115 protein-coding genes (2 of these 115 cut by a window edge) are annotated in these 109,829 nt (G+C 67.1%); 59 read left to right on the top strand and 56 right to left on the bottom strand.

The window, feature by feature from the left end; genetic code table 11:
- The 5 genes from IEY28_RS18690 to IEY28_RS18710 all read left to right on the top strand — a co-directional run.
- Positions 1-153, top strand: the 3' end of a protein-coding gene (locus tag IEY28_RS18690; protein WP_189001497.1) for an EamA family transporter. Its footprint begins 264 nt before the window's first position; only the last 153 of its 417 coding nucleotides appear in the window; the start codon falls outside the window, past its left edge; its stop codon occupies positions 151-153.
- A 218-nt stretch (positions 154-371) separates the two neighbouring features.
- A complete protein-coding gene (locus IEY28_RS18695; RefSeq protein ID WP_189001499.1) occupies positions 372-650 on the top strand; it encodes a DUF5808 domain-containing protein in 279 nt (92 codons plus the stop codon).
- Between the two features lie 71 nt (positions 651-721).
- Positions 722-1,393: a non-canonical purine NTP pyrophosphatase gene (locus tag IEY28_RS18700; RefSeq protein ID WP_189001501.1), complete on the top strand. Its 672-nt coding sequence runs from the start codon at positions 722-724 to the stop codon at positions 1,391-1,393.
- 112 nt (positions 1,394-1,505) lie between these two features.
- On the top strand, positions 1,506-2,276 hold the full coding sequence (locus IEY28_RS18705) for an SDR family NAD(P)-dependent oxidoreductase (RefSeq protein ID WP_189001503.1): 771 nt from the start codon (positions 1,506-1,508) through the stop codon (positions 2,274-2,276).
- A gap of 131 nt (positions 2,277-2,407) precedes the next feature.
- A complete protein-coding gene (locus IEY28_RS18710; RefSeq protein WP_189001505.1) occupies positions 2,408-4,105 on the top strand; it encodes a methyl-accepting chemotaxis protein in 1,698 nt (565 codons plus the stop codon).
- Here the strand turns inward: IEY28_RS18710 and IEY28_RS18715 are convergent.
- From IEY28_RS18715 to IEY28_RS18730, 4 genes are all read right to left on the bottom strand, one after another.
- Positions 4,102-4,578, bottom strand: a complete 477-nt coding sequence (locus tag IEY28_RS18715; protein ID WP_189001507.1) for a DUF7384 family protein — start codon at positions 4,576-4,578, stop codon at positions 4,102-4,104. The two genes, IEY28_RS18710 and IEY28_RS18715, sit on opposite strands and share 4 nt — an antisense overlap.
- 305 nt (positions 4,579-4,883) lie before the next feature.
- Positions 4,884-5,543 carry a potassium channel family protein gene (locus IEY28_RS18720; protein ID WP_189001508.1) on the bottom strand — a complete coding sequence of 220 codons (660 nt, stop codon included), beginning with the start codon at positions 5,541-5,543 and terminating at the stop codon, positions 4,884-4,886.
- 51 nt (positions 5,544-5,594) lie between these two features.
- On the bottom strand, positions 5,595-7,139 hold the full coding sequence (locus IEY28_RS18725; RefSeq protein WP_189001509.1) for a DUF7282 domain-containing protein: 1,545 nt from the start codon (positions 7,137-7,139) through the stop codon (positions 5,595-5,597).
- A gap of 180 nt (positions 7,140-7,319) precedes the next feature.
- Positions 7,320-8,207 (bottom strand): DUF7282 domain-containing protein, encoded by an 888-nt coding sequence (locus IEY28_RS18730; RefSeq protein ID WP_189001510.1) that lies wholly within the window; start codon positions 8,205-8,207, stop codon positions 7,320-7,322.
- A gap of 276 nt (positions 8,208-8,483) precedes the next feature.
- On the opposite strand from IEY28_RS18730, the gene rnz reads away from it, so the two are divergent.
- Entirely contained in the window at positions 8,484-9,407 is a 924-nt protein-coding gene (gene rnz, locus IEY28_RS18735; protein WP_189001511.1) for a ribonuclease Z, read from the top strand.
- Positions 9,408-9,464: 57 nt separating this feature from the next.
- Positions 9,465-10,538, top strand: coding sequence for a Gfo/Idh/MocA family protein (locus IEY28_RS18740; protein ID WP_189001512.1), 1,074 nt, complete (start codon positions 9,465-9,467; stop codon positions 10,536-10,538).
- A 257-nt stretch (positions 10,539-10,795) separates the two neighbouring features.
- Here IEY28_RS18740 and IEY28_RS18745 read toward each other — a convergent pair whose 3' ends face one another.
- From IEY28_RS18745 to IEY28_RS18755, 3 genes are all read right to left on the bottom strand, one after another.
- Positions 10,796-10,990 carry a helix-turn-helix transcriptional regulator gene (locus tag IEY28_RS18745; RefSeq protein WP_166967036.1) on the bottom strand — a complete coding sequence of 65 codons (195 nt, stop codon included), beginning with the start codon at positions 10,988-10,990 and terminating at the stop codon, positions 10,796-10,798.
- The gene (locus tag IEY28_RS18750) at positions 10,987-11,382 is read right to left on the bottom strand and encodes a DUF2178 domain-containing protein (RefSeq protein ID WP_189001513.1); all 396 of its coding nucleotides are present in this window, start codon (positions 11,380-11,382) and stop codon (positions 10,987-10,989) included. The genes IEY28_RS18745 and IEY28_RS18750 overlap by 4 nt, the downstream gene beginning before the upstream one ends.
- Positions 11,383-11,496: 114 nt before the next feature.
- Positions 11,497-12,102, bottom strand: coding sequence for a DJ-1/PfpI family protein (locus IEY28_RS18755; RefSeq protein WP_189001514.1), 606 nt, complete (start codon positions 12,100-12,102; stop codon positions 11,497-11,499).
- A 91-nt stretch (positions 12,103-12,193) separates the two neighbouring features.
- On the opposite strand from IEY28_RS18755, the gene IEY28_RS18760 reads away from it, so the two are divergent.
- Positions 12,194-13,072, top strand: a complete 879-nt coding sequence (locus IEY28_RS18760) for a PhzF family phenazine biosynthesis protein (RefSeq protein ID WP_189001515.1) — start codon at positions 12,194-12,196, stop codon at positions 13,070-13,072.
- 45 nt (positions 13,073-13,117) lie between these two features.
- Here the strand turns inward: IEY28_RS18760 and IEY28_RS18765 are convergent, their stop codons facing one another.
- From IEY28_RS18765 to IEY28_RS18780, 4 genes are all read right to left on the bottom strand, one after another.
- Entirely contained in the window at positions 13,118-13,273 is a 156-nt protein-coding gene (locus tag IEY28_RS18765) for a hypothetical protein (protein WP_166967044.1), read from the bottom strand.
- Positions 13,274-13,645: 372 nt separating this feature from the next.
- The gene (locus IEY28_RS18770; RefSeq protein WP_189001517.1) at positions 13,646-14,620 is read right to left on the bottom strand and encodes an aldo/keto reductase; all 975 of its coding nucleotides are present in this window, start codon (positions 14,618-14,620) and stop codon (positions 13,646-13,648) included.
- Between the two features lie 425 nt (positions 14,621-15,045).
- The gene (locus IEY28_RS18775) at positions 15,046-16,179 is read right to left on the bottom strand and encodes a thiolase family protein (protein ID WP_189001518.1); all 1,134 of its coding nucleotides are present in this window, start codon (positions 16,177-16,179) and stop codon (positions 15,046-15,048) included.
- Positions 16,180-16,251: 72 nt separating this feature from the next.
- Entirely contained in the window at positions 16,252-16,734 is a 483-nt protein-coding gene (locus tag IEY28_RS18780) for a pyridoxamine 5'-phosphate oxidase family protein (protein ID WP_189001521.1), read from the bottom strand.
- A 192-nt stretch (positions 16,735-16,926) separates the two neighbouring features.
- Here IEY28_RS18780 and IEY28_RS18785 point away from each other — a divergent pair, with 192 nt between their 5' ends.
- A complete protein-coding gene (locus IEY28_RS18785; RefSeq protein WP_189001523.1) occupies positions 16,927-18,282 on the top strand; it encodes an ATP-binding protein in 1,356 nt (451 codons plus the stop codon).
- A 4-nt stretch (positions 18,283-18,286) separates the two neighbouring features.
- On the opposite strand, the gene IEY28_RS18790 is transcribed toward IEY28_RS18785, so the two are convergent.
- The gene (locus tag IEY28_RS18790; protein ID WP_189001525.1) at positions 18,287-18,730 is read right to left on the bottom strand and encodes a universal stress protein; all 444 of its coding nucleotides are present in this window, start codon (positions 18,728-18,730) and stop codon (positions 18,287-18,289) included.
- A gap of 133 nt (positions 18,731-18,863) precedes the next feature.
- On the opposite strand from IEY28_RS18790, the gene IEY28_RS18795 reads away from it, so the two are divergent.
- The gene (locus tag IEY28_RS18795; RefSeq protein ID WP_189001527.1) at positions 18,864-19,136 is read left to right on the top strand and encodes a hypothetical protein; all 273 of its coding nucleotides are present in this window, start codon (positions 18,864-18,866) and stop codon (positions 19,134-19,136) included.
- Positions 19,137-19,206: 70 nt separating this feature from the next.
- On the opposite strand, the gene IEY28_RS18800 is transcribed toward IEY28_RS18795, so the two are convergent.
- Positions 19,207-20,811 carry a fibronectin type III domain-containing protein gene (locus IEY28_RS18800; RefSeq protein WP_189001528.1) on the bottom strand — a complete coding sequence of 535 codons (1,605 nt, stop codon included), beginning with the start codon at positions 20,809-20,811 and terminating at the stop codon, positions 19,207-19,209.
- A 122-nt stretch (positions 20,812-20,933) separates the two neighbouring features.
- Here IEY28_RS18800 and IEY28_RS18805 point away from each other — a divergent pair, with 122 nt between their 5' ends.
- The 3 genes from IEY28_RS18805 to IEY28_RS18815 all read left to right on the top strand — a co-directional run bounded on the left by IEY28_RS18805 (position 20,934) and on the right by IEY28_RS18815 (position 22,391).
- Positions 20,934-21,809 (top strand): MBL fold metallo-hydrolase, encoded by an 876-nt coding sequence (locus IEY28_RS18805; RefSeq protein ID WP_189001530.1) that lies wholly within the window; start codon positions 20,934-20,936, stop codon positions 21,807-21,809.
- 66 nt (positions 21,810-21,875) lie between these two features.
- Positions 21,876-22,193, top strand: a complete 318-nt coding sequence (locus IEY28_RS18810) for a hypothetical protein (RefSeq protein WP_189001531.1) — start codon at positions 21,876-21,878, stop codon at positions 22,191-22,193.
- Positions 22,194-22,217: 24 nt separating this feature from the next.
- Positions 22,218-22,391 carry a hypothetical protein gene (locus IEY28_RS18815; RefSeq protein ID WP_189001533.1) on the top strand — a complete coding sequence of 58 codons (174 nt, stop codon included), beginning with the start codon at positions 22,218-22,220 and terminating at the stop codon, positions 22,389-22,391.
- A gap of 1 nt (position 22,392) precedes the next feature.
- Here IEY28_RS18815 and IEY28_RS18820 read toward each other — a convergent pair whose 3' ends face one another.
- The gene (locus tag IEY28_RS18820) at positions 22,393-23,343 is read right to left on the bottom strand and encodes a DUF5787 family protein (protein ID WP_189001535.1); all 951 of its coding nucleotides are present in this window, start codon (positions 23,341-23,343) and stop codon (positions 22,393-22,395) included.
- A 306-nt stretch (positions 23,344-23,649) separates the two neighbouring features.
- On the opposite strand from IEY28_RS18820, the gene IEY28_RS18825 reads away from it, so the two are divergent.
- The 6 genes from IEY28_RS18825 to IEY28_RS18850 all read left to right on the top strand — a co-directional run bounded on the left by IEY28_RS18825 (position 23,650) and on the right by IEY28_RS18850 (position 27,097).
- Positions 23,650-24,039, top strand: coding sequence for a response regulator (locus tag IEY28_RS18825; protein ID WP_189001537.1), 390 nt, complete (start codon positions 23,650-23,652; stop codon positions 24,037-24,039).
- A gap of 124 nt (positions 24,040-24,163) precedes the next feature.
- Positions 24,164-25,396 carry a translation initiation factor IF-2 subunit gamma gene (locus IEY28_RS18830; RefSeq protein WP_189001539.1) on the top strand — a complete coding sequence of 411 codons (1,233 nt, stop codon included), beginning with the start codon at positions 24,164-24,166 and terminating at the stop codon, positions 25,394-25,396.
- Entirely contained in the window at positions 25,393-25,782 is a 390-nt protein-coding gene (locus tag IEY28_RS18835) for a PIN domain-containing protein (protein WP_189001541.1), read from the top strand. The genes IEY28_RS18830 and IEY28_RS18835 overlap by 4 nt, the downstream gene beginning before the upstream one ends.
- Position 25,783: 1 nt before the next feature.
- Positions 25,784-26,362 carry a DNA-directed RNA polymerase gene (locus IEY28_RS18840; protein ID WP_189001542.1) on the top strand — a complete coding sequence of 193 codons (579 nt, stop codon included), beginning with the start codon at positions 25,784-25,786 and terminating at the stop codon, positions 26,360-26,362.
- The gene (gene spt4 / locus IEY28_RS18845) at positions 26,362-26,559 is read left to right on the top strand and encodes a transcription elongation factor subunit Spt4 (RefSeq protein ID WP_189001544.1); all 198 of its coding nucleotides are present in this window, start codon (positions 26,362-26,364) and stop codon (positions 26,557-26,559) included. The genes IEY28_RS18840 and spt4 overlap by 1 nt, the downstream gene beginning before the upstream one ends.
- Before the next feature lies 1 nt (position 26,560).
- On the top strand, positions 26,561-27,097 hold the full coding sequence (locus IEY28_RS18850) for a GTP-dependent dephospho-CoA kinase family protein (RefSeq protein WP_189001546.1): 537 nt from the start codon (positions 26,561-26,563) through the stop codon (positions 27,095-27,097).
- Here the strand turns inward: IEY28_RS18850 and IEY28_RS18855 are convergent, their stop codons facing one another.
- A complete protein-coding gene (locus IEY28_RS18855; RefSeq protein WP_166967077.1) occupies positions 27,098-27,253 on the bottom strand; it encodes a rubrerythrin-like domain-containing protein in 156 nt (51 codons plus the stop codon). It lies immediately after the preceding gene.
- Positions 27,254-27,341: 88 nt separating this feature from the next.
- Positions 27,342-28,424 (bottom strand): TIGR01177 family methyltransferase, encoded by a 1,083-nt coding sequence (locus IEY28_RS18860; protein WP_189001548.1) that lies wholly within the window; start codon positions 28,422-28,424, stop codon positions 27,342-27,344.
- Positions 28,425-28,586: 162 nt separating this feature from the next.
- Between IEY28_RS18860 and IEY28_RS18865 the strand changes: the two genes are divergently transcribed.
- The 4 genes from IEY28_RS18865 to IEY28_RS18880 all read left to right on the top strand — a co-directional run bounded on the left by IEY28_RS18865 (position 28,587) and on the right by IEY28_RS18880 (position 32,530).
- Positions 28,587-29,147 carry a TATA-box-binding protein gene (locus IEY28_RS18865; protein ID WP_166967082.1) on the top strand — a complete coding sequence of 187 codons (561 nt, stop codon included), beginning with the start codon at positions 28,587-28,589 and terminating at the stop codon, positions 29,145-29,147.
- Between the two features lie 75 nt (positions 29,148-29,222).
- Complete coding sequence (locus tag IEY28_RS18870) at positions 29,223-29,612, top strand: DUF7473 family protein (RefSeq protein WP_189001550.1); 390 nt, start codon at positions 29,223-29,225, stop codon at positions 29,610-29,612.
- Positions 29,612-30,862, top strand: coding sequence for an MFS transporter (locus IEY28_RS18875; RefSeq protein WP_189001552.1), 1,251 nt, complete (start codon positions 29,612-29,614; stop codon positions 30,860-30,862). The genes IEY28_RS18870 and IEY28_RS18875 overlap by 1 nt, the downstream gene beginning before the upstream one ends.
- A gap of 42 nt (positions 30,863-30,904) precedes the next feature.
- Positions 30,905-32,530, top strand: a complete 1,626-nt coding sequence (locus IEY28_RS18880; protein WP_189001554.1) for a gamma-glutamyltransferase family protein — start codon at positions 30,905-30,907, stop codon at positions 32,528-32,530.
- A 13-nt stretch (positions 32,531-32,543) separates the two neighbouring features.
- On the opposite strand, the gene hisG is transcribed toward IEY28_RS18880, so the two are convergent.
- Together hisG and IEY28_RS18890 are read right to left on the bottom strand one after the other, a co-directional pair.
- Positions 32,544-33,392, bottom strand: a complete 849-nt coding sequence (gene hisG / locus IEY28_RS18885; RefSeq protein ID WP_189001556.1) for an ATP phosphoribosyltransferase — start codon at positions 33,390-33,392, stop codon at positions 32,544-32,546.
- Positions 33,393-33,436: 44 nt separating this feature from the next.
- On the bottom strand, positions 33,437-34,636 hold the full coding sequence (locus IEY28_RS18890; protein WP_229783184.1) for an MFS transporter: 1,200 nt from the start codon (positions 34,634-34,636) through the stop codon (positions 33,437-33,439).
- Between the two features lie 98 nt (positions 34,637-34,734).
- On the opposite strand from IEY28_RS18890, the gene IEY28_RS18895 reads away from it, so the two are divergent.
- From IEY28_RS18895 to IEY28_RS18905, 3 genes are all read left to right on the top strand, one after another.
- Positions 34,735-36,048 (top strand): amidohydrolase, encoded by a 1,314-nt coding sequence (locus tag IEY28_RS18895; RefSeq protein WP_189001558.1) that lies wholly within the window; start codon positions 34,735-34,737, stop codon positions 36,046-36,048.
- A gap of 710 nt (positions 36,049-36,758) precedes the next feature.
- Positions 36,759-37,874 carry a hypothetical protein gene (locus IEY28_RS18900; protein WP_189001560.1) on the top strand — a complete coding sequence of 372 codons (1,116 nt, stop codon included), beginning with the start codon at positions 36,759-36,761 and terminating at the stop codon, positions 37,872-37,874.
- Between the two features lie 126 nt (positions 37,875-38,000).
- A complete protein-coding gene (locus IEY28_RS18905; RefSeq protein ID WP_189001562.1) occupies positions 38,001-39,311 on the top strand; it encodes a DNA primase in 1,311 nt (436 codons plus the stop codon).
- A gap of 230 nt (positions 39,312-39,541) precedes the next feature.
- Here the strand turns inward: IEY28_RS18905 and IEY28_RS18910 are convergent, their stop codons facing one another.
- The gene (locus tag IEY28_RS18910; RefSeq protein WP_189001564.1) at positions 39,542-40,486 is read right to left on the bottom strand and encodes a type IV pilin domain-containing protein; all 945 of its coding nucleotides are present in this window, start codon (positions 40,484-40,486) and stop codon (positions 39,542-39,544) included.
- 103 nt (positions 40,487-40,589) lie between these two features.
- Here IEY28_RS18910 and IEY28_RS18915 point away from each other — a divergent pair, with 103 nt between their 5' ends.
- A complete protein-coding gene (locus IEY28_RS18915; protein WP_189001566.1) occupies positions 40,590-41,867 on the top strand; it encodes an adenosylhomocysteinase in 1,278 nt (425 codons plus the stop codon).
- 535 nt (positions 41,868-42,402) lie between these two features.
- On the opposite strand, the gene IEY28_RS18920 is transcribed toward IEY28_RS18915, so the two are convergent.
- From IEY28_RS18920 to IEY28_RS18930, 3 genes are all read right to left on the bottom strand, one after another.
- Positions 42,403-42,756 (bottom strand): DUF5518 domain-containing protein, encoded by a 354-nt coding sequence (locus tag IEY28_RS18920; protein WP_189001567.1) that lies wholly within the window; start codon positions 42,754-42,756, stop codon positions 42,403-42,405.
- A gap of 193 nt (positions 42,757-42,949) precedes the next feature.
- Positions 42,950-44,452: an MATE family efflux transporter gene (locus IEY28_RS18925; RefSeq protein ID WP_189001569.1), complete on the bottom strand. Its 1,503-nt coding sequence runs from the start codon at positions 44,450-44,452 to the stop codon at positions 42,950-42,952.
- A 106-nt stretch (positions 44,453-44,558) separates the two neighbouring features.
- A complete protein-coding gene (locus tag IEY28_RS18930) occupies positions 44,559-46,052 on the bottom strand; it encodes an MATE family efflux transporter (RefSeq protein ID WP_189001982.1) in 1,494 nt (497 codons plus the stop codon).
- 93 nt (positions 46,053-46,145) lie between these two features.
- Between IEY28_RS18930 and priL the strand changes: the two genes are divergently transcribed.
- Positions 46,146-47,231 (top strand): DNA primase regulatory subunit PriL, encoded by a 1,086-nt coding sequence (gene priL, locus IEY28_RS18935; RefSeq protein WP_189001571.1) that lies wholly within the window; start codon positions 46,146-46,148, stop codon positions 47,229-47,231.
- On the opposite strand, the gene IEY28_RS18940 is transcribed toward priL, so the two are convergent.
- Positions 47,228-47,437, bottom strand: a complete 210-nt coding sequence (locus IEY28_RS18940) for a DUF7472 family protein (RefSeq protein ID WP_189001573.1) — start codon at positions 47,435-47,437, stop codon at positions 47,228-47,230. The two genes, priL and IEY28_RS18940, sit on opposite strands and share 4 nt — an antisense overlap.
- 147 nt (positions 47,438-47,584) lie before the next feature.
- Between IEY28_RS18940 and IEY28_RS18945 the strand changes: the two genes are divergently transcribed.
- A complete protein-coding gene (locus IEY28_RS18945; protein WP_189001574.1) occupies positions 47,585-48,217 on the top strand; it encodes an SWIM zinc finger family protein in 633 nt (210 codons plus the stop codon).
- A gap of 87 nt (positions 48,218-48,304) precedes the next feature.
- Here IEY28_RS18945 and hjc read toward each other — a convergent pair whose 3' ends face one another.
- Positions 48,305-48,823, bottom strand: a complete 519-nt coding sequence (hjc, locus tag IEY28_RS18950; RefSeq protein WP_166967107.1) for a Holliday junction resolvase Hjc — start codon at positions 48,821-48,823, stop codon at positions 48,305-48,307.
- 121 nt (positions 48,824-48,944) lie between these two features.
- Here hjc and IEY28_RS18955 point away from each other — a divergent pair, with 121 nt between their 5' ends.
- Entirely contained in the window at positions 48,945-49,730 is a 786-nt protein-coding gene (locus IEY28_RS18955; protein ID WP_189001576.1) for a DUF4382 domain-containing protein, read from the top strand.
- A 1-nt stretch (position 49,731) separates the two neighbouring features.
- On the opposite strand, the gene IEY28_RS18960 is transcribed toward IEY28_RS18955, so the two are convergent.
- The 3 genes from IEY28_RS18960 to nirK form a co-directional block, all read right to left on the bottom strand.
- A complete protein-coding gene (locus tag IEY28_RS18960) occupies positions 49,732-50,346 on the bottom strand; it encodes a cell division protein CdpA domain-containing protein (RefSeq protein WP_189001578.1) in 615 nt (204 codons plus the stop codon).
- A gap of 127 nt (positions 50,347-50,473) precedes the next feature.
- Complete coding sequence (locus tag IEY28_RS18965; protein WP_166972857.1) at positions 50,474-51,217, bottom strand: DNA polymerase sliding clamp; 744 nt, start codon at positions 51,215-51,217, stop codon at positions 50,474-50,476.
- 238 nt (positions 51,218-51,455) lie between these two features.
- On the bottom strand, positions 51,456-52,541 hold the full coding sequence (nirK, locus tag IEY28_RS18970; protein ID WP_189001580.1) for a copper-containing nitrite reductase: 1,086 nt from the start codon (positions 52,539-52,541) through the stop codon (positions 51,456-51,458).
- Between the two features lie 194 nt (positions 52,542-52,735).
- Between nirK and IEY28_RS18975 the strand changes: the two genes are divergently transcribed.
- Positions 52,736-53,530: a 23S rRNA (uridine(2552)-2'-O)-methyltransferase gene (locus IEY28_RS18975; protein ID WP_189001582.1), complete on the top strand. Its 795-nt coding sequence runs from the start codon at positions 52,736-52,738 to the stop codon at positions 53,528-53,530.
- Positions 53,531-53,537: 7 nt separating this feature from the next.
- Here the strand turns inward: IEY28_RS18975 and IEY28_RS18980 are convergent, their stop codons facing one another.
- Positions 53,538-54,239, bottom strand: a complete 702-nt coding sequence (locus IEY28_RS18980; protein ID WP_189001584.1) for a queuosine precursor transporter — start codon at positions 54,237-54,239, stop codon at positions 53,538-53,540.
- Entirely contained in the window at positions 54,229-54,405 is a 177-nt protein-coding gene (locus tag IEY28_RS18985; protein ID WP_189001586.1) for a ribbon-helix-helix domain-containing protein, read from the bottom strand. The genes IEY28_RS18980 and IEY28_RS18985 overlap by 11 nt, the downstream gene beginning before the upstream one ends.
- 198 nt (positions 54,406-54,603) lie before the next feature.
- On the opposite strand from IEY28_RS18985, the gene IEY28_RS18990 reads away from it, so the two are divergent.
- Positions 54,604-55,575, top strand: coding sequence for a type IV pilin domain-containing protein (locus tag IEY28_RS18990; protein WP_189001587.1), 972 nt, complete (start codon positions 54,604-54,606; stop codon positions 55,573-55,575).
- Here IEY28_RS18990 and IEY28_RS18995 read toward each other — a convergent pair whose 3' ends face one another.
- The gene (locus IEY28_RS18995; RefSeq protein WP_189001589.1) at positions 55,576-57,780 is read right to left on the bottom strand and encodes a twin-arginine translocase subunit TatC; all 2,205 of its coding nucleotides are present in this window, start codon (positions 57,778-57,780) and stop codon (positions 55,576-55,578) included.
- A gap of 119 nt (positions 57,781-57,899) precedes the next feature.
- On the opposite strand from IEY28_RS18995, the gene tatC reads away from it, so the two are divergent.
- A complete protein-coding gene (gene tatC / locus IEY28_RS19000) occupies positions 57,900-59,603 on the top strand; it encodes a twin-arginine translocase subunit TatC (RefSeq protein ID WP_189001591.1) in 1,704 nt (567 codons plus the stop codon).
- A 7-nt stretch (positions 59,604-59,610) separates the two neighbouring features.
- Positions 59,611-60,231, top strand: a complete 621-nt coding sequence (locus tag IEY28_RS19005) for a histidine phosphatase family protein (RefSeq protein ID WP_189001593.1) — start codon at positions 59,611-59,613, stop codon at positions 60,229-60,231.
- Position 60,232: 1 nt separating this feature from the next.
- On the opposite strand, the gene larE is transcribed toward IEY28_RS19005, so the two are convergent.
- Entirely contained in the window at positions 60,233-61,102 is an 870-nt protein-coding gene (gene larE / locus IEY28_RS19010; RefSeq protein ID WP_189001603.1) for an ATP-dependent sacrificial sulfur transferase LarE, read from the bottom strand.
- A 104-nt stretch (positions 61,103-61,206) separates the two neighbouring features.
- On the opposite strand from larE, the gene IEY28_RS19015 reads away from it, so the two are divergent.
- The 7 genes from IEY28_RS19015 (at position 61,207) to IEY28_RS19045 (ending at position 67,560) form a co-directional block, all read left to right on the top strand.
- Positions 61,207-61,761, top strand: a complete 555-nt coding sequence (locus IEY28_RS19015; protein WP_189001605.1) for a DUF8173 domain-containing protein — start codon at positions 61,207-61,209, stop codon at positions 61,759-61,761.
- Between the two features lie 56 nt (positions 61,762-61,817).
- A complete protein-coding gene (gene hemB, locus IEY28_RS19020; RefSeq protein WP_189001607.1) occupies positions 61,818-62,798 on the top strand; it encodes a porphobilinogen synthase in 981 nt (326 codons plus the stop codon).
- Between the two features lie 403 nt (positions 62,799-63,201).
- Complete coding sequence (locus tag IEY28_RS19025; protein WP_189001609.1) at positions 63,202-64,539, top strand: ammonium transporter; 1,338 nt, start codon at positions 63,202-63,204, stop codon at positions 64,537-64,539.
- Positions 64,532-64,888 carry a nitrogen regulatory protein GlnK1 gene (gene glnK1 / locus IEY28_RS19030; protein ID WP_189001611.1) on the top strand — a complete coding sequence of 119 codons (357 nt, stop codon included), beginning with the start codon at positions 64,532-64,534 and terminating at the stop codon, positions 64,886-64,888. The genes IEY28_RS19025 and glnK1 overlap by 8 nt, the downstream gene beginning before the upstream one ends.
- Before the next feature lie 10 nt (positions 64,889-64,898).
- Positions 64,899-65,357 (top strand): HTH-type transcriptional regulator Lrp, encoded by a 459-nt coding sequence (lrp, locus tag IEY28_RS19035; protein WP_189001612.1) that lies wholly within the window; start codon positions 64,899-64,901, stop codon positions 65,355-65,357.
- Between the two features lie 144 nt (positions 65,358-65,501).
- Complete coding sequence (locus IEY28_RS19040) at positions 65,502-66,845, top strand: ABC transporter substrate-binding protein (RefSeq protein WP_189001615.1); 1,344 nt, start codon at positions 65,502-65,504, stop codon at positions 66,843-66,845.
- Positions 66,846-66,918: 73 nt separating this feature from the next.
- The gene (locus tag IEY28_RS19045) at positions 66,919-67,560 is read left to right on the top strand and encodes a chemotaxis protein CheC (RefSeq protein WP_189001617.1); all 642 of its coding nucleotides are present in this window, start codon (positions 66,919-66,921) and stop codon (positions 67,558-67,560) included.
- On the opposite strand, the gene IEY28_RS19050 is transcribed toward IEY28_RS19045, so the two are convergent.
- On the bottom strand, positions 67,561-67,917 hold the full coding sequence (locus IEY28_RS19050; RefSeq protein WP_189001618.1) for a winged helix-turn-helix transcriptional regulator: 357 nt from the start codon (positions 67,915-67,917) through the stop codon (positions 67,561-67,563).
- Positions 67,918-68,029: 112 nt separating this feature from the next.
- Between IEY28_RS19050 and IEY28_RS19055 the strand changes: the two genes are divergently transcribed.
- Positions 68,030-68,254 carry an Rdx family protein gene (locus tag IEY28_RS19055; protein WP_189001620.1) on the top strand — a complete coding sequence of 75 codons (225 nt, stop codon included), beginning with the start codon at positions 68,030-68,032 and terminating at the stop codon, positions 68,252-68,254.
- Positions 68,255-68,289: 35 nt separating this feature from the next.
- Positions 68,290-69,180 carry a bile acid:sodium symporter family protein gene (locus IEY28_RS19060; protein ID WP_189001623.1) on the top strand — a complete coding sequence of 297 codons (891 nt, stop codon included), beginning with the start codon at positions 68,290-68,292 and terminating at the stop codon, positions 69,178-69,180.
- Between the two features lie 221 nt (positions 69,181-69,401).
- Here IEY28_RS19060 and IEY28_RS19065 read toward each other — a convergent pair whose 3' ends face one another.
- From IEY28_RS19065 to nasA, 4 genes are all read right to left on the bottom strand, one after another.
- Complete coding sequence (locus IEY28_RS19065) at positions 69,402-71,168, bottom strand: nitrite/sulfite reductase (protein WP_189001625.1); 1,767 nt, start codon at positions 71,166-71,168, stop codon at positions 69,402-69,404.
- A gap of 265 nt (positions 71,169-71,433) precedes the next feature.
- Positions 71,434-72,018 carry a molybdenum cofactor guanylyltransferase gene (mobA, locus tag IEY28_RS19070; protein WP_189001627.1) on the bottom strand — a complete coding sequence of 195 codons (585 nt, stop codon included), beginning with the start codon at positions 72,016-72,018 and terminating at the stop codon, positions 71,434-71,436.
- Positions 72,018-73,340 (bottom strand): MFS transporter, encoded by a 1,323-nt coding sequence (locus IEY28_RS19075; RefSeq protein WP_189001629.1) that lies wholly within the window; start codon positions 73,338-73,340, stop codon positions 72,018-72,020. Before IEY28_RS19075 ends, mobA begins: the two co-directional genes overlap by 1 nt.
- 465 nt (positions 73,341-73,805) lie before the next feature.
- Positions 73,806-75,893 carry an assimilatory nitrate reductase NasA gene (nasA, locus tag IEY28_RS19080; RefSeq protein WP_189001631.1) on the bottom strand — a complete coding sequence of 696 codons (2,088 nt, stop codon included), beginning with the start codon at positions 75,891-75,893 and terminating at the stop codon, positions 73,806-73,808.
- A gap of 223 nt (positions 75,894-76,116) precedes the next feature.
- On the opposite strand from nasA, the gene hemL reads away from it, so the two are divergent.
- From hemL to prs, 3 genes are all read left to right on the top strand, one after another.
- Positions 76,117-77,454, top strand: coding sequence for a glutamate-1-semialdehyde 2,1-aminomutase (gene hemL / locus IEY28_RS19085; protein ID WP_189001633.1), 1,338 nt, complete (start codon positions 76,117-76,119; stop codon positions 77,452-77,454).
- Between the two features lies 1 nt (position 77,455).
- The gene (locus tag IEY28_RS19090) at positions 77,456-78,256 is read left to right on the top strand and encodes an HVO_0234 family beta-propeller protein (RefSeq protein ID WP_189001635.1); all 801 of its coding nucleotides are present in this window, start codon (positions 77,456-77,458) and stop codon (positions 78,254-78,256) included.
- 348 nt (positions 78,257-78,604) lie between these two features.
- Positions 78,605-79,459, top strand: coding sequence for a ribose-phosphate diphosphokinase (gene prs / locus IEY28_RS19095; RefSeq protein WP_189001637.1), 855 nt, complete (start codon positions 78,605-78,607; stop codon positions 79,457-79,459).
- Between the two features lies 1 nt (position 79,460).
- On the opposite strand, the gene IEY28_RS19100 is transcribed toward prs, so the two are convergent.
- The 4 genes from IEY28_RS19100 to IEY28_RS19115 form a co-directional block, all read right to left on the bottom strand.
- Positions 79,461-80,714 (bottom strand): MFS transporter, encoded by a 1,254-nt coding sequence (locus IEY28_RS19100; RefSeq protein WP_189001638.1) that lies wholly within the window; start codon positions 80,712-80,714, stop codon positions 79,461-79,463.
- A 98-nt stretch (positions 80,715-80,812) separates the two neighbouring features.
- Positions 80,813-81,247, bottom strand: coding sequence for an ester cyclase (locus tag IEY28_RS19105; protein ID WP_189001640.1), 435 nt, complete (start codon positions 81,245-81,247; stop codon positions 80,813-80,815).
- Positions 81,248-81,432: 185 nt separating this feature from the next.
- On the bottom strand, positions 81,433-84,705 hold the full coding sequence (gene ileS, locus IEY28_RS19110) for an isoleucine--tRNA ligase (protein ID WP_189001642.1): 3,273 nt from the start codon (positions 84,703-84,705) through the stop codon (positions 81,433-81,435).
- Between the two features lie 69 nt (positions 84,706-84,774).
- The gene (locus tag IEY28_RS19115; RefSeq protein ID WP_189001644.1) at positions 84,775-84,945 is read right to left on the bottom strand and encodes a DUF4177 domain-containing protein; all 171 of its coding nucleotides are present in this window, start codon (positions 84,943-84,945) and stop codon (positions 84,775-84,777) included.
- 105 nt (positions 84,946-85,050) lie between these two features.
- On the opposite strand from IEY28_RS19115, the gene proC reads away from it, so the two are divergent.
- From proC to IEY28_RS19135, 4 genes are all read left to right on the top strand, one after another.
- Entirely contained in the window at positions 85,051-85,824 is a 774-nt protein-coding gene (proC, locus tag IEY28_RS19120) for a pyrroline-5-carboxylate reductase (protein ID WP_189001646.1), read from the top strand.
- Positions 85,817-86,650 (top strand): glutamate 5-kinase, encoded by an 834-nt coding sequence (gene proB / locus IEY28_RS19125; RefSeq protein ID WP_189001648.1) that lies wholly within the window; start codon positions 85,817-85,819, stop codon positions 86,648-86,650. Before proC ends, proB begins: the two co-directional genes overlap by 8 nt.
- A complete protein-coding gene (locus tag IEY28_RS19130; protein WP_189001650.1) occupies positions 86,643-87,971 on the top strand; it encodes a glutamate-5-semialdehyde dehydrogenase in 1,329 nt (442 codons plus the stop codon). Before proB ends, IEY28_RS19130 begins: the two co-directional genes overlap by 8 nt.
- 87 nt (positions 87,972-88,058) lie before the next feature.
- Complete coding sequence (locus IEY28_RS19135) at positions 88,059-88,481, top strand: HIT family protein (protein WP_166967160.1); 423 nt, start codon at positions 88,059-88,061, stop codon at positions 88,479-88,481.
- A gap of 1 nt (position 88,482) precedes the next feature.
- Here the strand turns inward: IEY28_RS19135 and IEY28_RS19140 are convergent, their stop codons facing one another.
- On the bottom strand, positions 88,483-90,522 hold the full coding sequence (locus tag IEY28_RS19140) for a DUF6517 family protein (RefSeq protein ID WP_189001652.1): 2,040 nt from the start codon (positions 90,520-90,522) through the stop codon (positions 88,483-88,485).
- A gap of 125 nt (positions 90,523-90,647) precedes the next feature.
- On the opposite strand from IEY28_RS19140, the gene IEY28_RS19145 reads away from it, so the two are divergent.
- Entirely contained in the window at positions 90,648-91,385 is a 738-nt protein-coding gene (locus tag IEY28_RS19145; RefSeq protein WP_189001654.1) for a MinD/ParA family ATP-binding protein, read from the top strand.
- On the opposite strand, the gene IEY28_RS19150 is transcribed toward IEY28_RS19145, so the two are convergent.
- Positions 91,382-91,759 carry a universal stress protein gene (locus IEY28_RS19150; RefSeq protein ID WP_189001655.1) on the bottom strand — a complete coding sequence of 126 codons (378 nt, stop codon included), beginning with the start codon at positions 91,757-91,759 and terminating at the stop codon, positions 91,382-91,384. The two genes, IEY28_RS19145 and IEY28_RS19150, sit on opposite strands and share 4 nt — an antisense overlap.
- Before the next feature lie 193 nt (positions 91,760-91,952).
- Between IEY28_RS19150 and IEY28_RS19155 the strand changes: the two genes are divergently transcribed.
- Positions 91,953-92,690, top strand: coding sequence for a ribonuclease H-like domain-containing protein (locus IEY28_RS19155; RefSeq protein WP_189001663.1), 738 nt, complete (start codon positions 91,953-91,955; stop codon positions 92,688-92,690).
- A gap of 1 nt (position 92,691) precedes the next feature.
- Here IEY28_RS19155 and IEY28_RS19160 read toward each other — a convergent pair whose 3' ends face one another.
- The gene (locus IEY28_RS19160) at positions 92,692-93,324 is read right to left on the bottom strand and encodes a rhomboid family intramembrane serine protease (protein ID WP_189001665.1); all 633 of its coding nucleotides are present in this window, start codon (positions 93,322-93,324) and stop codon (positions 92,692-92,694) included.
- 95 nt (positions 93,325-93,419) lie between these two features.
- On the opposite strand from IEY28_RS19160, the gene IEY28_RS19165 reads away from it, so the two are divergent.
- Positions 93,420-93,710, top strand: a complete 291-nt coding sequence (locus IEY28_RS19165; RefSeq protein ID WP_189001667.1) for a hypothetical protein — start codon at positions 93,420-93,422, stop codon at positions 93,708-93,710.
- 3 nt (positions 93,711-93,713) lie between these two features.
- The gene (locus IEY28_RS19170) at positions 93,714-94,136 is read left to right on the top strand and encodes a GIY-YIG nuclease family protein (RefSeq protein WP_189001669.1); all 423 of its coding nucleotides are present in this window, start codon (positions 93,714-93,716) and stop codon (positions 94,134-94,136) included.
- On the opposite strand, the gene IEY28_RS19175 is transcribed toward IEY28_RS19170, so the two are convergent.
- From IEY28_RS19175 to IEY28_RS19195, 5 genes are all read right to left on the bottom strand, one after another.
- The gene (locus IEY28_RS19175; RefSeq protein WP_189001670.1) at positions 94,137-94,343 is read right to left on the bottom strand and encodes a heavy-metal-associated domain-containing protein; all 207 of its coding nucleotides are present in this window, start codon (positions 94,341-94,343) and stop codon (positions 94,137-94,139) included.
- 78 nt (positions 94,344-94,421) lie between these two features.
- A complete protein-coding gene (locus tag IEY28_RS19180; protein WP_189001672.1) occupies positions 94,422-95,078 on the bottom strand; it encodes a cupin domain-containing protein in 657 nt (218 codons plus the stop codon).
- Positions 95,079-95,280: 202 nt separating this feature from the next.
- The gene (leuS, locus tag IEY28_RS19185) at positions 95,281-97,947 is read right to left on the bottom strand and encodes a leucine--tRNA ligase (protein WP_189001674.1); all 2,667 of its coding nucleotides are present in this window, start codon (positions 97,945-97,947) and stop codon (positions 95,281-95,283) included.
- Positions 97,948-98,031: 84 nt separating this feature from the next.
- Complete coding sequence (locus IEY28_RS19190; RefSeq protein WP_189001676.1) at positions 98,032-98,841, bottom strand: arsenite methyltransferase; 810 nt, start codon at positions 98,839-98,841, stop codon at positions 98,032-98,034.
- The gene (locus IEY28_RS19195; protein WP_189001678.1) at positions 98,834-99,181 is read right to left on the bottom strand and encodes an ArsR/SmtB family transcription factor; all 348 of its coding nucleotides are present in this window, start codon (positions 99,179-99,181) and stop codon (positions 98,834-98,836) included. Before IEY28_RS19195 ends, IEY28_RS19190 begins: the two co-directional genes overlap by 8 nt.
- Before the next feature lie 123 nt (positions 99,182-99,304).
- Between IEY28_RS19195 and IEY28_RS19200 the strand changes: the two genes are divergently transcribed.
- Positions 99,305-99,961: a lactate utilization protein gene (locus tag IEY28_RS19200; protein WP_189001680.1), complete on the top strand. Its 657-nt coding sequence runs from the start codon at positions 99,305-99,307 to the stop codon at positions 99,959-99,961.
- A gap of 116 nt (positions 99,962-100,077) precedes the next feature.
- Entirely contained in the window at positions 100,078-101,262 is a 1,185-nt protein-coding gene (locus IEY28_RS19205; RefSeq protein WP_189001682.1) for an inorganic phosphate transporter, read from the top strand.
- Here the strand turns inward: IEY28_RS19205 and IEY28_RS19210 are convergent.
- Positions 101,259-101,690, bottom strand: coding sequence for a universal stress protein (locus IEY28_RS19210; RefSeq protein WP_189001684.1), 432 nt, complete (start codon positions 101,688-101,690; stop codon positions 101,259-101,261). The genes IEY28_RS19205 and IEY28_RS19210 overlap by 4 nt on opposite strands.
- Before the next feature lie 241 nt (positions 101,691-101,931).
- Positions 101,932-102,573 (bottom strand): homing endonuclease associated repeat-containing protein, encoded by a 642-nt coding sequence (locus tag IEY28_RS19215; protein ID WP_189001687.1) that lies wholly within the window; start codon positions 102,571-102,573, stop codon positions 101,932-101,934.
- 37 nt (positions 102,574-102,610) lie between these two features.
- On the opposite strand from IEY28_RS19215, the gene IEY28_RS19220 reads away from it, so the two are divergent.
- Positions 102,611-103,219, top strand: a complete 609-nt coding sequence (locus tag IEY28_RS19220; RefSeq protein WP_189001689.1) for an IMP cyclohydrolase — start codon at positions 102,611-102,613, stop codon at positions 103,217-103,219.
- 77 nt (positions 103,220-103,296) lie between these two features.
- Positions 103,297-103,986, top strand: a complete 690-nt coding sequence (locus IEY28_RS19225) for a metallophosphoesterase family protein (protein WP_189001691.1) — start codon at positions 103,297-103,299, stop codon at positions 103,984-103,986.
- Positions 103,987-104,097: 111 nt separating this feature from the next.
- Here IEY28_RS19225 and IEY28_RS19230 read toward each other — a convergent pair whose 3' ends face one another.
- On the bottom strand, positions 104,098-105,273 hold the full coding sequence (locus IEY28_RS19230; protein ID WP_189001693.1) for an aspartate kinase: 1,176 nt from the start codon (positions 105,271-105,273) through the stop codon (positions 104,098-104,100).
- Positions 105,274-105,416: 143 nt separating this feature from the next.
- Here IEY28_RS19230 and IEY28_RS19235 point away from each other — a divergent pair, with 143 nt between their 5' ends.
- The gene (locus IEY28_RS19235) at positions 105,417-105,821 is read left to right on the top strand and encodes a hypothetical protein (RefSeq protein WP_189001695.1); all 405 of its coding nucleotides are present in this window, start codon (positions 105,417-105,419) and stop codon (positions 105,819-105,821) included.
- Positions 105,822-106,037: 216 nt separating this feature from the next.
- On the opposite strand, the gene IEY28_RS19240 is transcribed toward IEY28_RS19235, so the two are convergent.
- From IEY28_RS19240 to IEY28_RS19260, 5 genes are all read right to left on the bottom strand, one after another.
- Positions 106,038-107,021: a YndJ family protein gene (locus tag IEY28_RS19240; RefSeq protein WP_189001697.1), complete on the bottom strand. Its 984-nt coding sequence runs from the start codon at positions 107,019-107,021 to the stop codon at positions 106,038-106,040.
- Entirely contained in the window at positions 107,018-107,683 is a 666-nt protein-coding gene (locus IEY28_RS19245; RefSeq protein WP_189001698.1) for a DUF4166 domain-containing protein, read from the bottom strand. The genes IEY28_RS19240 and IEY28_RS19245 overlap by 4 nt, the downstream gene beginning before the upstream one ends.
- 137 nt (positions 107,684-107,820) lie before the next feature.
- Positions 107,821-109,083, bottom strand: coding sequence for a threonine synthase (gene thrC, locus IEY28_RS19250; RefSeq protein WP_189001700.1), 1,263 nt, complete (start codon positions 109,081-109,083; stop codon positions 107,821-107,823).
- Positions 109,084-109,179: 96 nt separating this feature from the next.
- Positions 109,180-109,566, bottom strand: a complete 387-nt coding sequence (locus tag IEY28_RS19255; RefSeq protein WP_189001702.1) for a helix-turn-helix domain-containing protein — start codon at positions 109,564-109,566, stop codon at positions 109,180-109,182.
- A gap of 77 nt (positions 109,567-109,643) precedes the next feature.
- Positions 109,644-109,829 carry the 3' portion of a DUF8001 family protein gene (locus IEY28_RS19260; protein WP_166967213.1) on the bottom strand. The gene runs 45 nt beyond the window's last position, so the window shows 186 of its 231 coding nt (coding positions 46-231); its start codon lies off the right edge, out of view; it ends in the stop codon at positions 109,644-109,646.

Raw genomic sequence — 109,829 nt, forward strand, 5'->3', positions numbered from 1 at the left:
GGCCCGGTCAGCGTCGTCGTCCCCATCTTCGGAATGTTCATCGCGACCAGTTCCGTCATCGGCATCCTCTTTCTGGAGGAGTCCCTGACGGCGCGGAAGGCCGCCGGCATCGGGCTGGCGGTACTCGCCGTGTATCTCACGTCCGTCGAGTGACCACGCCGGGCGGTGGCCGGGAGAGGTCTCAGTGCCGCGAAGACGGGGGAGGCGTGCTATCGAACAGTCCGCCGAGCGAAGCGAGGCGGTTCACCGGCCGTTTTTCCATGTTTTTGCAAGGGGGGGTGTCCGCAGCGAACGAAGTGAGCGAGGACACCCATCGCAGTAAAAAGTGGGTAGTGACAAACGACTTAACGTCGGGGTGAGTACACGGGCGTATGGCAGACAAACCGCAGTCAGGGACCTTGTTTGGCGTGCCGTACAATTTCGAGCGACCGAGCTTCAAGCGGTTAGTGTCGTCGTACTGGCAGCCCGGTGACGGGATGCTCGTCGAGAAACCGTTCGGCATCGGCTACACGCTGAACCTCGCCAACTGGCGGTCGTGGGTCGTCCTCCTCGTCGCCGGCGCCATGCTGTATCTCGAACGCAACAGCGGGTCCGAGGGCTTCGAGGACGAAGACGAGAAGGACGAACCCGTCGAAGTCGTCGTCGACTGAGACAGCGTCGACCGACAGCGGTCCACACGACGGACCGACGCTTCTTTTGTCGCCGCCCGCCCTGTCCCGGTATGCTCAATTTCGTGACGACCAACCCCGGGAAGGTCCGGGAGGCCACCGAGTATCTGGACGACGAGGTGGTTCAGTTCGACTTCGACTACCCCGAGATTCAGGCCGACGATCTGGGGGCGGTCGCGGCCCACGGCGCACGGTCGGCATACCGAGCCGCCGACGGGCCGGTCATCGTCGACGACGCCGGCCTGTTCATCGATACCTTCGACGGCTTCCCCGGTCCGTACTCCTCGTACGTCGAGGACACCGTCGGCGTCGAGGGCGTCTGGCGGATGACCGAACCCGAAGACGACCACGCCGCCGCGTTCAAGACGGTCATCGCCTACTGCGACGGCGGGGACTTCGCGGCGACGCCGGAACCGGGCGGGGTCGACCGTGGGGAGAGCGCGCCGGACGAGCGCCGGGGACAGGACCTCGCCAGCGACGAGCGCGGGGCCGCGACCACCGACGAGCAGGTGCAAGGCGGCGAGGAGTCGCTCCCGGTCAAGTTGTTCGAGGGGCGTGTTCCCGGCGAAATCGTCGCGCCGCGCGGTGACGGCGGGTTCGGGTTCGACCCCATCTTCGAACACGACGGTACGACGTTCGCCGAGATGAGCACCGAGGAGAAAAACGCCGTCTCCCACCGCGGGCGGGCGCTGGCGAAGTTCGCGGAGTGGTACGCCGAGCGATGAGCGAGGCGTACGTCGAAAGACGCGACTGCGTCTTTCGGAAGTTGCACCGACGGCGCGAAGCGACGGCGGTACACCCCAAACGACCGGACGGGCGTGAGGGGAACGCCGATCGATGAGCGAACGCGGCACGGCCCTGATTACGGGGGCGTCGGCGGGCATCGGCGAAGCGCTGGCTCGCGAGTTCGCCGGCCACGGCCACGACGTGGTGCTGGTGGCCCGGCGAGAGGAGCGCCTCGAATCGCTGGCCGCCGACCTCGAACGCGAGGGCGTGGCTGCCGAAACGGTCGCGATGGACCTCGACAGCGCCTCGGCGGCCGAGGAGCTACACGAGACAGTCACCGAGCGCGGCCTCGACGTCGATATCCTCGTCAACAACGTCGGCGTCGGCACCTACGGGCCGTTCGCCGAGAGCGACCTCGACGCCGAGCGCACCCAGTTGCGACTGAACGTCGTCTTGCCCGTCGAACTCACCCGACTGTTCCTCGACGAGTTCGACGGCGGCGGGAAGGTGTTGAACGTCGGCTCTGTCGCCGGGTTCCAGCCGGGACCGAACCTCGCGGGCTACTACGCCAGCAAGGCCTACGTCAACAGTTTCACCGAGGCTATCGCCGCGGAGTTGCGCGACGAGGTGGCCGTGACCCTGCTGTGTCCCGGCCCCGTCGACACCGAGTTCCAGTCCCGGGCCGGGATGGGCGACTCGGCGGTCGGTCGCCTCACCTCGAACACGCCCGAGGCCGTCGCCGAATCGTCCTACGAGGGGTTGATGGCCGGCGAGACGGTCGTGGTCCCGAGTCGGGCGATGCGGGTCGTGGATCTGCTGGGACGGGTGACGCCGCGGCCAGTCGTCCGCCGGGTCGCGGCGTGGGTCAACGGTGGGCGCTGAATCTCACGACTGAAAGCCGAGTCAGACAGGCGTGGTTCCCGTGGCAGAGCGGCCGTCCAGCCGACAGTCCCCTTTTCGAATTTCGAGAACGGCGCCGTGTATTGAAATACCGTACTGGCAAATACCGGCGTATGTCGAACACGTTCATCCGACGGTACAAGGGACTGATACGCAGGTCGCTCGACGTGTTCGGAGTCGCTGGCTCCGTCGAGCGGAAGGTACTGGCGGCCGTTGGCCTCCAGTTTGCGGCCTCGGTCGCACTCGCCGCCGTCGCGTTCCTCCTGAACGGTGTCGCACAGGTCGCTCTCACCGGACTGCTACTGACGGGCGCGACGGTGGCCTTCGCCAATACGGTGTTCATCACCCGCGAGGACTTCGTCGACCCGGTCGTCACGCTCTCGGAGCGTGCGGACCGCATCGCCGACGGTGAGGTCGACGTCGACGTGCCAGACAGCGACCGCGAGGACGAGGTAGCGAGTCTACTGGCCTCCTTCGTCGCCATGCAATCGTCGCTGGAGACGGTGTCCCGGCAGGCCGACGCGCTCTCGCGGCAGGCGTTCGACGACCCGGTCATGGACGAGGACGTCCCCGGCACCTTCGGGGAGTCACTGGACCGGATGGCGACCAACGTAGACGAGTACACGACCGAACTCCAGCAGATGACCGAGGACCTCGAACGCCGGTCTGCGGCGCTCTCGGAACTGGTGACGGCCTTCGGCGACGCGGCAGAGCAGGCGAAGACTGGTGATTTGACCGCGACTATCGACGCCGAGTTCGACGACGTCGACGAGGAGTTCCAGCGAGTCGTCGCCGATTACAACGACCTCGTGACGACGCTCGCCGACACCGTCGGCGAGGTGACCGCCTTCGCCGACGAGGTGGCCGAGACCAGCGACAGCGTCACCGAGAGCGTCGCCGAGATAGACCGGGCCAGCGACGAGATAGCCCGCTCGGTGCAGGAGATCTCCGCGGGCGCGAGCCAGCAGTCCGACCGTCACGACCGGGTCGCCGAGGACATGAACACGCTGTCGGCGACCGTCGAGGAGATAGCGGCCACCGCCGACGACGCCGCCCAGACGGCCGAACGGGCCGCGGCCCGTGGGCGGGAGGGTCGCGAGGAGGCCGCCGACGCGATCGAGGAACTGGAGACGATGACGGGCCGCATCGACGACATCGCCACGTCGGTCGACGGCCTCGTCGAGCAGATCGCCGAGATAGACGAGGTGGTCGACCTCATCACCGACGTGGCCGAGCAGACGAACATGCTGGCGCTGAACGCCTCCATCGAGGCGGCGCGGGCCGACGCCGAGGGCGACGGGTTCGCCGTCGTCGCCGACGAGGTGAAGTCACTGGCCGAGGAGACGCGCGACGCGGCAGCCGACGTCTCCGAGCGTATCGAGGCGGTCCAGACGGCCGCCAACGAGACGGTGAGCGACGTGGAAGCGACGAACGAGCGAGTCGCCGACAGCACCGACACCATCGAGTCGACGCTGCGGGACTTCGAGGACATCGTCGACGTGGTCGGCGAGGTCAACGACGCCATCCAGGAGATCTCCGACGCGACCGCCCAGCAGGCCGAAACGACACAGGAAGTCGTCGCGGCGGTCGACGAGGTAGCGGCCGTAAGCGACCAGACGAAGGCGGAGGCCGAGTCCGTCGCCGCCGCGACCCAGCAACAGACCGCGAGCATCTCCGAGGTGACCGACGAGGTCCGTTCCGTCGCCGACCGAACCGACGACCTGTACGACCTGCTGACGGCATTCGAGGTCGGCGACGGCGCTGCGAACCGGCAACGGGTGACGGCTGTCGCGTCGAGCGCCGACGACTAGGCCCGCGGGTCCCGGTCGGGACCGGGATACTCGCCGCCTTCGACGGCCTCGTACAGCGATGCCGGGTCGAACAGGCGGGCGAACGCGTCGGGCGACCGGACGCTCACCGGCATGTGTGGCTGAAGCGAGAGCCCGGCCTTCGCGCTCCGGAGACTCTCCTCGTAGGTGAGTAGGTGCGCTGCGTCGCCGCGATAGGCGGAGGCCAGCGCCGGGTGGTCGTCCTCGGGGTGTTCGACCGCTTCGCGTTCGCGCTCGATTCGCTCGCGCCACGCGTCTGCGAGCGAGGCGTCGCTCAGGTCCCGAATCACGGCCTCGCCGTCGTCCAGTAGCGGGTCGCTGGCGACGAGGGTGACCCACGAGTGTCGCCGGACGTGGTCGAGTGCATCGCGGGCAGGGTTGTCGTCACCACAGAGTACGTCCGCCGCGAGGACGTCGGCGTCGGCGACGACGCGGGCAGGCGCGGCCTCAGTCATCGTCGGCCTCCCCGCGGTGTGCCCGGAGTCGCTCTCGCACCGCGTCGACGCTCGTCTCGTGTGCCCGCGCTCGCTCGAACAGGTCAGCCCAACTCATGCGTGAGGGAACGACGGGCAAGGGAAAAAGCCGTGTCGTGTGCCGTCCGTCTGACGGGAGTTTATATCGGACGGGACTCTCCCCTCGATACGGGCGCGCAACGGCAATCTACACGCTGCTTGCGTGCTTGCAGCGCATCCCATCCTCCCGGCGCGCGCCCGGACACCGCACCCCCTTTCCGTTCTCGACCGAACCAGTCCGGACAGCTTCAGGTCCCGCCCTTGAGCGACGCCCGAACGTCGTCGAGGCCGTCGGGTGCAGCCATCACGGCGACGCTGTCGCCGGCCTCGATGACCGTCTGCGGGAGCGGAATCGTCATCGGTTCGTGGCTGCTGCCGTGGGCGTAGATGTGGGCGTCGCCCGGCAACTCCACCTCGACGACGCGCTTCCCGATGACCGGCGAGCCCTCGGGCACCTCGACGCTGGCGATAGACAGGCGTTCGGTCAGGTCCGCGAGGACGTTGAAGTCCCCGCCCAGCAGTGCCGTCTTTGCGCCGGCAGCGCCGAGACGTTCGGGGTAGATTATCTCGTCGACGTCGGCGGCGTACTTCTCGTAAATCTCCTCGCGGTAGTCGGCGTCGATGCGGAGGACGGTCCGACAGCCGTGTTCCTTGCCGATCATACAGGCCGTGAAGTTCGTGTTGAGGTCCCCGGTGAGGCCGCCGATGGCGTCGGCGGTGTCGATGCCGGCTTCTTCTAAGACCGACTCCTCGCTGCCGTCGCCGGCGACGACGGTGAACCCGTCGTCTCTGGCCCGGTCGACTTTCTCCGGTTCCCGTTCGACGATGACGACGTTGTGGCCTTCGCTCTGGAGGATGCGTGCGGTGCGGGTGCCGACGCGACCGTACCCGACGATGACGAACTTCATGGCGCGGGGTACGACAGCCAGGGATAAAAATGTGAACGTGTGACAGGGGCGTCAGCCGGCGGTTTCGTTGGCGACGGTGACGTTCCCCGCGTCGGTCACTGGCTGGCCGTCGGTCACGTAGGGACCGTCGTCGTCACCGGCGCTCGTGACGAAGTCGTACGTCTCGTCGTCCGTCGTCTCCAGATGCGGCATCGCGATGAGCGTCTGATTCTCGGTCAGAGTCGGCTCTTCGAACCCGACGCCGGGCACGTCGAACAGTTCGACGGTCACCTCGTCGTACTCGCCGGGTTCGAGGTACTCGGAGACGCCGATGACGCTCCCGACGACGTTGCCCTCCAGCAGGCTACTGTCGTGGACGACGACGTAGCCGCCCTCGGAGACGGAGACGTCGGTCACGACGACGCTCGTGCCCTCGGACGTCTGGTCGTCGAAGGTCACGCTGCCGGTCGGTGCGGCCGTCTCGTTCTCGTCCGTCTCGTTGTCGACGGGCGTCTCCGTCTCGTTGTCGTCCGCGCCGGCGACAGTGACGTTCGCGGCGTCGACCACGGGTTGACCGTCGGCGAGGAACGGGCCGTCGTCGGCACCGTCGCTGGCGACGAAGTCGTACGTCTCGTCACCCGTCGTCTCGTTGTGCGGCATCGCGATGAACGTCCCGTCTTCGGTCAGTGCCGTCTCGTTGAACTCGGCGCCCTCGACGTCGAACAGCGTGACCGTGACGTTCTCGTACTCGCCCGCTTCGAGGTACTCCGAGACGCCGACGACGCTCCCGACGACGTTGCCATCTAGCAGGCTACTGTCGTGAATCGTCACGTATCCGTCGCTCGGCACGACCAGTTCGTCGACGGTGACGGTCGTGCCGTCGGACTCCTGATCGTTCATCACGACCGAGGCGGTCTCCGGCCCCGGCTCTTCGACGGTAATCTCGGCGAACTGACCATCGTCGCGGGTGAACACGCTATGGACGTACGTGCCGGGCGAGGCACCCTCCGTCGAGACGTTGAACGTCACGTCCTCGTCGTCCTCGTCGTCGATAGTGACCGACTGCGTCTCGACCAGCGAGCCGGCGAGCCAGAACGAGACGTTCTGCGTGGTGTCGAAGTCGTTCGGGTTCTCCAGTTCGACGTCGACGGTGACCGTGTCACCGGCCTCGACGGTGTCGGGCGCGTCGAAGTCCTCGATAGTGAACGACTCCGAGACGACGAGTTCGGCCGTCTGTCCGTTCGAGCGGGTGAACACGCCGTGGCGGTAGTCACCGGGGTCGAGTCCCTCCGTGTCGGCGCTGAACGTGACGACTTGGCTCTCGCCGGGTTCGAGCGTGAGGACCGCCCGGTCGGCGACGGCACCACCGACTCGGAACTCGACCGGTTGCGTGCCGCGCTGGGCGCCGTCGTTGGTCACCTCCGCGGTGACAGTGACGGTCGACCCGGGTGCAGCGCTCTCGGGAGCCGACAGGATATCGACGGTGAACGACGCCGATTGGGCTGTCGGCCCGTCCTGTTGTTGTGGTGTTACTCCGGGGACGGCGGCGACTTGCGTGGCGACCGCGCCGGTGGCTATCAATGCGAGCAATACGGCGAGCGTTCTGGATCGTATCATGGCTTAATTCGTGTCGTCAGTGGGCCGACGACGCGAACGATGGGTAGGAAGGAGCGCCGATAAACGGCTCAGACAGTTCAGAATCGAAGGTGCGGCCAACCGATTGCTAAGGCAGAGTTAGCGAAAGAAAGACGAGCTTTGTCCGTGAGTCGCCGTCGGCGTGTCGCGGGAGGTCCGGTATCAGCCAGCGGATTCACCGGACGTGCCGGTCTCGGTGCCGGTCTCGGTGCCGGTCTCGGTGCCCGTCTCCGTCGACGTCTCGGTGCCGCCCTCGGTTGGCGTCTCCGTGCCGGTACCCGACTCGGTGGGCGTGGCGGTTTCGGTGCCGCCCTCGGTCGGCGTCTCCGTCTCGGTGGTTTCGTTCCCGGCGTCGGCGACAGTCACGTTCGCGCTGTCGGTCACCAGTTCGCCGTCGACGACGTACGGGCCGTCCTCCAGACTGAACGTACTGACGTAGTCGAACGTCTGGTTGTCGTTGCTGTCGACGTGGAGCATCGCCGTGAGGGTCTGGTCTTCGGTCAGCGTCACCTGCGGACCCTCGTCGGCCGTCTCGGTGGCCGTCTCGGTGGCCGTCTCGGTTCCCGTCTCAGTTGTCGTCTCGGTTCCCGTCTCAGTTGTCGTCTCGGTTCCCGTCTCAGTTGCCGTCTCGGTTCCCGTCTCGGTGGCCGTCTCGGTTCCCGTCTCAGTTCCCGTCTCAGTTCCCGTCTCGGTTCCCGTCTCGTTCGCTGCGGTCTCGTTATCCGTCGCCTCGTCGTCCGTCGTCTCCGGACCGAAGTCGGCGCCGGGGACGTCGTACAGCGTGATGGTCACTTCGTCGTACTCGCCGGGTTCGAGATACTCCGAGACGCCGATAGCGCTGTTGAGCGCGTCACCGCCCTGCAGTAGTTCGTCGTGGATGACGACGTACCCGCCGTCCGGGACCGTGACGTTCGACACCGTCACGGTCGTCCCGTCGGACTCCTGGTCGTCGAACGTGACCGAGGGCGTGAGAGTCGTCTGGTTGGCTGTCGTCTCGTTGTCCGCCTGTGTCGCGGTGTCTGTCTCCGATGTGTCCTGCTGTGCCGTCATACCGGGTACCGCAACCACCGCTTGCGCGGCGAGCATCCCGGTCACAAGGACAGCCAAAAACACAGCGACGAATTTAGTCCGTGTCATGTGAATCAGTAGCGTCAGTTCGTCGATGACGCGGGCGGTGGGACACGAGTCGGACCGATAAACCGCCACGACCGTTCAGAATCGAAGAGAGAGCCATCCGAGCGCAAGGCACACGTTAGCGCTCGAAAGGTCGGCTTTGCCGGCCGGCTTTCGACACGCGTTTACGCGGCGGCGGCCGACGGTACGACGATGCGAGTGACGTTCCTCGGGACGAGCGGTGCCATCCCGACGACCCAGCGAAACACAAGCAGTATCTTCGTCAACCGCGAGGGCGACTACCTCCTCTTTGACTGCGGCGAAGGCACCCAGCGCCAGATGATGCGCTACGGCACCGGGTTCGCCGTCGACCACCTCTTCGTCACCCACCTCCACGGCGACCACGTGCTTGGGATTCCGGGCCTCCTCCAGACGTTCGACTTCAACGACCGCGAGGACCCCGTCGCCATCCACACGCCGGCGGGCACCCGCGGGAACGTCAAGCAACTCATCGAGGCCAACGGGACCACCCCCTCCTACCCGGTCCGTATCAACGAGGTGTCGGCCGGCGATACCGTCCTGGAGCGCCCGGAGTACGAGATACGGGCCATCGCGACCGAACACCGCTGTGCCTCTGTCGGGTACGTCCTCGCCGAGGACGACCGCAAGGGCGAGTTCGACCGCCAGAAGGCCGAGGAGGTACTGGGCATCCCGCCGGGACCGAAGTACTCGAAACTCCACCGCGGCGAGGCCGTCGAACACGACGGCCGGACCGTCCAGCCCGAGGAAGTCGTCGGCCCGTCGCGGCCCGGTCGGACGGTCGTCTACACCGGCGACACACTCCCGACCCAGTCGGTCATCGAGGCCAGCGAGGGGGCAGACCTGCTGGTCCACGATGCCACCTTCGCCGAGGACCGGAAGGAACGGGCGAAGGCGACGGCCCACTCTACCGCGAAAGAGGCCGCCGACGTGGCCCAGCAAGCGGGCGTCCGGTCGCTGGCGCTGACCCACATCTCGACGCGCTACGCCGGACGGGCCGGCACACTCGCCGGGGAGGCCCGCGAGCGCTTCGACGGCGAGGCCTTCGTCGCCGAGGACGGGATGGAGCGCCACGTCCAGTTCCCCGACAGCGAGTAGGGCGCACCGACCGCAGATAGCGCGACATTTATTCATGCACGGCGTTGGTACGTACCAATGACATACCGGATGGTACACGTCGGCCTCGGCGGACAGGGTCGACACTGGGCAACCGAGGCGATTCCACCCAACGTCGACGCCGGCCGTATCGAAGTCGTGGCGGCCGTCGATATGGACCCCGAACGCCTCGAACGCGCCGAGACAGACCTCGACCTCTCTCCCGAGCGCTGTTACACCGACCTCGAGACCGCCCTCTCGGAGCGTGATGCGGACTTCTGTTCCGTCGTCACGCCGCCAGCGGCCCACGAACCCGTCATCGAGACGGCGCTGGACCACGGCCTCGACATCATCTCCGAGAAACCCATCGCCGACACGCTGGAAGGGTCGGTCCGCATCGCTCGGAAGGTCCGCGAGGCCGACGCGAAGATGGGCGTCACGATGAGCCACCGCTACGATCAGGACAAGACGACCTTCCGGCGCGCGCTCACAGAGGCCGGCCCCATCGACTACCTCACCGCCCGCTACACCGGGAACGTCCGCGAGCGTGGCCTCTACTCCGAGTACGTTCACGAGATGGGGGACATGCTGTTGCTCGACGGCGCCATTCACCACTTGGACATGCTCCGTGCGTTCGCCGACGCCCGCTGTGAGCGCGTCTACGCCGAGACGTGGGTTCCCGACGGCGCCGACTACGAAGGCGACTGCACCGGCCTCGTCACCCTCCACTTCGAGGACGGTACCCGCGCGCAGTACGAGGGGAGTTACGCCAACGCGACGACGCTCAACGGGTGGGGCCACGAGCAGTTCCGCGCCGAGTGCAAGGACGAGACCGTCGTCCTCGACAACCGCGAGGTCGAGCGGTTCCCCTTCGACCCGGACCGCGTGGGCAACTGGGAGGGCGTCCGGAAGGGCGACGGTCAGCAGGTACCGCCCGCCGAACGGCCCCTCTGGGAGAACGCGTGGCTCATCGAGCAGTTCTGCGAATGGCTGGACGGCGGCGACCCGATGGCCACCCGCGTCGAGGAGACCCTCCAGTCGATGGCCATCGTCTTCGCCGCCATCGAGAGCAGCGAGCGCGGCGAAGCCGTGAACGTTCAGGCTCTCTTGGACGACGCCCGCCAGAACGCCTAGGACGAGTACGAATTGCTGTATCTGTTGCGGCAACGGCCGTGAACAGCCAGAAAGTCCCGACCGAATCAGGCGGGACTGAAAGGTACCACCAGCGTGGTGGTCGGCACAGTCGACCGCCCACGCTCCGAGAAGACGGCTGACGGAAACCGCAGGGACGAACGGAGTGATGCCGAGGACCGCAACGAAGCCCTCGACCGGGGAGAACGGGGCTTTCTGGCCGTTGTATCCGCAGTCCGAACGAGCGACACAGACGAGAGTCACGCCTCCGGCGAGAAGATGTCCTCGATGGCGCAGTCGTAGTGGTCGGCCAGCGCGAACGCCAGTTCCAGCGAGGGGTCGTAGCGGTCGCGTTCCAGCGCGTTGATAGTCTGGCGGGTGACGCCGACGGCGGCCGCGAGGTCCGCCTGACTCTCGCCGCGGCCCTCGCGGAGGGCGGGCAGGCGGTTGTTCATCGCTTCGACCGGGCGACGGCGACCATGAGCCCCCAGATGGCGAACAGACCGGCGACGAACCAGCCCAGATGCGCCAGCCAGAGGGGCCACTCGACGACGCCCAGCGCCCGCAGGGCCGTCAGCGTCGGGAAGACGACGGCCGAACTCATCCCGACGGCGGCGACGGTGTTGGCGCCGGCTTCCTGAAAGACGGTCGTGTCGCGCTCGTCGAACATGACGACCGACGAGCGGTGTTGCAGGGCGGTCGCGCCGAGCGCCCCCAGCGCGAACGCGCCGACGCCGACGAGCGGATACCCGGCGGCGATGAGCAGGGCGAATACGAGGCCGGCGGCGGCCCAGAGCCCGAAGTACGTGCGTCGATACGTCGTCGTGGTGTGTGCGGTTGCGGTCATCGGGAACCACGTAAAGCGGCCTTTCCGTAAAGCTCGCTTTACGTGTAAAACGTGCTTTACACACGAACTTAAAATTTGTCGTCACGCTACCGGCGGATCCGACCGTCAGCACTCTCACGCCGACCGGTGAACCGACCCACGGGACTCGTACTCCATCTCCGTCGTCACGGCGTCGGCAGTCTCGGCGCCCCACTCACGCTCGACGAGGTGGACCGCGAGGTCCAGTCCCGAGGTGACGCCGCCAGCGGTGAGGACGTCGCCGTCGTCGACGACGCGGGCGTCGACAACCGCGGCGGCCGTCTCGCGCAGGTCGTCGAGTGCGCCGCGGTGGGTGACGGCAGGGCGTCCGTCCAGCACGCCGGCACGGGCGAGGAGCATCCCGCCGGTGCAGACCCCCGCGATAGTCGCCCCTCGCTCGTGAGCGGCCGCGATGGCGTCGGGCAGGTCACCCCGGTCGGCCTCCGTGCGTGCGCCTGCCTCGCTCCCGTCGTTCCACCCGCCGCCCGGAACCACGAGGAGGTCCGGGTCAGTGTCGGCGAGTGGCCCGTCTACGTCGATTGTGAGGCCGTGGCTGGCGGTGACCGTCGACTGGTCATCGACCGTCCGGAGCGTCACGTCCCACGTCGCACCGAACCGGGTGGCGTTCTCGAACACCTCGTAGGGGCCGATTGCGTCCAGTTCGTCGAAGCCGTCGTAACAGACGATTGCGACCGTCTCCATACCGGATGGACGAGGCCGGCGGCCAAAGCCGTGTGGGACAGCGAACCACACTATCCCCACGCTCTTTGTCGTCGCCGGCGAGACGTCTCGTATGTCCCACCCGTTCCACATCGTCGACGTGTTCGCCCGCGAGCGCTACGCCGGCAACCAGTTGGCCGTCGTCACCGACGCCGGCGACCGCTCGACGGAGACGATGCAAGCCATCGCCAGCGAGATGGACTACTCCGAGACGACGTTCGTCACCGGACCACCCGAAAACGGCGCGTGGCCGGTGCGCATCTTCACGCCCAATAGCGAGATTCCGTTCGCCGGCCATCCGACGCTGGGGACCGCCCACGTGATTCGAGAGCACCTCGCCGACGACCGACCGGCGACGGTGACGCTCGACCTCGGCGTGGGCGAGGTGCCGGTCGAGGCGCGGGAGGACGGGACGCTGTGGATGACGCAGCGGACCCCGGAGTTCGGCGATCGACTCGACCACGCCGCGCTGGCCGAGGTGCTGGGCCTGCCGCGGGAGGCGCTCGACGACCGCTGGCCCGTGCGGGTGGTCTCGACCGGCCTGCCGACCATCGTCGTCCCGCTGACCGACCGCGAGGCGCTGACGAGCATCGACCTCGACCGCGCGGCCTACGACCGGGTGACCGGCGACCGCGAGGCAAAGAACGTGCTGGCGTTCGCGCCCGACGCACGGCGCGAGGAGAACGACCTCGCGGACCGCGTGTTCGCGCCGTTCTACGACGTGCCCGAAGACCCGGCGACTGGCTCCTCGAACGGCTGTCTCGCCGCGTACCTCGCTCGCACCGAGTACCGCGGCAGCCCCGTCGTCGACGTTCGGGTCGAACAGGGCTACGAGATGGGGCGGCCGTCGCTCCTCTCCCTCCACGCCGACGCGAGCGCGGGCGACGACGTTCACGTCGCGGTCGGCGGGGGCGTGGTGCCGGTGGCGACCGGCGAGTTGCTCGACCCGTAGTCACGACACGCGCGAGACGCCGACCGGGGCGGCCAGATGTCGCGGTCAGTTGAGCCACGGATTGTCGACCGTCTCGAACCGGTGGCCACAAGACGGGCATTCGACGAGTTGCGGCCCGTCGCTGGCGCTCACGACCGGGAAGCGGTGGCTCCACGTCAGGTGCCCACACTCGGGACAGCGGCGGACGACGGGCGGAATCATGGCGAAGTCGGGCCGTAGACTGTGTGGCCGTACGCTCCGGCCGTGCAAGTCGTTGGCGGGCGACGCCCGCTGTCGCTCGCGACGCTCACCGTTCCGTCGAGAGTTTTCGCTTCGCTCAGACTCTCGCTACTGCTCGCGGCTACCGCCGCTCGCAATCCGAGGTTCTTCACTGCGTTCGGAACCTCGCTACTCCGCGGTTCCCTGCGGTCCCCGCTCCGTCGAGGGTCTTCGCTTCGCTCAGACCCTCGCTACTCACGGCTCACTGCGTTCCCCGTTCGTCTTCCGGGATTCCTCGCTGTACTCGGACTCCCGCTACTGCTCGCGGCTACCGCCGCTCGCAACCCGAGGCCCCTCGTTTCACTCGGCGCCTCGCTACTCGTGCCCGTACACTGCCACCGGCTCGTACGGTTCTTCGAGGTAGGCCACGTCCGACGCCGAGAGGTCGATATCCAGCGCTTCGACGGCGGCCTCCAGATGCTCGATGCTGGAGGTGCCGACGATGGGCGTGGTGACGTCGTCGTTCTGAAACTGCCACGCCAGCGCGATTTGGGCCATCGTCACGCCGTAGTCGGCCGCGAGTTCCTGTACGCGCTCGTTTATCTCCTCACTGCCCGGTCCCTCGGCGTATGGCACCTCGGCCTCCTCGCTCTCGTGGACGCCGCGGGTCGTCGACTCGAACTCCTCGTGGGGGCGCGTGAGATAGCCCGCGCCGAGCGGGCTCCACGGCATGACGCCGACGTTCTCCCGGTCACAGAGCGGGTACATCTCGCGTTCCTCCTCGCGGTAGGCCAGATGGTAGAGGTCCTGCATCGTCTCGAAACGCGCCAGACCCTCCCGCTCACTGACGTGGAGCGCGCGCTGGAACTGGTGGGCCCACATCGAGGAGGCACCGACGTGACGGACCTGCCCGCGGCGGACGGCATCGTCCAGCGCCCGCAGCGTCGTCTCGATGGGCGTATCGTAGTCCCAGCGGTGGATCTGGTAGAGGTCGACGGTGTCCATCCCCAACCGGTCGAGCGAGTTCGACAGTTCCTGCTCGATGGTCTTCCGGGAGAGACCGCGGGCGTTTCGGTGGTCGCTCGCGCCGGGAAACCGGACCTTCGTGGCGACGACCTGCTCGTCGCGGTCGTAGTCGGCGAGGACGTCGCCGAGAATCTGCTCGCTCTCGCCGGCCGAGTAGACGTTCGCGGTGTCGAAGAAGTTCACACCCAGTTCGATGGCGCGCTCTAACAGGTCGCGGCTCTCGTCTTCGTCCAGCATCCACTCGCGGTCGCTTCCGAAGCTCATACAGCCGAGACAGATTTTACTGACTTCGATACCGGTCGAGCCGAGCGTCGTGTACTCCATGGGCGGAGCAACGGCCGGGCACTCAAAACAGTTCGGGCGGTCCGTGCCCGTCTGTTCCGGTTAGCGGTAGCAGTGTCAGAACGTCCCGGTGCTCTCGGCACCGCGACGCGCTACGCGCTTTGCGTGGGCCGTCGTCGGGTCGCTGAGAGTGCGGCCGCACAGCCGGCCCGTTCGAGCAGCCAGCCTCGGGAGGCGTTCCGACTGTCTGCATCGCGCTGCTCCGTGGCGTCCCGTCACTACACACCGCCCGCCGCTCGGTCCGTCGGTCAGCCAGTGCCGGCCACCGCTGCTATGCGACGGCCGGTGGAACTCGATGGCCACCCCGCTGCCACCTTTTTCCACCTCGGGTGGCCGTCGGCCACCACTCGGCGCAAAAACGTGGGCGAAAAAGCGCGAATCCCACAGCGATTCGCGTGCGTGCGCCCTCAAATCCGGTGGAACTCGATGGCCGCGCCCTGTCCGAACCCGACACACTCCGTCGCGAGACCGAGTTCGGCGTCGCGTTTCTGCATCTCGTGGACGAGCGTCACCGGCAGGCGGGCGCCCGACGCGCCGAGGGGGTGACCGATGGCGATGGCACCGCCGTTGACGTTGTAGATATCGTCGTCGAAGCCCAGTTCACGCTGGCAGTACAGGCACTGGGAGGCGAAGGCCTCGTTCAGTTCGACGAGGTCGTAGGCGCCGGTGTCACGGCCAGTGCGCTCGGCCAGTTGACGCACCGCGGGGACCGGGCCGATGCCCATCACCGTCGGGTCGACGCCGGCCACCTCGTGGGCACCGATTTCGGCCATCACGTCGAGGCCGCGTTCCTCGGCGAACTCCCGAGAGGTGACCAGCAGGCCGGCCGCGCCGTCCGAGACTTGGGAGGCGTTGCCCGGCGTGACCGTCCCGTCGGACTTGAACACCGTCGGCAGGCCGGCGAGCGTCTCTACGTCGGTGTCCCGGCGGATGCCCTCGTCCTCCTCGACGCGGCCCTCGTCCGTGCCGATGGGGACGAGTTCGTCGTCGAACCGCCCCGAATCGGTCGCCTCGGCGGCGCGCTGGTGGCTTCGGACGGCGTACTCGTCCTGTTCGCGCCGGGCGACGTCCTTCTCCTCGGCGACCTTCTCGGCGGTCATCCCCATCTGGAGTTCGCCGATGTTGTAGAGTTCGGCGAGTCGCGGGTGGACGTTGTGGGTGTTCTCGCCCATCGGCACGCGGGACATCGACTCGACGCCACCGGCGATGAGCACGTCACGCTGGCCGGCCGCGACGGCGTCGGCGGCCCGCATCAGCGCCTCCGCGGAAGAGGCACACCAGCGGTTGATAGTCGACGCCGGAACGCTCTCGCCGAGGTCCGACAGCAGGGCGACGACCCGAGCCACGTTGTTACCCTGCTCGCCGCGTTGCTGGGCACACCCCCAGAGCAGGTCGTCGACCTCGTCGCTCTCGACGCCGGTACTCGCGAGCAACTGGTTGACGAGCGGAACCGAGAGGTCCTCGCTACGTACGCCCGCGAGTGCGCCGTCCTCTTTCCCTTGTGGCGTCCGGACCGCATCTACGATGACCGGTGTCGGCATGGACAGGACAACGACATGGGCCGTGTTAAAAGCTCACAAACTCGGAACCGCGGGGCCCGAGTTGTCTCCCGTTCAGGCCGAGGACTCGTCGGCGTCGAATCCCGGCGGCAGACCGGTGTGTTTGATGCCCGCCCAGTCGTCGGCGGTGAACCGGTAGACGACGACCGCCTCGGATTCGCGGGCCGCCTCGAACACGTCCGGCCGCCACGCCGTCTCGAGGACGTCTCGTATCGCCTCCCACTGCGGCTCTGGGACGCGCTCTACGGTCCCCGTCAACAGGACGCTCTCCCAGTTGAAGGCGGACTGGGCGGTGTAGGTCAGGAACCGAACCGTCTCGGCTCGCTCTATCAACGTACGCTTCCGGCTATCGGGGCCGCCGACGAACGTGAAGTACAGCGTCGACGCCCCGTCGTAGCCGAACGACATCGGCACGACGTAGGGCGCGTCGTCGGCGGGAAGCGCCAGGACGCCCATCCGCTGGGTCGAGACGAAGTCGTGCATCTCCTCGTCGCTCATCTTCGTCAGACCGTACTGCTCCATGTCCTCAATTGTCATGGCATTGTAAATTCGTCGCTCCGGAGCATAAGCGTTCGCCGGCTAATGACGGGTGTTTTGTCGTGGAGCGACGACCAGACGGTCAGTAGGCCACCGAGCGGTCGGCATCTGCCGGTCGATGCCGGTGGACCGACTGTGTCGCCGCCGGCGCTTCGAGTCACTTATCCCGGTCGCGTGGCAACGTAGGTGGGAATGAGCAACCCGGAACTGGACGTCGTCGAGTTCCTGTTGACGACAGCCATCTATAGCGAGCGACAGGACCTCGACCCAGACGACCTGCCCCCGGCCTACCGGGCGGTGTTCTGGAGCGACGGTGATATCGAGCGACCGCTGTCGGCGACGAACACGACTGCGAGCGAAGCGACCGGCGTCGAACGGCCGTGGAGCGCCGTCTCGGGCCTGATGTTTACCGACCGCGACGACTTCTCCGGAGCCATCTCCTTCACCGATCAGGAGATGGCCGAGGAGTGGTACATCGAGCGAGTCGACGCCGACCGTCTCGAACGCAACCCCGTGCTCGTAGCGGCCTTCGGCAACGAGTTCGACCTGGACTACGAGACGGCACGCGCCACGAACCGCCCCGCGCGCGCCGATCGCGCGTTCATCGATGCGATGCTGGAGGAGGCGTTCGACAGCGACGACGAGGACGACGAGGAGATGCTGGACCTCGTCGACGTGCGCGCCCCCGCCGAGGTCGAGACGACGCTGAACGACCTCGTGCTGACGCCCGACCAGGAGGGCGAGATCCAGAAGATAGTGAAGGCCATCGAGCACCGAGACTACCTCGCCCAGATCGGTCTGCGCGAAATCGGGAAACTGCTGTTCGTCGGCCCGCCGGGCACCGGCAAGACCAGCGTCGCACGGGCGCTCGCCCACGACTTGGACCTCCCGTTCGTCGAGGTGAAACTGTCGATGATTACGAGCCAGTACCTCGGCGAGACGGCCAAAAACGTCGAGAAGGTGTTCGAGGTGGCCAAACGGCTCTCGCCGTGTATCCTCTTTATGGACGAGTTCGACTTCGTCGCGAAGACGCGGTCGTCTGACGAACACGCCGCGATCAAACGCGCCGTCAACACCCTGCTGAAGAGCATCGACGAGATCTCGCTGATTCAGGACGAGGTGTTGCTCATCGGCGCGACCAACCACCCCGACCAACTCGACGCGGCGGCGTGGCGGCGCTTCGACGAAATCGTCAACTTCCCCAAACCCGACCGCAGCATGCGTGCGGACATCCTCCGCATCGTCACCCGGGAGATGGACATCACCGACTTCGACCCGGACACGCTTGCAGAACTCACCGAGGGGCTGACCGGGAGTGACCTCCGGATGGTGCTCCGCGAGGCGGTGTTAGAGGCTCTGACCGAGGAGCGCACGACGCTCACGCAGGCGGACCTCGAAGACGCCATCAAGGACTTCGAGGAGCGTGACAACCTGAAGAACATGGACATGATAGACGGAGACCACGACGCCCTCGTCGCCGGCGGGGACTTCTCCGAGGACGCCGACGCAGCGAGCGACGGCGGCCACAGCCACGACCACGACCACTGATCGGTCAGGTCTCGGGCAGGCGACGGACGATGACCACGTCGTAGGCCGCGTCGGTGCTGATGCGGCCGGCGACGCTGCCGAGCGTCGTGACGAGTCGACCGGCGTTGGCCGACCCGACGAACACCATCGACGCGTCGTTGTGCCGTGCGAACTTCCGTATCGGCTTTGCGATGCGGTTCCCGGTCGCCTCCCTGACGCAGGTCTCGTACTCGAACGCCGCGTCGGGCGCGATGTCGTGGACCGAGCGCTCCAGTGACGCGGCGATGGCCTCGAGGTCGAACGGTTCCTCGGGACCGAGCCATCCCGCCTCCCGGGCGTAGTCGACGTTGTTGTTCGGGACGACGGAGATCACGAGGACGTCCTCCTCGAGGGCGTCGGCGAACTCACGGGCGCGGACGAGGGCCGCGCGAGCGTGCGTCGAGTCGTCGAACGGAACGACGAATGTCATACTGCACCCGTAGTCACGGAGCCGTATAGTTCGTTAGTTCGGCACGGAAAGTGAGTACACGCCACTCCCGCCGTAGTGGCGATCCCATCGGCGAGACAGACATTTATGCCGCTCGGTGTCATTTGACACACTCATGGGAGACGACGTGTTCACAGACACCGACGAGACGGCCGACGACTGGGTCGACGTCCGCATGACCGACCCCGAAGAGGGCGAGTGGGACATCGACGTGGTCGTCGCCGAGGGGCAGGTGGAGTTCGTCGACTTGCGTATCCGGCCGGCCCTGCTCTCGGGGTTCATCGAGTGTCTCGTCGACGACGTGGCCGAGGCACGAGCGAAGACGATTATCGCCGACGCCGCCAATCGGCACGGACTGGACCCCGGGGATTTCGTGGCCGAGGAGTAGAAAGGGTCGTCGCGGTCGACACGTCCCCGCCTCGTGCGTCAGCGTCCAGGCGAGACGTCCTCGTCTGGTGTCAACGCCCGGTCGAGACGCTGGTCGACTCGCTGGCCGTCTCGCCGGCGGCGTCGCGCACCGTCACCGTGACGGTGTACGTCTCGCCGGCGCCCTTCTTTATCGACGCCACGAGCGATCCGCCGGCACTGCTGCCGGCGACGGACTGCGTGACCGACTCCACGGTCCGACCGCCGCCGTCACGCACCGTCACCGTGACCGAGTCGAGGTCACCGTCGACGTCGCTCACGCGCCAGTCGACGTCGAGTTCGACGTGGGGGTTCGGCGGACTGGTGTCGCGGGCCGACAGCGAGTCGACGGCCGGCGGCGACGCCGCGCGGTCGGTACCGAACGTCCGGACTGCACCGGTGTCGCTCGCTCCGTCCGGCGTCGTGACGACGGCACGGTACTCGTAGTCGGTGCCCGGTGACAGACCGGAGAGTGACACCGCGAACGGCCCGGCGTTGGTGTGCGTCTCGTTGGGCGCGGCCGTCCACGCGTCCGTGCCGGCCTGTCGGTACTGCACGGTGACGGTAGCCTCGTCGGCCCCGCCGAGACTGGTGAGGTTGCCACCGACCGTGGCCGTCGTCTCGCCGACGCTCGACGCCGCACCGGTGGTGACGGCGGGGTCGGAGATGGTCGTCACCGTTCGGACGGCGCCGCGGTCGCCGTCGCCGTCGGTGGTGCTGGCGATGGCGCGGTACTCGTAGGTCGTCCCGGGCGACAGCGCACCCACCGTGGCCGAGAACGTGCCGTCGGAGGCCAGCGTCGCGTCGGCACGGTCCCAGTTCTCGGCGCCAATCTGCCGGTACTCGAAGGCGACGACCTCGGGACTAGCGCCGCCGAAGTCGGCTATCTCGCCGGTGAGCGTCGCGTTCGTCCGGGTGACGTCGGTCGCCGCGCCGGTCAGGACACGCACCGGGTCGTCGGTCCGGAACGTCGACCGGGCGCTGAGCGCCTCGTCGCCGTCGGCGGCGCGGATAGTCACCCGATACTCGTAGTCGGTGGCCGCCGAGAGGCCAGCGACCTGTTCGGCGACCGGTCCGGTGGTCCCTATCTGCCGTTCGTCGGTGTACGTCCAGCTATCGGCCGACTGCGGCTTGTACTCGAACTGAACGAGCGCCGCCGTCGCCCCGCCGAGGTCCGTGACGTTCGCCCGGAGCGTCGCGGCGCTCTCGTTGACGCCCGTGGCCCCTGTCGCGACCACGTCGGGGCGGTCGCGGAGCGTCGTGAACGTCCGCACGTCGCCGGTTGCGACCGATCCGTTGGCCGTCGCCGCGGCGTAGTACTCGTACTCGGTCTCCGGGTGGAGGTCCGTCAGTTCGACGTACTGCAGGCCCGTCGTCGTCACGTTAGTGACCCGTTCACGTTGCCAGTCGCTGGTCCCGTTGGGTCGATAGTAGACACTGACGGTCGCCGTCTCGTCGTCCGGCAACCGTGTCACGTTTGCCCCGGTGACCATCGACGTCTCGGAGAGCGGGTCCGCCCACGCAGTCTGTACGGCGAGGTCGTCTGTGCTCGTCGCGGCCGCCGCCGTCGTCACGCCGGCCCCAGCGGCCACGAGACCGACGGTGAGCAGGAGTGCGACCACGACTGTGCGCGCTCCAGTTGCTGTGTGCTGTTGCATCGAACTCTCGTTCACAGTTATTCGATATAAAATTTTCATCGGTGCTGTAACGTCGAAGATGGGTTTCCGGGCGGGGTTCCGAGGCGCGACCTTTTTCCACGGCAGTCACGGAGTGTGACGCGATGGAGGTCACGCTGCTGGGCACCGGCGACACGACGGGCACGCCGACGGTCGACTGCGACTGTGAGACCTGCGAGCGCGCCCACGACCCCGGCCCGGAACTTCGCGAGCGACTGCGCGAGCGAGGCGTCGACCCGAGCGAGGGCGTCGAGCGCTCTCGCTTCTCGGTGTACGTCCGGAACGAGGAGACCGGCGAGTCCCTCCTCGTGGACGCCAGTCCGGACTTCCGCCACCAGTTTCTCACGCAGGACGTGGGACTCCCCGACGCGGCCATCGTCACGCACGTCCACTTCGACCATCTGGACGGATTGGGCAACGCCTACCGCCTGTTCGACGACCTCCCGGTGTACGCCGCCGACGAGACGGACCCGGTCACCGGCGAGAGCGTCGCCGAGGGGATACGGAGTCGCTACGACTACCTCGACACCGTCTCCGTCCACCCGCAGACGCCCCACGAACCGTTCACCGTCGCCGGGCTGGAGGTGACGCTCGTGCCCGTCGAACACCCGCCGCTGCTGTGTTACGGCCTCCGCATCGAGGAACCGGAGAGCGGCGCGGTGCTTTCCATCTCGGGGGACACCTGCTACGAGATTCCCGACCGCTCGAAGGCCGCGCTCTCGGGTGCCGACCTCGCGCTGGTCGAGGGCATCGTCCACGAGGAGGCCTGCGAGTTCCACCCGAAGGGCGGCGCTCACCACGACGAGGACGGCGTGCCGCGGACGTTCGGCACGAAGCACATGACCCTGCCCGGTGCGCGGGACTTCGCCGACGATATCGACGCCGAATCGTACCGCATCGTCCACACGGCCCACTACGTCCCCGCCGACCGGGCGTTCGCCGACGACATCGCCGTCGACGGCGAGTGTTTCTCGCTGTGAGGGCGGCCGATTCGGCTACGTGAAAGCGACCGCACACTTTTGTGCGGTGGAATCACACACGACAGCATGGACAGGCGTGGTATCGCGGAGACCGTCGGGGCGGCGCTGGTCAGCGGCGGCCTCGCCGTCGTCGGGTTGTGGCTGTTCGCCGACTACGTCGACTGGGTCCTCGTCGTCGGCCTCGTCGCCTGCGTCGCCATCGCCACGGCCGCGAACTACCGCGCCCGGACCGGCCACGCCGAGAACGTCGCGGCGGAGGCCCCGGCGGAGACAGCCGACAACTACGAGGGCCACACACAGACCGCGACCGGCGACGGCGGGACCGTCTCCGACGACTGGACCCGCGACGGCCCGGCCGACGCCGAGAGCGACCGTGTCCAGTAAGTACGGGCGACGCTATCGGTCGCTGTGGACCGCACGTGGCCGTATCCGCTGGTGGGCGGGCTAGTGGCGTTTCTCGTCTCGGTGAGCGGCGACCTCCTCGCGACCGGCGAGGTGGCGTGGGCGGTAGACGCCGTCGTCGCGTTCGCGCTGGCGCTGGCGGTCGACCACCAGTTCCGGACTGCGAGGTGGCGCGAGTGAGTCACAGGAACCGGTCGAGCCCCGTCTGTCGCCGCCGCGTCCCCGCCGGATCGGGGTCCCACGGCGTGCGCTCGGCCCGGAGCGCCTCGCCGTCGACGGTCGGCGCGTCGGCCTTCTCGTGTCCCTCGCAGTCGGGGCCGCACTCCTCGCTCGCCCGAACGGGACGGTCCTTCCACGTACAGTGGGGGATTCCGTCCGCATCGGGCGAGCAGTTCGCACACGGCGGATAGTCGAAGCTCCGCCACCCCTTTCCGTAGGCGCGCTCGGCGAGTCGGGTCCGGGCGCTGGCCTTCTCGGCGGCCGAGACGACGCGCACGTCCGCCCGGAGCGGCTTTCGCTCTCGGAGTTCGACGCCCGCCTCGTCGGTCGGGAGGTCGGTCGCCTCGCGGACGATCTCGCGGTCGCCGCTCTCGGGGTCGAACCGCCAGACGCCGACTTCATCGGGGATGCGGTTGAGGTGGGCGCGCGTGACGTAGTCGGCCGTCGCCAGCACGACCCGGTCGACGAGCGCCAGCGAGACGTCGGTTCGCAACTGCGTCTGGAGGTCACCCGGCCGGTCGAGGTCCGGTTTGTTCTCGATAGCGGTGATGCCCTCGATCCAGTCTGGGTAGCGGGCGGTCTGGCGGACGTAGGTGCGCCCGCCGTGTCGCTCGCGCTCGAAGAAGCCCCGCTCTATCGCCAGTTCGGTCGCCCGCTCGGCGCGGTCGGGGTGACAGTCGAAGGCGTCCTTCCAGTAGCGCGCCCGCCCCGGACCCACGTCGGCCTCGATAGCGGTCGTCGGGAGACGCTCGGGCGTGATGGCGGCCCGCCGAGAGACGGCGTCGGTCGGGTGGACGACGACGGTATCGAGGACTCGTCGACCGTGGACGTGACCGCCTAGCTGCCGGCTGACGAGGTGGCCCTCGCGTTCGAGGGCCGCACACAGCGCCAGTTCGAAGCCGAACTCCCGCACGGGCAGAGACAGGGGCGAGAGCGATAAAAGGGGCGCGCTCAACGCCGTCATCGTCGAGTCCCCCGTGGCTTCCCATGGGGCTTCCGCCCGCGCTACGTCGGCTGTCCCACCGGTTCGGGACGCCGTCGGCATGGCCGCCCAGCGGATGGTCGAGATTCACACGGTGTGTGCATCGACGGCGCCCCGGAGAACGCCAGTGCGTCGCCGACGATGTGAGAAGGGGGTCCTTTCAGGTCGTGAAGTCGTCACCGAGCGTTTATTACGGCACAGAGAATCGGTCGGAGTGTATGGGGCTGGTGACAGCAGATGGGAACGGGGAGAGACGTGAGTGAGCGCCGGTACCGGGTGCTCGTCGTCGACGACGACCCGATGGTCGCGACGCTCGTCGCCGAGTACCTCGAACACCTCGACGGCGACCTGTCGGTGACCTACACGACTGCACCGACGACGGCCTTAGAGCGACTGGACGACTCGTTCGACTGCGTCGTGACCGACTACGAGATGCCGGTGATGGACGGCGTGACGCTGGTAGAACAGACCGACGTCGACGTCGGGGCCGTCCTGTACACGGCGACCGACGAGAGCGGCGTCGCGACGGCCGCGAAATCGGTCGGCGCAGCGTACATGCGAAAGCGGTCGAACACCGACCACTACGTCGACCTCGCCGAACTGGTCCGAAAACAGGCCGCGACGTAGCGCCGCCGAGCGAACCGTACACGCGACACGCGGAGTCGCGGATCCGGGCATCTGCCGCCCACGACCCGCAAACAGTAGGTTTATCAGTCGCACGCGGCGAATCTCCACCAAGATTACTCTCGAAATGACATCGAACAAACAACCGGAGGTGAACATCGGACTCGTCGGGCACGTCGATCACGGGAAGACGACCCTGGTACAGGCGCTGTCCGGCGAATGGACCGACCAGCACTCCGAGGAGATGAAGCGCGGTATCTCTATCCGGCTCGGCTACGCCGACGCCACGTTCCGGCGCTGTCCCGAGGAGGACGAACCGGACGCCTTCACGGTCGACGAACGCTGTGAAGAACACGACGTAGACACCGACTACCTCCGGACGGTGTCGTTCGTCGACGCCCCCGGTCACGAGACGCTGATGGCGACGATGCTTTCGGGTGCGGCCATCATGGACGGCGCCGTCCTCGTCGTCTCCGCGACCGAACCCGTCCCGCAGGCCCAGACCGAAGAGCACCTGAGCGCGCTCGACATCATCGGCATCGACAACATCGTCATCGCCCAGAACAAGGTCGACCTCGTCGACGAGGAACGGGCGATGCAAAACTACGAGCAGATACAGGAGTTCGTCGAGGGGACCGTCGCCGAAGACGCTCCCATCGTCCCCATCAGCGCCCAGCAGGAGGCCAACATCGACCTCCTCATCGACGCCATCGAGCGCGAGATTCCGACCCCCGAGCGGGACCCCGAAGCCGACGCCCGCATGATGGTCGCACGCTCGTTCGACATCAACCGCCCCGGCACCACGTGGGAGGACCTCCTCGGTGGGGTGCTGGGTGGGTCGCTCGTGCAGGGGAAACTCGAAGCCGACGACGAGGTCGAACTGCGCCCCGGCCGTGAAGTCGAGGAAGGCGGCAAGACCGAGTGGCGCCCCGTCACCACGGACGTCCGCTCGCTGCAGGCCGGCGGCGACTTCGTCGACGAAGTCACGCCCGGCGGACTGCTGGGCGTCGGGACCGGACTCGACCCTGCCATCACGAAAGGTGACGCGTTGGCCGGTCAGGTCGCCGGGCCGCCCGGCAGTCTCCCGCCGACCCACGAGCAGTTCACGATGGACGTGGACTTACTCGAACGCATCGTCGGCGACGACGGCGGCGAAGTCGAGGAGATATCGACCGGCGAACCGCTGATGCTCACCATCGGCACCGCAACCACCGTCGGGTCGGTCACCAGCGCCCGCGACGGCGAGTGTGAACTCGCCCTCAAACGGCCGGTGTGTGCCGAAGCCGGTGCGAAGATAGCTATCAACCGCCGTGTCGGGGCCCGATGGCGACTCATCGGCGTCGGCACGCTGCGTGGATGATCGTCCTGGATACGAACGCGCTCATGATGCCGGTCGAATGTAACGTCCGCGTGTTCGAGGAACTCGACAGGGTGCTTTCGGACACGCCCGAGACGGACCGCGACTACGTCGTCCCCGAAGCGGTCCGCGAGGAACTGGAGAAACTCGCCGACGGCGCCGGCGCGGAGGCGACGGCCGCTGGCGTCGGACGGGACCTCCTCGAACGGTGTTCGGTCGTCGATACCGAGGCCGACTACGCCGACGACGCCGTCCTCGAACTCGCGACGCGACCGGAGACGACACACGCGGTGACGAACGACAAACCCCTCAAACGCCGCCTGCTCGGCGCAAGCGTTCCAGTAATTAGTTTAAGGGGCCAGAACAAACTCGGTATCACTCAACCATAATATGTACAAACGGGTACGCCTACGCGATACGGTCGAAGTGCCGCCACGCCACCTCGCGGACGTCAGTCCGGGGATGGTCAAGAAGCTCCTGCAGGACAAACTGGAGGGCCGGATGGACGAAGACGTCGGCAGCGTCGTCTCCGTCATCGAGGTCCACGACATCGGCGACGGTGCCGTCCTGCCCAACAAACCCGGCGTCTACTACGAGGCCGAGTTCGACGCACTCACCTTCGACCCGCAGATGCAGGAAGTGGTCGACGGGGAAGTCGTCGAAGTCGTCAACTTCGGAGCCTTCGTCGGCATCGGGCCGGTCGACGGCCTGCTGCACGTCTCCCAGATCTCCGACGAGTATCTGGCTTACGACGAGGAGAACCAGCAACTCGCCTCCCGGGAGTCCAACCGGACGCTCACCGTCGGCGACGCCGTCCGGGCCCGCATCGTCACGAAGAGCATCGACGAGCGCAACCCCCGCGATTCGAAAATCGGCCTCACGGCCAAACAGGTGGGGCTGGGCAAACACGGCTGGCTACAGGAAGAGCGCGAGAAACGAGAGAGTACGGCGGAAGTCGGTGATAGCTGATGGCCGACCGACTCGTCTGCCGCGACTGCCACCGGGTGCAAAGCGCCGAGATAGAGAGCCAGTGCGAGGCCTGCGGTGGGACCTCGCTCACCGAGGACTGGGCCGGCTACGTCGTCATCGCCCACCCCGAGAAGTCCGAAATCGCCCGCGAGATGGAAGTGACCGAACCGGGCCAGTACGCGCTGAAAGTCCGCTAACGTGTCCGACGTCGTTCTCGAACTCCCCGACGCGTTGCGTGCGGACCTCAAAGAGCCGATGGGGCGGTTGTACACCGACTCGGCGGCGTTACTGGCCGATGCAGGCGACCCGCTCGTCGCCGTCGGCGACATCGTCACGTACCACCTGTTAGAGGCGGGCCGCGTCCCCGACGTCGCCCTCGTCGACGAACGGACCAAGCGGTCGGCCGTCGACGCGGCTGTCAGCGCCGCTATCGAGGGATTCGACCGTCGCGTCTCCGTCTCGAACCCGGCGGCGACGCTCACCCGCGCGTTGCTCGTCGCGATGCGTGACGCGCTCGACGGCGACGGGACGACGCTCGTAGACGTCGACGGCGAAGAGGATTTGGCCGCGCTGCCGGCCGTCCTCGCGATACCCGACGGCGGGAGTGTCGTCTACGGCCAACCCGACGAGGGGATGGTGCTCGTCACGCCGGACGACGCGACACGCGAGCGAGTGCGGTCGCTACTCGACCGGATGGACGGCGACACAGAAGCGGCACTCGAGGCGATCCGGTAGCTACTCCGGTCGCGGGACGCTGAGGTTCTGCATCTGTTCGTCACATCGGTCGCAGGTCACTGTCGAGCGGTCGCTACAGAGGCGCTTGCCACAGGACGGACACTCGAACAGCTTCTCGTCCTCGTCACAGGGGGCAGGGTCTGACCATCGAGGCATCTGTGTGCCTGTATGGCCAGTCTGATAGCTTAAGCGTTGTTACCACGTCACAATAGTGAACGCGCGTCCAAGAAAACTGGACGGTCGGTCACTCCAGCACGTGGACGTGACGGACGAGCGACCGGTGAACCCGACGTTCGAACCGGCAAGCGACGGTCCAACCGGCGTCGCGGGCGGCGTCGCTCCAGTCCCGGTCGGCGACCAGCACACAGCGCGGTGCGATGCGGTGGGCCTCGGCGAGCGCACCGGAAACGAGGGGGCGCAGTTCCCCCTCGATGCGCGACTGTCGGCCGTAGGGTGCATCGAAGACGACGGCGTCCGCGACGTCGTCGGTGAGCGGCAATCTAGCCGCATCCGAGCGACAGACGTCCCAGCGGCCGGCCTCGGGATAGGCCGTGCGGTCGGGATGCCCGTCGCCGTCCAGCGCGTACGCGAGGTTCTGTCGGGTCCCCCGGACCATCTTTTCCTGTGCGTCGCCGCCGACGACGCGCGCGCCGACTAGTCCCGCCTCCAGTAAGATGCCGCCGGTCCCACACATCGGGTCGACGACGGTGGCGCCGGGCCGCGCACCGGCGATGTTGACCAGCGCGCGGGCTTCGAGCGGGTCCATGCTCCCCGGCTGAAAGAACGGACGGTTCGTGGGCTGGCGGTCGCCGAAGTCCCGGACGCTGGCGATGTGTTCCCACCCGAGCGCACAGCACGCCTCGCCCGCGTCAGGGCCTCCCGCGTCGCCGTTCCGCCACGAGGACGCATCCTCGCCACCGCCCGATTCCTCGTCGCCCGCCGGGTCGGCGAAGTAGGCATACAGCGTGTGGTCGGGGTCGTCTAAATCGACGGCGAATCCGCGGTCGGTGAGGACGCCGCCCAGCGTCCGTTCCGCTCGCTGGGTGTCGATACCCGTACTCGCCCGCACGTCGACGGCCCGCACCGCGACGGTCCCCTCGCGGTCGACGGTCGCGGCCTCGAGCAGTGCGTGCGCGCTCTCGACGGTCGGGTCACTCGTCCCCACCAGTTCACAGACCCGGTGGGTGAACGCGAGGTGTCGCGCGCGCGCCGTGACGCCGCGCGCGGTAGCGAGGCCCGGCGCGAGGACGGCGACGTCGCTCGCCGCGCCCGCGGCCTCCCGGCGCGCGAAGGCGTCGTCCTGTCCGCCTAGTTCGAGGACGTACACGCCGGTATCGTGCGTCCGTGCCGGTAATAGCGTGCCGGTCGCCGGCCGTCACGCGGCCCTATTTGGCCCGAAGTGATCAGCTCATCGACGTTTTAGCTGTGCGACCTGTCAGTCGATGCCATGAACCTTTATAAGCCTTAAATACGTGATTTAAATCGAGACATGGTTGACCCCAAGGAGACCATCAACATCGAAAACGTCGTCGCCTCGACCGGTATCGGCCAGGAGCTCGACCTTCAGAGCGTGGCGATGGACCTCGAGGGTGCCGACTACGACCCCGAGCAGTTCCCCGGACTCGTCTACCGCACGCAGGACCCCAAATCCGCGGCGCTCATCTTCCGTTCGGGCAAGATCGTCTGTACAGGCGCGAAGTCGACGGACGACGTCCACCAGAGTCTGCGTATCGTCTTCGACAAGCTCCGCGACCTGAACATTCAGGTCGACGACGACCCCGAGATCGTCGTCCAGAACATCGTCACGTCCGCGGACCTCGGTCGAAACCTCAACCTCAACGCCATCGCCATCGGCCTCGGGTTGGAGAACATCGAGTACGAACCGGAGCAGTTCCCCGGTCTCGTCTACCGCCTCGACGAACCGGACGTCGTCGCGCTCCTCTTTGGCTCCGGGAAACTCGTCATCACCGGCGGGAAAAAACCCGAGGACGCAGAGGAGGCCGTCGACAAGATCGTCTCCCGCCTCGAGGAACTCGGCCTCCTCGACTAGGGACCCGACCCGCCGTGGGGCCGCCCACGCACTCGGGAACACAACGCATTAGCGCCGCCGCGACCAACCGCAGGTATGCTCCAGGCCGGTACGCCGAGTCTGACTGGCGGCGGCGTCCTCGCCGTCGTCGTCACCCTGTTGCTCACCTGGCTGTTCTACGCCGTCACGCTCCATCTGGCAGCGACGTTCTTCATCGGTGACGTCCCGAGCCAACTGGCCGCGAAAGCCGCCATCGTCCCCACCGTCGTCTCCCTCCTGCTCCAGCGGTGGGGCGTCGAGTCGGGCCTCGTCTCGCCCAGCCTCGGCGTCCTCGTCGTCGTCGCCGCGACGTTGCTGGCCGACGGCATCGCCATCAGTTCCGTGTATCGGCTGTCGACCCGGTCGACCGCGCCGCTGGTCGCGCTGCACTTCGCCTTCGCGGCGGTGCTCGGGTTCGCGCTGAACAACATCTTCGGACTGGTGTAATGGAGGACAACGACCGCGCCATCGTGACGTTCACCGGACTGGCACACGGACTGGTCCACACCTACGAACTCTCTATCCCCATCTTCGTCGTCGTCTGGCTCACCGAGTTCCCGGTGACGACGGCACTGCTCGGAACGGTGGTGGCCGTCGGCTACGGGCTGTTCGGTGCGGGCGCCCTGCCCGGGGGTGTCCTCGCGGACCGCTACGGCTCGAACCTGCTCGTGACGGCCTGTCTGGTCGGGATGGGAGCCGCCTTCCTCCTGTTGAGCGTCGCCCCGGGCGTGCTGACTATCGCCCTCGCGCTGGGGTTGTGGGGGCTGGCGGCCAGCGTCTACCACCCCGCAGGGCTGGCGCTCATCTCCACCGGCGTCGAGGAACGCGGCACCGGCTTCGCCTACCACGGGATGGCCGGCAACGCCGGCATCGCGCTGGGGCCGCTCCTGACCGCGCTCCTCCTGCTCGCATTCGACTGGCGCGTCGTCGCCGCCCTGCTCGTCGTCCCGGCCGTCGGGGCTGTGGCGTACGCGCTCACCGCGGAGTTCGACGAGACGGCGGCGGTCAGCACCGACGGCGGCGAGGCGAGTGACGGCGACGACGGCCCGCCGGCCTCCGTCGGCGAGTTCCTCGCCGACAGTCGCGCGCTCTTCACCACGGGCTTCGCCCTCGCGATGCTCGTCGTGACGACGAACGGCCTGTTCTACCGCGGGACGCTGACGTTCCTGCCGGACGTCCTCGGCGGTTTCCTCCCGCCCGTCACCGAGTTCGTGCGGGTGTTCGAACCCGGGAGCCCGCTGGCCGAGGAGTTCGACCTCGCCTTCTACCTGTACTCGGGCCTGCTGACCGTCGGCATCGCCGGCCAGTACGTCGGCGGGAAACTCACCGACCGCATCGAGACGACGACCGGACTCGCGGCGGTGTTCGGCGGCCTCGCCGTCGTCGCCCTGCTGTTCGTCCCCGCCGCCGAAGCGGGGCTGGCACCGCTGCTCGCGGTGAGCGTCCTGCTGGGCTTCCTGCTCTTTACGCTCCAGCCGCTGTATCAGGCCACCATCGCCGAGTACAGCCCGCCCGGCGACCGGGGGCTCTCCTACGGCTACACCTACCTGACGAACTTCGGCGTCGGCGCCGCCGGCGCGGCGATTTCGGGGTATCTCCTCTCGGCCGTCGGCGTGAGCGGCACCTTCCTCGGACTGGCCGTGTTCCCCGCGCTGGGACTCGTGTTCGCGGTGACGCTCTGGCGACTCGACGCGTAGGGGCGGCCAAACAGTTTTCAGCGCCAGCCACCGGGTTCGTCTATGGACAGCCAGCCGAATCTGGACCGCTTTACCTCCCGTCGGTCGACGGCCTACGGGACCCGCGGCGTCGTCGCGACGAGCCAACCGCTCGCCGCCGAGGCGGGAATCGAGGTCCTGCGCGAGGGCGGCAACGCCTTCGACGCGGCGGTAGCGACGGCGGCGACGCTGAACGTCGTCGAACCGATGAGCACGGGGCTAGGCGGGGACGCCTTCGCGCTCTACCGCACCGCCGAGGGCGACGTGGGGGCGATGCGGGCCTGCGGCGGCGCGCCCGACGCCGCGACGCTGGAGACGGTGCGGGAGCGCGTCGCCGACCGCGAGGGCGGTGCCCCCGAGGACGCCGAGATGCCCGACCGCGGCCCGCTGGCGGTGACGGTGCCCGGCGCGCCCCGTGGCTGGGAGGCCACCGTCGAGCGGTTCGGGCGCCTCTCGATGGACGCCGTCCTCGACGACGCCGTCCACTATGCCACGGAGGGGTTCCCGGTGAGCGAAGTCATCGCTTCGGCGTGGGCGCTCTGTGAACCGGAACTGCGCAACGACGCGGCCCGCGAGCAGTACCTCGTGGACGGCGAACGGGCACCCGAAGTGGGCGAGCAGATGCGCCTGCCCGAACTGGGCGAGACGCTCGAAACGCTGGCTAAGGAAGGGGCCGACCCGTTCTACGAGGGCGACATCGCCGACGCCATCGCGGAGACGGTCCAGTCCGCGGGCGGCCTCCTCGAACGCTCGGACCTCGCCGGGTTCGAGGTGGAGTTCCCCGACCCCGTCTCGACCACCTACGGCGGCGTCGAGGTGTACGAACTCCCGCCGAACAATCAGGGCCTCGTCGCGCTGGAGGCGCTGAACGTCGCCGAGGCCGTCGGCGTCCCCGAGGTCGAGGACCCCGTCGAACGGACCCACCTGCTTGCGGAGGCGACGAAACTCGCCTTCACCGACGGCCACCACTACATCACCGACCCGGCGTACGAGGACGTGCCGCCGCTGGCGTCGAAACGGTGGGCCGAGCGGCGGGCCGAAGAAGTCGGGTCGGAGGCCATCGAGAACGCAGAAGTGGGCATGGTCGACTCGCCGGCCGAGGACGCCGACACCGTCCTGCTGACCGTCGCCGACGGCGCGGGCAACGTCGTCTCCTTCATCAACTCGCTGTTCAACGGGTTTGGGAGCGGCCTCGTGGCGGGCGAGACGGGTCTCACCCTCCAGAACCGCGGGGCGTCGTTCTCACTGGACGCCGACCATCCGAACCGCCTCGAACCGGGCAAGCGGCCGTTCCACACCCTGATTCCGGGCCTCGCGCGCTTCGGCGAGGACGACTGGGCGGCCTTCGGCGTCATGGGCGGGTACATGCAACCACAGGGCCACGTGCAGGTCCTCTCGAACCTGCTGGACCGCGAGATGCCGTTGCAGGCGGCGCTGGACGAACCGCGTTGGCGCTACTGCGAGGACGGGACGCTGGCGACGGAGGCCCGCTTCGACGAGGACGTGACCGCGAAACTCGTCCGCCGGGGGCACGAGGTGCGCGTGGACGTGCCGCTGTACTTCGGCGGCGCACAGATAGCGCGCTACGAGGACGGGACCCTGTCGGGGGCAACCGAACCGCGGAAGGACGGCACCGTCGACGTGTTCTGAGAGAAAAGCTACGTCACTCGACGAGGCGCTCGATCTCGGTGACGAGGACGTCGCTCGCACCCACACTCTTGAGGTCGTTGATCGTCTCGAAGACGGCCGACTCCTCGACGACGGCGTGGACGGCCACGTCGTCGGACCCGGCGATGTCCATCACCGTCGGCCCGCCCATCCCCGGTAGGACCTCTTTCACGTCGTCTAAGGCCTCCTCGGGCGCGTTCATCATCAGGTACCGTTTGTCCTCCGCAGAGAGGACCGACCCCAGCGCCATGTCGACCTGCTGGACCTTCTCGGCGTCTGCGGTGTCCTCACGGGCGAACAGGCGGACAGAACTCTGGAGTACCTCGGCGACGATTTCGAGGCGGTTCATCCGCAGGGTCGTCCCGGTCGAGGTGATGTCGACGATGCCGTCGGCGATGTCGACGTGCGGAGTCAGTTCTGTCGCCCCCGACACCTCGGCGATGTCCACCTCGACGCCCTGTTCCTCGAAGAAGCGGCGGGTGATGTTCGGGAACTCCGTGGCGACGCGGCCGCCCTCGAAGTCGGCGACGGAGGTGACGCTGTCGTCGTCCTCGGGCGCCGCGAGGACGAGGCGACAGCGGCCGAAGTCGAGGTCGCGCAGGTCCACGAGGTCGACGCCGGCCTCTCGCACTTGGTCGAGTCCGGTGATACCCACGTCGGCGGCGCCGTCGGCGACGTACTCGGGGATGTCTGCGGCGCGGGCATAGAGGACGGTCACGTCGGGGTCGACCGTCTGGGCGTACAGTTGTCTGTCGGCCCCGTCGACGAGGTGGAGGCCGGCCCGTTCGAGTAGTTCGACGCTCGGGTCGTGCAGGCGGCCCTTGTTGGGGACGGCGATGCGCATACCCTGACTGTGCGGCGGCGGGCCAACTGTCTTTCCCTCGCAGGTCACGCTCGGTGGGGAAGCGCGAGGTAGGCCAGCGCCGCCAGTGCGGTGAGGCCGGCCATCAGGTAGAACGCGACGTCGAACAGACCGCCGTCGGCCAGTAGCCCGACGAGCGTCGACCCGAGCGACCCGACGGCGAAGAAGGCAGAGCGAAGCAAGCCCCACCCGGTCCCCTGTACGTCGTCGGGGAGGACGTCGACGATGTAGGCGTTCGATAGCGGGCCGGCGCTCATGCGGATACCGATTGCGGCCGCGCCGGCCGCCAGCGCGAGTTCGCCGTGCAGTCGGGGGAGCAGCGCCAGCGGCACCGCGCTCACGAGCGCCACGGCGGTCAACACCGGCGGCGACCCGTAGCGGTCCGCGAGGCGGCCGGTCACGGATTGGGAGATGGCACCGCCGACGAACAGCACCGAGAGAACGCCCCCGGCGGTGCTCTGGTCGAGCGTCTTCACCGTCACGAGATACGTCGTCAGAAAGGCCGTCGCCGCCTGAAACACGAACAGCATGACCGTCGCGCCGACGACGGCCAGCAGGAGGCCGCGGTTTCGGATCCCGGCGAGGGCGGCCCGCAGGTCCTCGCGGAGGCGGCGTCCGTCCGTCGCCGTCGGTCGGTCCGAGACGGAGAGCCAGAGCGCGAGCGCCACGACGACGAAGACGGGAGCGACGCCGCCCAGCGCGATTCGCCACCCGTACCGAGCGGTGGCGACGCTGGCGACGAACGGGAGCGCGGCGGCACCGATAGAGCCGGCGGCCATCACCGCGCCGAAGGCGGTCCCCTCGTTCGCGTCGAACGTCCGCGAGAGGACCGTCCCGCGGGTGGGACCGTACAGTCCGGTTCCGAGACCGAAGGCGGCCGTCGCCAGCAGGAAGAGGGCGTACGTCGCCGAGACGAAGTACGCGAGCAGCCCCGCCCCCGAGAGGAGGGCCGCGGCGACCAGCAGGGTGCGCTCGCCGACGCGGTCGATGAGCGCCCCCGTCGGGAACTGCATCGCGGCGTAGGTGAGCCACAGCACCGTCACCGCCAGCCCCGCCGCCGCGTTCGAGAGGCCGAACTCCTCGGTGATGGTCGGCAGGACCGCCGGGACGACGAAGCGCATCCCGAGGACGAGGAACCACCCGGCCGCGACGGCGCCGAGCAACCGTCCGGGGTGGTCCTCCCGCAGGTCGCGGACGGTGCGCCGAACGGCGTCGGTGACGGCCATCGGAGTACCGAAGGCAGGCGCTCGACCGGTATGACGGTAACGGAAGGGGCGACCGCGGACCCGGCCGAACTAAGAGCGGGGCCACCCAACCGCCGGTCATGAGCGAACTCCTCGTGAGCGGTGGACGGGTCCTCCGTCCGGACCTGACAGTCGAACGCGCCGACGTCCTCGTCGACCAGAGCGCTGGCGAGATACTGGCCGTCGAGGCCCCCGGCGAACTGTCGGGCGACGACGAACTCGACGCCAGCGGCGGCCTCGTCATCCCGGGACTGGTCAACGCCCACACCCACGTCACGATGACCCTGCTTCGGGGCTACGCCGACGACAAGCCGCTTGACGCGTGGTTACAGGAGGACATCTGGCCCGTCGAGGCCGAACTCACGCCCGAGGACGTCCGCGTCGGCGCGGAACTGGGTCTCGTCGAGATGGTGAAGTCGGGCACGACGGCCCTCTCGGACATGTACTTCCACGTCGACGAGATAGCCGCGGCCGTCGAGGAGGCGGGCGTCCGGGCCGTCCTCGGCCACACCGCCGTCACCGTCGGCAAGGACGACGAGGGCGCTCGCGCCGATATGCAGGAGAGTCTGGACGTGGCCCGCGAACTCGACGGCGCGGCCGACGGGCGCATCACGACCACGTTCCAGCCACATAGCCTCACGACCGTCGGCGAGGCGTACCTGCGGGAGTTCGTCCCCGAGGCCGTCGAGGCGGGCCTGCCGATGCACCTCCACGCCAACGAGACGACCGACGAGGTCGACCCCATCGTCGAGGAACACGGCGTGCGACCGCTCGAATACGCCGACGACGTGGGGCTACTCGGCGAGGACACGTTCCTCGCCCACTGCGTCCACGTCGACGAGACCGAAATCGGCCTGCTGGCCGAGACGGGCACCGGCGCGGTCCACTGCCCGGCCTCGAACATGAAACTCGCCAGCGGGATGGCACCGGTCCAGCGGCTGCTAGACGGCGGCGTCACGGTCGGTCTGGGTACCGACGGGGCGGCCTCGAACAACGACCTCGACATGTTCGGCGAGATGCGCGACGCGGCGATGCTCGGGAAACTGGCGGCCGACGACGCCAGCGCCGTCGCCGCCGAGACGGTCGTACAGATGGCGACGGCCAACGGCGCCGATCTGCTGGGCTTCGACAGCGGCCGCATCGAAGCCGGCGCGAACGCCGACCTCGCGGTCGTCGACCTCGAAACGCCCCACCTCACCCCGGCCCACGACCTCGTCTCGCATCTGGCCTACGCCGCTCGCGGCAGCGACGTGCGCCACACCGTCTGTGACGGCGCGGTGTTGCTGCGCGAACGAGAGGTGCAGGTGTTCGACGAGGAGTCGGTCCGTGAACGCGCGGAGACGGCGGCCCAGGAGCTGGCAGTGCGGGCGGAGCAGGACGACGAGAACGCATAAATTCAATCTATGTTTTGCCAATCCTATCACCACAGAGATTTGCAATCATAGAATTTTTCAATATATTCTCAGTATCATAAAATTTAGGTTTTAATATATAGTTTTTTATATCTTTTAGAGGGGAATTTTTCTCCAAGAGTATATTATTTAAGTAACCTACTTGTTCATCGGAATGAATGGTAGTATATAATACAATTCATTCAGAAGGCGATATTCAGTCTGGAGACGTAAACATGGTGGTGCGGATGTACCCCAACACTATAAATGAATACTCGGGAGCCTGCACCGAATCTGAGATTGTAACCAATGCCCTTCTCGATGCGTTTTCAGATATTTATAACAATGGTGATTCAAACGCATATAGAATTCAGGTAATGGATCCAGATTATCTGAACTATCCACCGAATGACTAATCGAGGAATATTTCCAAAATTGAGTATAAATAAGAATGAAAATTGAGTTTTAACCATAATATAACACACATGAAAAGACTTTATCGACGGAGAGGATTCCTGAAGCTAGGCTCAATAACTACAGTATCTACGCTGACCACGCTAGCGGGGGCAACGAGGAATAAACCGTCTCTACCCCCCGTTCAGTGGTCACAATTATTTAATAAAGGACCCGGGGAAATAGACTCCGTAATCCTAGGTAATGACGGAGGTTTCTTCATCGCGGGCCGCACTGACGCACAGGCTCCATGGCTTGCGATGCTGGACACGAACGGATCAGTACGTTGGGAAAAGACTCTTGAGCAGCACCTCAGCCCGCCCGGAATCGTTCGTACCGATTCGGGATACGCTGTGGGTACGATGTACCAGAAACCAGACTCCGACCACCCAGTGGTTTGGTTCGGGCTGCTCGACAACGACGGGTCCATTCGCTCGGCCGAAATCACGAATACAGAAGTGGAGACTCCATCAGGAGTATCCCTCTCCCGGGGACGGCACGGATACGCATTCGTGGTAGCCCGGAGATCGGCCGAGTGGAATTGGGCGGTGGTCACCGGCTTCGATACCACCGGGACGCACCAGTGGACGACGCGCTATGAGATTATCTACACGCCCACCTTCATCGAGTCAAGTCAAGACGGATTCGTCATCGGCGGGGAACAGGAGCGCGCGGATGCCCCCTGGGTGAGCGTGATTGACGGCGACGGCACCAAGCGATGGACGAAAACCGCTCCAGTCGACGAAAATTCGTCTGTGACTTCCGGTCTCGTCGACGATCGCGGCGGTATCGTCTTGGGCGAGTACGGTGGCCTGATACGGCTAACAGCATCCGGCGACGTCGACTGGCGGCGGACGTACGACGTGTTCGTCCAAGACGGCAAGTCCAGTGTACCCGCGGTCGCGCAGACGGCAGAGGGATTTGTCGCAGCGACCGACGAGCCGAAGCTCACACTCCTCTCAGTCAACCGGGACGGGGAACAACGGGAGACGCGCACTTACGACTTCGAATGCTATCTGTCCGACCTCATTGCACTGGCGTCCGGAGCCGTTCTCGTCGTCGGCGAACGGTCGACCGCAGACGGTCTGACTCCATGGGCGGCCCTTCTGGCAGACGAGACGCCGACGGTCGACCCGCCGACGATAACGCCAACGACGAATACGCCCGTCGAGACGACGCAATCAACGCCGACGGATGGAGACCAGTCCACCGACACTCCTACATCGGCGACGTCAAAGACGAACACACGGACCGAAACGACCACCGAGAAAAGCGGGGGGACCGGAGCGGCGGGACCAGGATTCGGTGTATCCACTGGAATTGCGTCGGTACTGGGAGGTGCCTGGCTGCGAAGTCGATCGGCCGAGGACGATTAAACGTTCAGAGCGGTTCGTGAATCGTATGCGGCGTTCTGCGGCCGTGTATTCGGAGTCGCGAATCAGACTGAACGGTGTGAACGAGAGGGGGGTTTAGAGGGGGTCCCGGTAAACGACTGGTACGTAATGCGAACCCAACTGATTGCCCTCCTCGCGGTCGCTGCACTGTTCGGCGCTGCCCTCGCGCCGGCGGCGGCCGCCGCCGACACCGCGGACGAATCGCTCGCCGTAACCGTCACACAGGACGACGACGTCACCGTCGAAGTCACGCAGAACGGGTCAGCCGTCGAGAACGCTACGGTGACCGTCGCCGCCGTCGACGGCAGTTACGACGGGTCGGGAAGCTACGAGACGGACGCGGACGGCACCGTCGCCCTCCCGACGCCCGACGAGCGTGTGAACGTCACCGTCACCGCCAGCGACGACGACGAGACGGCGGCGACGACGGTCGAACTCGACCCAGACTTCGAGGTCGACGTCGAACAGAACCGTGACGTGGTCGTGACGGTCACGCGCGACGACGCCGCCGTCGAGAACGCGACGGTCAACGTCAGCACGCGCGAGACGAACAGCGACTACGACGGCGCCGGGAGCTACGAGACCGGCGAGAACGGCACCGTGGTCCTCCCGACGCCCGAGGGCGACGAACCCGTGACCCTGACCGTGACCGACGGTGAGACCGTCGAACGGAACGTCACGCTGGTCGACGGCATCGACGTCTCGGCGGCCCAGAACGACGACGGGACCGTCACCGTCGACGTGACCCGCAACGACACCGCCATCGAGAACGCCAACGTCTCGGTCTCGACCGACGGCAACGCCACCTACGAGGGCACCGGCGACTACCAGACCGACGCCGACGGCGAGGTGTCGCTGGTCGCCCCCGACGAGAACGTCACCGTCTCGGTGAACGCCAGTGCCGACAACGCCTCCGACGCCACCACGGTCGAACTCGAATACGTCAACGAGACGGTACAGGAGGACCGGGAGTTCGCCGGCGTCTCGGACTTCGTCCACTACCTACTGGAGAACGGGTCCACCGGTATCGGTCCGGAAGTCTCCGAGTACGTGACCCAGAACAACCCCGGGAACGCCCCCGACCACGCGGGCCCGCCCGAGGACCGCGGCCCGGACGCCGAATCCGAGGACGAGGAAGAAGAGGCTGAAGACGAAGACGAGAGCGAAGAGGCTGAAGACGAAGAAGACGCGACTGAAGATGCGGAAGACGAAGACGAGAGCGAAGAGGCTGAAGACGAAGAAGACGCGACTGAAGATGCGGAAGACGAAGACGAGAGCGAAGAGGCCGAAGACGAAGAAGACGCGACTGAAGATGCGGAAGACGAGGGAGCCGACGATGACGACGGCGAGCGCGGCCCACCGGAAGATGCCGGTCCGCCGGAACACGCCGGCCCGCCCGAGGACCGCGGCCCGAACTGATCGCTGTCACACGTAGCTCGGTCCGGTCCCCCGTTCTTCGACTTCGATGTCGAGTTGCATCTCCGACCCGGTCGGCGTGTTGGCTCCCCACGAGAAGGTCACTCGCCCGGTGAAGACGAACCCGACCTCGATACTGTCCCGAGAGACGGTGTAGGCAGTCGTCCGCTGTCCGTCGACGCCGCTTTCGGCAGTTTGGTCTTCGAGACGGAGGCCGTCCAGTCTGAGGTCGGTCAGCCGTCGGCTTCCTCTATCTGGATGTTCCGGAAGTACGAGGTGGCGGTTGGGGTGTTGCCGTCCCGACTCACACAGCGGCCGTCGTCGGTGCCCGAGGCGACGGCCGTCGTCGCGTCACAGTCCATCACGACGACGAGGTAGTCGGCGTCGATCTGATACAGTTGGCCGAGCGGAATCTCGTAGCGGACCCACTCGCCGCTGCCGTCGTAGTACGGTTCGCTCGTCGCCGTCGAGACGTTGCTCCCCCAGTTTTGCGTGCCGTAGACTCGGACGACTCGGTTGGGTGCCTGCGAGGTCGTTCGCGTGAGGCCGATGCCGTGGATGTCGCCTTGCGCGTCGCTCCGGAACTCGAAGGTGAGCATCGTCTGGCCGGTCATCTCGTAGGGGTAGTCGATGTACTTCCACTGGCTCCCGGTCAGCGTGACCGTTCGCCCGCCGTCGGAGACCGACGCGCTCCCACTGCTGCTCTGGCCGCCCGCGTAGTTCGAGAGCGACCTCGACTCGAAGTCGGCGAGGACGTTCTCGCCGCTGGTGACGCGCCGTTCGAGTTCGTCGACGACGGCCCCGCTGGGGTCGTGGACCAGACGCACCTCGACGGTCCCGTCCTCGACGCCGTGTGGATAGCGGTACACCTCGCCGGCGGTGAACTCGCCGTCGTCGGTGCCGGTTTCCAGCGCGAGCACGCTCAGTGGGACTTCGAGTTGCGTGTCCGGGAAGTCGAAGACGACGCTCGATTCGTCGACCGGGATCGACTCGCCGGAGGCGTGGACGAGTTCGACGCTGGTCGCCGAGACGCTCGTATCGATAGAGACCGACGGCGGTTCGTCGCCGAGCATCGACGTGTAAGTGAACACGCCCACCGAGAGCGTCGCCAGCAGCACCACGGCGACGGCGACGATCAGGAGATTTCCGATCAGCGGGCTCTGTGCACGAGCGGGCATCTACTACCACTCATCTGGGAGTCAACTCGCTTGTATGTTGGGACCGCCTCGCTGGTCGATACGCTTCGGTGGGGTTTAGGACGCCGTGGCCGACTGTTCTGGCATGACCGATCCGATTTCCAAGCAGCTCGGCGATGTCGAGGCCGCGCGTGAGTCCGGCCGACGGAAGATGGACTGGGCTGTCCAGCACATGCCCATTCTGGGCGCACTGCGAGCGTCCTTCGAGGCGGACCAGCCATTCGCCGGCGAGACCATCGGCATGGCGATGCACGTCGAAGCCAAGACCGCCGTCCTGGCCGAGGTGCTCGCGGCCGGTGGCGCGGAAGTGGCGATGACCGGCTGTAACCCCCTCTCGACACACGACGACGTGTCGGCGGCGCTCGACGCGGTCGACGGTGTGACCTGCTACGCCAAACGCGGCGTCGACGACGAGGAGTACTACGGCGCGATGGAAGCCGTCCTCGCCCACGAACCGACCATCACCGTCGACGACGGGATGGACCTCGTCGCGATGGTCCACGAGGACTACCCGGAACTGATCGACACTATCGTCGGCGGGGCCGAGGAGACGACCACCGGCGTCCACCGCCTGCGCGCGATGGACGCGGACGGCGAACTCGACTATCCAGTGTTCGCGGTCAACGACACGCCGATGAAACGCCTGTTCGACAACGTCCACGGCACCGGCGAGTCCTCGCTGGCCTCCATCGCGATGACGACGAACCTCTCGTGGGCCGGCAAGACCGTCGTCGTCGCCGGCTACGGCTACTGCGGGAAGGGCGTCGCGAAGAAGGCAAGCGGCCAGAACGCAGACGTGGTCGTCACCGAGGTCGAACCCCGCCGCGCGCTGGAGGCCCACATGGAGGGCTACGACGTGCTGCCGATGGCCGACGCGGCCGAAGAGGGCGACGTGTTCATCACGACGACCGGCAACCGCGACGTCATCGTCGAGGAGCACTTCGAACGGATGCAGGACGGCGTCTTGCTCGCCAACGCCGGCCACTTCGACGTGGAGATCGACCTCGACACCCTCTCCGAGATGGCCGCCGACACCTACGAGGCCCGCGACGGCGTGCAGGCCTACGAGATGGAAGACGGCCGCCGCCTGAACGTCCTCGCGGAGGGTCGGCTCGTCAACCTCGCGACGCCCGTCGCGCTCGGCCACCCGGTCGAGGTGATGGACCAGAGCTTCGGGATTCAGGCCGTCTGCGTGCGCGAACTCGTCGAGAACGGCGACGCCTACGACGCCGGCGTCCACGACGTTCCCGACCGACTTGACAAGGAGGTGGCCGAAATCAAGCTTGCGGCGGAGGGCGTCGAGTTCGACTCCCTGACGGAGACCCAAGCCGAGTATATGGACTCCTGGCAGCACGGGACGTAGGTGCTCGCGCCAAGCGCGAGCACCGGATAGCCGAACGGAGAGCGCGAGGCGCGCAGCACCTCGCACGCGAACGGCGCAGCCGTGAGCGATGCGATCCGTGAGGCGTAGCGAGGAACCGAACGCAGTGAGGTTCCTCGATAACGCGCAGCGGGGAACGCAGTGACCCGCGAGCAGTAGGGAGATTCGGAGCGAGTGGCCCGCTAAATGCGAACGGGGAGCGATGCGATCCGTGAGGCGTAGCGAGGCTCTGAGCGCCAGCGAAGAACCTCGAATTGCGAGCGGAGAGGGACCGAAGGTCCCTCAGGCAGTCGGGCGGCGTTGCCGCCCGACGACGGCGTAGCCGCGGAGCAGTAGAGAGATTCGTAGCGAAGAGAATGAGAGCCGGTAAACTACGAGAACCCTCGAAATCACTCCCCAAGCCGAGGATGATAGAGAACCATCCACAACGTTTCTTTTTCCGAAGAATCCGTGAATCGGCTGCTAAAACGAACGTGTATACTGAGAGACAGAAGCTCACGAAACGCACTCTACCGTACTATTGGTTGGACGAGGTTTCCGCACGAATATATGCTCCAATGGCCCCGCCCAACAACGGCAGTATGAGGAAGGATATTATCCCATTAATAGCTGGATGGCCCAGACCGGTCCAAAGATAATGCGCTATCCCATGATCGAATGCTTCACCAATCTCAACCACCATCGAAAAAAGTAGCATCAATCCGAGTGCAACTGCTCCTGCAGTAATGCCGATACGGGCTCCGCTCCGAGGATTCTTCGATTCTAAGTATCCAGCTATTCCTCCAGCTAATAGAGAGATTCCGGGGGCGCTCGCTGCGACCACTAGTATAATTGTGCCAATGGAGGTGTTCAGAACGGACTTTCGCTCCATGCGAGAGACACTTCCTAAATCAACATCTTACTTTTGGTTGATATTTTTATACTCATCGAAAAAGGCACACATAGCAGACTGTCTTTCAGTATGCGACAGAGACGTTTCAAAGTTCGTAGACTTTACTGAGCGACTGCGTAGATGGCAGCATCGAAGAAACAACTAGTCTCTACCACGCTATCGCGCTCAGTTTTCAGTCGGCCGGCGTCGCGACCTCGGTCGCGTCGGCGTCGCCGTCGTCCTCGCCCGACTCTTCCTCGATGACGTCGTCCAGCCAGTGTCCGCGCAGGAAGAAGGCGATGCCGGCGACGGCGGCGGCGACGTTCGAGGCGGCGATACCGTACCACGCGCCGGGCGCACCCATCCCGACCACGACGACGAGGACCGCGGCGGCCACGATACGGAAGCCCCACAGCGTCAGCAGGCCCAGTCCCATCGAGAGGCGGGTCGACCCGGCACCGTGGAACGCGCCGTTTATCATGTGAAAGACGGCCATCACGGCCCACGTCGGCGCGACGATGCGGAGGAACGCCGTGCCGTGGTCGACGACGGCGGCCGCGCCCGCACCGGTGATGAACACGCCGACGATGGCGGGCGCGAACCACGTCACGACGACGCTGGCGACGAGGAACACCGCGACGAGGATGCCGCTGGCGAGCAGCACGGTCCGACGGGCGCGCGCTCGCTCGCCGGCACCGAGATTCTGGCCGACGACGGTCTCGACGGCCATCCCCATGCCGACCATCGGGAGCCACACGAGCGACGTGAGGCGGCCACCGATGCCGTAGGCCGCGACGGCGTCGGAGCCGACGAGCGCGACGAGCGCGGTCATCACCGTCACCGACAGGGCCTGCGTGCTCTGCTCTACGCTGAGTGGCGCGCCGACGCGGACGATTTTGCGAATCTCCGGCAGGTCGGGCCGGAGGTCCGACAGCGAGAGTTCGATACCGACTCGGCCGGAGAACAGGAGCCAGAGGCCCGCCACGGCGGCTAGGCCGCGCGAGAATATCGTCGCGATGGCGGCACCTTCGACGCCGAGGCCGGTGAATCCCGTCGCCGCGAACGCGGTGGCCGCGAGGCCCTCCAGACCGAGCCACGCGAACAGGGGGTTGTCGACGAACCCGAGGATGAGTATCGGGTCCAACACGACGTTGAGCGCGACGCTGCCGACCATCAGGTACATCGGCGTCTTCGTGTCGCCCCAGCCACGCAGCAGCGCCTGAAAGACGAAGAAGCCGAGCATGAAGTACAGGCCGAGGAAGACGTACCGCGTGTAGGTCACGGCCATCTCGTGGATGGGCGTGCCAGCCTCGGTACCGATGACCTGCAACAGTGTCGGCGTCAGGAGGTAGCCGACGACGGAGATGGCCACCGAGAGGGCGGTGACGAACACCAGCGTCTGGCCGGCGACGTGGCTCACGCGGCCGTCGTTCTCCGCGCCCGTGTGCTGGGAGATGAGGATGGTACCGGCGCCGGTCATCCCGCCGCCGACGCTCACCAGCAGGAAGACGATGGGCCACGAGAACGAGAGGGCGCTCACGGCGTCCTGCCCCAGACGGCCGACCCAGAAGGTGTCGGCGATGTTGTACAGCGTCTGGAGGAGCTGCGTGGCGACGAGCGGCGCTGCCAGCGTCAGCAGGGGCCAGAGGAGAGCCCCCTGCGTGAACCGCTCGGACTGCTCGCTCGTCGCCGTCATCGTCGACACCTCAGGGAAGGGAAAGAGAGGGGGACCGACATGGTACTGACTGGACGGTCAGTCAGTATAGCCGTTCCGTGGGTCTGTGAAACTATCCCACAGTACGTTAGTCGGCGGTAGCGGCCGCCTCGTCGTCCGACCGGTCCCCGTGCTCGTCCTCGTCGACCACCGACTCGTCCCAGTCGCCGACGAGGAACCAGACGCCGACGAGGGCCGCGGCGGCCACGTGCGAGACGGCGATACCCCACCAGACGCCCGCCGCGCCCATCCCGACGACGGTTATCAGGACGAGTGTCGGCGGGATGCGGAAGAACCACTGCGAGGCGACGGAGAAACCGAGCGCCGTCCGCGTGCTGCCGGCCCCGCGGAAGGCGGCGTTCAGGAGGTGAAACAGGCCCATGAACACGTACGTCGGACCGATGATCCGGAAGTAGTCGGCACCCATCGACAGCACCTCGGGGGCCGTCTTGCTCACGTCGAAAAAGAGGGCGACGATGGCCGCGGCGAAGGCGTAGGCACCCAGACTGGCGAGCAGGAAGACGCCGCCGCCGAGACCCGCCGCCAGCAGGACGGCCCGGCGAGCGCGGCCCGACTGGTCGGCCCCGAGGTTCTGGCCGACGGCCGTCTCGACGCCCTGTGCGAGGCCCACCGCCGGGAGGTAGACGAGCGTGTTGATGCGGTTGCCGACGCCGTAGGCCGCGACGGCGTTCGTCCCGACCATCGCCACGAGGACGGTCATCCCGGTGTAGGCCAGCGAGTCCGCAGAGCGTTCGAGACCCGCGGGACCGCCCACGTCCAGAATCTTCCGGACCGTCTCCCGGTCGGGGGCGAGGTTCGACAGGGAGAGCGCGAAGCCGAGTCGACCCGAAAAGAGGAGCCAGAAGCCGGCCAGTGCGGCTCCGCCTCGGGAGATGACGGTGGCGACGGCCGCTCCGGCGACGCCCATCCCCGAGAAGCCGGTGAGCGCGTACAGCGTCGCTTCGAGGCCGCCAAGCCCGAGCAGGGAGAAGACGACGTTGCCGTCGAATCCCAGCACGAAGAACGGATCGAGGACGGCGTTGGCGACGACGCTGCCGAACATCAGGTACATCGGCGTCTTCGTATCGCCCCACCCCCGCAGGATGGCCTGAAACGCGAACGCGCCGAACATGAACGCCGTCCCCGCGAAGACGATACGGGTGTACTCGACGGCCATGGCGTGAATCTCCGTCCCCGGCGTCGTCCCGATATAAGGTAGGAGCGTCGGCGCGAGGAGATAGCCGACGAGCGAGAGCAGACCCGAGACGACGGCGGTGACGGCGATGGTCTGCCCGGCGACGGCCCGCACCCGGTCGTCGTTGCCGGCCCCGCGGTGCTGTGAGACGAGGACGGTTCCGGCGACAGTGAGGCCGCTCCCCAGCGAGATGGTGAGGAAGATAAAGGGCAGCGAGTAGGTCAGCGCTGCGACGGCTCCGTCGCCTAGTCGGCCGACGACGAAGGTGTCGACGAGGTTGTACGCGACCTGGAGGAGTTGTGTTCCCACGAGCGGCAAGGAGAGGGCGAGCAGCGGGCGCAAGAGCGGCCCCTCGGTCAGGTCGACAGAGCGGTCGGTCGCGGACACGTCACCCACTACACAGAGGCGAGGTGATAATTCATCTGGGTTCGAGGCGGCCGGAACGAGGATTTTATTCGGCCACACGCGCAACGCCAGTTCATGCAGCCGCTCCACGCCCGCTATCCGTTCCTCGCCGCCGCCCGCGAGGCCGTCGAGGCCGCCGCGGTCGACCTCGGTGAGGTCGTCGCCACCGACGACGCGGTCACCCAGCGAGCGCTGGAGCGGGTCGAACGCGCCATCACGGACGGCACCGTGGGCGAGCCTCACCGACGGACCCGCGTCGAACTGCTGTCGTATCCGGTGGCCCGCGTCCTCGTCTCGCTGGTCGACCAGCACGTCTGTACCCGCAAGTACGCTCGCGCGGAGGCCGAGGCGGCCCGAGAGCAGTTCAGCACCGAGTTCGAGGCGACGACGGAGTTCAAGTCCACCCAGAGCCAGCGCATCGAGTTGCGGGACCTGCTCGCGGAGTTCGACCTCTCCGGATCGGTCCACGAAGCCGAGACGGGCTACTGGGTCGACGTCGGTGCGTACCTCGATTTGGCGGCCGACCAGCGGGGCGACCAGTGGCGACTGGTCAACCGCCCGCTGGCCGACGGCCGCGTCCGCATCGCTGCCGAGGAACTCCACGTCCTGTTGAAACAGGCCATTCGTCACCGCGTCACCGACGGCCTCCCGTTCGACGTCCCCGACGCCATCGCGAGCGAACTCGACGAAGAGGTCGACCACCTACAGGAGGTACTCGCGGAACTCGACCTCACCCGCGAGATAGACACCGTCGTCCCCGAGATGTTCCCGCCGTGCATGCAGGCGTTGCTCGATCAGGTCCAGAAAGGCGAGCACCTCGAGCACCACTCCCGCTTTGCCATCGCCGCGTTCCTCACGAGTATCGGGATGACGACCGACGAGATCGTCGACCTCTTTCAGGTGAATCCTGGCTTCGGCGAGGAGGCCACCCGCTATCAGGTCGACCACATCCGTGGTGACACCAGCCCCACCGAGTACTCGACGCCGGCGTGTTCGACCATGGTGTCCTACGGCGACTGCGTCAACAAAGACGACCTCTGTGAGCGGATTTCACACCCGATGGCCTACTACGAGAAGAAGTTAGACGACGCCGAAGACGACGACCTGGTCGACTGGCGCGAGGAGAACGGCGAGAGCGGCGAGGACGAGGCCGACGCCTAGAACTCCTGTCGTTCCATCCAGATGCCCGCCGCGAGCATCACGACGATGAACAGCCCGATAGCACCGATTATCGCGACGCCGCCCTGTTCGGTAAGCCCGCCGTTGCTGGAGTAGTTCAGCGAGACGAAGACGGCGGCGGCGACGAACGTCAGCAGCGCGATGGTCGAGACCACTATCTGCACGATGGCCTCCCGGTCGATTTCCATGTGGCGCGATATCGGTGGCCCGGCCAAAAGGGTGTCGAAGCGACCCCAAACCACACACACAGCGGGCTGCTGGCCGAGACGTTTACCTCGCTCGAGACCCTACGTTTCGACTGGACACACCGAGAAATACAGCCGTGTCCGCCCGCTATGACACTGATAGAGCCATCGGCCGACTCGGAGCGGACTGCACTCGCACCGGACCCCAGCGAACTCGACTCCCGGGCCGCCCGCGCCTGGACCGAGCGCATGGCCGTCCGGCCGCGTGAGGGCAGTACCTACGCCGTCACCTCCGAGAGTGGCCACACGTACCTCGTGGACCTCACGGACCACTCCTGTACCTGTCCCGACCACCAGATTCGCGGCGAGCAATGCAAACACCTCCGCCGCGTCGCCATCGAGATTACGGCCCGCCGAGTGGCACCACCACACCACCAGCGCGCCCGCTGTGACGTCTGTGGTGCCGTCACGTTCGTGTCCGAAGACGCCGACCCACCACACCTCTGTGGGAACTGCCGGGTCCTGCCGGGCGACGTCGTCGTCGACCGCGAGACGGGCGACAGCCTCGTCGTCGCCGGCGTGAGCGAGGACCGGGCCGACGAGTACGTCATCGAGGCGACCGGCCGGACCGTCGCCGCCCACGACACCAACGAAGGCTACCCGCCGGACGACATCGTGGTCGAGGTGACGTACCTCGCCGACGCGACCCGTCGAGACGACCCGCGACGGTACGCGTTCCCCTACAGTCGACTCCATCGGACGGACGCGGAACTGGTGGAGTGAGCGAAGCGATGGCCCCCTCGCTACTGCTCCGCGGTTCCCTGCGGTCACCGCGTCGCTTCGAGGTGTCTCACTCCGTTCGACACCTCGCTACTCCAGCATCGCCGCCGCTTCCTCCTTCTCTAGGTCGCCGCGCTCGAACGCAGAGAGGACGTCCAGTACGGCCGCGTCGGGGCCGTCGTCGGCCACCTCGTCGAGTGTGACCTTCTCAGAGTGGCCGACCAACTCCTCGAAGTCCGTCCCCTCGGAGAGGGCCGTCTCCTTCTTGACGCGGTAGTTCCCGCCGTCGGTCGTATAGAGGTCGCCGGGGTGGAAGAAGTACCAGTCCTCGCGGTCGAATCGCACTGCAATACGGGGTTTCGCGCCGAAGTTCCGCGCGAAGAACAGCAACGCCTCGACCTCCTCGCCGGTCAGATAGATGGGGTCGCCGGCGCTGGATTTGGCCTCGATGGCGTAGAACGTCTCGCCGTCGCCGGTCAGCACGTCCGGGAGTTCTCGTTCGGTGGCGCTGCCGCTGGCCGGCGCTCGCATCACTGCGAACCCGGCCTCGTCTAAGGCGTTGACCAACTCCCGCTCACGTCGGTCCCCCTTCGCGTTCGAGTTTGCCATTGTCGGACCGTCGACCCGCAGCGACAAAAACCGTTCACGTCGAGCGTTTATTCTGTTCAACCGCCGTCACGAGCCTGAACGAACGGTGTTTTATATACGAACACGGGGGCGACGGGTGTGTATGGACCGACGGACATTCATCAGTACGACCACCGCAGTCGGCGCCTCGGTCGTCGCCGGGTGTGGCGGCCAGAGTGGTGGCGGCAGCACCGACGGCGACGCGACAGACAGCACGGTGACGGCATCGTCGACGACGGGGACGTTCCGCCTCCTCATCAGCGACCGGCCCGCCGACATCGGCGATTTCGACTCGCTGGACGTGACCTTCGATAGGGCACGGGTCTTCCGGGCGAAGGCCGACGAGACTGAGACAGCGGTGAGCGAAACCGAGGAAACGGACGGCGAAGAAACGGAACCCGAGACCGAGGAACCCGACGAAGCGGCGGACGATGAAGCGGACAGCGGCGAGGAGACAGGCGGAGACGAGACGGACGCCGACGCCGGTGACGGCGACGGCGGCTTCGAAGTGTTCGACCTCGACAGCCCGACCGTCGACCTGACCGAAGTGGTCGGCGAGAAGGCCATCGGCGTCCTCGACGGCGAGTTGGAGGCCGGGCGTTACAGCAAGGTCGAACTGTACGTCGGCGACGTCGAGGGCGTCGTCGACGGCGAGACGGTCCCGGTGAAGGTGCCCAGCGAGAAACTCCAGATCGTCAACCCGTTCGAAATCGTCGCGGACGAGGCCGTCGAGTTCGTCTTCGACATCAACGTCGTCGAGAAAGGACCCAACGGCTACAACCTCCTGCCGGTCATCGGCGAGAGCGGCGTCGCCGGCAAGGACGTCGAGGTCGAGGAGGTAGAGAGCGAGGAGACGACGGCGACCGAGACGACGGCGACCGAGAGCTAACTCAGTCCTCTGCCCGAGACTCTAGCTCCCGAATGATCTCCTCGGTCTCGCCGCCGTCGCTCCGGATGGCCTTCGCGTAGCGACGGTACTCCTCGGGGGAGACCTGCACCGTCTTCGACTCGCCCCGCTGGGTGAGTTCCAGTCGGACCATCCCCTGTGGGTTGTTCCGGGCCCGGAAACTCGCCATGGCGGTGAAGACGAACCAGAACGCGAGACCGGCCCCGAGGAAGTACGCCATCGTCGTCTCGAAGGCCATCGTCTCGGCGCCGGTCGTCCAGCGGTGGGGGTACGCCCGCTGGAAGAGACCGATACCGACCAGACAGAGGCCCGTTCCGAGAACGACGCCGCCCTGTTCGCGCGTCGAGGACGGGAGCACGGCGACGACCGAGAGGAACATCGCGGGGATGCCCAGTCCACCCAGCGTCCCGGCGAGTTTCTCGGCGGCCCGGAGGTCGCTCACGCCGAGGACGGTCGACAGCGGCGTCGTCACCGCGAGGACGGCGACGACGACGGCTAGCGCTCCCAGCACGCCGAGGGCAGCGCCAGCGTAGACGCGGCGGGGGTCACGCCCCGCAAAGCGGGAATCACCGCTGTATGCGTCTCCGAGACTCTCCATGGGTGGGCGTTGGTCACGCCCCCACAAAACGGTACGTCAGACGCCCGTCGGACCCGAGACGGCCAGAGAGGGCGTCGATAGGCCATCGCAGGCGGTGGGGGACAGACGAAGGCAGCAGACTGAGTCGTTACTCGCTCTGGATGCGCGGCGCCAGCATGTAGGTGACCCGACCCTCGCCTTCGGCGAAGTTGAAGTGCATCTTGACGGGGAACTCCTCGCCCAGTTCCATCTCGACTTCGGCGTCTTTCGGGATGGCCTTGTTCATGTTCTTCAGGTAGTCCAGCGAGAACAGCGAGTGGGCGTTCCCGGCGGTGAGGTCGATGAGGTCGTCCCGTGTCAGTTCGAGGTGGACGTCGTCCGTGTCGCCCTCGGCGTCGACGTAGAACAGTTCGTCGGTGGCGTCGACCCCCAGCGCGATGTGGTCGCTGACCATGTCGGCAGCGGTGACCGCCCGGTCGATGTCTTTCCCCTCGATGACGATGTGAGCGGAGAGGTCCAGATCCGGGAGGTCCGGTTCCTGTCGGATGGAGTCGGGGTCGATGAGGGCCAGCGTGTACTCTAGCCCGTCGATGGCGATGTGGAGTTTCCGGGTCTCCTCGTCGAGTTCGAGGTGGACCAACTGGCCGGCGTCGGCCATGCCGGCGATGTCCTCCAGTCGGGAGAGGTTGACGCCGATGAGGCCGCCGTCGGTCTCGTAGGACTCGAAGGCAGCGGCCTCCAGTCGCAGGTCGACCATCCCGACGTTGGCCGGGTCCACCGCCCGAATCTCAAGCCCGTCTTCTTCGAGGTGGATCTTACACTCGTCCACCAGCACGCTCACTGAATCGAGAGCCGATTGGAGCGTGTCCGCACTCACGATGGCGTTGAACATCTTGAACCCGGCTACGCCCCCATGCATTAAAAAGTCCCTCATTGACTCCGCGTGCGCGTGCGACCCTCGGTTCGGCCGACACCGCGGCCGCCCCGACGAGTCAGCACGTGCCGGTCACGGACCGCGACTCGACCGGGAGCCTGCACACTCAGGTCGCGAGTGTCGTGGCGGGGAGGACACAGACGACGGCGTGTGGACCGGCAAAGTCCTCGGCACGACCCGGTGGCTCGTCAGTCGGTCAGCCCTCTGGCTGGAACACCTCGGGGTTGGCCTCGCCCTCACGGTTGATGACCGCCATCATGCCCTTGCGGGCGACCCGGGAGAGTGCGTGGTCGACCAGTTTGATGGGGCCGGGCACCTCGGCGTGCAGCGTCGCGACGACGGTCGATCCGGGTTTGACCGGCGTCGTCTGGACGAAGCGGTGGGGGTCGCTGGCGGTGGCGCCCTGCGGCCAGACCTCGTCCCAGACGGAGCCGATGGGGTGGAACGCCGAGTCGAGGTTGGGACCGCCGACGGCGAAGTACACGCGGGCCGTCTCGCCGACGTTCATGCTCGGGGCACCGTAGCCGTCGGGCGTAATGGCGTACTTCTCGCCGTTCATGAGGACGTAGGTCGGGTCCTCGGCCTTCATCGACTCGATGTCGAAGTCGTGGTGGCCCTCCTCGCCGGCCTCGCCCTTCGTGTAGAGTTCGTGTTGACCGAAGTAGAACTCGTGGTCCACCTCCGGCAGGCCCTTCTTCGGTTCGACCAGTATCATGCCGAACATCCCCGAGGAGATGTGCATGTCGAGGTTCGGGACCGCACAGTGGTAGATGAAACTCCCGGGGTAGGTGGCCTTGAACCGGAAGGTCTTGGTCTGGCCGGGCGTGACCATCGACGCCTCGGCGCCGCCACCCGGACCACGGACGGCGTGGAGGTCGATGTTGTGGGGCATCGAGTTGCCCGCCTCGTTGGTGATGGTCAACTCGACGGTGTCGCCGCGGCGGACACGAATCATCGGTCCCGGAACCTGCCCGTCGAAGGTCATGTACGTGTACGTGACGCCGGGTTCGACTTCCGCGACCTGCTCTTTCGTCGTCATCTCGACCGACACCGTCTTGGGCTCCGACCGGTCGATGGGGGCCGGGATGTCGGTGGGATCGGCGGCGATACGGTCGACGTCAGTCTGCTGTGCGGGGTTCATGCTTGGCTCCTGAGGGGTGGTCCGTTCGGTGGGCTGTTCGGTCTCTGCGCCGGGGGCTCCGGCACAGCCGGCGATGGCCGCCGTGCCGACGCCCAACGCCTGCAACACGCGACGCCGCGTCGCCGTCGGAATGGATGACATGAGTGGGACCTCCGTTGCAGGTGTATCTCCGTCCGGACCACACATATACCAGAAAGGGGACTCTCAGGACCTGAGACGCGTTCTCACGGCATAGGAAGGGGGATGAACGTGTTCGGGTGTGGAATGGTACCCCGTATCGCATCTCGGGCACAGCGACACGCGTAAACCGCTCGGACGGGTACGATAGGCAACAAATGAGCCGGAAGGACGACTACTACAACAGAGCCAAACAGGAGGGGTATCGGGCCCGGTCGGCCTACAAACTCCAACAACTGGACGAGACTGCCGGACTGCTCGGTGAGGGCCGAACCGTCGTGGACCTCGGTGCCGCACCCGGTGGCTGGCTACAGGTGGCCGCCGAACGCGTCGGCGAACGGGGCACCGTCGTCGGCGTCGACCGCCAGCGCATCGACCCGCTCTCGGACCCGGACCCGACCGTCGAGTACGTCCGCGGGGATATGACCGATGACAGCACCAAAGACGAGGTCCGCGAAGTCGTCGGCGGCGACGCCGGCGAGCGTGGGGGCCCCGTCGACGTGGTCCTCTCGGACATGGCGCCGAACATGACCGGCGAGTACGACTTAGACCACGCCCGGTCGGTCCACCTCGTGCGGCAGGCCTTCGAGGTGGCGACGGACCTGCTCTCGTCGGGCGGGGACTTCGCCGCGAAGGTGTTCGACGGGCAGGACCTAGACGACCTGAAAGCCGACATCGAACCGGAGTTCGAGTACGTCCGCGAGGTCCGCCCCGACGCCTCGCGCGACTCGTCTTCGGAACTGTACCTCGTCGCGAAACACCGCCTCACGGCCCCCGTCCGCGAGGGCGAGGTGGTCGAGGTGACCATCGAGGACATCGGCGAGGAAGGCGACGGCATCGCCAAAGTGGAGAACTTCACGCTGTTCGTCAGCGGCGTCGAGAAGGGCGAGACGCTGGAGGTACGCGTCGACGACGTGAAGCCGCGCTACGCCTTCGCACAACCCGCAGAGTAGCGAGCCCTTACTGCACCGCCGGCGCGGCCTCGTCCTCGTCGTCCTCGATGCCGGCCAGTGCGACGACGGCGTAGACGAACGGCGTGTCCAGCAACGCGATGAGCAGTTTCAAGAGGTACTGCCCGACGACGAGCGACAGCGCCGCCGACAGGGAGACGCCCTGAAACAGGACGAACCCGACGCCGATGAAGATGACCGTATCGACGAGTTGGCTGGTGGCCGTCGACCCGACGTTCCGGAGCCACAGCGCCTCGCCGTCGGTGGCGTCGCGCAACGCGTGGAAGACGAACACGTCGAGGTTCTGGCTGACGACGTACGCGCCGAGGCTGGCGGCGACGATGCCGGTGCTCGCCGCGAGTACGTTCCGGAACGCCGCCGGGTCGACCGGTTGGGCCGCAGCCGGGAGACCGGGGGCGAGAATCGTACTCCAGACCAGGGCCAACAGCACGAAGTTCATCAGGAAGCCGACGTTGACGACGACGGTGGCGGCCCGGCGGCCGTACAGTTCGGCGTAACAATCGGAGGCGAAGAACGTCAGGGCGTAGGCCAGCGCCGCGCCGGGAAGGACGAGCGTCTCGCCGGCCACGGGTAGGGAAAACGGGAGGCCGACGGCCAGCAGTTTCGACGCCGTGACCTGCGAGACGACCAGCGCCGTCACGAACAGGGCGACGAGGCCGACCCGAATCGGGTGCTCGCCGCTACTGCTCATCGTCGAGTCGTCCCTGTCGTTCGTCGATGTCGTCCAGTATATCGAGCGTCTTGCGGACGGAGGCGCGGATGGCCTCGCTCCGGTTGACGAACTTCCCCTCCTCGCCGACGTGGTCGTCGAGGTCGTCTAACAGTTCCGCGGGCACCTCGACGCTTATCTTGGGCATATCCACAGAATATCGACAGCCGTGCTTAAATCGGTCGCCTCGTCGTCTCAGTCGGCCGGTTCGCTCGGACTCCCCGGCGCTGTCCGGCCGCCGAGCGTGTCCGTCCGGGAGAGCGAACGCCACCCACTCGTTTCACAGCTCCCGATATTGAATGAAGCTTAATATAGGGTGTGGCAATTACCGTCGGTACATATGGGTGTGGGAAAAAGGGGAGTGTCGCCGGTCGTCGGCGTCGCGTTGCTGGTGCTCATCGTCGTCTTGTTGGTGACGGTGGCTGGCACGATGGCGACGTCGCTGGGGTCGGACGCGCTCACGTCGGCGACGGTCCACTCGCAGGCACAGTACGGGGCGGCGATAGACGAAGGGAGCAAGGATACGCTCGAGTTGCGTGTGAGAGGGTACAACCAGCGAGCGCCGGAGACGACCTTCGAGCTACAGATCAACGGACGGGTGGTAAAGCACTGGGACGGGCAGTCGTCGGTCAGCCTGCGGTGCGTGTATCCGGGAGACCACATCTACGTCGCCAGCATCAACGGCGAGACGAGCCGAAAGGTCGAGGAGTACTACGTACAGGAACCGACCGACTGTCCGTCGTACAACACGTTTCCGGCGAAGTTCAAGTACGCCATCGTCGACGGGACCAGCCACCAGATAAACGAGCGGTACGCGTTCGGCCTCGCTATCGACCCGAACGGGGAGCAGTTCGCCGCCGACTACACCGGTTCGAACGGGATGAACCTCGGACCGATATCGCTGGCGAATCCGTGGCATCACATCAAGATGTACGAGCGACCCATCGAAGGACTGGACCCCCCGGTGTTCGTCGTGGTCATGGTCGACAACGTCCACTGGACCGCGGTCCCGAGTCCGGGCTACAACTGGACCGACGCCCCGCCCAGCGGGCTCGACCCCGGCGAGGACGCCTATTCCATCACCGACGGCAAGATAACCACAGATTCGAGTTCGAGCACCGAACCGACCAACGACGTGTTCCTGCTGTTCAAGCCGGGCTGTGACCAGAGCACGGTGGTGTTCGTAAAGAACGACGCCGGGTACGACAACGAGATCTATCTCGAGGGCACGAAAGTCATCGACGATGCCAACAGTGTCAGTCCGGGGACGGTGTTCACGGCACCCGGCGTGACGTGTCGTGGCGACGCGAGCTGGTAATCAATCGGCCGGTTCGCTCCGGTTTTTCGGCGTCCGGCGGCCGCCGAGCGTGTACACCCAGAGGATACCCAGTCCCAGCAGGTAGGCCGCCGCCGTCGGGATGCCGACGATGAACATCGTGAAGATGCCGTTCGGCGAGAGGACGGCCGAGAGGGCGACGATGCCGATGACCACCTCGCGCCAGCGCTCGTACATCAGGTGGAACGGGACGATGCCCGCGCGGTGGAACAGGAACATCGTCACCGGAATCTCCGCCAGCAGGCCGATGCCGATGGTGAGGAAGAACACCAGCCACCCGAACTTGCTGATGCGGTAGGCGATGACCATGTTGGCCTGCAACTGGTCGTAGGCGATAGCCGAGATGGTCATCGGGGCGACGTAGAGGAACCCGAGCAGACTCCCGCCGATGAGCGCCACGAACAGCGTCCCGCCCCAGACGAGGAGGACGTTCCGGTCGCCGACGACGAAGCCGCGTTCGCGCATCGCCGGCCACGCGAAGTAGAGCAACAGCGGCACCACCGAGATGGCACCGAGGATGGTCGAGAACTTGACGATGAACACGAGGTGTTCGACCGGATGCAACGTCACGATGTTGACGCCCTCGGCCATCCCCTCGGGGAGACGGCTGACGAAGATGCGCTGGATGCGACCGATACCGCCCTGATAGAGGAACAGGAACGCCGCCGACAGCACGAGGCCGAACACACCCAGTATCCAGAACGCCTTCGAGGCGATGGAGTCGAAGATGAAGCGGATGTCGTAGTAGTAGCCGCCGACGTCGTCCTCTGTGGTCTCCTCTTCGGTGAAGGCGTTGACCATCCCGGCCGTCGTCGACGTGAGGACGCCCTCTTCGTCCTCGACGTCTCCATCGCCGTCCGTACTCTCGGCGGCCGCCGTCCCCTCGGGGTTGTCCTCGTGGGCCATGTCCCAGCGGTCCAGAATCAACTGGGCTTTCTCCTGGTTCTCCTCGGAGAGGGCGCGGTCGGCGTGAGCCAGTGCCTCCTCCTCGGTCATCTCTTCGAAGGCTTCCGGCGGCGCGACCTCGATAGCAGCGGCGCTGAGTTCGTCGATGTCGATGGCCGTCGGGTCGCCGTGCCGACGACCGGGCCCGACCGCGTTCTGGTCGAGCGCTTGCAGGACGTGGTAGTAGACGACGGCGACGGTCCCGGCCGAACCGAACACGGCGGCCAGCAAGAGGGCCGTCCCCTCGACGGAGAGGCCGAACAGTTCGGGCCGGGCGAGGTTCCCGGTGAGTTGGGTCGAGTACTGTGCGGCGAACGCCTCGACGGCCTGTACGTACTGGAACGCGCTGGTCGTCAGCACGTAGTAGGTCAGGCCGCCGACGAGGACCGCCGCCCCGAGGACGGTGTTCCAGTGCTCGACAGCGACCCGGCGAGTGCTGACGAGGTCGCTGGAGCGTTTGACCGTCACCGCGAGTTTCGAGAGCGCGAGACTCAGCGCGTAGAGCCCACACAGCGGCGCGGCCCACATGATCTGGGTGAACGGGTCAGGCGGCGAGAACAGCGCGCCGAAGCCGAAGATGGCGAGGACGGCGTAGCGCCACTTCTCGCGGAACGTCTCGTAGGGGACGATGCCGGTGTAGGAAAGCACCGTCATCAGCAGGGGTAACTGGGCCGCGAGGCCGAAGGAGGCCGCCAGCAGGAAGACGAACTGGGCCCACTTGACGATGGAGTACTGGGGGAGGAACCCGGCGGCATCGGCGTTGCCGGCGAGGAAGTTGAACATCAGCGGGAAGAACAGTTCGTAGGCGTAGGCGACGCCGGCGGCGAACAGACCCAGACTGACGACGACGAACAGCGCCCCCTTCCAGAGCGGAATCTTCTCTGCGGGCCACCACCCGCGGCGTCGCAACCCGTCGCGGCCGAAGTAGACGAGCAGGGGGAGCGACATGAGGATGCCGACGACGGCCCCTATCTTCACCTGTAAGAGGATGACGTCGAACGGCGTGACGACGACGATGTCGGTCGCCTCCTTCGTCGTGAGGTCCATCTGGGAGTACAGCAGGTCCTGTTTGAGTCGGTCCCAGACCCCGTACTGCAGGGCCATGATGGTCCCGATCATCCCGATGACGAAGACGATGAACACCTTCTGGAGGTGGGTCTGGGCGGTGCTGAGCATCGCACCCAGCGTCGCACGGCCGCTCTGGACCGTCTGGACCGTGTCCTCGTCGATTGCACTCGCCATCTTCCGTGAGGGTAGCCGATTCTGCGTTATCAATTTGTTCATCAGTGGCGTTCGGCGGCGAGCGGGGCCGCTCGAAAAGAAAGTTTACAACTACCAACCGCCAAACCGCTCCCAGATAGATGGTGGACGGTGACGCAGACGACGACCGCCCACGGCCCGAGGACCCGCTGCTGTCCTCGGAGGGCCGGAGCGACAGCGACGTCCACCCCGAGGAACGTGGCCACGACCCGTACGGCCAACCGGGTGATACAGACCCGAGCGAGGGTAGTGACGACGCCGCCGACGAGGAAGTCGACGACGCCACGGACGACGTGAGCGGCCCGGGTGACAGACCCGTCGGCGGCCACGAGGCGACGGCGGGGGCACACGGCCTTCCGGGACCGACCCGTGCCGGGTTGTTCGACCGCGATCCCACGGAGATTGCCGCCGCCACGCCGGCGGACGTCCCCACTGATTGGGGTACTCCGGCCACACCCTCGCCGACTGGCGGGTCGCCCGGATCGGAGGCGGGCGCCGGTGCACCGGGGTACGACCCCGACGACGAGGCCGGCATCGGCGGCGCACCCGACGACGAGGAGATGCCGCTGGCCGACCACGTCGAGGAGATGGCGACGCGCCTGTTCATCGTCGTCGGCGTGATGGCCGCCGTCGCGGTGCTTACGCTTCCGGCGTCGGACGAACTCATCAACTTCCTCTGGTACTCCTTCCTCGATGGCCCGGCCGAGACGTGTGGCCAGTTCGCCGTCGAGGCCCAGCCGGGCGGTGAGAGCACCGTCTCCGGTGCCGACTGTCCGCACGTCTACAGCCCGCTGGCTCTGATCCTCGCGCGGCTGAAGGTCGCCTCGTTAGTCGGCTTTATCGCCGCCCTCCCGGTGTTCGTCTACGAGACGTACCTGTTCATGCGTCCGGGGCTGTACCCCCGCGAGCGGCGCTACTACCTCGCGGCGGTCCCGACGAGTCTGGTGCTGGCCGCCATCGGCGTCGGTTTCGCGTACTTCGCCGTCCTGCGGGCGATGTTCGACTACTTCATCACCTACTCCGACCGGGCCGCAGACCTCGCGTTCGGCCTCGGTGAGACGTTCAACCTCATCATCCTGATGCTGGGCTTTTTCGCGCTGGTGTTCCAGATTCCGCTGTTCGTGATGCTCGCCATCATGATGGGCGTCACGACCAGACGGTGGCTCGTCGACCGCCGCCTCTACTTCTGGGGGGCGTTCGCCGCCATCGCGTTCGTCTTCAGCCCCGACCCGACGGGGATGGCGCCGCTGATGGTCGCCGTGACCATGATCGGCCTCTTCGAGGGGACGCTCCTCCTGCTGAAGTGGACCGGGAGCAGTTCGCCCGTCCCGACCGCCGAGGACCTCACGAACCGGCGGCCCTACGCCTACCTCCTGTTCGCGCTGGTCGGGTACGTCCTCAGCCCCGCACCGGTGCCGACGGGGTACTACGGCCGGTTGCCCGCAAGCGTCACGAGCGCGCTCGCCGAGGTCGGACTGGCCCCGCCGATACTCGTCGGTGGCGGCCTCATCGTGCTGTTCGAACTGACGGCCTACCTCAACAAGAACTACTACGGCAGCGTGAAACTGTGGCGCGGCCTCCGGACGGTCCGCCTGCCGGTCTGGACCGTGGCCATCGTCGTCGGCTACCTCTCTAGCCCCGACCCGACGCTGTTCCGCCTCATCAACCAGTTCGGACTGGCGACGACGGCCGCCGTCGGCGTCGCGGCCGCGCTCGTCGTCCTGTTCGAGGCCGGCCTGCTGGTCGCACGCTACCGCCGCGGCGGCGACGGCAGTAGCGAGAGCCCCGCCGAGACACAGGAGTGACCATCGCGTGGCGACCGTTCTCGTAGCCCGGCACGGCGAGACACACTGGAACCGCGAGGGGCGGGTGCAGGGGTGGGCCCCGACGAGACTCACCGACCGCGGCCGCGAGCAAGCGCGGGCGCTGGGGGCGTGGCTCGCCGACGAGCGAGCGATAGACCGCCTCGTGACCTCGGACCTCCGGCGAACCCGGGAGACGGCCGAACAGGTGCGTGAGACGGCGGCGGGACTGCCGGACCCGACCGTCGACAGCGCGTGGCGCGAGCGCGGGTTCGGCGTTTATCAGGGCTTTCTGGCCGAGACGCTGTTCGATCGCCACCCCGACCACGACCCCGAGGAGAGCGTGTCGTCGCTCGACGCCACGCCGGAGGACGCCGAGAGCGTCGCGGCGTTCTGTGACCGCGTCGAGTCGGCGTTGGGCGACCTGCGGACGACGGTCGGGCCGGACGAGACGGTGCTGCTCGTCACGCACGGCGGCGTCGTCAAAGTCCTGCTCGCCGCGGTGACCGAGCGCTCGCTGGACGCGACCATCACCGCCCACTCGCCACCGAACTGCTCGGTGACGGAGCTACGGCTGGACGGGTCGGGCGCGGAACTCGTCGCGGAAGGCGCGCGGCCGTGGCGCGAGTGAGTTACTCGGCGGTCGGATAGTCGGCGTCGAAGACGTTCGAGACGACGTCCGCCTCGCTCTCCTCGTCCTCGGGGCTGACGCTCCCCGTCTGGTAGCCGTGGAGGTCTAAGGTCACGTGATCGAACCCGCAGTCCTCGACGTGGTCGCGGGCCGCCCGGACGAAGTCGGGGTCAAGCGCCGTCTCCAGTTCGTCCTCGCCGACCTCGATGCGGGCCAGTCCGTCGTGGTCGCGGACCCGGAACTGCTCGAAGCCCCACGTCCGCAGGAGGCGTTCGGCCTTCTCGACGCGGGAGAGGCGTTCCTCGGTCACTTCGAGGCCGGTCGGGATGCGCGACGAGAGACAGGCCATCGACGGCTTGTCGGCGACCGAGAGGTCGTACTCGCGGGCGATTTCCCGGACTTCCTCTTTCTCGATGTCCTGTTCCAGCAGCGGGGAGTAGGCGTCGAGTTCGTCGACGGCGCGCAGGCCGGGGCGGTGGCCCTCGCCCACGTCGGAGGCGTTGGTGCCGTCACAGACGACGTCGATGCCCAGTTCGCGGGCGCGGTCGTACATGGCGCCCAGACGCATCGAACGACAGTGATAACAGCGCATGTCGTCGTTCTGGATGAACTCGTCGCTGTCGAGTTCGGAGAACTCCACGATTTCGTGACGGATGCCGATTTCCTCGGCGACGCGGGTGGCGTCTTGCAGTTCCTCGGCGGGCAGGGTCTCGGACTTTGCGGTACAGGCGACGGCGTCGTCCCCGAGGGCGTCGTAGGCCAGCGCCGCGACCACGCTCGAGTCGACGCCGCCGGAGAACGCGACCACCACGCCGTCTCGCGACGCGAGGTCCTCGCGGGCGGCAGCCATCTTCTCCGCGACAGCAGACATAGCGACGACTACTGGGTCGACGGGGAAAACGGCTTCGTGTCCGGTGTGACGACCGCCTACCGAAGACACGAGATATTTACCGTCGCCTCGGAAAGGACCGGACGATGCCCTCCACCAGCCAACGTCTCGCCACGGCAGCGGTCGCACTCGCGGTCCTGCCGGGCGTCGCCGCCGCACAGCAACCGACCGGGCAGGTCACCCTGTCGCCGCTCGCACAGTTCGCCGCGGCCGGCGGGTACAGCCTCCTCGTCGGCGCTCTCCTACTCGCTGCCGCGCCCGCCTGGACCAGAAACGCCGTCGAGGACATATTCGACGACCCCGGCGTCGTCGTCGCCGTCGGCACGCTCGGCTACCTCGCAATCATCGTCGGCCTCGTCCTGCTGGCGCTGACGCTCGTCGGTCTCGTCGTCACCATCCCCGGCCTGCTGGCGCTGTTCGTCGTCGCGCTGGTGGGGACGCCGCTGGGCGCGTACGCCGTCGGCCGGTGGCTCACCGGGGTCGGCGACGTCGACAACCGCTGGGCGGCGCTGGCGGTGGGTGCCGTCGTCGTCGGGGCGGTCAGCGCCGTCCCCGTCGTCGGGGACCTGCTGAACGCGCTGGTCGCCAGTCCCGGCATCGGTCTCCTCCTGTTGCGCGGGAAAGCCAGTCTGCTGGACTGACGGGGACACCCGAGAACGAGCGGAGCCTTCTTGCCGCCGACCCCCGGAGTTCGGATATGGACACGACACGTCGCCCCCGACGGCTTCGGACCGACGGGGTTCGCCCGCTGGTCCGAGAGACCGAGGTCTCGGCGTCGGACCTCATCGCGCCCGTCTTCGTCGACGCGACGACGGACGAACGGGTCCCCATCGAGACGATGCCGGGCCACGAACGCGTCCCGGTAGAGGAGAGCGTCGCCCGCGTCGAGGACGTCCTCGAAACCGGCGTCGAGGCGGTCATGGTCTTCGGTATCCCCGAGTCGAAAGACGACCGCGGAAGTCGGGCGTGGGCCAGCGACGGCGTGGTACAAGAGGCTGTGCGGCGCATCACCGACGAGACGGACGCCTACGTCATCACGGACGTCTGTCTCTGTGAGTACACCGAGCACGGCCACTGCGGGGTACTGGAGGAGACGGCCGAGTCGGACCCGGACCTCACCGTTCGCAACGACGAGACGCTGGGCCTGTTGGGGAACATCGCGGTCAGTCACGCACGCGCAGGCGCGGACATGGTCGCGCCGTCGGGCATGATGGACGGGATGGTCGGTGCCATCCGCGAGGCCTTAGACGAGGACGGCCACACCGACGTCCCGATCATGAGTTACGCGGCGAAGTTCGAGTCGTCGTTCTACGGGCCCTTCCGCGACGCCGCCGACGGCGCGCCGGCCTTCGGCGACCGGCGACACTACCAGATGGACCCCGCGAACGCACGCGAGGCGCGCCGGGAAGTCGAACTCGACGTCGAACAGGGCGCGGACGTGCTGATGATCAAACCCGCCCTGCCGTATCTGGACGTCGTCCGAGACGTCCGAGAGAGCTACGACCACCCGGTCGCCGCCTACAACGTCTCCGGCGAGTACGCGATGCTGCACGCCGCCGCGGAGAAGGGGTGGCTGAATCTGGAGGCCGTCGCCTACGAGTCGCTGCTCTCTATCAAGCGGGCCGGTGCCGACCTGATTCTCACCTACTTCGCAGAGGACGTGGCGGACCGCCTCTGAGAGCGGCGACCACTGTGACCGCCCACTTCGTTCGTCGGTCTCTCGCCAACCGTTCAGTAACGAGTGTCGACAGTAGACGCACGTCCAGAGAGTGCGATATCGAGAGCGCGCGCAAGCGAAACCGGCCGATTTCGACCCGTTCGGCCGGACTCGCGTTCGACATTCGTCCAAAATCACGGCAGACGGATACCGAGTTTCTTGACGGAGAACAACCTTATATCCATAATATCATACGGTAATCCGGACGTTCGTCTACCGAATACCCCAGAATATCGAGTTTCGTAAAGCAAATCCTTATGTAGTGCTGTTGCAAGAGGTTTCTCCGTGAACGAGTTGACAAAGACGGCGCTGAAGACGATAAAGTTGGACGTTCAAACGCAATAATCACAGCACGATACAAATCATGGTACTCGCACCACTGCAGACGTCACCGGAAACGCTCGAAACGTTGGTCACGGGAGTGAACCTCCTGTGGGTACTGGTGGTAACGTTCCTCATCTTCTTCATGCACGCCGGCTTCGCCATGCTCGAGGCGGGGCAGGTACGCTCGAAGAACGTAGCGAACCAACTGACGAAGAACCTCCTGACCTGGTCGGTCGGTGTGTCGGTGTTCTTCGTCATCGGTGCCGGCATCTCCTCGCTCGTCGGTGGCGGCGGCTTCTCGCCGGCCTTCGTCGCCGAGAACCCGAACGACTGGGTCGGTTGGTTGTTCGGCGCCGTTTTCGCGATGACGGCGGCGACCATCGTCTCGGGGGCGGTGGCCGGCCGCGCGAAACTCCGCGCGTACATCACCTACACGTTCCTGCTGGCCGCGGTCATCTACCCTGTCGTCACGGGTATCACGTGGGCGGGGTCGTACATTAGCTTCGGCGGCGCGACCTTCCACGACTTCGCGGGCGGCATGATCGTCCACGGCATGGGCGGCATCGCCGGCCTCACCGCCGCCTACGTCCTCGGCCCGCGCATGGGTCGCTACAACGAGGACGGCTCCGCGAACGTCATCCCCGGTCACTCGCTTACCTTCGCCGTGCTGGGGACGCTCATCCTCGCGTTCGGCTGGTACGGCTTCAACGTCGGCACCGCCGCGAGCGTCTTCGTCTTCACTGACGGCTCGCTCCAGCTCGGCGCGTTCTCCTACGTCGGTCGCGTCGCCATGACGACGACCATCGCGATGGCCGCCGGTGCCATCGGCGCCGCCGCCGTTGCGTGGGCCAAGACCGGCAAGGTCGACACGCTGTACGTCGCCAACGGCCTGCTCGCGGGCCTCGTCGGCATCACCGCGATTCCGGACACCACCAGCTGGTGGGGCGCCTTCCTCGTCGGCGGCCTCGCGGGTGCACAGCTCCCGCTCGTGTTCAACTTCATCGAGAAGCGCCTGAAGATAGACGACGTCTGTGCGGTGTTCCCGGTCCACGGGAGCGCCGGCGTGCTGGGGACGCTCATGTTCCCCTTCGTCGCGGCCGAGGCACCCGCGGGCGGTATCGTGAACGCGTTCATCGCGCAGGTCATCGGCGTGGTCGCTATCGCCGCGTGGACTATCGTCGCGACGGCCGCGGTGTGGGGCATCCTCAAGGCCATCGGACAGGCCCGCGTCACGCCCGAACACGAACAGGAAGGCCTCGACGTCAGCGAACACGGCGTCGAAACCTACCCCGAGTTCGGCTCCGGTGACAGCGTGGTCGCCGACGGTGGCATGGTGAGTGAGAACGTGCGTACTGACGGAGGTTCCAAAGATGACTGAAGACACTGACATCAAGATGGTTGTCGCAATGGTTCGGCCGGACAAACTCGGAGACGTCAAGCAGGCGCTCGCGGAAGTGGGCGCGCCCTCGCTGACAGTCACCAACGTCTCCGGACGCGGTTCACAGCCCGCAAAGAAGGGCCAGTGGCGCGGCGAGGAGTACGTCGTCGACCTCCACCAGAAGGTCAAGATAGAGACCGTCGTCGCGGACATCCCCGCCGACGACGTCGTCGAGGCCATCGCCGACGGTGCCCACACCGGCGAAAAGGGCGACGGCAAGATATTCGTCCTCCCGGTCGACGACGCCTATCAGGTCCGAACAGGCAAGACGGGCCCAGAGGCAGTCTGAGCGGCGCGCGATGGTCGACGACATCGACAGACAAGTCGTCAACGCCTTGCTCCGGGACGGTCGGGCGAGCGCCCGTGACGTCGCCGCCGAAACCGGCGTCGCTGCCACGACCGTCTCGCGACGGATGGACCAACTGGTCGAATCCGGCGTCATCGAGGAGTACACGGCCCAAATCGACTATCAGGAGCTTGGCTACGAGGTCACCGCCGTCTTCCAGTTGTCGGTCGACGGCAGCGGCCTCATGGCCGTGACCGAGCGCCTGCGCGACCTGAAGAACATGGTCGCGGTGTACGAGGTCACCGGTAGCCACGACATCGTCGCGGTCGGGAAGTTCCGCGATACGAACGACATGAACGCCCGCATCAAGGACCTGCTCACGGATCCGGACATCGAGAGCGCGGCCACCTCGGTCGTGTTGAACACCGTCCGCGAACACGAGCAGTTCCCGGTCGACGACGCCGACGCGTAGTCGGTCCACCGGGCACGCTTTTCCATCCGTTTGCTAACGGCGCGGTTCAGAACGCGTTCGGCACCGCTCTGAGCGTCGTTCCGGCTACAGGAAAGAATTACCAACAGGTATAGTACTATATTTTTCAATATATATGGGTGGAGCATGCGTGAGTCGACGACACGTCGGGACGTTCTGCGGTCGGCCGCAGCGAGCGGCGCGCTCGCGGGACTGACTGGCTGTCTCGGGGGCGGCGGGGCACAGACGGAGACACCGGCCGAGAACACCGCGTTCGCGAGCTATCCGGTCGGTGAGGAGACGGTCACGTTCGGGGCCACTGTCCCGCAGTCGGGCCCGTTCGGGCCCGACGGCAAGGACCAGCGTCGCGGGTTCGAACTGGCGGTCGCGCACGTAAACGAGGGCGGTGGCTGGGTCGACGCGGACCTGTTCGGTGCGCTCGACGGCGATGGACTCCGCGGCCGAACCGTCGAGGCGGCCGTCGGCGACACGAAGTCGTCGCCGTCGACGGCGGCGACGGTCGGGCAGGAACTCATCGACCGCGAGGGTGCGATAATGGTCGCCGGCGGCGGGTCTACCAACACCGCGAAGAAACTGCTCGACGTGTGCCAGCCCCGGGGCGTCGTCCACATGCTCGGGTTCGCTCCGGGCACGAACGTCACCGGCACCGACTGTCGCCGCTATGGCTTTCAGGAGATGTACAACGCGACGATGGCCGCCAACGCGCTGGCGCCGGTCCTGACAGCGCGGTTCGAGGGCCGCACCGACTTCTACCAACTGCACGCCAGTTCGGACTACGGGTACACGCAGGCCGACCAGTTCAGACAGCGGATGCAAGACGAAAACTGGAACGAGACGGGGACGACGGAGACCCGCGTCGGCACCGAGAACTACGAGTCCCAGTTGTCGGCGGCGGCCGACACCGACCCGGACGTGGTCGTGTTGAACTACCGCGGTATCGACGGCGCAAACGCCGTCCAGCAGGCCGAGCAGATACTCGGGACGGACGTCACGGTGGTAGTCCCCATCCTGAGTCGGAGTCTGGCGTCGTTCGCCGGGTCGGCTATCGAGGGCGTCCTCGGGACCATCGCGTGGGACCAGAGCATCGACACCCCGCTCTCGAACAGTCTCGCCGAGAGCTACCGCGCCGAGTACGGCTCGCTCCCGTCCGATCAGGCCCAGCTGGCGTACGGTCAGACCCTGCAGTACGCGGCGGCCGTCGAACGGGCCGGCACGTTCCGTCCGCCGGACGTGGTCAAGCAACTGGAAGGTGCCACCTACGCGATGGGGATGGGAAGCGAGACGATGCGTGCCTGCGACCATCAGGCCATCCGTCCGGTGCCCATCGTCGAGGGGCTGCCAGCCAGCGAACAGACCGAGACGCGGCGGTACGAGTTCGTCGACGTGACCCGGGACGCGGCCTACGGCTGTGAGGAGTACCCCGCGAGCAACTGCTACGACCTCGGCCCGTACGTCCCCGGCGAGGAGTGAGGTGGCATCCGTCGGGGGCGGTGCCAGCCTCGCCGTGCGGTGGCGTTAAGCCGGTCGCGCCGTTCGAAGGCGTATGGGCCTGCAAGTCGACGTGCGGAAACTCGACCTCTTCAACCAGATGGCCAAAGAGGGGTCGGGGACCGTCGCTGACAACCTCGGCCAACTGACTGGCCTGAACGCGTCGGTACACACGTCACAGATCAACTTCCTCGACATCGCGGACGTGAAAACGCACATCGGGACCGAGAAACGGGTCGGCATCTTCGTCGAACTGAACGAACCGCCCTACGGCTACGTCCTCTTCATGCTCGATCCGGCCGACAGCAAACGGCTGGCCGGGGCGATGATGGGCGGGATGGGCGACCCCAGCGAGGGCAGCGGCTTTTCCGACATGGAACAGTCGGCGATGCAGGAGATAGGCAACATCATGACCTCGGCGTTCATCGACGGGTGGGCGAACGTGCTGGATACGACCATCGACATGGGAACGCCGAACTTCGTGTTCGGCCCCGCGAGCGGCATCGTCGACAAGATGGGCGGGTGGCCCGAGTCCGAACTCGTCTTCGTCATCGACTCCCAGATAACCGTCGAGGACGGCGACCTCGGGATGACCGTCTACACGTTCCCGGAACTCGAATCGCTCGTCTCGCTCATCCAGAACATCGACCTCGATACGGACGTAGCCGCGGACACGAACGCGGGCGACGTCCTGTAGTCAGTCCACGAGATACTGCTCACCCCAGTCCTGTAAGGCCTCGATAGCCGGAGCCAGCGCCTCGCCGTCGTCGGTCAGCGAGTACTCGACGCGGACCGGGCGGTCGTCGACGACGGTTCGGTCGACGACCGCTGCCGCTTCGAGGTCGGCGAGCGTCTCCGAGAGGACCTTGTTGGTGATAGCGCCGACGTCGTCGGCCAGTTCGCCGAACCCCAGCGGCCCGCGTGCGAGCAACCGGTGGACGACGACGGGATGCCACTTGTGACCCAACACGTCCACGGCACAGGTCAGCCCACACCACGGGTCGTCGGCACACCACGACGCCGCACAACTGGTGTCCGAACGCGGTTCGCTCATACCGTCACTACGCCGGCCAGAGGCCAAAAGGGCGGTGGCGGGTTTCCACACGGTAACCCGGTTCCCTGTGGCGTACAGCCGTTTTAGGCCCCCTCGTAGCCACGGCACAGACGTGCACGTCGACATCGAGTACTGTGTCCCCTGTGGACTCCGTGACCACGCTATCGACCTCCAGACAGCCCTGCTCGACGAGTACGGCCGTGACCTCGACGGCGTCCGTCTGACGCCGGACCACGGCGGCGTCTTCCGGGTAGCCGCCGACGGCGAGACGGTCTGGGACAAGGACGAGGAGGGCAGCATCGACGTCGACGCGATAGTCTCCCGCATCGGCGAGTGACAACGCCCAACTGGCCGGCCCACCCACGTCGCGGCGTGTCCCTCACCGACGTCGTCGAAGACTACCTGTTGGGGTGGGTGCTGCTCGCCGTCGCCGTCGGCGTCACCCTCCCGGAGGTGGCCGTCGTCACGCGGGCCGCCACGCCGATTCTCGCGGTGATGGTCGGGAGCGTCTCGCTGACGCTGTCGGCCGACCGCTTCCGGGCCATCGACCCGCGACCGTTGACGGCGACGCTCCTCGCACACCTCGCGATGCCGATAGTGGCGTTCGGCCTCGCGCGAGCCTTCTCGCTCTCCCCGGCCCTGACGGTTGGGTTCGTCCTGCTGGGCGCGGTAACGCCGGAACTCGTGACGCCGACGATGACCGAACTGGCCGGCGGCAACACCGCGCTGTCGTCGGTCGTCCTCGTCGTCGCGGGCGTCGGGAGTACGGTCGTCGTCCCCGTCGCTACGGGCCTGTTCGCCGGCGGCGTCACCGTCGAGACGTGGCCCATCGTCGAGCAGTTGCTCGTCGCCGTCGTCGGGCCGATGGCGCTGGCTATCGCCGTCCGTGCGCGATACCCGGCGCGCGTCGCGGCACACGAGGGCGACTACCCGGCCGTCTCGGCGGTGATGGTCGTCCTCATTATCGGTGGCGTGACCGGGGCCAACGCGGCGCTCCTGCGAAGCGACTACGCGGCCGTCGCACTCGTCGGCGTGGGGGCGCTGGCACTCAACGGCGCTGGCTACGGTCTCGGGTGGCTCGCGACGACCGGCAGCGACCGCCCGGTCCGTATCGCCGGTGCACTGTCGGTGGGGATGCGTGACTTCGCCGTCGCGGCGGCGCTGGTCGTCACCGCGGGGTTCCCGCCGGACGCCGCGCTCCCGGCCGTCGTCTTCGGCGTCGTCGAGATGGCGACGAGCGCGGGGCTCGCGCGGTGGCTCTGAGTCACGAGCGACGGAACGCAAAACGAACCGACGGAGCGACAATGGACACGAGCAGTGCTCCGTCGGGGTGCCGGAGTTCGGACCGGCGGCCGCACACCGTAGCTCACGAGGCCGTCGTACGGCCTCGCGCTACTCTATGAGTTCCGGTGCGGCGTCGTAGGCCACCTCCTGCGGTCGGGAATCCGCCGATTGTGCGTTGTCCTCGCGCTGTTCTGGCATGGTCAGTCGTCCGCCGATAGCGGTTCGCCGCTGGCGTCCGTCGGGGCCGGGCTCTCGCCGTCGTCGAAGGGGTACCACGACTGCTTGCCGTCGGCCAGACAGGGGTCGGTGTACCCCTCGACCTCCTCGGGTTCGGCGAGTTCGACGATGGTCTCGTGACCGGTGGCGTCGACCCACTCGCTGAAGGTCTGGCCCTCCGAGCGCAGCGCCGCGTACGCCTCCACGATGTTGGCTATCATGCCGGGTACCTCGTCGGCGGGCACGCGCTGGCGCACCCACTCGATGAACGTGGGGTCCTCGCCCATGCCGCCGCCGACGCCGACGTCCATCGCCTCGACCATCTCGCCGTCCTTCCGGGCGCGCATCCCCTGCAGGCCGATGTCGGCAGTCATCGCCTGCCCGCAGTCGGCCGTACAGCCCGAGAAGTGCATCTTGATGCGGTCCACGTCGTCGGGCACGTCGACGTTGTCGCCAAGCCATCGCAGGAGGCGGGCCATCCGCGCTTTCGTCTCCGTGAGCGCGAGCGAGCAGAACTCCGTCCCGGTACAGGCCATCGCGCCCTGCACGAACGGGTTCGGTTCCGGCGAGTACGTATCGAGGAGCGGTTCGTTCAGCAGGTTCGCGAGGTTCCCGTCTGGCACGTCCATGATGAGCGGGTTCTGCCGGCGGGTCAGTCGCACCTCCCCGGAGCCGTAGGCGTCGGCGAGGTCGGCCAGTTCGATAGCGTCTTCGGCGGGCATGCGCCCGACCGGGACCGAGAGGCCGACGTAGTTCTTGTCGTCTTTCTGGTCGTAGACGCCGACGTGGTCGTGGGCGCCGTACTCGGTCCGTTTGCCGGCGTTGTAGCTGTACTCGCCGCGGAAGTCCGTCCCGGCGGTCTCGAACTCGAAGTCGAGGCGGTCGTCCAGTTCCTCGCGGATGGCGTCGGTCCCGTGTTCGTCGACGAAGAACCGAGCGCGGTTTTTCGAGCGGTTCTGTCGGTTCCCCTCGTCGTGGTAGAACTCGACGAACGCCCGGACCGTCTCGACGGCGTGTTCCGGACGGACGAACAGGTCCAGCGGACGCGCCTCGCGCGGTTCGCGGCCGCCGAGGCCGCCGCCGACGCGGACGTTGAACCCCTCGGTCTCCTCGCCGTCGATTATCTTGTGGGCCGGTTCGAGGCCGATGTCGTTGATGGCGTCCTGCGCACAGCCCTGTCGGCACCCCGACACCGAGATGTTGAACTTCCGCGGCATGTTCGCGAGGTCGTCGTCCCCGCGGATGGTCTCCTGAATCTCGTCTAAGATGGGACGGGACTCGACGTACTCCTCGGCCTTGCCGGCGACGGGACAGCCGGAGATGTTGCGCATCGTGTCCCCGCCCGCGGAGCGAGAGGAGACGCCGACGGCTTCGAGTTTCTCCCATATCTCGGGGATGTCTTCGAGTTTCAGCCAGTGCAGTTGGATGGACTGCCGGGTCGTGAAGTCGACCCACCCGTTACCGAACTCGGGGTTCTCTGCGGGACCTCTCGCGTAGTCGCGGGCGACTTCGCCGATGGCCCGCAGCTGGTCGGGCTCTAAGATACCGCCACAGTTGGTGAGTCGCATCATGAAGTACGACTCCTGCCCGCCGCGGTGGTGGAACACGCCCCAGAACTTGAACCGCGAGAACCACGCCTCGCGCTCGTCCTCGGGGATGGACTCCCAACCGTTCTCGGCAAACTCCTCTAGCTTTTCGCGGACCTCGTCGCCGTACAGTTCGCCTTTGACGTCCTCTTTTTTGTGCGCCATCGTCAGATCGCCTCAGTTACGGAGTATCGTATGTTTTTATCGTTCATTAGTATTCGAACGTACGCTAATTTACGATAGAAGCGTGTACATGGATGACTAAAACTCTAATCGTTGAATAAATCCAAAACCACGGGGTGCCACCGGACGCCCGTCCAGAATTAAGCCATCTGGGAGGTGTTTAATGGGTCTAAGGTCGAGGGCGGTCGAGACCCGAAAACCAGCAGACTGCGGCCCGGTTCCGTGAGCCTCGACCGCGACGTGGCTGTCACGTCGACCGTGACTCGGCGGCCCGCAGGCCGGCGCGGGTGTCGACGTCGCTGACGGCACGCGCCGGCGCGGGACCGGGCACGACCGTCATCGACAGGCGGTCGAGCATGTCTCTGAGCGCACCGGACCCGAGTCCGAGAGTCGTATCCGCGGCCTCGATGACGGCCCGCGTGTGGTACACGGCCGCCAGCGGTCGGAGGCGCCCGCCGATACGCGGAACGGCCCCGTCGCCCTCGCTGGCCTCGAACAGCCGTTCGGCCAGCAGCGGTCGGACGAACGGCATGTCACAGGCCGTGACGAACGTCTCCCGCCCGCGGGCGACCCGACAGCCAGCGCGGACGCCAGCGACCGGACCGCCGTCGGGAACGGGGTCGACGGCGAGGCGGTAGTCGTGACCGGTCAGCGCGTCGTCGATGGCTGTGCGCTGTCCGCGACGGCAGTTGACCACCACCTCGTCGACGGCCGGTTCGATGCGGTCGACGACGCGGCGGACGAGCGGCGTCCCGTCGAGTTCGGCGGTCGCCTTGTCTCTGGCACCGAAGCGGGTGGAGTACCCACCCGCGAGGACGACGCCACTGCGCATCAGTCGTCCCCGGACGCCACCGTCTCCGTCGCGTTGGTGCTACCGACGAAGCCGGCCGTGTTGGCGACTTTCGCGATTTCGGGGCGGAACACCCACGCGGCCAGCAATACGATCGGGATCATCGTGACGGCGGCCACGGAGTAGCCCAGGTGGAGGTTCGCGAGCCACGGGGCCGAGTAAAACAGCGGATAGACGATGCCGCCGACGGTCCCGACACCACCGACGACGCCCGCGACGGCACCGGAACTGTTGGGGAACATCGCGGGCACCTGTGCGAAGATGGATCCCTCGGCGAACGCACACGCCGTCCCGACGAGAAAGCCCACGACGACCGCGTTCATGAGGACGCCCGAGAGGCCGGCGAGCGTCATGCCGAACATGGTCACGACGACGAGACACAGCGAGACGAACGTCCACTGTTCGCGGTAGCGGCCCTCGAAGAACGGCAGGATGTCCATCTCCTTGCGGGCCAGCACGTCGCTGACGTAGCCGCCGATGGGGCGGAGCAGGCCGGCCGCAATAGAGAACGTGGCGGCGAACGTACTCGCGATGACGAGGTTGTCCTGATTGAACGCTTCGCGGTAGTAGGTGGCGAGCCACCCGTTCATCGACAGTTCGAGACCGAAGGTCATGACGTAGGCGAGTGCGAGGACGACCGTCCCGTAGCGAGTGGCGGTGTGTATCCAGTCCTTGAAGCTCGCGTTGTCCTTGGTCGCCTGACGCTTCTCCTCGGTCTTTGCGGCCTCACCGAGCGTGTAGTACGCGACGGCGAGACCGATAGAGACGATGCCGGTATAGAAGAAGGCGGCCCGCCAGTTCGTCGAGAACAGCGGCCCGCTCCAGCCACTCCCGAACACGCGCGGGAGGACGAGCGCACCGCCCGCGGCCCCGGCGTTCCCGACGCCGGCGTAGATGCCCTCGGCGAGGCCGAGGTTCTCCTCTTCCCACCACTCGGCGACGTGCTGGATGCCGATGACGAACGTGATGCCCGCCGTCGCGACGATGATGCGCGTCACGAAAAACAGCGAGTACGTCTCGATGAACGCACTGGCCATCGAGAACACGCCGACGTACGCCAGCACGATGGCGAAAATCGTCGGGGCGCCGAACTTATCGGAGAGCCAGCCAGTCAGCATACGGCCAAACGGCGCCATCCAGATGGCCGAACTCGCGAGGATACCGATTTCGGCCGTCGTCAGCCCGAACTCCTCGGCCATCGGTCCCGTGAAGGGCGCGAAGGAAAACCAGATGAGAAAGGAGAAGTTGAACCCGATGGTCGCGAGCAACAGCGTCCGGTACTTCGTCATCTTGATCAGCCCCATAGGACCACCTCCGGCGGAGCGACCGGGTGTACACCATGTACATTCATTGACGACTGTTCGTCCATCGAATCGGTGTTATTCTGGATGTGTGACCACATCATCACAGATTATCCGAATGTACCAGTACCTAATAACCGTAATCGTTGACGAGCGTGAATTTCGGTCGCCTCCGTTTGGACGGGTGGCCAATCTGCAATCGGATATTCTCACCTTAAGGACGTATTCCGTCCACCAGCCGCGGGGAAAATCTGACATCTGCGAAGAAAACCGCGACACCCGCTGAGAAGATGTGTCACCCGTCCGGATCACACGACAACCGGCCGCCGCGGGCGAACAGCGGCCACGTCTGGACTGTCCACCGATTCCGTGGTCGAAGCCGTGCCGGTGGCGCTGTCCCCTGTGAGACGACGACGGACGCGGTCGTCACGACTGCTGAGAGGACTCCGAGAAGAGCGCCCGCCGGGCTCAATCGTCCGCTTCGACGACCATGTCCGTCGCGTCGGACGCCTCGGGCGCGACGAGACGGACGGCACACTGCTTGAAGTGTGGTTCCTTCGACTGCGGGTCCCGTTCGGAGAGCGTCAGGCGGTTGGTCGCCGGGTGGTGGATGGGGAGCCACACCATCCCGCGCGGGACGCCTTCGTCTTCGTCGACGAGGACCGTCGCGGACCCGCGTCGGGAGGTCACCGTCAGGCGGTCGTCGACCACGCGGTCGGCGTGGGCCGCGACCGTCTCGGGGTGGAGACGGGCCACGAGGTCACCGGCGGCACCGCCGCGCGAGCGGACGCCCGTGTTGTACCCGTCGGCCTCGCGGGCGGTGGTCAGGGTCAGCGGGTAGTCGTCGTCGGTCGGTTCCGGCAGGTCGCCCTGCCGCCCGGTCGAGAACTGGGCGTTGCCACTCGCGGTGGGGAACGCCCACGACTCCGCGCCGCCCGCCTCGGTCTCGTAGTACCGGTAGCCGCCGGCGCTCTCCTCGTCGGGCGCGGGCCAGCGGACGGCGTGCGCCTCGTCTAAGCGGTCGTAGGTGATTCCCGAGCAGTCCGCGACGGTACCCTCGGTGAGCGCGGCGAATTCGTCGAAGACGTCGCTCGGGTCCGGCGAGGTAGCGTCGAAGAGGGCAGGGAACAGGCGCGAGCCGATAGTGGCGACGATATCGAGGTCCTGTCGGACGCCGCTGGGGACCTCCGTCGCCGCCCTGACCCGCGAGATAGTCCGCTCCATGTTCGTCGTCGTCCCGTCGGACTCGCCCCACGTCGCCGCGGGCAACACCACGTCGGCCAGTCGAGTCGTCTCCGTGTGGAAGGCGTCCTGTGCGACGAGGAAGGTGTCTTCGAGCGTCTCGCGGGCGCTGTCGGCGTCGGGCATCCCCGCGACGGGGTTCGTGGCGACGGCCCAGACGGCCTCGGGTTCGGTTTCGAGCATCCCGACCGGCCCCGGGCCGGGGTCGTCGGGCAGCCGGTCGACCGGTACGTCCCACGCGTCGGCGACCAGTCGGCGGTGGTCCGGGTCGCCGAAGGCGCGCTGGCCGGGCCACGACCCCTTCGAGGAGCAGACCCGCGTCCCCATCGAGTTGGCCTGTCCGGTGAGCGAGAACGGGCCGCCGCCGGGTCGGAGGTTGCCCGAGGCCAGCGTGAGGTCGACGAGTGCGCGGGCCGTCTCGGTGCCCTGTACGTGTTGGTTGATGCCCATGCCCCAGTACAGCAGGGCACGGCGGTCCATCGCGTCGGCCAGCAGGTCTACCTCTTCCATCGCGACGCCGGCCTCCTCGGCCGCCTCGGCGGCGGTCGGCAGCGTCGCCAGCAACTCCTCGAAGCCGTCGGTCGCCTCGGTGACGAACGCCTCGTCGACGCGGTCGGTCTCGACCAGTCGCGCGAGGACGGCCCGCGCCAGCGCGAGGTCCTTGCCGGGGTCGGGTGCGACGTGGTGGTCGCTATTCTCGGCCGTCTCCGAGCGGATGGGGTCGACGGTGAGGAGTTCGACGCCCTCGGCGTCGGCCGCCTGTCGAATCCAGCGGAACATCACGGGGTGGGCGACGGCGGGGTTGGCCCCCCAGACGACGTGTCGGTCGGCGTCCTCGATGTCGGCGTAGGTACATGGCGGGGCGTCGCTGCCGAAGGCCTGATAGTACGCCGTCACGGCGCTGGCCATACACAGCGTCGTGTTGGCGTCGTACATCCGGGTGCCGAAGCCGCCGCGAGCGACCTTCCCCAGGGCGTAGGCGGCCTCGTTGGTCTGCTGGCCGCTCCCGAGGACGGCGACCGAATCGGGGTCGGTCTCGTGGGCCTCGCGCAGGCCCTCGACGGCGCGGGCGAGCGCCACGTCCCACGTCGTCTGGCGCAACTCGCCGTCGTCACGGACCATCGGCCGCGTGAGCCACTGGCCGTCGGGGTCGCGACTCTCCTGAATGCCGCGAGCACAGGCCAGTCCTTGATTGACCGGGTGGGCGGCGTCGCCGCGCACCGTGTCGATACCGTACCCGACGTCGGCGGCCCGGTGCATGTGCCCGCATCCGACCGCACACCGCATACACGTCGTCGGGACCCAGTCGCTCATGCCACACCACGCCCCCGACAGGCGCACGACCGTCCGTCGAGCGCCGGATTATACGCACGTTCGGCAAACATATCTCTGCTTAGATGCATGGACACCCAACACAAAACGCTATCTCTTGACGAAGTTGTATCCGATACGTGATTCGAACAGCATTCGTCCAGTAGTCACGACCCGAACGGCGTGACCCGTCAGGTTCTTTCTGACAGCGTTCGAACCCCGCGCCATGAACCACGAACAGTCGCGAGCGCTGTACGACCGCGCGCTGTCGGTCATGCCGGGTGGCGTCAACTCATCGGTCCGGGCCGTCCGCCCGTACCCCTTTTTCGTCCAGAAGGGCGACGGCGGCCACGTCGTCGACGCCGACGGCAACCGCTACATCGACTTCGTGATGGGCTACGGCCCACTGCTACTGGGCCACGACATGCCCGAACAGGTCCAGTCCGCGGTCCAGCAACGCGCCGCCGAGGGACCGATGTACGGCGCGCCCACCGAAGTCGAAGTCGAACTCGCGGAGTTCGTCACCCGCCACGTCCCCAGCGTCGAGATGGTTCGGTTCGTCAACTCCGGGACGGAGGCCACCGTCTCCGCCGTGCGACTCGCGCGTGGCTACACCGGCCGGGACAAGATCGTCGTGATGCAGAGCGGCTACCACGGCGCACAGGAGTCCACGCTCGTCGAGGGCGAGGGCGACCACACCGCCCCCTCCAGTCCGGGCATCCCCGAGAGCTTCGCCGAACACACGCTGACGGTGCCGTTCAACGACCCCGACGCCGCCCGCGACGTGTTCGACGAACACGGCGACGACATCGCCGCCGTCCTCACCGAACCCATCCTCGGGAACTACGGCATCGTCCACCCCATCGACGGCTACCACGAGACCCTCCGGGGCCTCTGTAACGACCACGGCTCGCTGCTCATCTTCGACGAGGTCATCACCGGGTTCCGCGTCGGCGGCCTCCAGTGCGCGCAAGGGAAGTTCGACATCGAACCGGACATCACGACGTTCGGCAAAATCGTCGGCGGCGGGTTCCCCGTCGGGGCCATCGGCGGCAAGAGCGAGATCATCGAGCAGTTCACGCCCGCCGGCGACGTGTTCCAGTCCGGCACCTTCTCCGGCCACCCCGTGACGATGGCCGCGGGGCTTGAGACGTTGCGGTATGCGGCCGAACACGACGTATACGACCACGTGAACGGACTGGGCGAGCGGATGCGCTCGGGCCTGCAGGACATCCTCGAAGATCAGGCCCCCGAGTACACCGTCGTCGGGACGGACTCGATGTTCAAGGTCGTCTTCACCCGTGACGGCCCCGATACCTTCGAAGGTCACTGTGAGGCTGGCTGTCAGCAGCGGCCCGAGTGCCCCCGTTACGACCACTGCCCGAAGGACGGCGGCGACGTGAAACAGGCCGAGACCGAGCGGTGGGAGCGACTCTTCTGGCCCGCGATGAAAGAGCGGGGCGTCTTCCTGACGGCGAACCAGTTCGAGTCACAGTTCATCTGTGATGCCCACACAGCGGAAGACGTAGACGATGCCCTCGAAGCCTACAAAGAGGCGATATGAAGTGAGCGACGACGACATCGCGCTCTCGGAGAAGCGGATGTACGGGGAGAAACGGCCGGAGACCCACGCCTACGTCGCGTCGGGCCTCGGAGTCACGCGCGTCGAGACGGCCGGCGGACAGGTCGGCCGGTTCAGTCTCGAAGAGCGCTGTACCGCCCGCGACGTCGCCGGGGCCAACGGCGAGGTGGCCGTCGCCACCGACGAGTCCGTGCTGGTCTCGACGGCCGACGGGTTCGCACCGACGGGGTTCGGGCCGGCGACGGCCGTCGGCTACGACGCCGATGGACTCCTCGCGGCGGGCGGCGGCCGGGTCGCACGCTACGCCGACGGCGCGTGGCGTGACCTCGGCGCCGTCGAGGATGTCCGGGCCATCGACGGGGGCCTGCTGGCGGCGGCCGACGGCGTCTACCGCCTACCGGACTGTGAGCGTCTCGGCCTCGCGGACGTGACGGACGTGGCACCGGGCTACGCCGCCACCGCCGACGGCCTCTACGCCCTCGACGACGGCGCGTGGGTCGAGGTGCGGTCGGGCCGCCACGGCGCAGTGGCGAGCGACGACACCCGTACACACGCCGCCGACGACGACGGCCTCTCCGAACTGGTCGACGGCGACTGGCGGGCGTGTGACCTCCCCGTGCGCGAACGGGTCGTCGACGTGACCTACGGCACGGACACCTACGCCATCACCGAGAACGGCACCTTCCTCGTGGACACCGACGACGAGGCCACCGCGGACGGCCGCGGCGGGTGGCGACAGCGCTCGCTGGGCGTCCCCGACGTCGTCGGCGTCGCCGTGGCCTGACCACCCGGCTTTCTGTCGGCGCGACAACCCGGGGTTCGGCCGGTGACACAGCCAGCAAGGGACAGCAGTCGACACAGCCGACCGGGTGGGACTGAAAGGGGCGACGCGCTCGGCGAAGCACGCCGACGCAAGCACTGGACTGAGCGAGCGACGGAAGCGCATGGTTCGAAAGAGCGCCGCTCTTTCGTCATCTCGAAAATCTCTGATTTTCGGTGACAGCGAGGCGCGCGAGTCGAACGCGTCGGGGCTTTCCGGCGGTTGGTCCCGAATGCGCCAGTGCGTGCCGTACGCACACCTTCGAGCCCCGGAATCGAAAAGTGGTTTAGCCCGGCCGGCTACCCCTCGCACATGATTATCCCCGGGGCCGACACACAGGCGTTTGCCGCGGCGCTGGCCAACGCCACCGACGAGCGACTGGGGCGGGTCGAGTACGAACAGTTCGCCGACGGCGAGCACGTCGTCCGCCTGCCCGAGTCCGTCGCGGGCGAGCGCGCCGTCGTCGTCGCCTCCACCGTCGACAGCGACGCGCACGTGCAGGTGCTCCAGTTGCAGGACGCGGCCCGCGAAGCCGGGGCCAGCGAAGTGGTGACCGTCCTCCCGTACATGGGCTACGCGCGACAGGACGAGGCGTTCCGCACGGGCGAACCGGTCTCCTCGCGGGCGATAGCGCGGGCCATCTCGACGGGCACCGACCGCGTGATCACGGTAAACCCCCACGAACCGTCGGTCTGTGACTTCTTCGACGTGCCGACGGCCCACGTCGACGCCGCGGGCCTCCTCGCGGACCCGCTTCCCGACGCGCTCGAAGGCCCGCTCTTTCTCTCGCCCGACGAGGGTGCCATCGACCTGGCCGTCACGGCCCGCGACGCCTACGGCGAGGGCGAGACGGACTACTTCGAGAAGGACCGCGACTACGACAGCGGCGACATCGAGATCACGCCCAGCGACGCCGACGTGGCGGGCCGCGACGTGGTACTCGTCGACGACATCATCGCGACGGGGTCGACGATGAGCGAGTCCGTCGAGGTGTTGATGAACCGAGACGCGAACCGCGTGTTCGTCACCTGCGTCCATCCGATGCTGGCGAGCAACGCCCTGACGAAGCTCTCTGCGGCCGGCGTCGAGGCCGTCTACGGCACCGACACGCTGGAGCGCGCGGTCAGCGAGGTCAGCGCCGCCCCCGTCGTCGCCGCGGAACTCTGAGTCACCACGCCGCGAGTCCGGCCCGGCCGTGTCGGACCGTGAGGATGCCCAGAAACGCCGCGACGCCGGTGAACGCCGACGCCGCGCCCAGATAGAACACCCACTCCATGCCGACGTTCGTCGTGAGCCACCCGCCCGCCAGCGGCGCGAGGACCGCCCCGGGCCGCCAGACCAAATCGCGGACGCCGAAACTGGAGGCGACGCCGCTGTCGCTCCCCTCGTCGGCGAACAGCGCCATGCTCGCGGGTTCGCGAATCGAGTCGGCCACCCCGAGGAGACCGTTCAGGGCCACGAGGGGGAGAAACGCCGGGGAGAGGTTCCCGAAGTAGGGGAACACCGACGGGAGGCCGAGCGCCGACCCGATGGCCGGCGTGAACGGGACGACGAGCGCCACCAGCCCGTAGCAGAGCCCGCCGACGAAGACGAACCGGGCGCGGCCGAACTCGTCGGAGAGGCGTCCGGTGTAGGGTTGGGCGAGCATATTCGTGAACTTCTCGGCGGCGAGGACGACGGCGACGGCCGTCGCGCCGTGTACCGCCGCGTTGTACCCCAGTCCCCCGCGAGCGGCCGCCACGCCGGCGAAGATGGGTACCCACGTCCGGACGAGCGTCACGGCGACGGCGTACTGGGCGCGGAAGCTCGTGATGGTGAGGATGCGGCGGTTCAGCGCGAGGTCGGTGAACGCGAACCCGTCGGTGGTCGTCTCGTCGGGGTCGACCCAGACGAGGACGCCGAGGAAGGCGAGGCCGCTGATGGCCATCAACAGGCCGAACACCGCGTCGAAGCCGAACGTATCGTAGAGGACGCCCGCCGACAGCGACCCACCGATGGCCGCCGCGAACCGCCACGAGTTGGACATCCCGATGGTGTTGCCCCGTTCGCTCTCGCGGGCGAGTTGCCCGACCAGCGCGAGCCCCAGCAGTCCCGCGACGGTGGCGGCGACGCCCTGCAACCCGCGGACGAAGACGAACCCCCAACTGGACCCGACCAGCGGGAACAGGCCGTAGACGGCGGTGGCGAGCGCCAACCCCGCCAGCAGAATCGTCCGCTTGTCGAACCGGTCGCCCAGATACGACACCGGGACGACGGTGCCAGCCTGTGCGAGCGTCAGCCCCGTGGCGAACATCCCGAGGACGAACCCCTGCGGGTCCAGCAGGTCGATGTACGTCGGCAAGAGCGTCAGCAGCGTCACGATACCGAAGGCGTTCGCGAAGCGGGTGAAAAAGAGCGCCTGCAGTTGCCGTCGTTGTGTCACTGCTCGGTAGCAGTCTGTTCCCCACGAAACACGTTACGGTCTGTCGAAGATATAGTCAGAGAGTCGTCGAAAGAAAGGGTAGAGAACGGTCGATCCGCTCAGTTCCCCGGCAGATCGACGGCGCCGACCTGTTGCATGAGGCCGAGCATGTCCGGCTGGACCCACCGTTCGGCTATCTGACCGCCCTCGAACCGGGTGAACACCATGTTCTCTATCTCGACGTCCTCTCCTGTCGGGTCGACGCCCATGAACTCGCCGGTGTGTTTCCCGCTGAGTGTCACTCGCATGGCGACGGTGTCTCCCTCGGCGACGATGTCCTCGACGGACGCCGAGAAGTCCTCGAAAGACTCCCGGATGCCGCGTATCTGTGCTTTCAGGTCCTCGCGGCCGGACACCTCGCCGAGCGGACTGTGGTCGACGACGTCCGGCGTGCAGATGTCGTCGATGAGGTCTACATTCCCCTCGGTCGCGACCTCTTCGGGGAACTGACGCGCGATTCGTTTCTCCTCGTCTAGTGGTGCTGTTGCTGCCATCGGTGTCTCCGTGCGCTCCGTTCGACGCGTCCCCCCGGACTGCGTGACTTCGTAGTGAGCGCTACGGGGAACTACGCCGTGCGAGACGGTAGCATTTGTTACCAGATGCTCCCGAGGGAGGCGACGAAGGGAAGACCGACCGTTTCAGTCGGACGCTTCCGCCGCCGCCGTGGCTCGCGGCTCCCTCAGTCGCCGCTCGCCTGTTCCGAGGTCTCCCGTTGGTCGGCCTCGCACGGCGCGATAGCTATCTCCATCTCGACGCCCTCGACGTCCCACGTCTTGCGGTGGCCGTCCTCGACCTCGCCGAACTCGTCGGCGCGGACCTCCTCCGCGATGAGCGCCTCGTGTTCGCGGACCAGCGAGTCGACGCGGTCATCGGCAATCGAGAGGTCCACGACGATGCGGGCCTCGATGTCCAGTTCGAGGTCCTTGCGCATCTCCTGTATCCGACGGATGACTTCTCGTGCATAGCCCTCGCTCTTGATGTCCTCGGTGAGCGTCGTATCGACGTAGACGACGCCGCCGCCGTCGAGGGCGGCGAACTCGGTGCCGGTGACGCCCTCGGGCGTCTCGCGGCGGAAGGTCACCATCTCGTCGGTCAACTCGACCGATTCGCCCAGCGTCTCCTCGACGCTCCCTTCGAGGGCATCGAGGGACGGTTCGTCGAGTCGGGCCTCGTTCATCGCGTTCATCACGCGGCCGGCGTCGTCCCCGAACGCCGGACCGAGTTCGCTCATGTCGGCCTCGGCGGAGTAGTGGAGTTCGCCCCACGCCTCGTCGGGGCCGACGACGTCGACCGCACGGGCGTTGAGGCGGTCGGCGACGATGGCCGCCTGTGCGCGCACCGCGTCGGCCACGGCGTCGCTGTCGGTGTCGTCAGACTCCGTCTGACTGTCCGCCGGACCCTGTCCGGCGACGTCGACGACGACGCGTGTGACCGGCCAGCGAAGTTTCCGCTCGGCCTGCTGGCGTGCGTTCGAGCCGGCCTCCTCGACTTCCCGGACGACCTCCATCTCGTCTTCGAGGGCAGGGTCGTGGAGGTCCTCGGTGGGTTCGGGCCAGTCGCACATGTGGACCGTCGGGTGGCCCGCGTCGCCGGTCAGCGAGCTGTAAATCTCCTCGGCGACGAACGGCGTGAACGGAGCGAACAGCGCGGCGACCTCCTCTAGGACGCGGTAGAGGGTGGCGTAGGCGGCCTGCTTCGAGTCGCTGTCTTCCTCCTCCCACATCCGCTCGCGGACGACCTGGATGTAGAACCGCGAGACGTCCTCGACGACGAAGTCCAGCAGTTCGTGGGCGGCCTTATCGTTCTCGAAGGCCTCCATGTGTTCGGTCATCGCCTGCTCGACGCTCTGGAGGCGCGAGAGGACCCACTGGTCGGCGAGTTCGAGGTCCTCGCGCACGGACTCGACGGTGGTCTCCTCGGGGTCGAAGTCGTCGGCCCGCATGTACGGCAGCGGGAACCGGGCGACGTTCCAGAGGATGTTCAGCCGGCGCTGCATCTCCTGGGTCTCCTCCCACGAGAAGTTCATGTCCTCGCCCTGCGCGGTCACGGAGAGCAGGAACAGGCGCATCGGGTCGCGGCCGTGCTTCTCGATGACCTCGTGCGGGTCGACGAGGATACCCTTCGATTTGGACATCCCGCGGCCGTCGGGCATGTTGGCGTAGCCGTGCATCAGCACCTCCTTGTACGGTGATTTGCCGGTGGCGGCGGTGGACATCCCGAGTTGGGACCAGAACCACCCGCGGGTCTGGTCGTGGGCCTCCATGATGAGGTCGGCGGGCCACAGGCGCTCGAAGTCCTCCTCCTTCTCGGGGTAGTCGAGCGTCCCCCACGTCGCCACGGAGGAGTCCAGCCACACGTCGAAGACGTCGCCGACGCGGGTGTACGTGGTCCCGTCCTCCGTGATCGTGAGGTCGTCGACGGTGCCCTTGTGCAGGTCCACCGTCTCGGGGTCGATATCTTGGTCGACTCGCGCTGCGAGTTCCTCGCGGTCGCCGACGACGATGGCGTCGTCCATCGACCCGTCCCAGTCGTCAGGAAGCCAGATGGGGATTGGGATGCCCCAGTAGCGCTGGCGCGAGACGTTCCAGTCGGGGGCGTCCTCGACGAAGTCCCGGAAGCGATTGTCGCGGGCCCACTGCGGGTGCCACTCGCTGTCCTCGATGTTGTCGAGCAGTTCCTCTTTGATGTCGGTGACCGTGATGAACCACTGGTCGGTGACGATGCGGACGATGCCCGTATCGCAACGCCAGCAGTGGCCCTCGTTGACGGTGTAACCCGACTCGCTGGCCAGCAGGAGCCCCTTCGAATCGAGGTCGGCGACGACGTCGTCGTTGGCGTCCCGGACGAACGTGCCCGCGTACTTGCCCCCTTCTTCGGTGTAGACGCCGTCGCCGCCGACGGGACAGAAGATTTCGAGGCCGAGTTCGCGGCCGCGCTCGAAGTCCTCCTCACCGTGGCCGGGCGCGGAGTGGACCAGCCCGGTCTGGTCCTCGGCGTCGACGTACGCCGCGGTGTAGACCTGTCCCGACCCCTCGCCTTGGGCGTGGTCGGGTACTTCCTCGGCCAACGGGTGGTCGTACTGCCAGCCGACCATCTCCTCGCCGCTGACCTCTTCGACGACCTCGTAGTCCTCGTAGCGGCCCTTCGAGAGGACGTCCTCGACGCGCGGTTCTGCGACGTACAGCACCTCGCTCTCGCCGTCTTTCTCGGCGCGGACGCCCTGATAGGTGACCTCGCCGTCGACGGCGACGAACGTGTTGGCGGGGATGGTCCACGGGGTGGTCGTCCAGATGACGAGCGACCCCTCGCGGTCGGCCAAGGGGAACTTCACGTAGATAGACGGTTTGCCGACCTCCTCGCGTTCGACCTCGTTGTTGGCGATGGCCGTCTCACAGCGGGGACACTGGTTGATAGAGCGCTGGCCCTGCTCGACGAGTCCGCGCTCGTGGGCCTGCTGGAACCCCCACCACGCGGCCTCCATGTACTCCGGATTGACCGTCTTGTAGGGGTCGTCCCAGTCCATCCAGACGCCGAAGTCCTGAAAGTCCGTCTGGAGACCGTCGAGTTGCTCCTCGGCGAAGGCCTTGCACTCCTCGATGAAGTTCTCCTCGCCGAAGCGCTCGATGTCCTTCTTGTTCTCGAAGTCCAGTCGCTCCTCGACTTTCGTCTCGATGGGCAAGCCGTGCATGTCGTAGCCCGGCCGGTCGGTGACGTCGTATCCCTGCATCCGCAGATAGCGGATGTAGAGGTCTTTCAGCGTCTTGTTCCACGTCGTCCCCATGTGGGCGGCCCCGGAGGTGTAGGGCGGCCCGTCGACGAAGAAAAAGTCCTCCCCGTCGGCGCGGTGCTCGACCGTCTGCTCGTAGGCGTCGACGTCGTCCCAGTACTCGAAGACCCCCGATTCGACGCTCTCGGGGTCGTACTGGTCGTCGACCGCGGCGAACCGTTCCATATCGGTCACATTCGCCGCCGGCATTAAAGGGCAATCGGTTGTCTGCGTGGCCGAGCGGGGGCCTGCAGGTCAGCGCTCGCGCTTGAGTAACAGGCCGGCGGTCTGCCCGCTGTTCTCCGTGATGGGAGCGACGACCTCCCACCCCTCGGCACCGAGTTCGTTCAGTTCGTCGACGGGGACGCTGCTCCCGCCGAACACTCCAGTGTCGACCTCGAACAGTCTGTACTCGTAGGAGGGCATTCGTTCGACAGCTGGGCCGGCGACGGTACCAGTCTTGTGGTCCCACCCGCCGTGCGAGATGAAAACACAATTAGTCTCCCCATCTCGTCCGGTGGACTAGAGACTATGGTACGTACGTGTGTCATCGGCTGCGGAAACATGGGCAGTGCTCTCGTGAGGGGGCTCTACGCGTCGGGCAACCACTCGGTCGTCGCCTGCGACCTCGACCCGGACGCGCTGGCCGCCGTCGCCGACTACTGCGAGGAGACGACCGACGACGTGGGTCGAGCGGCCGACGCCGAGGTCGTCTTCCTCGCGGTCAAACCGGACATCGTGGAAGCGGTGCTTGACGAACTGGACCTCTCGGCCGACCAGACGCTCGTCTCCATCGCGGCCGGCGTCCCGACGGCGTTCGTCGAAGCCCGGACGGACGCGCGGGTCGTACGCATCATGCCGAACCTCGCCGCCGAGACGCGGGACATGGCGGCCGCGGCGACCGGCGACGTCACCGACGAGGTCCGCGAACTGCTGGACGACGTGGGCGAGTTCGCCGAAATCGAGGAGGGCCAGATGGACATCGCCACCGCGGTCAACGGGAGCGGCCCAGCCTTCGTCTTCTACTTCATCGAGGCCATGACCGAGGCCGGCGTCGCCGGCGGCCTGGACCACGAGGAGGCGCAGGTGCTGGCCGCCCAGACGTTCAAGGGCGCCGCCGAGACGGTCCTGCAGGACGACCGCACCGCCGACGAACTCGTCGACGCGGTCTGCTCGCCCAACGGGACGACCATCGAGGGCATGGAGGTGCTCTGGGACAGCGAGGCCGACGCGGCGCTCGCCGACGCCGTCGCGGCCGCAGAACAGCGCTCGGAAGAACTGGCGGCCGCATTCGAGGATGACTGAGCGCGTCGACGCCGCCGCGCTCTCTCGCGCCCGCGAACAGGCCGCCGCGGCCGAGCGCGTCATCGTCAAGGCCGGCACGAACTCGCTGACCGACGCGGAGTCGAACTTAGACGACGAGAAACTCGACAAACTCGTCGACGACATCGAGTCGCTGCTCTCGCGGGGCAAGGAGGTCATGCTGGTCTCCTCCGGTGCCGTCGGCGCCGGCATCGGCCGGATTGACCACGACACCGAGACCGTCGAGAAGTCACAGGCGCTCTCGACGGTGGGCCAGAGTCACCTGATGCACCGCTATACGGAGAGTTTCGCCCGATACGACCGCAAGGTCGCCCAGATACTCATCACGGAACACGACCTCGACAACCCCGAGCGGTTCACCAACTTCCGCAACACCGTCGAGACGCTGCTGGACTGGGGCATCGTCCCCATCATCAACGAGAACGACGCCGTCGCGACCGAGGAACTCCAGATCGGCGACAACGACATGATCTCGGCCTCTATCGCCATCGGCGTCGGCGTCGACTTGCTGGTGACCCTGACCGACGTCGGCGGCGTCTACACCGGCAACCCGAAGGAAGACCCAGACGCCGAGCACATTCCGGTCGTCGGCGAGAACTACGGCGAGGTCGAAGACGTCGTCACGGAGAGTTCGACGGGCGGTTTCGGCGGCATCCAGACGAAGGTCAGCGGCGCGCGGGACGTCAGCGAACACGGCATCCCGGCCATCATCGCGAAGTCGACGGAACCGGACGTCCTGCGAAAGGTCGCCGAGGCGGAATCGGTGGGCACAATATTCGTCCCCATCAACGGTGAGACAGATGACTGAGACGACCGAGCAACAGGTGACCGCTGCACAGTCCGCGGCCCTGCGGCTGGCAAACGTCGACGCCGCCGAGCGCGACGCCGCGCTCTCGGCCATCGCCGACGCCATCCGCGACAACAGCGACGCCATCCTCGCGGCCAACGAGGAGGACGTCGCGGCGGCCGAGGAGATGCTCGCGGAGGGCGAGTACACGCAGGCGCTCGTCGACCGACTCAAACTCGACGCGGGCAAGCTAGAGAGCATCGCCGAGATGGTCGAGTCCGTCGCCGAGCAGGACGACCCGCTGGGGGAGACGCTGGCGGCCCGCGAACTCGACGAGGACCTCGAACTGTACAAGGTCGCGGTCCCCATCGGCGTCGTCGGGACCATCTTCGAGTCCCGCCCCGACGCGCTGGTCCAGATAGCCGCGCTCGCGCTGAAGTCCGGTAACGCCGTCATCCTGAAAGGTGGCAGCGAGGCCAGCGAGTCCAACCGCGTCCTCTACGAGACCATCGTCGAGGCGACGGCGGACCTCCCCGTCGGCTGGGCGACGCTCATCGAGGCCCACGAGGAGGTCGACGCCCTGCTGGAGATGGACGACGAGGTCGACCTCGTCATGCCGCGTGGCTCCTCGGAGTTCGTCTCCTACATCCAGGACAACACCCAGATTCCCGTGCTGGGCCACACCGAGGGCGTCTGTCACGTCTACGTCGACGAGGCCGCCGACCTCGAGATGGCCGCGGACGTCGCCTTCGACGCGAAGGTGCAGTACCCCGCGGTGTGTAACGCCGTCGAGACCCTCCTCGTGAACGACGCCGTGGCCGACGACTTCCTCCCCGAGATGGTCGCGCGCTACCGCGAGGCCGGCGTGACCCTGCGCGGCGACGCGGCCACCCGCGACGTCGTCGACGTCGACCCCGCGACCGACGACGACTGGGAGACGGAGTACGGCGACCTCGAACTGTCCATCAAGGTCGTCGACGACGTCTACGAGGCCATCGACCACGCGAACACCTTCGGCTCGAAACACACCGAGTCGATCCTCACCGAGGACGCCGACACCGCCGAGACGTTCATGACCGGCATCGACGCCGCCAGCGTCTTCCACAACGCCTCGACCCGCTTTGCCGACGGCTACCGCTACGGCCTCGGTGCCGAGGTGGGTATCTCGACGGGCAAGATTCACGCCCGCGGCCCCGTGGGGCTGGAGGGCCTGACGACCTACAAGTACTATCTGGAGGGCGACGGGCAGTTGGTCGCTAGCTACGCCGGCGACGACGCCCTTCCCTTCACCCACCGGGAGTTCGACGGCGAGTGGCGTCCCGGGCACCTCGCCGACGAGTAGCGTGCCACAGCCGAACTGAACCGCGCCGGCCCAGCAGTCGTCGTCAGTAGCCCAACCTTGATGGCAAAACCACTCGACTACCCAGCTATGGACGACTGCATCTTCTGCCAGATAGTCGCTGGCGACATCCCGAGCCGAACCGTCTACGAGGACGACACGGTGCTGGCGTTCTTGGACGCGAATCCGCTCGCACGGGGCCACACGCTCGTCATCCCGAAGGCCCACCACGAGACGATGGCGGACCTGCCCGAGGACGTCGGCGGCGACGTGTTCGCGGCTCTCCACGAACTCACGCCCGCCGTGGAGGCGGCCGTCGACGCCCCCGCGAGTACCGTCGCGTTCAACAACGGCGAGGAGGCCGGCCAAGAGGTCCCGCACGTCCACGGCCACATCGTCCCGCGGTTCTCCGACGACGGCGGCCGGCCGATTCACGCCATCTTCGGCGACCGGCCGGACCTCCCCGAGGCGGAGCTGGACGACATCGCGGCGGCGATCGGCGACAGCGTCTGAGTTAGCGGACGGTCAGCGCCTCGTCGGCGGTGACGACGGTCGAGCGGTAGCGGTCGAGACGGTCCTGTGAGACGTAGCCGTCCGCGCCGACGAACGGGCGGTCGGTGTCCGAGACCTCGAACCCGTGGACCCCGGCGCTGACGACGACGCTGCCTCCGTTCTCGACGCGAGCGAGGTGGAGGTAGACGACACTCGGGTTCGACTCGTCGAGGATGCCCGCGTGGGTTTCCATCGTGACCGGCTCCCCGAGCAGCGACGCCGCTTCGGTGCCGAGTCGCGTCGGCCCGCGTGCCCACTCGACGCTCCCGTCCCCGACGCCGGCCGAGCGGAGGAACGACTCCGCCTGATCGTTCGTCAGCAGGTCCGAGAGGGAGAGTCCGGCGAGCGTGTTGATCGACTGGCCGGCGACGCTGGCCACCGGCGTACTGAGGACGCCGAGGCTGAGTGGCGCGGTGTCTATCTCGGCCGCGTCCTGCTTTTCGGCCGTCGCCGAGCGCGCGTGCGTGACCTCGGTCCCGGCGTTCTCGAACAGGTCGGCCGAGAACCCGAAATCGCCGGGGAGATGGAGCACCTCGGTCGGCGAGAACGTCGTTCCCGGGAAGAAGAACGAACTCGGGAACGACACCGGGAGTCCGGCGCTCGTCGCGGGGTGTGCGTTCGTCTCCATCGGCAGGAGCGCGGCGTCGGGGAAAAGCGCGGAGTCCGGCCAGAACACCGAGTCCGGCCAGAAGAGCGAATCGGGAGCGAACACGGCGTCGGGATAGAACGCCGAGTCGGGGAACGGCCCCTCGTCGGCGCCGCCGAGGGTGCCCGGACCGGTCGGGAAGAACAGAACCGTGCCGCTGGGCGAGAGGTTGGCCCCCGAGTCGACGACGGTAAACGGGTCGGGGACCGACGAAACCGGTTCCGAAGGGAAGAAAAGCGCCAGCGATTGCGGGTTCAGCAGCGACTCCGAGAGGGTAAACGAGTCCGGGAAGAACGTCGAGTCGAGGAACAGGTCGCCGAGCGACGCGGCGAGTATCGGCCGATCGGCGGAGAAGACGGCCTCGGGAAAGAACGTCGAGTCGGGGAACAGCGTCTCACCGGGAATATACGCGAACGGGACGCCGCGTTCCCGGTCGGAGAAGACGACGACGCCGGCGTCGTCGATGGGGCGTTCGGGGGCGACCGCACCGAGTTGATCCGCGTCGGTCCCGAGGAACGTCTGCAGTCGGCCGGGGTCGGTCACCGAGACGCCCGTATCGAAGAACACGTCCGCCGGCGCGGCGACGTACGTCGCGTCGAGTTCCGTCCCTGCCTCGAACGAGCGACCCGCGGTCCCGACGGCCCCGCTGTCGACGCCGGGGCCCGGAAAGACGGCCACGGTCGAGCGTGCGTCGTCGTCGGGCAGTATCCAGTTCTTGTTCGGGAACCACTCGGCGTCGACGTCGAACACCGAGTTCGGGAAGAACGCCGAGTCGGGGACCGAGAAGCCGGTGTCGGTGGGGACGAACGGTCCCTCCGAGAGCGCCGAACGATGGGCGACCGCGAGGGCCTCGTTCGCGTCGAGTACGGCCCCGGACAGCGCCGCCCCCGGTGCGAACAGGACCACACCGCGCGGGTCGACGACGCCGTCCCGGAGAAACGGGAGGGTCCCCCCGACGGTGTCGAACGCCGTCGCGGGACCGACGAACAGTCGGTCTGTCGTCCCGTCGAAGGGGACAGCCCCGCCGGAGAACCGCAGCAGGAGCGGCCCCGATTCCGAGTCCCCCCACGACATCTCGCCGTCGGTCTGTGCGTACACCGAGACGAAACGATCGATGGTCGCGGTGACGTCCCGCCCGTTGACGGTTCGTTCGACCGTTCGTCGCCGGGACTGCTCGACGATAGAGGCGAACCCGAGCGACGACTGTGCCGCCGGTGGCAACACGACAGCGTCTGCGGTGAACTCGTTGTCTGTGGCGTATTCACACCCGGCGAGCGCTCCAGTCGCGGCTGTCAGCCCCATCGTGCGGAGCAACTCACGCCGGTGCCACAGCGTACGGCCACCCTTTCGTGTCATCCAGCCACCTTAGTGGAACGTACGTAACGCTCGGCGGCGGCATAACTATTCTCATCACTCGAAGCACTGAATTTCGAGATGATTCATCTAGAACTTTTTATTTCAATACGCGGTAGGATTGTCGTATGGGGTGTACGACGCTCGCACTCACAGGGGTGACCGGGGGTGCCGGGACGACGAGGACGACAGTCGAGATCGCGGCGACACTGGCCCGCGCGGGCCGGTCCGTCGCCGTTCTAGACGCCGCGTTCGCCACGCAGGGACTGGCGACACACGTCGGGGGACGACTCACCGACGACGTGACCGGCGTCGTGACGGGTGAGGCAGCGCTCGACGACGCGCTGTACGACGCCGGATTCGACGTGCCGGGCCGGGTCGAGATTTGCCCGGCCCACGCGCCGTTCGAGCGCCTCGCCCGCGCGAAGACGCCCGAGAGCGCGCGGGCTTTCGAGACGACCGTCGCGGACGCCGCCGGTCGTTTCGACCACGTCATACTCGACGTTCCACCCGTCGCGGCGAACCAGTCCATCGCGGCGCTCACCACCGCACAGCGTCGTGCACTCGTCGTCCCGGCGACCCAGCGCGGCCGGGACCTCCTCCCGCGACAGCAGGGTCGGTGTCGTGACCTCGACGCGATGGCGGACGCCGTCGTCGCCACGCGAACGGACGTCGACGGGGCACTGTCCATCGAGGCCGCCGACCACGAGATCCCCGCTGCCGGCCCGAACGCGTCGGTTCCGACGGCACTGGACCCGGAGTCGGACCTCGCACCGGCCGTGGCCGACGCGGTCGAGGCACTGCTGGACGTGGACCTCGCGCTTGAGTTCCCCGAGGGGAGTCTGTTCGACCGCGTCGGCCGTTAGAGATCCGGCAGCGGAACGACCACGACCGGGCGGTTCACGCGGGCCAGCAGGTTCGTGACGGTCGACCCGACGCCGCCGGCGCCCTCGGTGCCGCGATTCGCGCCGAGAACGACCACGTCGGGGCCGTGGTCGTCGACGGCCGCCAGCAGTTCCGCGACCGGGTCGCCGTCTCTGGTCTCCGTCGTCGGCATCACGGCCGCGAGGCGCGACCGGGCCACGTTGGCGGCGTCGCCGGCGTCCCGTGACGGCGCGTCGGGTTCCCTGACGCCGACCACGACGACGCTGTCCTCGCTGGGGTCGAGACGGTCCTGTAGGTAGTCCGCGGCCGCCGCGGTGACGTGTACCGACGACGCGCCGACGAGATACTCGGTCATACTTCGGGGTGGGCGCTCGGGTGGCTTCGGCGTTTCGGCGGGGCGCTTCCCGTTGGTCGGCCCCGTGCCACTGTTCCGCGGGTCGCTTCGCTCCCCGTATCGCATCGAGAGGCTTCGCTGTCCGAGGGACCGACGGCTGTCGGTCCCTCGCTACCCGACGAACTTACATACGCCCCCGCCTGTACCGGAGAGCGTGCGCGTCGAGAACAGTTTCATCGGGGTCGACGGCGTCGGCGAGCAGACAGAGCGGTCCATCTGGGAGCAGGGAATCACCCACTGGGACGAGTTCGAACCCGGTGTCGTCGGCGGCAAGCGCGGCGACCGCATCCAGCGGTTCATCGAGGAGGGACGCGACCACCTCGACGCGGCCGACGTGGCGTACTTCGACCAGCAGTTCCCGAACAGCGAGCAGTGGCGCCTCTACGAGACGTTCCGGGACCGCGCGTGTTTCTTCGACATCGAGACGACCGGCCTCGACCAGCAACGAAACCGGGTGACGACGGTCAGCCTCCATCAGGACGGCGAGACGGAGACGCTCGTGGCCGGCGACGACCTGACCGCCGGGAACCTCCGGGCGGCCTTCGCCGACGCCGACCTGCTGGTGACGTTCAACGGCAAGCGCTTCGACGTGCCCTTCCTCGAAGCGAACTTCGACGTCGACCTCCAGCGCCCGCATCTCGATCTGCTGTACACCTGCAAGAAAATCGGCCTCTCGGGCGGGCTGAAGCAGGTCGAGCAGGACATCGGCATCGAGCGCGACCGACCCGACATCTCCGGACGCGACGCGGTCCGCCTCTGGCGGGAACACGAGAGCGGCCGCGGCGGGGCCCTAGAGACGCTGGTGTCGTACAACCGCGAGGACACCGTCAACCTCCGCACCCTGGCCGACGAGGTGACGGGGAGCCTCCACGACGACGTGTTCGTCCGCTGACTCAGAACCGGGTCGGGTCGGCCTCCGGCGCGGTGTCGGCGGGCCGCAGCAGGTGGGCCCGACCGGCGAGAAAGCCCAGCAACAGGCCGGTGAAGTGGGCGACCAGCGCGACGCCGGGGTTGGCCGTCAGCAGGGTTATCGCCGCCGCGAGGACGCCGCCCAGCGCCAGTTGCGCGCGAGCGGGGAGTTCGAACCCGCCGACGACCGTCTCGGTGAAGCGGTTGGCCGCAAGCAGGTAGCCAAAGAGGCCGAAGATGGCGCCGCTGGCCCCGAGGACGCTGACGCTCGCCGGGACGCCCGGAATCAGGGGGCCGACGGTCCCGACGAAAGCGACCTGTGCGACCCCGGAGAGGGCGCCGACGGCGACGAAAAAGCCGTGAAAGCGCGCGCTGGTCGTCGTCCGTTCGAGCAGGAGGCCCGCGAGGGCGAGCGCTGCGGCGTTGGCAAGCAAGTGGGAGGGGCCGGCGTGGGCGTAGACGCTCGTGACCAGCGTCCACGGCTGGTCGAGCAAGGGATTCGACAGCGCGAAGATGTGGCGCTGGCGTGCGACGAGTCCGACGACCTGCTGGAGGGCGAACACGGCGACGATGAGGAGCAGCGTCACGAGCGTCGGACTCTCGGCGGGACGGCGCATAGGGTAGTGTTGTCGAGCAGCGCACAAGAAAGGTCCGGGTGCCACGGTCGTCGGAGTCCAGAACGCATACGTGACCGCGTGCCGTTCCATCGCACATGTCCGACATCAGCGAATCGCTCGCCGACGCCTTCGGCGAGGAGACCGACGCAGACACCGCACAGACCGCCGCCGAGAACGTCGCCGCCTTCGCCGAGCAGTACGACGAGGCCCTCACGGCCGACGCCGTCAGAGAGACGTTCGAGGAGGCCCCCTACGACGACTTCGAGCGCCGATTCAACTGGCTCGTCGGCGAACTCGCCGCCGCGAACGACGACTGCACCGACACCCGGGAGTTCCGCATCGACGGATTCGGCGACCTCGCCGCGGACCCCGAAATCGGCGCGTAAGGGATGGACGGCGGGACGTACACGCTCGTCCTCGAACGCGACAGCGACGGCCCCCTCGCGGTTGGCGCGCTCGGGGACCTATCGCTCCCCGCGGGGTGGTACGCCTACACCGGGAGCGCGCTCGGGGCCGGCGGGTTCTCGCGGGTCGACCGTCACCGGGCCGTCGCCAGCGGCGACAACGACGCCCGCCACTGGCACGTCGACTACCTGCTGGGCGACGGCGCTACGCGATTCGACACCGTCGTCACGACCCGCGCCGACGTCGAGTGTGCCGTCGCCGAGCACTTACAGGACCACGGAGCGACCGAGTCGGTGCCCGACTTCGGCTGTTCGGACTGTGGCTGTCGCTCGCATCTGGTGTGCAGCGACAGGCGGGACGTGCTCCTGACGGCCGTCGAGACGGCCCACGCCGCGGTCGACGACTGACTACCCGACGACCTCGTATCCGGCGTCCGCGACGGCCGACGAGAGCGCGTCGTCGTCGATGGCGCCGCTGGTCTCCACGACGAGAGCGTCCGCGTCGTGGTCCGCCGTGGCCGCTTCGACGCCGGCGACGCCGAGGGCGGCGGCCTCGACCGACTCCTCGCACCCTGTACAGGACATGCCACTCACCGAGAGCGTTCGTTGCTCCATAGCCGCCGGTAACGACTGCGGGGGGAAAACGGCTTGGCCCCAGCGCGTCGCACCGGGGCCGCCGAACGAGTGCCGGACTCAGCAGTCCTGTGGCTCGACGTGTGTCGTCGGCGACTCGCCGTCGGGGACGGCGAAGAACAGCGCGTAGGCGACCGCTCGTTGCGTGTCGCTCGGGTTCCTCGCGACTTCTTCGTGGCCGCCGGGGTCGACGAACGCCTCACCGGCCGCGTAGGTGTGGGTGGTGCAGGTGTGGGAAAAGACGACCTCGAGTTCGCCTTCGACGAGGGTGACGACGACCGGACCCGGATGGGTGTGCCACCCGGTCGTCCCGCCCGGCTCCAGCGTCACCCGAGCGAGGACGATGGTGGAGGCGTCACGGACGAACGCGGCTTCGTCGCCGCCCTGTTCGAAGGTGACGCCCAGCGCCATCCCCACGTCGTCGGTGAAGCCCGCATGCGGGGCGAGAACCTCGATGCTCAGGCCTTCTGGCTGGTCGACCTGTCCGCCGCCGGTCTGACCGTCGTCTGTCTGTCCGTCGTCGGCCTGTGCGGCGGCGACGCCGCTCGAGGAGAGCGCGAGCGCGCCGGCACCGAGTTTCGCGGAGTCCGAGAGGAAGTCGCGCCGCAAGAACGGGAGCGCAGCGAAGTGGCCCGCGTCGGTGTCCCGGTCGCGTGACTCGTCGGGGGCAAGAGCACCGGTGTCGCCGTGTGTCAGTGGTTCGTCGTCTCGTGTCATGGCATTCTCCGGGGCGAAACCGCCCGAATAGAGCGGCGTCACGACCGAACGTAGTTATACGGTCACAGACATATTTGCGCTCGTAGTTGCATCGAGATACCGTGTGACAAGGGAACGTGACCGTCGCTAAGACGACGTTACCGGGGCCGCTGTGACTCGCGCGACGTCCGGCCCGAATCTGGCGTACGTGCCCGGTTCCGCCTCAAGAGATATGTATTGCAGGCTTGTTGGGCCGGGCTTTCCGCGCTAGTTCGTCGTCGCCGTCGGCCCGCCGTACCGTCACGTCGGCCCCGAACTCGTCCTCGAACAGCCACGCGGCCTGCGAGAGCACTTCGAGTTCCCGGTCGCCGTCGACGACGGGTTCGAGGCCGGCGCCCTGTTCGGCGAGGTCGGCGGCGTAGTCGGCGGCGGCGTCGCCGTGGGCCTGTATCGACGCCTCGCCCATGATTTCGCCGACGACTGCGTCGCCGGGGTCGGCGTCCTGTGCGATACTGTAGGCCCGGTACTTCCAGTCCTCGGCGACCACCACCTCGATTTCGTTCGGGTCCGCGATGTCGACGACGTCGGTGATGTCGCGCACGTCGTCGAGCGTCCTCCGGACGAGTTGGCGCTCGATGCGGTACTCCGCGACGTCCCGTAGCGATTCGGGCCACGGCGCCTCGACGACGAGGCCGTCCTCGTCCAGCAGGTGCCACAGTTCCTCGGCGAGGTACGGCGCGATTGGCGCGACCAGTTTCGTCAGCACCCGCAGGCCGCGACTGTAGGCGAAGCGGTAGGGCGTGTCGTAGCCCGCGTATCGGCGGAGCAGGCGGGCGAACCGCTGGAGTTCGCCGACGACGCGGTGGAACCGGAAGCGGTCGTACTCCTCGGTGACGGCGGCGATAGTCCGGTCTATCTCGCGTTCGAGATAGGCGTCGTGGGGCGCGCTCTCGGTTCGGGTCTCGCGGCCCTCCACGTAGTCGCTGACCATCCCGTAGAGGGTCTGCTGGAACTCGTAGGCCGTCGAGACGTCCTTGACCGTCCACTCGAAGTCCTGTTCGGGGTGGGCCGCCGAGAGGACGAACAACCGAGTGGTCTCGGCGCCGTACTCGTGTGGTGCGACGGCGTTACCCTTCGACTTGGACATCTTCTCGCCGCTGTGGAGGACCGTCCCCTGATTGATGAGTCGGTCGACCGGTTCCCGGCGGTTCAACAGGCCCAGATCCGCGAGCGCCCGCGTGAAAAAGCGGATGTACAGCAGGTGGAGGACGGCGTGTTCCTCGCCGCCGACGTAGACGTCGACCGGGAGCCACTCGTCCGCAGTCTGCTGGTCGAAGGGGGCGTCCGCTTGGCTCGCGGTTTCACCGCTCGCCTCGCTATGCGGCGAGAGATAGCGCAGGAAGTACCACGAGGAGTCGACGAACGTGTCCATCGTGTCCGTCTCGCGCACGGCGTCTCGGCCGCAGTCGGGGCACTCGGTCCGTTTCCACTCCTCGGCGGCGTCCAGCGGATTGCCCGTGGTCTGGACGTACTCGGGCAGTTCGACGGGCAGGTCCTCGTCGGGGACCGGCACCCGGCCGCAGTCGTCGCAGTGGACCATCGGAATCGGCGTCCCCCAGTAGCGCTGGCGGGAGATGAGCCAGTCCCGCAGGCGGTAGGTCGTCGCCTCCGCGGCGGCGTCGTGTTCGAGTAGGCGGTCGCGAGCGGCCGTACTCGCGAGGCCGTCGTACTCGCCGCTGTCGGTGAGCATCCCGTCGTCGGTGTAGGGCTCCTCGGGTAGGTTCGTACCGGTTCCGTCGACGGGTTCGACCACCTGCTCGACCGGCAGGTCGTGCTCGCTGGCGAAGGCGTGGTCTCGGTCGTTGTGGGCGGGCACGCCCATGACCGCGCCGGTGCCCACGTCGTCTAAGACGTAGGCGGCGACGTAGACGGGTATCTCCTCGCCGGTGTAGGGGTGGGTCGCGGTGAGGTCCGTCTCGACGCCGCTGAGACCCGCGTCGTCCGTGCTGGCGACCGACTCGACGTACTCGGCGACGGCCTCGTCTCGCTCGGTCAGTTCGCCGACCACCTCGTGGCCCGGAGCGAGCGCGAGGTACGTCGCGCCGTAGACGGTGTCCAGCCTCGTGGTGAAGGCGTCCACGTCGTGGCCGTCGACCGTGAAGGTGACGCGGGCTCCCTCCTGTCGGCCGATCCAGTTGCGCTGGCTGTCACGGACGCCCTCGGGCCACCCGTCTAAGTCGTCGAGGCCGTCGTACAGTTCGTCGGCGTAGTCGGTGATGGTGAGGAACCACTGGTCCAGGTCGCGCTGTTCGACGGCGGTGCCACACCGCCAGCAGACGCCGCCGTGACTGTGGTCGTGGCCGCCGTCCGCCTCGGTCTCGACCTGTGCGTCGGCCAGCACCGTCTCGCAGTCGGGACACCAGTTGACCGTCGCCGAGTCGTAGGAGACGAGGCCGGCCTCGTGCAGGCGGGTAAACAGCCACTGGTTCCACCGGTAGTACTCGGGGTCGCAGGTCGTTATCTCCCGACTCCAGTCGTAGCCAAAGCCCATCTCCTCTAAGTCGCCGCGCATCCGCTCGATGCAGGCCCGCGTCCACGACTCGGGGTCGGTGTCGCGCTCGTAGGCCGCGTTCTCGGCCGGGAGGCCGAAGGCGTCCCACCCCATCGGGTGGAGCACGTCGTCGCCCGCCATCCGGCGGTAGCGGGCGTAGGCGTCGGTGATGGCGTAGTTTCGGATGTGGCCCATGTGCAACGAGCCGGAGGTGTAGGGAAACATCCCCAGCACGTAGGTCGGGTCGTCGGCGTCGTCGGGGCAGTCGTAGACGCCCTCCCGGTCCCAGACGTGCTGCCAGTACTCCTTGACCCGTGCGTGGTCGTAGCGGCGCGACATTCGATACCTCGGAGTGGGACGGCGTGACACATGAGTGTTCGGCTAGCACGGGTGGCCGCTGGCCCGAATCCCGTCCCGACGGCGCTAGTTCGGCTTTCGAGCCTCGATGCTCGCGGAGACGAGGTAGTCGCTGGGGTCGTAGTCGTCGGCCCACTCGCGGACGAACTCGTCGCTGTCGTCCTTCGGACGGATGTCGATTGCCTCGAACCCGGCCTCTTCGAGCATCGTTTCGAGCGCATCGACGGTCGACGCGCCGGCCACGCAAGCCGCGAGCGACTCGGGGTCACGCGTAATCTCGGGCGGGAACTCGGCGGTCTGGACCACGTCGGAGATGGCAATCCGGCCGCCGGGTCGCAGCGCCCGGAACGCCTCGCGGAACACCTGCGGCTTGTCGGGCGAGAGGTTGACGACGCAGTTCGAGATGACCACGTCGACCGTCCCGTCGGCGACCGGGAGGTGTTCGATTTCGCCGAGGCGGAAGGAGACGTGGTCGGCGTCGTTCTCGGCGGCGTTCTCGCGTGCCTTCTCGACCATCTCCGGAGTCATGTCCACGCCGACGACGCGACCCTGCGGGCCGACGGCGTCGGCCGCCAGAAAGCAGTCGAATCCGGCACCCGACCCGAGGTCCAACACCGTCTCTCCCTCTTCGAGGTCGGCGATAGCCTGCGGGTTGCCACACCCGAGGCCGAGGTTCGCGTCACCCGCCACGTCCCCTATCTCACCGTCGTCGTACCCGAGTTTGCGGGCCATCTCGTCGGTCGCCCTCCCGTCCGTCCCGCCTTCGTCGCAGCACCCGCTGCTGTCGGTGGCGATTGCGGCGTAGCGTTCCCGGACGATGCGTCGCTGTTCGTCGGCGGTCCGTGCAGTCGAAACGGTGGAGTCGGTGTCAGTCATGGTCTAGGTGTATCTCGTCAAGCGTCTCGATGAGTGACTCGGCGGCCGGAGTCAGACCGTAGTAGCGCCAGCGACCGTCCTTCTCGCGCGTTACGAGACCGGCGTCGTACAGCGTCGAGAGCGCGTGGCTCACTGCGCTCTGGCTCAGACCGACCGCCTCAGGGAGTTCACAGGCACAGACTTCGCCCTCCGCGGCGGCCAGCAGTCGCAGTAGTTCGTAACGAGTGTCGTTGCCGGCCCCCGAGAGCAGACGGACGTGGGCCGCGAACTGCCGCCCGTCGACGTCGTGTTCGAGTGGCGCACAGCACTCCCGGTCGTCGGTCGTAGGGTTCTGGCTCATTGTTCGACCCTACATATGAGCATACGTGCATATGAGTGTGTCGACGCCGACGGTAACACCGCTGTCACCCGGTAACAACGGCGTCCGCGAGCGCTTTTCACCCCGAGACGCGACGGTATCGGTATGTCCCAACGCAAGGACGACTACGCCGACGCGGTGTCCTACGACGAATCGCTCGACGACCGACCCAGCGACGACGAACTCGACGCGGCCATCGAGAACCTCGAAGCCAACGGGTTCGACGTCGTCGTGGTTGAGGACGGCGAGGCCACACTCGACGAGATACAGGCGCGGATACCCCCCGGAGCGTCCGTGATGGACGGCCACTCCACGACGCTCGAAGAAATCGGGTTCGTGGAGTACCTCACCGAGGGCGACCACGAGTGGGAGAACGTCCACAGCGAGGTCTACGGCATCGACGACGACGAAGAACGCCAGCGCGCCCGCCGGGAGGCACAGGCCAGCGACTACTTCCTCGGGAGCGTCAACGCCATCGCACAGACCGGCGAACTCGTCGCCGCCGACGCCTCCGGCAGCCGTATCGGGGCCTACCCCTTCGCCGCCGAGAACCTCCTGCTGGTCGCCGGGACGAACAAGATCGTTGGGGACCTAGACACCGCGCTGGACCGCCTCGAAGACGTGGCGTATCCGCTCGAAGACGCCCGCGCACAGGACGCCTACGGCGCGGGGAGCGTCATCGCGAAACAACTCGTCTACCGACAGGAGGCCGAGGAGGGACGCACGACAGTCGTCCTCGTCCGCGAGTCGCTCGGCTACTGAACACGCGTGCTCCCGTTCACTGACGCGACCGCCAGCCGCGGGAACGTTTATCGGGCGGGCGCGTGAACGCTCGCCAATGAACACGACGCGAGCGGACCGGGAGGGCTGAGTCGTCGGTGGCGGGACTCGTCTTCTGGGCGCTGGTCGTCTTCGCGACGGTCACGGGACTCGTGACCGCGTGGACGCTCGGCGCCAACAGCAACTCGCCGCCGTTCGCGCCGGCCATCGGCGCCAACGCCATCTCGACGATGCGAGCGGCCTTCCTCATCGGCATCCTCGCGGCGTTGGGCGCGCTCACGCAAGGCGGGAGCATCTCCGAGACGGTCGGTGCTGGACTCATCGACGGCGTCCAGATCACGTCGCTCGCGGCGACGACCGGCCTGCTGACGGCCACGCTGTTCATGGCCTTTGGCATCTACAGCGGCTACCCCGTTCCCGCCGCGTTCGCGACGACGGGCGCGATGGTCGGCGTCGGCCTCTCGCTGGGCGGCGCGCCCGTCTTCGACACCTACCGGCAAATCGCGACGTTCTGGGTTCTCGTCCCGCCGGTCTCCGGTGGGCTGGCGTACCTCACCGCCACGATACTTCGCCGTGACGACATCCCCGAGACGGTCGGCGTCCCACTGCTTGCGGCCGTCGTGGGCGGCATCGTCGCCAACGTGCAGTTGAGCGTCATCCCCGCGCCGGCCGACGCCACGCAGAACTCCATCGCCGGGTTCTTCGCGATGCTCGTCCCCCTGCCCGGCATCACCGTCCTCGCGACGGCCCTCGCGGCCGTCGCGAGTTTCCTGTTCATCCGTCGGCGCACCCAGCAGTCGGTCGATAAGGGCATCAAGACGTTTCTCGTCGTCCTCGGGAGCGTCGTCGCCTTCTCCAGCGGCGGGAGCCAGGTCGGACTGGCGACCGGGCCCCTCGAAAACCTCTACCGCGTGGAACTGGGCCTTCCGGGCCTGCTGTTGCTCGGCCTCGGTGCCGTCGGCATCCTCGGCGGCGCGTGGATGGGCGCGCCCAGACTGTTACAGGCCACCGCCCGCGAGTACGCCCAACTCGGGGTCAGGCGCTCCATCGCCGCACTGGTCCCGGGCTTTATCATCGCCCAGACGGCCATCGCGCTGGGTATCCCCATCTCGTTCAACAACATCATCATCTCGGGGGTCATCGGCGGCGGCCTCGCCGGCGGGTCGGCGGGCGTCTCCCGCCGTAAGATCGGAGTGACGGTCGGCTTCTGGATACTCACGCTCGTCAGTTCGGTCGCCGTCGGGTTCGGCCTCTACCGGGCGTTCGCGACGGTACTGGGCTAGCGGACGACGGTCACCGTCACCGGGGCCTCGTCCACGACGGCCGTCGCCACCGTCCCGAGCAGTCGGCGGGCCAGTTCGTTCCGGTCTCCGCCGTGTCCGCCCATCACGATCTGGTCGACGTCGTTGGCCGCGGCGTAGTCGAGAATCGTCTCGGCGGGATCGCCCGTCTCCACCGCCGTCTCGACGGTGCGGTCGACGTCGGCGGCGCGGCGTTCGGCCCGTTCGACGAGGCGGTCGGCCCGTGCTGTCGCCTCCTCGCGGCGCTCCTCGCCCGGTTCGAGAATCCCGCCCTCGCTCATGGCGCTATCCAGCGGCGCGACGACGTTCAGCACCGTCAGCCGACAGTCGAACGTCTCTAGGGCGTGGACCAGCGCCTCGTCGGCCAGCGGCGAGCCATCGAGCGGAACGAGGACGTGTTCGGGCGCCATATCTCACCTCGTGTGGGGACGTACAAGAAGTCGGGTGGTGACGGCGCTATCGCTCGCGAGTTAGTGAACGGAGGAGAGTAGTTCCGGGAAGATTCGAACTTCCGTCGTTGCCCCCAGAAGGCAACAGGATTGGCCACTACCCCACGGAACTTTGACACGTTCGTCACTGGTTTCGCTCAGCGACGTACACTACCGTATAGCCGGCTGCTGTATTTCAGTGTTGCGGACTCGAGTTGGCGTGTCAGTCGTCGGCATCCGACGAGGTGCCGTCGGGCGGTCGGACGTGCGGTGGTTTCTCGTAGTGTTCTTTCCGATGACAGTTGGCACAGAGAACGACGCACTTCGCCATCTCGGCACGTAGCTTCGATTTGGCGTAGCCGTGAGTGACCATCTCGGAGACGGTCATCTCCTTGTCGGCGTCGTCGCGGTGGTGGAAGTCGAGACAGGCGGGATCCGTCTCGCCACAGCGGGCACATCCCTCGCCGTCGCGTTTCTGTTCGTGGACCCACGCCCGATGTCGGGCCCGTCTGGTTAGCGTCCGTCGACGGTTCGTTTCCCGATGCCTGTAGTGCCAGCGCTGGTCCTGACTCAGGTCGGCCCACGCCAGTCCCTCGGGCAGGTCGACGTCCTCGGGTTTCGCTTGGACACGACTCCCGCGCGAGTAGTTCGTCGCCAACCCCGCCGCCTCCTTGGCGGCGTTCCAGCCACCCATCACGCGCTGGATGGTTCCCGACGCCGGCGTCAGGCCGAGCGCCTCGTACTGGACTTTCGTCGGAGATTCGCCGAGTCGGGCGGCGGCGTGGCGGAGCGCCCGGACGCAGTCGTGTTCGCTCGTCACGGCGTGGCTGGCCGCCCGTCGGTAGTTGAACCCTCGCCCGGACATCGACACGGCTTTTGCGGGCTGGCCGCCACCGTCGGGTATGTACGTCGGACGCTTCGTCGTCGTCGGCCCCGAGGTAGGCGCCTACCGCGTCTCCTCGCGGTCGTTCCCGAACCGGCAGGCAGTACAGCGAGACGGGACCGTCACCGTCGAACCGACTCCGGACGCACCGGAGACGGACAACCCCTACATCTCCTACAACGGCGTCCGCGTGACCGAGCGCGGTGCCGTGGTCGGCAACGGCTCGCACGTCGACCCGATCGCGGAGAAACTCGAACTGGGCTACCCCGCACGGGACGCCCTCGCCGAACCGCTGCTCTCGCTTGACTTCGAGAAGGACGACTACGACACGCCCCGCATCGCCGGCATCGTCGGCGTCGACGCCGAGGACCCCACGACGAACGCCGACGGCCCGGGCGCGGTCGTCGGCACCGTCCGTCGAGACGCCCTCCTCGTCGAGGAGGTCACCGAACCGACGCTCGTGGCCACCTACGAAGAGGATAGCCCGACGGCGTTCGACCTCGACGCGACGGCCGCCGAGGCGGCCGCACGCGAGGTGTACGACCACGAGTTCGAACACGCGGTCTGTGCGGCCGGCGTCAACGGCGCGGCCGGCGACTTCGACGTCTCGGTGTACAACGGCGAGTGACGGCCGCAGTCGGCCGGCCACCACAATACGTGATGCAGTGCCGACACTCAAGACCCCTCACCCGCTAGAACCACACAATGAAGGTAGGCGTTCTCTCTGACATCCACGGCAACCGGGTGGCCCTAGAAGCGGTGCTCGCGGACATGCCGTCGGTCGACCGGCTAGTCTGTGCGGGCGACGTCGTCGGGTACAACCCGTGGCACGCCGACTGCGTCGACGCGATGCGCGGACTGCTGGACGGCGAGGACTACTGGCCCGACAGCGAGGTGCCGACAGTGATGGGCAACCACGACCGGGCCGTCGCCGGCGAGACGCCGTTCGCGTTCAACGGGATGGCACAGGCCGGCGTCGAACACGCCCGCGAGCAACTCGACGAGGCGCAACTCGACTGGCTCGCAGGCCTCCCCGACGAACGCCTGACGTGTAACGACCGGGTGAAACTCGTCCACGGCCATCCCGAGGACCCGGACCACTACACCTACCCCGACGAGTTCGGGCCAGACCTCCTCGGCGAAGAGGACGTCCTCGTGATGGGCCACACCCACCACCAGCACCACGAGGTGTACGACGAGGGTGTCGTGATGAATCCCGGGAGCGTCGGCCAACCGCGTGACGGCGACCACCGCGCCGCCTACGCCGTCCTCGACCTCGATTCGATGACCGTCGTGGACCGCCGCGTCGAGTACGACACCACCGAAGTCGTCCACGCCGTCGAGGACGCCGGCCTCCCCCGGAAAATCGGGTTCCGACTGACCCAAGGGCGGTAGAGCGGCGAGCGGGGGAATCCCGCAACGATTTGATGTGACGGCTTCGCCGTCACGCTCTTCCCACAGCGCGCTCGCAGAGCGCGCGAGGAGGCGACGACGGAAAGAGTGGTCTCAGAAGGTTCCCTGCACCAGTTCGAGGGCCTGCTCGCGGTCGTCCCACGGGACGAACACCGACACCGAAGTCGCGGAGGTGACGACGTCGTAGAGGTGGATGTGCGCTTCGGCGAGCGGTCGGGTGACGCGGTAGGGAAGCGCGTGGTCGCTGGGGTCGCCGCCGGTGACGCGGATGACCGCGATGTCGTCCTCGACGGTGACAGAGGAGAGCGTCTCGTCGTCGACGATTTTGTCGTGAAGCAGCGCCTCCACCTCGTCGGCGTCCTCGGCGTCGACGTAGAAGGTCAGCGAGTCCATCCCCGAGGAGTTGGCCTCGATGTTGATGGCCTCGTCGCCGATGGCCGAGGAGAGTTCCGCGAGGATGCCGGGACTGTTGCGGATGGCGCGCCCGGCGACGGTGACACAGGCAACCGGTTGCTCCTGCAGGTCGATGAGGTTCTGGAACTCGCCCTCGATGGAGGTGCCGCCGGTGAGCAGGTCGCCGTGCTGGTAGTGGGTGACCCGAACCCCGAGGTTCGCGTCCTTATACGACAGCGCGGAGGGCGCGACGACTTCGGCCCCGCGGAAGGAGAGCGAACGGAGTTCGTCGACGCTGATCTCGCCGACGTTCCGGGCGCCTTCGACGACGCGCGGGTCGCCGGTCATGACGCCCTCGACGTCGGTGACGATGACGACTTCGTCGGCGTCCATGTAGTTACCGAGCATCACCGCCGTCGTGTCGGAGCCACCGCGGCCGAGCGTCGTCACGTTGCCCTCGTGGTCCTCCGCGAGGAACCCAGTGATGACCGGGACGACGTCTTTCATCTGGCCGGCCAGCGCGTGAGCGCGCTTTTTGGTCTCCTCGACATCGACCTCGCCGTACTCGTCGGTGATGATGGGCCAATCCTCGCTGCCGGGTTCGAGGAAGACGGCCTCGATGCCGCGGGCGGCCAGTGCGCCCTTGAGCATCCGGACGGAGGTCCGTTCGCCCATGGAGACGATTTCGGCACGGTCCTCGTCGGCGGCTTCGTACTCGATGCCCTCCAACAGTTCGTCGGTCGTGTTGCCCATCGCCGAGGCGACGACGCCGACTTCGTGACCCTGCTGGACCGCGGCCGCGATGGAGTCTGCGGCCCGGTTGATTCGGTCGCCGCTGCCGAGGCTAGTGCCCCCGAACTTCGCGACTACGCGCATCGAACCACCTGTGCCGTGTGTGATTGAGTCATGCCCCCGCGTTCGCCGCCGCTCGGGATAACTGTGTTCATCTGGCCCGATTCCGGCGTCGGATGGTACTGTCCGACACACCGTTTATTTACGTGGGGCACACAGTCACAGCCATGGAGATACGTGACGCTGTCGAGGCCGACGCCGGGCGTCTCGCCGACCTCGCAGACAGTCCGCCGGACGTGATGCGCAACCTCGTCCACGACCGAACGGTACGAGTCGCCACAGACGGGACCACAGAGGGCATCGTGGGATTCGTCAGCTACGACGCCAAACGGGGCACCGTCCACGTCACGCAACTCGCCGGGTCGACCGACGCCTGCGAACGACTGCTCGACGAACCCATCACCTTTGCCGAACGAGAACGGATGGACGTCGAACTGCTCGTCCCCGACGGCGAGTCGGCCGTCGAGGCCGCCGTCGAGGCGACGGGATTTACACGCACGGGACAGGGCCCCCGTTTCGAGGGGAAACCGACGGTTCGGTATCGCCTCGAACCGAGCCGTGCCGAGCAGTAGTCGACGCACCACGAGCGGTCGTCTGTCGCCGCGAGCGGTGGTCGGTACGGTCGACCCATATCACCGCCGCACTCGCCGTTCCCGTCACGTTCGTCCCCGCGGAGTGCAGCGGCGTCCTCGACGCTGCGACGACCGACGGAACCGCGGCGCGCCGGACGCCCTCGACAGGAACGCCTGCACGAGGCGTCGCTGACAGTCGAGTAGCCAAAGAGCGGGTCACGTGACGCCCGCTGGCACCGCGAGACGCCACCCGACCAGCCCCAGCAGGGCAAAGCCGAAGGCGTTGAGCGAGCCGTGGAGCGCCACCATCGTGGCGATGTCGAGGCCGAGGTCCGTTCCGGAGAACGTCGCGACGCCGTAGCCCAGCGCCAGCGCCATCGACGCCGGGAGCGCGACGGCCGACGCGCCGAGCAACAGTCCCTGTACTCGCGGGCGGGCCGGCGCGACCCGGGCGAGGACGTACCCACCGAACAGCGCGACGGCGACGGTGAAGCCGCCGACGGCCACCACTTCGACGAGCGGCGAGAACGAGATGCCGACGGCGATGATGGCCGGGCCGACCAGAATCACGCCCGCGAGGGACGAGAACGCCCCGGACAACGGCGAGAGGACGCGGCCCGAGAGCCCAACGAGCACCGGGAGGACGAACCCGGCATAGTGAAAGTGTACCGCCGTGAGCAGGACGATGGTGCGACCGAACCAGAACGTGAGGTCCAGCTGATACAACAGGAGCGCCACCGCGCCGACCGAGACGTACGCGAGGCCGGCGTCGACGGCCGCCTCGGGCAGTGCGAGGCCGCCGCGAGCGCGCGTTCGGGCGACGGCGGCGAGGCCGAGCAGTCCGGTCACGAGGAGCCACGGCGCGGCCAGTGCGGTGGCCGTCACCTCGCCGACGGGACGTGCCAGCGACGCCGTGAACAGGACGGCACCGACTGGCTGAAGCCAGACGGCGGCGCGGACGGCGTATCCGGCGGTGCCCCCGAACGGTGGCGTCGCGGCCATGCCGACGCCGAGGGGCACGAGGACGAGCGGTGCGAGCGTGAGCGCCCGTTCGACCGGCCCGAGGCCGGCGACGAGGACGGCCGCGACCCAGACGAGGGCGCCGAACGCGGCGCTCAGGTCGGTCACGGCGATGCCGACGACGGTCGGCCGGGAGGCCGCTGCCCTCACCGTCGACCCCCGGCCGAACGACTCGCTCATCGCGGCGGGAGCGTCGGCAGGCGGCGAATCGGTCGGAGGTCTGCCACCTCGTCTCGCTCGGTCAGTTCCTGCGTGAACGACCCTCGGTAGCTGAGGATGTGGCCGGCCAGCGCGTTCTCGACGGTGGCGAGGACGTAGTAGCACTCGCCGGCGTCGTCATAGCGGTCACGGACCTCTACGTCGGCGACGAGGGGGCCGGGGAGCCGAACGTAGTGGTCACCAAGATGGACCCACTGGCGGCCAGCCTCGACGACGAGTGCGCCGGCCTCGACGCGAGGGTGCAGTTCCGTGGCGATTGGGCCGCCCCGCCCCAGAAAGTCGAGCAGACGCTCGCCGTCGGCGTCCCACACCGTCACCGAGTCGAAACGCCGCGTCTTGCCGCCGAACTCGAACGTTCGTCGGGTCGTCATCGCTTCGTGGCCGTCGAGGTCATAGCCAACCGTCGTCACCGAGAACGGGATATCGTGGCCGGCCTCGGGAAACAGCATGTCGCGAGTCGTCATCGCGTACAGCGCCGGGAGGACGTGCGTACCGCGGGAGACGTCCATCTCGCCGCGACCGACCGTGACGCCGTCTTCGGTGCCGATGCTGTAGCGCTCGCGGACCTTCGGGTGTAGGTCGTCGGCCGCCTCGCCCAGCGCCCGTTCGTAGACGCCGGTCATCGCTCCCTCCGGTCACGAGGTGTGCCTGTGGGCGTCGGACGGTCCGGTCGGTCCCGGCGTGTATCGGCCATGTCGAGTTGGATTCGCCCGTGCGGGTGATAAGAATTGCCTGCTACCGGCGGCGAGTGGCCGGTCGGTCAGTTCTCGGCCAGATGCTCCAGTACGGCCTCCGTGCTGTTGGCGACGGGTTCGGGGTCGTTGCCCGCCTCGGCGGCCGCGTCGGGGTCCTTGAGCAGGTGGCCCGTGGTCAGACAGACCACCGATTCGTCGTCTCCGACGACGCCGCGCTCGCGGAGTTTCCGGAGGCCGGCGAGCGAGGCGGCGGAGGCCGGTTCGACGCCGACGCCCTCGCCAGCGAGGTCACGCTGGGCCTCGGTGATCTCCTCGTCGGAGACGGCGACGGCCGTCCCGCCGGTCTCGCGGATGCCCGGCAGGGCCTTCGGGGCGTTGACGGGGTTGCCGATGCGGATAGCCGTCGCGCGGGTCTCGACGTCCTCCCAGCGGCGGGTCTCGTCGAGGCCCTCCTCGATGGCCTCGACCATCGGGGCGGCGCCCTCGGCCTGTGCGCCGGTGAGTTTCGGTACCTGCTCTTCGGTGATGGCACCGGCCTTGACGAGTTCGCGGAAGCACTTGTACAGCGCCGCGGTGTTGCCGGCGTTGCCGACCGGCAGGACGATGCGGTCGGGGTACTCGCCGTAGTCGGCGTAGTGCTCCTCCATGATTTCGAGGCCGATCGTCTTCTGGCCCTCTAGGCGGAACGGGTTCAGCGAGTTCAGGAGGTACGCCTCGCCGCGCTGAGCGAGGTCCTGTACGATGTCGAGACACTGGTCGAAGTTGCCGTCGACTTCGAGGATGCGGGCCTTGTGCAGGGCCGCCTGCGCGATCTTACCGGCGGCGACCTTCCCGGCGGGAAGCAAGACGAGCGTCTCCATCCCGCCGCGGGCGCCGTAGGCCGCGAGCGCCGCGGAGGTGTTCCCGGTCGAGGCACAGGCCAGTCGGCCGACGCCGACCTCTTTGGCGACCCGGACGCCGACGGTCATGCCGCGGTCCTTGAACGACCCGGTGGGGTTCATCCCCTCGTGTTTGACGCGGAGGCTCTCGACGCCCACCTCGTCCTCGATGCGCGGGACGCGGTGGAGCGGCGTGTTCCCCTCCGGGAGGGTGACGCCGACGTCGAACGGCAGCGCGTCGTGGTAGCGCCAGACGCCGGAGCCCTCGCCCTCGAAGTCCTCGAAGGTGGGGAGGTCGGCGTACCGGACCTCCAGCAGGCCGTCGCAGTGGTCGCAGGTGTAGCGGACGTCCGCGAAGGGCGCGAACGACTCGCCGCACTCGATACAGGCGAGCCAGACGCCGTCGTCGGCCGCCGACGGCACGTCGTCGGTGAGTTGCAGGTCAGCCATTGTTCGAGGTGATGGTCCGCCCGGGCAAAAGTCGGACGGTTACGGCCAGCAGGGAATCGGGACCGTGAGCCGGCGACGACGGCGTTCTCGGCGCGGTTAGACGTCGGTCGCGTCGAACTCGTCGATGCGGTCGTGGACCGCCGCGGTCCACTGGTCCAGCGTCTCGTGCATCAACTCGCGGGCCTCGTCGAGCGGCGTCGCGGTGTACTGATAGACGTGGCCGCCGCCGTCCAGCAAGCGTCGTTCGCGCTTCGCGAGGCCCTTCTCGCGGAGCGTCGACAGCGAGCGGTTGACGTTCGAACGGTCCCGGTCGAGTTCGGCGGCGAGTTCCTCGACGGTGCTACCCGGGGTGTCGAGCAGCGTCCGATAGGTCCGGACCTCGTGTCGCTGGACGCCGAAGACGCAGGCCATCACCTCGTCGAGCGGCGGTTCGTCGTCGACCATGAGTTCGCGGAAGGCGTCGGGCGATGGGTCGATTGCCATGTGCGAACGGATAGGCACGCGCCACGCATAAACGGGGCCGTTACCCGTAGCTCACCGGGTGAAACCGGCGTTACCGCTCACTCCCGCCCGTAGCCCTGCCGCTCTAAACAGGTCCGCATCTCCTCGCGTGAATCGTGTTTGTGCAGTCGCGTCGGGGTATCGCAGTACCAGACGCCGTCGTAACGCAGCGTCACCTCGTGGGACTCCCCGAGGAACTCCGTGCGGACGACGACCCGTTGGCCGTCTTCGAGCGCGTCCAGTAG

Source organism: Haloarcula pellucida, from assembly GCF_014647235.1.
In the GTDB taxonomy this organism is placed as follows: domain Archaea; phylum Halobacteriota; class Halobacteria; order Halobacteriales; family Haloarculaceae; genus Haloarcula; species Haloarcula pellucida.

Excerpts from the sequence above, each read along its gene's own strand:
- IEY28_RS18770 (WP_189001517.1), bottom strand. The coding sequence starts at position 14,620 with ATGGAGTACACGACGCTCGGCTCGACCGGTATCGAAGTCAGTAAAATC.
- hemL (WP_189001633.1), top strand. The coding sequence starts at position 76,117 with ATGAACCACGAACAGTCGCGAGCGCTGTACGACCGCGCGCTGTCGGTC.
- hemB (WP_189001607.1), top strand. The coding sequence starts at position 61,818 with ATGGACACGACACGTCGCCCCCGACGGCTTCGGACCGACGGGGTTCGC.
- IEY28_RS19160 (WP_189001665.1), bottom strand. The coding sequence starts at position 93,324 with ATGCGCCGTCCCGCCGAGAGTCCGACGCTCGTGACGCTGCTCCTCATC.
- IEY28_RS18920 (WP_189001567.1), bottom strand. The coding sequence starts at position 42,756 with ATGGAGCGAAAGTCCGTTCTGAACACCTCCATTGGCACAATTATACTA.
- IEY28_RS19240 (WP_189001697.1), bottom strand. The coding sequence starts at position 107,021 with ATGAGCGAGTCGTTCGGCCGGGGGTCGACGGTGAGGGCAGCGGCCTCC.
- IEY28_RS19180 (WP_189001672.1), bottom strand. The coding sequence starts at position 95,078 with ATGACACGAGACGACGAACCACTGACACACGGCGACACCGGTGCTCTT.
- IEY28_RS18980 (WP_189001584.1), bottom strand. The coding sequence starts at position 54,239 with ATGAGCAGTAGCGGCGAGCACCCGATTCGGGTCGGCCTCGTCGCCCTG.
- IEY28_RS18775 (WP_189001518.1), bottom strand. The coding sequence starts at position 16,179 with ATGCCGACACCGGTCATCGTAGATGCGGTCCGGACGCCACAAGGGAAA.
- mobA (WP_189001627.1), bottom strand. The coding sequence starts at position 72,018 with ATGCGCAGTGGCGTCGTCCTCGCGGGTGGGTACTCCACCCGCTTCGGT.
- IEY28_RS18985 (WP_189001586.1), bottom strand. The coding sequence starts at position 54,405 with ATGCCCAAGATAAGCGTCGAGGTGCCCGCGGAACTGTTAGACGACCTC.
- IEY28_RS19255 (WP_189001702.1), bottom strand. The coding sequence starts at position 109,566 with ATGGCAATCGACCCATCGCCCGACGCCTTCCGCGAACTCATGGTCGAC.
- glnK1 (WP_189001611.1), top strand. The coding sequence starts at position 64,532 with ATGACTGAAGACACTGACATCAAGATGGTTGTCGCAATGGTTCGGCCG.
- IEY28_RS19115 (WP_189001644.1), bottom strand. The coding sequence starts at position 84,945 with ATGCCCTCCTACGAGTACAGACTGTTCGAGGTCGACACTGGAGTGTTC.
- IEY28_RS18805 (WP_189001530.1), top strand. The coding sequence starts at position 20,934 with ATGGAGGTCACGCTGCTGGGCACCGGCGACACGACGGGCACGCCGACG.
- IEY28_RS18940 (WP_189001573.1), bottom strand. The coding sequence starts at position 47,437 with ATGGAAATCGACCGGGAGGCCATCGTGCAGATAGTGGTCTCGACCATC.
- nirK (WP_189001580.1), bottom strand. The coding sequence starts at position 52,541 with ATGTCATCCATTCCGACGGCGACGCGGCGTCGCGTGTTGCAGGCGTTG.
- IEY28_RS19245 (WP_189001698.1), bottom strand. The coding sequence starts at position 107,683 with ATGACCGGCGTCTACGAACGGGCGCTGGGCGAGGCGGCCGACGACCTA.
- IEY28_RS18730 (WP_189001510.1), bottom strand. The coding sequence starts at position 8,207 with ATGACGGCACAGCAGGACACATCGGAGACAGACACCGCGACACAGGCG.
- IEY28_RS18880 (WP_189001554.1), top strand. The coding sequence starts at position 30,905 with ATGGACAGCCAGCCGAATCTGGACCGCTTTACCTCCCGTCGGTCGACG.
- prs (WP_189001637.1), top strand. The coding sequence starts at position 78,605 with ATGATTATCCCCGGGGCCGACACACAGGCGTTTGCCGCGGCGCTGGCC.
- IEY28_RS19170 (WP_189001669.1), top strand. The coding sequence starts at position 93,714 with ATGGACGGCGGGACGTACACGCTCGTCCTCGAACGCGACAGCGACGGC.
- IEY28_RS18755 (WP_189001514.1), bottom strand. The coding sequence starts at position 12,102 with ATGGAGACGGTCGCAATCGTCTGTTACGACGGCTTCGACGAACTGGAC.
- IEY28_RS18905 (WP_189001562.1), top strand. The coding sequence starts at position 38,001 with ATGCGAACCCAACTGATTGCCCTCCTCGCGGTCGCTGCACTGTTCGGC.
- IEY28_RS18705 (WP_189001503.1), top strand. The coding sequence starts at position 1,506 with ATGAGCGAACGCGGCACGGCCCTGATTACGGGGGCGTCGGCGGGCATC.
- IEY28_RS18955 (WP_189001576.1), top strand. The coding sequence starts at position 48,945 with ATGGACCGACGGACATTCATCAGTACGACCACCGCAGTCGGCGCCTCG.
- IEY28_RS19130 (WP_189001650.1), top strand. The coding sequence starts at position 86,643 with ATGACTGAGACGACCGAGCAACAGGTGACCGCTGCACAGTCCGCGGCC.
- IEY28_RS19150 (WP_189001655.1), bottom strand. The coding sequence starts at position 91,759 with ATGACCGAGTATCTCGTCGGCGCGTCGTCGGTACACGTCACCGCGGCG.
- proB (WP_189001648.1), top strand. The coding sequence starts at position 85,817 with ATGACTGAGCGCGTCGACGCCGCCGCGCTCTCTCGCGCCCGCGAACAG.
- IEY28_RS18745 (WP_166967036.1), bottom strand. The coding sequence starts at position 10,990 with ATGAACAACCGCCTGCCCGCCCTCCGCGAGGGCCGCGGCGAGAGTCAG.
- nasA (WP_189001631.1), bottom strand. The coding sequence starts at position 75,893 with ATGAGCGACTGGGTCCCGACGACGTGTATGCGGTGTGCGGTCGGATGC.
- IEY28_RS19075 (WP_189001629.1), bottom strand. The coding sequence starts at position 73,340 with ATGGGGCTGATCAAGATGACGAAGTACCGGACGCTGTTGCTCGCGACC.
- IEY28_RS18830 (WP_189001539.1), top strand. The coding sequence starts at position 24,164 with ATGACATCGAACAAACAACCGGAGGTGAACATCGGACTCGTCGGGCAC.
- IEY28_RS19065 (WP_189001625.1), bottom strand. The coding sequence starts at position 71,168 with ATGGCGCACAAAAAAGAGGACGTCAAAGGCGAACTGTACGGCGACGAG.
- leuS (WP_189001674.1), bottom strand. The coding sequence starts at position 97,947 with ATGTCGCGCCGCTACGACCACGCACGGGTCAAGGAGTACTGGCAGCAC.
- IEY28_RS18890 (WP_229783184.1), bottom strand. The coding sequence starts at position 34,636 with ATGGCCGTCACCGACGCCGTTCGGCGCACCGTCCGCGACCTGCGGGAG.
- IEY28_RS18715 (WP_189001507.1), bottom strand. The coding sequence starts at position 4,578 with ATGACTGAGGCCGCGCCTGCCCGCGTCGTCGCCGACGCCGACGTCCTC.
- IEY28_RS19145 (WP_189001654.1), top strand. The coding sequence starts at position 90,648 with ATGGGGTGTACGACGCTCGCACTCACAGGGGTGACCGGGGGTGCCGGG.
- IEY28_RS19215 (WP_189001687.1), bottom strand. The coding sequence starts at position 102,573 with ATGTCCGGGCGAGGGTTCAACTACCGACGGGCGGCCAGCCACGCCGTG.
- IEY28_RS19220 (WP_189001689.1), top strand. The coding sequence starts at position 102,611 with ATGTACGTCGGACGCTTCGTCGTCGTCGGCCCCGAGGTAGGCGCCTAC.
- IEY28_RS18760 (WP_189001515.1), top strand. The coding sequence starts at position 12,194 with ATGTCCCACCCGTTCCACATCGTCGACGTGTTCGCCCGCGAGCGCTAC.
- IEY28_RS19235 (WP_189001695.1), top strand. The coding sequence starts at position 105,417 with ATGGAGATACGTGACGCTGTCGAGGCCGACGCCGGGCGTCTCGCCGAC.
- IEY28_RS18725 (WP_189001509.1), bottom strand. The coding sequence starts at position 7,139 with ATGATACGATCCAGAACGCTCGCCGTATTGCTCGCATTGATAGCCACC.
- larE (WP_189001603.1), bottom strand. The coding sequence starts at position 61,102 with ATGTCTGCTGTCGCGGAGAAGATGGCTGCCGCCCGCGAGGACCTCGCG.
- spt4 (WP_189001544.1), top strand. The coding sequence starts at position 26,362 with ATGGCCGACCGACTCGTCTGCCGCGACTGCCACCGGGTGCAAAGCGCC.
- proC (WP_189001646.1), top strand. The coding sequence starts at position 85,051 with ATGGTACGTACGTGTGTCATCGGCTGCGGAAACATGGGCAGTGCTCTC.
- hjc (WP_166967107.1), bottom strand. The coding sequence starts at position 48,823 with ATGGCAAACTCGAACGCGAAGGGGGACCGACGTGAGCGGGAGTTGGTC.
- IEY28_RS18810 (WP_189001531.1), top strand. The coding sequence starts at position 21,876 with ATGGACAGGCGTGGTATCGCGGAGACCGTCGGGGCGGCGCTGGTCAGC.
- IEY28_RS18840 (WP_189001542.1), top strand. The coding sequence starts at position 25,784 with ATGTACAAACGGGTACGCCTACGCGATACGGTCGAAGTGCCGCCACGC.
- IEY28_RS18795 (WP_189001527.1), top strand. The coding sequence starts at position 18,864 with ATGGGAGACGACGTGTTCACAGACACCGACGAGACGGCCGACGACTGG.
- IEY28_RS18765 (WP_166967044.1), bottom strand. The coding sequence starts at position 13,273 with ATGATTCCGCCCGTCGTCCGCCGCTGTCCCGAGTGTGGGCACCTGACG.
- IEY28_RS18915 (WP_189001566.1), top strand. The coding sequence starts at position 40,590 with ATGACCGATCCGATTTCCAAGCAGCTCGGCGATGTCGAGGCCGCGCGT.
- IEY28_RS18875 (WP_189001552.1), top strand. The coding sequence starts at position 29,612 with ATGGAGGACAACGACCGCGCCATCGTGACGTTCACCGGACTGGCACAC.
- IEY28_RS18835 (WP_189001541.1), top strand. The coding sequence starts at position 25,393 with ATGATCGTCCTGGATACGAACGCGCTCATGATGCCGGTCGAATGTAAC.
- IEY28_RS19200 (WP_189001680.1), top strand. The coding sequence starts at position 99,305 with ATGTCCCAACGCAAGGACGACTACGCCGACGCGGTGTCCTACGACGAA.
- IEY28_RS18790 (WP_189001525.1), bottom strand. The coding sequence starts at position 18,730 with ATGACATTCGTCGTTCCGTTCGACGACTCGACGCACGCTCGCGCGGCC.
- IEY28_RS18945 (WP_189001574.1), top strand. The coding sequence starts at position 47,585 with ATGACACTGATAGAGCCATCGGCCGACTCGGAGCGGACTGCACTCGCA.
- IEY28_RS19165 (WP_189001667.1), top strand. The coding sequence starts at position 93,420 with ATGTCCGACATCAGCGAATCGCTCGCCGACGCCTTCGGCGAGGAGACC.
- IEY28_RS18995 (WP_189001589.1), bottom strand. The coding sequence starts at position 57,780 with ATGGCGAGTGCAATCGACGAGGACACGGTCCAGACGGTCCAGAGCGGC.
- IEY28_RS18865 (WP_166967082.1), top strand. The coding sequence starts at position 28,587 with ATGGTTGACCCCAAGGAGACCATCAACATCGAAAACGTCGTCGCCTCG.
- IEY28_RS18900 (WP_189001560.1), top strand. The coding sequence starts at position 36,759 with ATGCTGGACACGAACGGATCAGTACGTTGGGAAAAGACTCTTGAGCAG.
- priL (WP_189001571.1), top strand. The coding sequence starts at position 46,146 with ATGCAGCCGCTCCACGCCCGCTATCCGTTCCTCGCCGCCGCCCGCGAG.
- IEY28_RS19015 (WP_189001605.1), top strand. The coding sequence starts at position 61,207 with ATGCCCTCCACCAGCCAACGTCTCGCCACGGCAGCGGTCGCACTCGCG.
- IEY28_RS19135 (WP_166967160.1), top strand. The coding sequence starts at position 88,059 with ATGGACGACTGCATCTTCTGCCAGATAGTCGCTGGCGACATCCCGAGC.
- IEY28_RS18710 (WP_189001505.1), top strand. The coding sequence starts at position 2,408 with ATGTCGAACACGTTCATCCGACGGTACAAGGGACTGATACGCAGGTCG.
- IEY28_RS18700 (WP_189001501.1), top strand. The coding sequence starts at position 722 with ATGCTCAATTTCGTGACGACCAACCCCGGGAAGGTCCGGGAGGCCACC.
- thrC (WP_189001700.1), bottom strand. The coding sequence starts at position 109,083 with ATGGCTGACCTGCAACTCACCGACGACGTGCCGTCGGCGGCCGACGAC.
- IEY28_RS19045 (WP_189001617.1), top strand. The coding sequence starts at position 66,919 with ATGGGCCTGCAAGTCGACGTGCGGAAACTCGACCTCTTCAACCAGATG.
- IEY28_RS18925 (WP_189001569.1), bottom strand. The coding sequence starts at position 44,452 with ATGACGGCGACGAGCGAGCAGTCCGAGCGGTTCACGCAGGGGGCTCTC.
- IEY28_RS18965 (WP_166972857.1), bottom strand. The coding sequence starts at position 51,217 with ATGTTCAACGCCATCGTGAGTGCGGACACGCTCCAATCGGCTCTCGAT.
- IEY28_RS19190 (WP_189001676.1), bottom strand. The coding sequence starts at position 98,841 with ATGACTGACACCGACTCCACCGTTTCGACTGCACGGACCGCCGACGAA.
- IEY28_RS18740 (WP_189001512.1), top strand. The coding sequence starts at position 9,465 with ATGACATACCGGATGGTACACGTCGGCCTCGGCGGACAGGGTCGACAC.
- IEY28_RS18870 (WP_189001550.1), top strand. The coding sequence starts at position 29,223 with ATGCTCCAGGCCGGTACGCCGAGTCTGACTGGCGGCGGCGTCCTCGCC.
- IEY28_RS18825 (WP_189001537.1), top strand. The coding sequence starts at position 23,650 with ATGGGAACGGGGAGAGACGTGAGTGAGCGCCGGTACCGGGTGCTCGTC.
- ileS (WP_189001642.1), bottom strand. The coding sequence starts at position 84,705 with ATGGAACGGTTCGCCGCGGTCGACGACCAGTACGACCCCGAGAGCGTC.
- tatC (WP_189001591.1), top strand. The coding sequence starts at position 57,900 with ATGGTGGACGGTGACGCAGACGACGACCGCCCACGGCCCGAGGACCCG.
- IEY28_RS19225 (WP_189001691.1), top strand. The coding sequence starts at position 103,297 with ATGAAGGTAGGCGTTCTCTCTGACATCCACGGCAACCGGGTGGCCCTA.
- IEY28_RS18780 (WP_189001521.1), bottom strand. The coding sequence starts at position 16,734 with ATGACAATTGAGGACATGGAGCAGTACGGTCTGACGAAGATGAGCGAC.
- IEY28_RS19210 (WP_189001684.1), bottom strand. The coding sequence starts at position 101,690 with ATGGCGCCCGAACACGTCCTCGTTCCGCTCGATGGCTCGCCGCTGGCC.
- IEY28_RS19040 (WP_189001615.1), top strand. The coding sequence starts at position 65,502 with ATGCGTGAGTCGACGACACGTCGGGACGTTCTGCGGTCGGCCGCAGCG.
- IEY28_RS19105 (WP_189001640.1), bottom strand. The coding sequence starts at position 81,247 with ATGGCAGCAACAGCACCACTAGACGAGGAGAAACGAATCGCGCGTCAG.
- IEY28_RS18895 (WP_189001558.1), top strand. The coding sequence starts at position 34,735 with ATGAGCGAACTCCTCGTGAGCGGTGGACGGGTCCTCCGTCCGGACCTG.
- IEY28_RS18785 (WP_189001523.1), top strand. The coding sequence starts at position 16,927 with ATGAGCAACCCGGAACTGGACGTCGTCGAGTTCCTGTTGACGACAGCC.
- IEY28_RS18800 (WP_189001528.1), bottom strand. The coding sequence starts at position 20,811 with ATGCAACAGCACACAGCAACTGGAGCGCGCACAGTCGTGGTCGCACTC.
- rnz (WP_189001511.1), top strand. The coding sequence starts at position 8,484 with ATGCGAGTGACGTTCCTCGGGACGAGCGGTGCCATCCCGACGACCCAG.
- IEY28_RS19195 (WP_189001678.1), bottom strand. The coding sequence starts at position 99,181 with ATGAGCCAGAACCCTACGACCGACGACCGGGAGTGCTGTGCGCCACTC.
- IEY28_RS18855 (WP_166967077.1), bottom strand. The coding sequence starts at position 27,253 with ATGCCTCGATGGTCAGACCCTGCCCCCTGTGACGAGGACGAGAAGCTG.
- IEY28_RS18910 (WP_189001564.1), bottom strand. The coding sequence starts at position 40,486 with ATGCCCGCTCGTGCACAGAGCCCGCTGATCGGAAATCTCCTGATCGTC.
- IEY28_RS18960 (WP_189001578.1), bottom strand. The coding sequence starts at position 50,346 with ATGGAGAGTCTCGGAGACGCATACAGCGGTGATTCCCGCTTTGCGGGG.
- IEY28_RS19175 (WP_189001670.1), bottom strand. The coding sequence starts at position 94,343 with ATGGAGCAACGAACGCTCTCGGTGAGTGGCATGTCCTGTACAGGGTGC.
- IEY28_RS19140 (WP_189001652.1), bottom strand. The coding sequence starts at position 90,522 with ATGACACGAAAGGGTGGCCGTACGCTGTGGCACCGGCGTGAGTTGCTC.
- IEY28_RS18750 (WP_189001513.1), bottom strand. The coding sequence starts at position 11,382 with ATGACCGCAACCGCACACACCACGACGACGTATCGACGCACGTACTTC.
- hisG (WP_189001556.1), bottom strand. The coding sequence starts at position 33,392 with ATGCGCATCGCCGTCCCCAACAAGGGCCGCCTGCACGACCCGAGCGTC.
- IEY28_RS19050 (WP_189001618.1), bottom strand. The coding sequence starts at position 67,917 with ATGAGCGAACCGCGTTCGGACACCAGTTGTGCGGCGTCGTGGTGTGCC.
- IEY28_RS18695 (WP_189001499.1), top strand. The coding sequence starts at position 372 with ATGGCAGACAAACCGCAGTCAGGGACCTTGTTTGGCGTGCCGTACAAT.
- IEY28_RS19025 (WP_189001609.1), top strand. The coding sequence starts at position 63,202 with ATGGTACTCGCACCACTGCAGACGTCACCGGAAACGCTCGAAACGTTG.
- IEY28_RS18720 (WP_189001508.1), bottom strand. The coding sequence starts at position 5,543 with ATGAAGTTCGTCATCGTCGGGTACGGTCGCGTCGGCACCCGCACCGCA.
- IEY28_RS18975 (WP_189001582.1), top strand. The coding sequence starts at position 52,736 with ATGAGCCGGAAGGACGACTACTACAACAGAGCCAAACAGGAGGGGTAT.
- IEY28_RS19230 (WP_189001693.1), bottom strand. The coding sequence starts at position 105,273 with ATGCGCGTAGTCGCGAAGTTCGGGGGCACTAGCCTCGGCAGCGGCGAC.
- lrp (WP_189001612.1), top strand. The coding sequence starts at position 64,899 with ATGGTCGACGACATCGACAGACAAGTCGTCAACGCCTTGCTCCGGGAC.